Origin of the sequence: Bacillus sp. FSL M8-0025 (assembly GCF_037975475.1) — a bacterium.
GTDB lineage: Bacteria > Bacillota > Bacilli > Bacillales > Bacillaceae > Bacillus > Bacillus subtilis.
In genome coordinates, this window is record NZ_CP150258.1 from 2004118 (window position 1) to 2118313 (window position 114196).

126 protein-coding genes, 1 other RNA gene and 7 pseudogenes (2 of these 134 running past the window's edge) are annotated in these 114196 nt (G+C 41.5%); 42 read left to right on the forward strand and 92 right to left on the reverse strand.

The genetic code is table 11. From position 1 onward, the window contains the following. Positions 1–37, reverse strand: partial view of an N-acetyltransferase gene (locus tag MKX38_RS09975; RefSeq protein ID WP_003231406.1) — the 5' end (the start) only. 719 nt of this gene lie to the left of the window's left edge; only the first 37 of its 756 coding nucleotides appear in the window; its start codon is at positions 35–37; its stop codon lies off the left edge, out of view. 307 nt (positions 38–344) lie between these two features. Between MKX38_RS09975 and MKX38_RS09980 the strand changes: the two genes are divergently transcribed. Next, complete coding sequence (locus tag MKX38_RS09980) at positions 345–701, forward strand: hypothetical protein (RefSeq protein WP_080265378.1); 357 nt, start codon at positions 345–347, stop codon at positions 699–701. Here MKX38_RS09980 and MKX38_RS09985 read toward each other — a convergent pair. The 3 genes from MKX38_RS09985 to MKX38_RS09995 form a co-directional block, all read right to left on the reverse strand. Further along, the gene (locus tag MKX38_RS09985) at positions 660–899 is read right to left on the reverse strand and encodes a hypothetical protein (protein WP_010886525.1); all 240 of its coding nucleotides are present in this window, start codon (positions 897–899) and stop codon (positions 660–662) included. The two genes, MKX38_RS09980 and MKX38_RS09985, sit on opposite strands and share 42 nt — an antisense overlap. 102 nt (positions 900–1001) lie before the next feature. After that, positions 1002–1499, reverse strand: a complete 498-nt coding sequence (locus MKX38_RS09990) for a hypothetical protein (protein ID WP_128992967.1) — start codon at positions 1497–1499, stop codon at positions 1002–1004. Positions 1500–1598: 99 nt separating this feature from the next. Then, positions 1599–2510, reverse strand: a complete 912-nt coding sequence (locus MKX38_RS09995; RefSeq protein ID WP_015714063.1) for a VanW family protein — start codon at positions 2508–2510, stop codon at positions 1599–1601. Between the two features lie 345 nt (positions 2511–2855). On the opposite strand from MKX38_RS09995, the gene MKX38_RS10000 reads away from it, so the two are divergent. The 3 genes and pseudogenes from MKX38_RS10000 to MKX38_RS10010 all read left to right on the forward strand — a co-directional run bounded on the left by MKX38_RS10000 (position 2856) and on the right by MKX38_RS10010 (position 4501). Then, positions 2856–3338, forward strand: coding sequence for a DUF2975 domain-containing protein (locus tag MKX38_RS10000; protein ID WP_004399412.1), 483 nt, complete (start codon positions 2856–2858; stop codon positions 3336–3338). Between the two features lie 9 nt (positions 3339–3347). Beyond that, a pseudogene (locus tag MKX38_RS10005) lies at positions 3348–3601 on the forward strand (helix-turn-helix transcriptional regulator). Between the two features lie 105 nt (positions 3602–3706). Further along, entirely contained in the window at positions 3707–4501 is a 795-nt protein-coding gene (locus tag MKX38_RS10010; RefSeq protein ID WP_029318070.1) for a DUF817 domain-containing protein, read from the forward strand. A gap of 117 nt (positions 4502–4618) precedes the next feature. On the opposite strand, the gene MKX38_RS10015 is transcribed toward MKX38_RS10010, so the two are convergent. Continuing rightward, positions 4619–5491: a LysR family transcriptional regulator gene (locus tag MKX38_RS10015; RefSeq protein WP_004399248.1), complete on the reverse strand. Its 873-nt coding sequence runs from the start codon at positions 5489–5491 to the stop codon at positions 4619–4621. A gap of 100 nt (positions 5492–5591) precedes the next feature. On the opposite strand from MKX38_RS10015, the gene MKX38_RS10020 reads away from it, so the two are divergent. Further along, positions 5592–6470 (forward strand): DMT family transporter, encoded by an 879-nt coding sequence (locus MKX38_RS10020; protein ID WP_174222931.1) that lies wholly within the window; start codon positions 5592–5594, stop codon positions 6468–6470. 173 nt (positions 6471–6643) lie between these two features. Here the strand turns inward: MKX38_RS10020 and MKX38_RS10025 are convergent, their stop codons facing one another. Beyond that, positions 6644–7075, reverse strand: a complete 432-nt coding sequence (locus tag MKX38_RS10025) for a hypothetical protein (RefSeq protein WP_042975982.1) — start codon at positions 7073–7075, stop codon at positions 6644–6646. A gap of 263 nt (positions 7076–7338) precedes the next feature. Continuing rightward, positions 7339–7971, reverse strand: coding sequence for a type 1 glutamine amidotransferase family protein (locus tag MKX38_RS10030; protein ID WP_174222933.1), 633 nt, complete (start codon positions 7969–7971; stop codon positions 7339–7341). Positions 7972–8226: 255 nt separating this feature from the next. Between MKX38_RS10030 and bla the strand changes: the two genes are divergently transcribed. Further along, positions 8227–9147, forward strand: a complete 921-nt coding sequence (gene bla, locus MKX38_RS10035) for a class A beta-lactamase (protein ID WP_339189342.1) — start codon at positions 8227–8229, stop codon at positions 9145–9147. A gap of 451 nt (positions 9148–9598) precedes the next feature. Here the strand turns inward: bla and MKX38_RS10040 are convergent, their stop codons facing one another. After that, positions 9599–9949 (reverse strand): DUF3221 domain-containing protein, encoded by a 351-nt coding sequence (locus MKX38_RS10040; RefSeq protein WP_131227491.1) that lies wholly within the window; start codon positions 9947–9949, stop codon positions 9599–9601. A gap of 216 nt (positions 9950–10165) precedes the next feature. Between MKX38_RS10040 and MKX38_RS10045 the strand changes: the two genes are divergently transcribed. Next, complete coding sequence (locus MKX38_RS10045) at positions 10166–10345, forward strand: hypothetical protein (RefSeq protein WP_339189344.1); 180 nt, start codon at positions 10166–10168, stop codon at positions 10343–10345. A gap of 300 nt (positions 10346–10645) precedes the next feature. Next, positions 10646–10909 carry a hypothetical protein gene (locus MKX38_RS10050; RefSeq protein WP_024571439.1) on the forward strand — a complete coding sequence of 88 codons (264 nt, stop codon included), beginning with the start codon at positions 10646–10648 and terminating at the stop codon, positions 10907–10909. 375 nt (positions 10910–11284) lie between these two features. On the opposite strand, the gene ppsA is transcribed toward MKX38_RS10050, so the two are convergent. From ppsA to MKX38_RS10065, 3 genes are all read right to left on the reverse strand, one after another. Beyond that, positions 11285–13885, reverse strand: a complete 2601-nt coding sequence (gene ppsA, locus MKX38_RS10055) for a phosphoenolpyruvate synthase (RefSeq protein ID WP_339189347.1) — start codon at positions 13883–13885, stop codon at positions 11285–11287. A 456-nt stretch (positions 13886–14341) separates the two neighbouring features. Continuing rightward, positions 14342–14983, reverse strand: coding sequence for an endo-1,4-beta-xylanase XynA (gene xynA, locus MKX38_RS10060; protein ID WP_015714073.1), 642 nt, complete (start codon positions 14981–14983; stop codon positions 14342–14344). Between the two features lie 629 nt (positions 14984–15612). Continuing rightward, positions 15613–15852, reverse strand: coding sequence for a TM2 domain-containing protein (locus tag MKX38_RS10065; RefSeq protein WP_014477028.1), 240 nt, complete (start codon positions 15850–15852; stop codon positions 15613–15615). Between the two features lie 170 nt (positions 15853–16022). Between MKX38_RS10065 and MKX38_RS10070 the strand changes: the two genes are divergently transcribed. Then, the gene (locus MKX38_RS10070; protein WP_015251936.1) at positions 16023–16361 is read left to right on the forward strand and encodes a helix-turn-helix transcriptional regulator; all 339 of its coding nucleotides are present in this window, start codon (positions 16023–16025) and stop codon (positions 16359–16361) included. A gap of 84 nt (positions 16362–16445) precedes the next feature. On the opposite strand, the gene MKX38_RS10075 is transcribed toward MKX38_RS10070, so the two are convergent. The 6 genes and pseudogenes from MKX38_RS10075 to MKX38_RS10100 form a co-directional block, all read right to left on the reverse strand. Beyond that, complete coding sequence (locus tag MKX38_RS10075) at positions 16446–17024, reverse strand: hypothetical protein (RefSeq protein ID WP_339189350.1); 579 nt, start codon at positions 17022–17024, stop codon at positions 16446–16448. A 49-nt stretch (positions 17025–17073) separates the two neighbouring features. Continuing rightward, positions 17074–17237, reverse strand: a pseudogene (locus tag MKX38_RS10080) (hypothetical protein). A gap of 955 nt (positions 17238–18192) precedes the next feature. Then, positions 18193–18507, reverse strand: coding sequence for a stress response protein (locus MKX38_RS10085; RefSeq protein ID WP_014664233.1), 315 nt, complete (start codon positions 18505–18507; stop codon positions 18193–18195). Positions 18508–18598: 91 nt separating this feature from the next. Next, a pseudogene (locus MKX38_RS10090) lies at positions 18599–18956 on the reverse strand (hypothetical protein). A gap of 764 nt (positions 18957–19720) precedes the next feature. Further along, positions 19721–20044: pseudogene (locus MKX38_RS10095) on the reverse strand (T7SS effector LXG polymorphic toxin); the annotation flags it as partial. A 100-nt stretch (positions 20045–20144) separates the two neighbouring features. Next, a pseudogene (locus tag MKX38_RS10100) lies at positions 20145–20698 on the reverse strand (SMI1/KNR4 family protein). Positions 20699–20825: 127 nt separating this feature from the next. On the opposite strand from MKX38_RS10100, the gene MKX38_RS10105 reads away from it, so the two are divergent. Beyond that, positions 20826–22262, forward strand: coding sequence for a flavin monoamine oxidase family protein (locus tag MKX38_RS10105; protein ID WP_339189354.1), 1437 nt, complete (start codon positions 20826–20828; stop codon positions 22260–22262). Positions 22263–22676: 414 nt separating this feature from the next. Further along, entirely contained in the window at positions 22677–25097 is a 2421-nt protein-coding gene (locus MKX38_RS10110) for a peptidase G2 autoproteolytic cleavage domain-containing protein (RefSeq protein ID WP_032677248.1), read from the forward strand. Positions 25098–25682: 585 nt separating this feature from the next. Here MKX38_RS10110 and csaA read toward each other — a convergent pair. The 7 genes from csaA to MKX38_RS10145 all read right to left on the reverse strand — a co-directional run bounded on the left by csaA (position 25683) and on the right by MKX38_RS10145 (position 30475). Then, positions 25683–26015 (reverse strand): chaperone CsaA, encoded by a 333-nt coding sequence (gene csaA / locus MKX38_RS10115; RefSeq protein WP_017697558.1) that lies wholly within the window; start codon positions 26013–26015, stop codon positions 25683–25685. A gap of 64 nt (positions 26016–26079) precedes the next feature. Next, positions 26080–26805 (reverse strand): helix-turn-helix domain-containing protein, encoded by a 726-nt coding sequence (locus tag MKX38_RS10120; protein ID WP_080477820.1) that lies wholly within the window; start codon positions 26803–26805, stop codon positions 26080–26082. Positions 26806–26819: 14 nt separating this feature from the next. Next, the gene (locus MKX38_RS10125; protein ID WP_064911723.1) at positions 26820–27563 is read right to left on the reverse strand and encodes a GNAT family N-acetyltransferase; all 744 of its coding nucleotides are present in this window, start codon (positions 27561–27563) and stop codon (positions 26820–26822) included. A gap of 77 nt (positions 27564–27640) precedes the next feature. Continuing rightward, on the reverse strand, positions 27641–28216 hold the full coding sequence (locus MKX38_RS10130; RefSeq protein ID WP_339189359.1) for a WHG domain-containing protein: 576 nt from the start codon (positions 28214–28216) through the stop codon (positions 27641–27643). A 6-nt stretch (positions 28217–28222) separates the two neighbouring features. Beyond that, on the reverse strand, positions 28223–28924 hold the full coding sequence (locus MKX38_RS10135) for an MBL fold metallo-hydrolase (protein WP_086343935.1): 702 nt from the start codon (positions 28922–28924) through the stop codon (positions 28223–28225). Positions 28925–29000: 76 nt separating this feature from the next. After that, on the reverse strand, positions 29001–29483 hold the full coding sequence (locus MKX38_RS10140; protein WP_086343936.1) for a GyrI-like domain-containing protein: 483 nt from the start codon (positions 29481–29483) through the stop codon (positions 29001–29003). A gap of 53 nt (positions 29484–29536) precedes the next feature. After that, positions 29537–30475 (reverse strand): YafY family protein, encoded by a 939-nt coding sequence (locus tag MKX38_RS10145; RefSeq protein ID WP_339189362.1) that lies wholly within the window; start codon positions 30473–30475, stop codon positions 29537–29539. A 205-nt stretch (positions 30476–30680) separates the two neighbouring features. Here MKX38_RS10145 and csk22 point away from each other — a divergent pair, with 205 nt between their 5' ends. Beyond that, positions 30681–31226, forward strand: a complete 546-nt coding sequence (gene csk22, locus MKX38_RS10150; protein ID WP_080529424.1) for a mother cell-specific sporulation protein Csk22 — start codon at positions 30681–30683, stop codon at positions 31224–31226. Positions 31227–31252: 26 nt separating this feature from the next. Here csk22 and czrA read toward each other — a convergent pair whose 3' ends face one another. After that, positions 31253–31576, reverse strand: a complete 324-nt coding sequence (gene czrA / locus MKX38_RS10155; RefSeq protein ID WP_003231284.1) for a Zn(II)-responsive metalloregulatory transcriptional repressor CzrA — start codon at positions 31574–31576, stop codon at positions 31253–31255. Between the two features lie 193 nt (positions 31577–31769). On the opposite strand from czrA, the gene MKX38_RS10160 reads away from it, so the two are divergent. Continuing rightward, a complete protein-coding gene (locus MKX38_RS10160) occupies positions 31770–32447 on the forward strand; it encodes a lysozyme family protein (protein ID WP_003231283.1) in 678 nt (225 codons plus the stop codon). An 89-nt stretch (positions 32448–32536) separates the two neighbouring features. Here the strand turns inward: MKX38_RS10160 and MKX38_RS10165 are convergent, their stop codons facing one another. Together MKX38_RS10165 and MKX38_RS10170 are read right to left on the reverse strand one after the other, a co-directional pair. Further along, complete coding sequence (locus MKX38_RS10165; protein ID WP_003231280.1) at positions 32537–33073, reverse strand: DUF420 domain-containing protein; 537 nt, start codon at positions 33071–33073, stop codon at positions 32537–32539. A 136-nt stretch (positions 33074–33209) separates the two neighbouring features. Then, complete coding sequence (locus MKX38_RS10170; RefSeq protein WP_015251912.1) at positions 33210–33992, reverse strand: VLRF1 family aeRF1-type release factor; 783 nt, start codon at positions 33990–33992, stop codon at positions 33210–33212. A 170-nt stretch (positions 33993–34162) separates the two neighbouring features. Here MKX38_RS10170 and MKX38_RS10175 point away from each other — a divergent pair, with 170 nt between their 5' ends. From MKX38_RS10175 to desR, 5 genes and pseudogenes are all read left to right on the forward strand, one after another. Further along, positions 34163–34660 (forward strand): N-acetyltransferase, encoded by a 498-nt coding sequence (locus MKX38_RS10175; RefSeq protein ID WP_015251911.1) that lies wholly within the window; start codon positions 34163–34165, stop codon positions 34658–34660. A 63-nt stretch (positions 34661–34723) separates the two neighbouring features. Further along, positions 34724–35606: pseudogene (locus MKX38_RS10180) on the forward strand (LD-carboxypeptidase). Between the two features lie 161 nt (positions 35607–35767). After that, positions 35768–36826 carry a fatty acid desaturase DesE gene (desE, locus tag MKX38_RS10185; RefSeq protein WP_015251909.1) on the forward strand — a complete coding sequence of 353 codons (1059 nt, stop codon included), beginning with the start codon at positions 35768–35770 and terminating at the stop codon, positions 36824–36826. Between the two features lie 118 nt (positions 36827–36944). Further along, on the forward strand, positions 36945–38057 hold the full coding sequence (desK, locus tag MKX38_RS10190) for a two-component sensor histidine kinase DesK (RefSeq protein WP_015251908.1): 1113 nt from the start codon (positions 36945–36947) through the stop codon (positions 38055–38057). Between the two features lie 18 nt (positions 38058–38075). Further along, a complete protein-coding gene (desR, locus tag MKX38_RS10195) occupies positions 38076–38675 on the forward strand; it encodes a two-component system response regulator DesR (RefSeq protein ID WP_004399356.1) in 600 nt (199 codons plus the stop codon). A 534-nt stretch (positions 38676–39209) separates the two neighbouring features. On the opposite strand, the gene MKX38_RS10200 is transcribed toward desR, so the two are convergent. From MKX38_RS10200 to MKX38_RS10225, 6 genes are all read right to left on the reverse strand, one after another. Next, positions 39210–40073, reverse strand: coding sequence for a 3D domain-containing protein (locus tag MKX38_RS10200; RefSeq protein ID WP_003231267.1), 864 nt, complete (start codon positions 40071–40073; stop codon positions 39210–39212). 247 nt (positions 40074–40320) lie between these two features. Next, on the reverse strand, positions 40321–42096 hold the full coding sequence (gene recQ, locus MKX38_RS10205; protein WP_033884034.1) for a DNA helicase RecQ: 1776 nt from the start codon (positions 42094–42096) through the stop codon (positions 40321–40323). 141 nt (positions 42097–42237) lie between these two features. Next, positions 42238–42424: non-coding RNA, 6S RNA (ssrS, locus tag MKX38_RS10210), on the reverse strand. A gap of 235 nt (positions 42425–42659) precedes the next feature. Continuing rightward, on the reverse strand, positions 42660–43286 hold the full coding sequence (azoJ, locus tag MKX38_RS10215) for an FMN-dependent NADH-azoreductase AzoJ (protein WP_003231260.1): 627 nt from the start codon (positions 43284–43286) through the stop codon (positions 42660–42662). Positions 43287–43436: 150 nt separating this feature from the next. Further along, complete coding sequence (locus tag MKX38_RS10220; protein ID WP_003231259.1) at positions 43437–43928, reverse strand: TraR/DksA family transcriptional regulator; 492 nt, start codon at positions 43926–43928, stop codon at positions 43437–43439. A 74-nt stretch (positions 43929–44002) separates the two neighbouring features. Continuing rightward, positions 44003–44335: a hypothetical protein gene (locus MKX38_RS10225; protein ID WP_014480020.1), complete on the reverse strand. Its 333-nt coding sequence runs from the start codon at positions 44333–44335 to the stop codon at positions 44003–44005. Positions 44336–44412: 77 nt separating this feature from the next. Here MKX38_RS10225 and MKX38_RS10230 point away from each other — a divergent pair, with 77 nt between their 5' ends. Further along, positions 44413–44640 (forward strand): hypothetical protein, encoded by a 228-nt coding sequence (locus MKX38_RS10230; RefSeq protein ID WP_339187070.1) that lies wholly within the window; start codon positions 44413–44415, stop codon positions 44638–44640. On the opposite strand, the gene yocM is transcribed toward MKX38_RS10230, so the two are convergent. Continuing rightward, positions 44627–45103 carry a salt stress-responsive protein YocM gene (yocM, locus tag MKX38_RS10235; RefSeq protein ID WP_339187073.1) on the reverse strand — a complete coding sequence of 159 codons (477 nt, stop codon included), beginning with the start codon at positions 45101–45103 and terminating at the stop codon, positions 44627–44629. The two genes, MKX38_RS10230 and yocM, sit on opposite strands and share 14 nt — an antisense overlap. Before the next feature lie 66 nt (positions 45104–45169). Between yocM and MKX38_RS10240 the strand changes: the two genes are divergently transcribed. Together MKX38_RS10240 and MKX38_RS10245 are read left to right on the forward strand one after the other, a co-directional pair. Further along, a complete protein-coding gene (locus tag MKX38_RS10240) occupies positions 45170–45433 on the forward strand; it encodes a hypothetical protein (protein WP_004399338.1) in 264 nt (87 codons plus the stop codon). Between the two features lie 4 nt (positions 45434–45437). Next, positions 45438–45671: a hypothetical protein gene (locus MKX38_RS10245; RefSeq protein ID WP_003231251.1), complete on the forward strand. Its 234-nt coding sequence runs from the start codon at positions 45438–45440 to the stop codon at positions 45669–45671. 83 nt (positions 45672–45754) lie between these two features. On the opposite strand, the gene MKX38_RS10250 is transcribed toward MKX38_RS10245, so the two are convergent. Both MKX38_RS10250 and MKX38_RS10255 read right to left on the reverse strand, forming a co-directional pair. Beyond that, positions 45755–46099 carry a PH domain-containing protein gene (locus MKX38_RS10250; protein ID WP_003220141.1) on the reverse strand — a complete coding sequence of 115 codons (345 nt, stop codon included), beginning with the start codon at positions 46097–46099 and terminating at the stop codon, positions 45755–45757. Between the two features lie 353 nt (positions 46100–46452). Next, the gene (locus tag MKX38_RS10255) at positions 46453–46656 is read right to left on the reverse strand and encodes a DUF6501 family protein (RefSeq protein ID WP_003231245.1); all 204 of its coding nucleotides are present in this window, start codon (positions 46654–46656) and stop codon (positions 46453–46455) included. Between the two features lie 229 nt (positions 46657–46885). On the opposite strand from MKX38_RS10255, the gene dhaS reads away from it, so the two are divergent. The 3 genes from dhaS to MKX38_RS10270 all read left to right on the forward strand — a co-directional run bounded on the left by dhaS (position 46886) and on the right by MKX38_RS10270 (position 51207). After that, on the forward strand, positions 46886–48373 hold the full coding sequence (dhaS, locus tag MKX38_RS10260; RefSeq protein WP_015714095.1) for an aldehyde dehydrogenase DhaS: 1488 nt from the start codon (positions 46886–46888) through the stop codon (positions 48371–48373). Positions 48374–48473: 100 nt separating this feature from the next. Next, positions 48474–50372, forward strand: a complete 1899-nt coding sequence (gene sqhC / locus MKX38_RS10265; RefSeq protein ID WP_339187076.1) for a sporulenol synthase — start codon at positions 48474–48476, stop codon at positions 50370–50372. Further along, positions 50362–51207 carry a superoxide dismutase gene (locus MKX38_RS10270; protein ID WP_339187079.1) on the forward strand — a complete coding sequence of 282 codons (846 nt, stop codon included), beginning with the start codon at positions 50362–50364 and terminating at the stop codon, positions 51205–51207. The genes sqhC and MKX38_RS10270 overlap by 11 nt, the downstream gene beginning before the upstream one ends. 33 nt (positions 51208–51240) lie before the next feature. Here MKX38_RS10270 and MKX38_RS10275 read toward each other — a convergent pair whose 3' ends face one another. Continuing rightward, on the reverse strand, positions 51241–52578 hold the full coding sequence (locus tag MKX38_RS10275; protein WP_339187081.1) for a sodium-dependent transporter: 1338 nt from the start codon (positions 52576–52578) through the stop codon (positions 51241–51243). A gap of 218 nt (positions 52579–52796) precedes the next feature. Between MKX38_RS10275 and MKX38_RS10280 the strand changes: the two genes are divergently transcribed. After that, on the forward strand, positions 52797–53762 hold the full coding sequence (locus tag MKX38_RS10280) for a bile acid:sodium symporter family protein (RefSeq protein WP_004399225.1): 966 nt from the start codon (positions 52797–52799) through the stop codon (positions 53760–53762). Between the two features lie 49 nt (positions 53763–53811). Here the strand turns inward: MKX38_RS10280 and odhB are convergent, their stop codons facing one another. The 8 genes from odhB to cdaS form a co-directional block, all read right to left on the reverse strand. Further along, positions 53812–55065 (reverse strand): 2-oxoglutarate dehydrogenase complex dihydrolipoyllysine-residue succinyltransferase, encoded by a 1254-nt coding sequence (gene odhB / locus MKX38_RS10285; protein WP_033884553.1) that lies wholly within the window; start codon positions 55063–55065, stop codon positions 53812–53814. 15 nt (positions 55066–55080) lie between these two features. Beyond that, positions 55081–57915, reverse strand: coding sequence for a 2-oxoglutarate dehydrogenase E1 component (gene sucA, locus MKX38_RS10290; protein WP_015483337.1), 2835 nt, complete (start codon positions 57913–57915; stop codon positions 55081–55083). A 228-nt stretch (positions 57916–58143) separates the two neighbouring features. Further along, positions 58144–60060, reverse strand: a complete 1917-nt coding sequence (locus tag MKX38_RS10295) for a nitric oxide reductase activation protein NorD (protein WP_277736496.1) — start codon at positions 60058–60060, stop codon at positions 58144–58146. 10 nt (positions 60061–60070) lie between these two features. Further along, positions 60071–60985 (reverse strand): MoxR family ATPase, encoded by a 915-nt coding sequence (locus tag MKX38_RS10300; protein ID WP_010886530.1) that lies wholly within the window; start codon positions 60983–60985, stop codon positions 60071–60073. Positions 60986–61048: 63 nt separating this feature from the next. Then, positions 61049–61639 carry a superoxide dismutase family protein gene (locus MKX38_RS10305; RefSeq protein ID WP_021481471.1) on the reverse strand — a complete coding sequence of 197 codons (591 nt, stop codon included), beginning with the start codon at positions 61637–61639 and terminating at the stop codon, positions 61049–61051. Between the two features lie 92 nt (positions 61640–61731). Continuing rightward, positions 61732–62976 (reverse strand): D-gamma-glutamyl-meso-diaminopimelic acid endopeptidase CwlS, encoded by a 1245-nt coding sequence (cwlS, locus tag MKX38_RS10310; RefSeq protein ID WP_069322643.1) that lies wholly within the window; start codon positions 62974–62976, stop codon positions 61732–61734. Positions 62977–63346: 370 nt separating this feature from the next. Then, a complete protein-coding gene (locus MKX38_RS10315) occupies positions 63347–64564 on the reverse strand; it encodes a macrolide family glycosyltransferase (protein WP_167408231.1) in 1218 nt (405 codons plus the stop codon). 235 nt (positions 64565–64799) lie between these two features. Further along, positions 64800–65423, reverse strand: coding sequence for a cyclic di-AMP synthase CdaS (cdaS, locus tag MKX38_RS10320; RefSeq protein WP_010886531.1), 624 nt, complete (start codon positions 65421–65423; stop codon positions 64800–64802). 265 nt (positions 65424–65688) lie between these two features. Between cdaS and MKX38_RS10325 the strand changes: the two genes are divergently transcribed. Both MKX38_RS10325 and rsbRC read left to right on the forward strand, forming a co-directional pair. Continuing rightward, complete coding sequence (locus MKX38_RS10325; RefSeq protein ID WP_339187087.1) at positions 65689–67047, forward strand: MATE family efflux transporter; 1359 nt, start codon at positions 65689–65691, stop codon at positions 67045–67047. A 15-nt stretch (positions 67048–67062) separates the two neighbouring features. Beyond that, positions 67063–67911 carry an RsbT co-antagonist RsbRC gene (gene rsbRC / locus MKX38_RS10330; protein WP_014480032.1) on the forward strand — a complete coding sequence of 283 codons (849 nt, stop codon included), beginning with the start codon at positions 67063–67065 and terminating at the stop codon, positions 67909–67911. 25 nt (positions 67912–67936) lie between these two features. Here the strand turns inward: rsbRC and bshB2 are convergent, their stop codons facing one another. The 4 genes from bshB2 to rarD all read right to left on the reverse strand — a co-directional run bounded on the left by bshB2 (position 67937) and on the right by rarD (position 70218). Beyond that, positions 67937–68602 carry a bacillithiol biosynthesis deacetylase BshB2 gene (gene bshB2, locus MKX38_RS10335; protein WP_003231215.1) on the reverse strand — a complete coding sequence of 222 codons (666 nt, stop codon included), beginning with the start codon at positions 68600–68602 and terminating at the stop codon, positions 67937–67939. Between the two features lie 18 nt (positions 68603–68620). Then, complete coding sequence (locus tag MKX38_RS10340) at positions 68621–68971, reverse strand: YojF family protein (RefSeq protein WP_003231213.1); 351 nt, start codon at positions 68969–68971, stop codon at positions 68621–68623. Beyond that, positions 68968–69246 carry a hypothetical protein gene (locus tag MKX38_RS10345; protein WP_339187090.1) on the reverse strand — a complete coding sequence of 93 codons (279 nt, stop codon included), beginning with the start codon at positions 69244–69246 and terminating at the stop codon, positions 68968–68970. Before MKX38_RS10345 ends, MKX38_RS10340 begins: the two co-directional genes overlap by 4 nt. Positions 69247–69321: 75 nt before the next feature. Next, positions 69322–70218: an EamA family transporter RarD gene (rarD, locus tag MKX38_RS10350; RefSeq protein WP_069837573.1), complete on the reverse strand. Its 897-nt coding sequence runs from the start codon at positions 70216–70218 to the stop codon at positions 69322–69324. Between the two features lie 98 nt (positions 70219–70316). Between rarD and gerT the strand changes: the two genes are divergently transcribed. After that, the gene (gerT, locus tag MKX38_RS10355) at positions 70317–70790 is read left to right on the forward strand and encodes a spore germination protein GerT (protein WP_003231207.1); all 474 of its coding nucleotides are present in this window, start codon (positions 70317–70319) and stop codon (positions 70788–70790) included. Positions 70791–70824: 34 nt separating this feature from the next. On the opposite strand, the gene MKX38_RS10360 is transcribed toward gerT, so the two are convergent. Further along, on the reverse strand, positions 70825–71061 hold the full coding sequence (locus MKX38_RS10360) for a hypothetical protein (RefSeq protein WP_004399366.1): 237 nt from the start codon (positions 71059–71061) through the stop codon (positions 70825–70827). 84 nt (positions 71062–71145) lie between these two features. Further along, the gene (locus MKX38_RS10365; RefSeq protein WP_003231203.1) at positions 71146–72480 is read right to left on the reverse strand and encodes a gluconate:H+ symporter; all 1335 of its coding nucleotides are present in this window, start codon (positions 72478–72480) and stop codon (positions 71146–71148) included. A gap of 364 nt (positions 72481–72844) precedes the next feature. Between MKX38_RS10365 and MKX38_RS10370 the strand changes: the two genes are divergently transcribed. Next, the gene (locus MKX38_RS10370; RefSeq protein ID WP_003231200.1) at positions 72845–73234 is read left to right on the forward strand and encodes a tautomerase family protein; all 390 of its coding nucleotides are present in this window, start codon (positions 72845–72847) and stop codon (positions 73232–73234) included. Positions 73235–73641: 407 nt separating this feature from the next. On the opposite strand, the gene yodB is transcribed toward MKX38_RS10370, so the two are convergent. Further along, positions 73642–73980, reverse strand: a complete 339-nt coding sequence (gene yodB, locus MKX38_RS10375; protein WP_004399427.1) for a transcriptional regulator YodB — start codon at positions 73978–73980, stop codon at positions 73642–73644. Positions 73981–74109: 129 nt separating this feature from the next. Between yodB and MKX38_RS10380 the strand changes: the two genes are divergently transcribed. Further along, on the forward strand, positions 74110–74718 hold the full coding sequence (locus tag MKX38_RS10380; protein ID WP_003231196.1) for a nitroreductase family protein: 609 nt from the start codon (positions 74110–74112) through the stop codon (positions 74716–74718). A 42-nt stretch (positions 74719–74760) separates the two neighbouring features. On the opposite strand, the gene MKX38_RS10385 is transcribed toward MKX38_RS10380, so the two are convergent. Together MKX38_RS10385 and MKX38_RS10390 are read right to left on the reverse strand one after the other, a co-directional pair. Next, positions 74761–75363 carry an alpha/beta hydrolase gene (locus MKX38_RS10385; protein ID WP_003231194.1) on the reverse strand — a complete coding sequence of 201 codons (603 nt, stop codon included), beginning with the start codon at positions 75361–75363 and terminating at the stop codon, positions 74761–74763. A 15-nt stretch (positions 75364–75378) separates the two neighbouring features. Next, positions 75379–76290 (reverse strand): ring-cleaving dioxygenase, encoded by a 912-nt coding sequence (locus MKX38_RS10390; protein ID WP_003231191.1) that lies wholly within the window; start codon positions 76288–76290, stop codon positions 75379–75381. A 183-nt stretch (positions 76291–76473) separates the two neighbouring features. Between MKX38_RS10390 and MKX38_RS10395 the strand changes: the two genes are divergently transcribed. After that, positions 76474–76674 (forward strand): DUF3311 domain-containing protein, encoded by a 201-nt coding sequence (locus MKX38_RS10395; RefSeq protein ID WP_003231189.1) that lies wholly within the window; start codon positions 76474–76476, stop codon positions 76672–76674. After that, positions 76674–78164, forward strand: a complete 1491-nt coding sequence (locus MKX38_RS10400; protein WP_042976063.1) for a sodium:solute symporter — start codon at positions 76674–76676, stop codon at positions 78162–78164. The genes MKX38_RS10395 and MKX38_RS10400 overlap by 1 nt, the downstream gene beginning before the upstream one ends. A 34-nt stretch (positions 78165–78198) precedes the next feature. Here the strand turns inward: MKX38_RS10400 and ctpA are convergent, their stop codons facing one another. Continuing rightward, a complete protein-coding gene (gene ctpA, locus MKX38_RS10405; protein ID WP_003231186.1) occupies positions 78199–79599 on the reverse strand; it encodes a carboxy-terminal processing protease CtpA in 1401 nt (466 codons plus the stop codon). Positions 79600–79751: 152 nt separating this feature from the next. Between ctpA and MKX38_RS10410 the strand changes: the two genes are divergently transcribed. Together MKX38_RS10410 and MKX38_RS10415 are read left to right on the forward strand one after the other, a co-directional pair. Next, positions 79752–80453 carry a class I SAM-dependent methyltransferase gene (locus tag MKX38_RS10410; protein WP_015251882.1) on the forward strand — a complete coding sequence of 234 codons (702 nt, stop codon included), beginning with the start codon at positions 79752–79754 and terminating at the stop codon, positions 80451–80453. A gap of 87 nt (positions 80454–80540) precedes the next feature. Beyond that, positions 80541–80792, forward strand: coding sequence for a hypothetical protein (locus tag MKX38_RS10415; RefSeq protein ID WP_003231182.1), 252 nt, complete (start codon positions 80541–80543; stop codon positions 80790–80792). Positions 80793–80862: 70 nt separating this feature from the next. Here the strand turns inward: MKX38_RS10415 and ldcB are convergent, their stop codons facing one another. Continuing rightward, positions 80863–81684: an LD-carboxypeptidase LdcB gene (ldcB, locus tag MKX38_RS10420; RefSeq protein ID WP_014480046.1), complete on the reverse strand. Its 822-nt coding sequence runs from the start codon at positions 81682–81684 to the stop codon at positions 80863–80865. An 82-nt stretch (positions 81685–81766) separates the two neighbouring features. After that, the gene (gene deoD, locus MKX38_RS10425) at positions 81767–82468 is read right to left on the reverse strand and encodes a purine-nucleoside phosphorylase (RefSeq protein ID WP_003231176.1); all 702 of its coding nucleotides are present in this window, start codon (positions 82466–82468) and stop codon (positions 81767–81769) included. A 201-nt stretch (positions 82469–82669) separates the two neighbouring features. On the opposite strand from deoD, the gene MKX38_RS10430 reads away from it, so the two are divergent. Further along, positions 82670–82795 carry a hypothetical protein gene (locus MKX38_RS10430; RefSeq protein ID WP_003231174.1) on the forward strand — a complete coding sequence of 42 codons (126 nt, stop codon included), beginning with the start codon at positions 82670–82672 and terminating at the stop codon, positions 82793–82795. Between the two features lie 39 nt (positions 82796–82834). Here MKX38_RS10430 and yodL read toward each other — a convergent pair whose 3' ends face one another. From yodL to MKX38_RS10445, 3 genes are all read right to left on the reverse strand, one after another. Next, positions 82835–83149: a shape determination protein YodL gene (gene yodL / locus MKX38_RS10435; RefSeq protein WP_004399431.1), complete on the reverse strand. Its 315-nt coding sequence runs from the start codon at positions 83147–83149 to the stop codon at positions 82835–82837. Positions 83150–83209: 60 nt separating this feature from the next. Beyond that, positions 83210–83821: a phosphatidylglycerophosphatase PgpB gene (gene pgpB, locus MKX38_RS10440; RefSeq protein WP_004399336.1), complete on the reverse strand. Its 612-nt coding sequence runs from the start codon at positions 83819–83821 to the stop codon at positions 83210–83212. Between the two features lie 77 nt (positions 83822–83898). Further along, the gene (locus tag MKX38_RS10445) at positions 83899–84075 is read right to left on the reverse strand and encodes a YozD family protein (RefSeq protein WP_003231166.1); all 177 of its coding nucleotides are present in this window, start codon (positions 84073–84075) and stop codon (positions 83899–83901) included. A 118-nt stretch (positions 84076–84193) separates the two neighbouring features. On the opposite strand from MKX38_RS10445, the gene MKX38_RS10450 reads away from it, so the two are divergent. Continuing rightward, complete coding sequence (locus tag MKX38_RS10450) at positions 84194–84337, forward strand: hypothetical protein (RefSeq protein ID WP_003231164.1); 144 nt, start codon at positions 84194–84196, stop codon at positions 84335–84337. Here MKX38_RS10450 and MKX38_RS10455 read toward each other — a convergent pair. The 14 genes and pseudogenes from MKX38_RS10455 to cgeC all read right to left on the reverse strand — a co-directional run bounded on the left by MKX38_RS10455 (position 84334) and on the right by cgeC (position 94768). Next, the gene (locus tag MKX38_RS10455; protein WP_014477102.1) at positions 84334–85014 is read right to left on the reverse strand and encodes a hypothetical protein; all 681 of its coding nucleotides are present in this window, start codon (positions 85012–85014) and stop codon (positions 84334–84336) included. The two genes, MKX38_RS10450 and MKX38_RS10455, sit on opposite strands and share 4 nt — an antisense overlap. A gap of 150 nt (positions 85015–85164) precedes the next feature. Further along, positions 85165–85389, reverse strand: a complete 225-nt coding sequence (locus MKX38_RS10460; RefSeq protein WP_003231160.1) for a YozE family protein — start codon at positions 85387–85389, stop codon at positions 85165–85167. Positions 85390–85475: 86 nt separating this feature from the next. After that, positions 85476–85754, reverse strand: a complete 279-nt coding sequence (locus tag MKX38_RS10465) for a YokU family protein (RefSeq protein WP_032722011.1) — start codon at positions 85752–85754, stop codon at positions 85476–85478. Continuing rightward, a complete protein-coding gene (gene ablA / locus MKX38_RS10470) occupies positions 85751–87166 on the reverse strand; it encodes a lysine 2,3-aminomutase (protein WP_167408235.1) in 1416 nt (471 codons plus the stop codon). The genes MKX38_RS10465 and ablA overlap by 4 nt, the downstream gene beginning before the upstream one ends. A gap of 28 nt (positions 87167–87194) precedes the next feature. Next, entirely contained in the window at positions 87195–88022 is an 828-nt protein-coding gene (gene ablB / locus MKX38_RS10475; RefSeq protein ID WP_015251880.1) for a putative beta-lysine N-acetyltransferase, read from the reverse strand. Next, positions 88000–89310 carry a peptidase gene (locus MKX38_RS10480; protein WP_010886532.1) on the reverse strand — a complete coding sequence of 437 codons (1311 nt, stop codon included), beginning with the start codon at positions 89308–89310 and terminating at the stop codon, positions 88000–88002. The genes ablB and MKX38_RS10480 overlap by 23 nt, the downstream gene beginning before the upstream one ends. A gap of 8 nt (positions 89311–89318) precedes the next feature. Beyond that, complete coding sequence (locus MKX38_RS10485) at positions 89319–89972, reverse strand: 3-oxoacid CoA-transferase subunit B (RefSeq protein ID WP_004399417.1); 654 nt, start codon at positions 89970–89972, stop codon at positions 89319–89321. After that, on the reverse strand, positions 89957–90646 hold the full coding sequence (locus MKX38_RS10490) for a CoA transferase subunit A (protein ID WP_003230839.1): 690 nt from the start codon (positions 90644–90646) through the stop codon (positions 89957–89959). The genes MKX38_RS10485 and MKX38_RS10490 overlap by 16 nt, the downstream gene beginning before the upstream one ends. Positions 90647–90652: 6 nt before the next feature. Next, on the reverse strand, positions 90653–91987 hold the full coding sequence (locus MKX38_RS10495) for an aspartate aminotransferase family protein (RefSeq protein ID WP_339187099.1): 1335 nt from the start codon (positions 91985–91987) through the stop codon (positions 90653–90655). Then, positions 91968–92123, reverse strand: a pseudogene (locus MKX38_RS10500) (hypothetical protein). Before MKX38_RS10500 ends, MKX38_RS10495 begins: the two are co-directional and overlap by 20 nt. Then, positions 92117–92230 (reverse strand): YhzE/YjcZ family sporulation protein YoyG, encoded by a 114-nt coding sequence (gene yoyG, locus MKX38_RS10505; protein ID WP_003218179.1) that lies wholly within the window; start codon positions 92228–92230, stop codon positions 92117–92119. The pseudogene MKX38_RS10500 and the gene yoyG overlap by 7 nt, the downstream one beginning before the upstream one ends. A gap of 79 nt (positions 92231–92309) precedes the next feature. Beyond that, on the reverse strand, positions 92310–93089 hold the full coding sequence (cgeE, locus tag MKX38_RS10510) for a spore maturation N-acetyltransferase CgeE (protein ID WP_167559531.1): 780 nt from the start codon (positions 93087–93089) through the stop codon (positions 92310–92312). Positions 93090–93117: 28 nt separating this feature from the next. Further along, positions 93118–94398 carry a spore maturation glycosyltransferase CgeD gene (gene cgeD / locus MKX38_RS10515; protein WP_167559530.1) on the reverse strand — a complete coding sequence of 427 codons (1281 nt, stop codon included), beginning with the start codon at positions 94396–94398 and terminating at the stop codon, positions 93118–93120. Positions 94399–94462: 64 nt separating this feature from the next. Next, positions 94463–94768, reverse strand: a complete 306-nt coding sequence (gene cgeC, locus MKX38_RS10520) for a spore maturation protein CgeC (RefSeq protein WP_003230826.1) — start codon at positions 94766–94768, stop codon at positions 94463–94465. 204 nt (positions 94769–94972) lie between these two features. Between cgeC and cgeA the strand changes: the two genes are divergently transcribed. Both cgeA and cgeB read left to right on the forward strand, forming a co-directional pair. Then, a complete protein-coding gene (gene cgeA, locus MKX38_RS10525; protein ID WP_017697128.1) occupies positions 94973–95374 on the forward strand; it encodes a spore crust protein CgeA in 402 nt (133 codons plus the stop codon). Between the two features lie 6 nt (positions 95375–95380). Beyond that, entirely contained in the window at positions 95381–96334 is a 954-nt protein-coding gene (gene cgeB, locus MKX38_RS10530) for a spore maturation protein CgeB (RefSeq protein WP_167559529.1), read from the forward strand. Positions 96335–96404: 70 nt separating this feature from the next. Here the strand turns inward: cgeB and MKX38_RS10535 are convergent, their stop codons facing one another. After that, positions 96405–97553: a phytase gene (locus MKX38_RS10535; RefSeq protein WP_339187105.1), complete on the reverse strand. Its 1149-nt coding sequence runs from the start codon at positions 97551–97553 to the stop codon at positions 96405–96407. 370 nt (positions 97554–97923) lie between these two features. Here MKX38_RS10535 and MKX38_RS10540 point away from each other — a divergent pair, with 370 nt between their 5' ends. After that, positions 97924–98949, forward strand: a complete 1026-nt coding sequence (locus tag MKX38_RS10540; protein WP_003230816.1) for a nucleoside-diphosphate sugar epimerase/dehydratase — start codon at positions 97924–97926, stop codon at positions 98947–98949. A 43-nt stretch (positions 98950–98992) separates the two neighbouring features. On the opposite strand, the gene msrB is transcribed toward MKX38_RS10540, so the two are convergent. After that, positions 98993–99427: a peptide-methionine (R)-S-oxide reductase MsrB gene (gene msrB, locus MKX38_RS10545; RefSeq protein ID WP_014480061.1), complete on the reverse strand. Its 435-nt coding sequence runs from the start codon at positions 99425–99427 to the stop codon at positions 98993–98995. After that, the gene (gene msrA / locus MKX38_RS10550; RefSeq protein ID WP_014477117.1) at positions 99428–99961 is read right to left on the reverse strand and encodes a peptide-methionine (S)-S-oxide reductase MsrA; all 534 of its coding nucleotides are present in this window, start codon (positions 99959–99961) and stop codon (positions 99428–99430) included. A gap of 131 nt (positions 99962–100092) precedes the next feature. Between msrA and MKX38_RS10555 the strand changes: the two genes are divergently transcribed. After that, positions 100093–100518 (forward strand): MarR family transcriptional regulator, encoded by a 426-nt coding sequence (locus tag MKX38_RS10555; protein WP_004398634.1) that lies wholly within the window; start codon positions 100093–100095, stop codon positions 100516–100518. A 49-nt stretch (positions 100519–100567) separates the two neighbouring features. On the opposite strand, the gene MKX38_RS10560 is transcribed toward MKX38_RS10555, so the two are convergent. The 7 genes from MKX38_RS10560 to ilvA all read right to left on the reverse strand — a co-directional run bounded on the left by MKX38_RS10560 (position 100568) and on the right by ilvA (position 105936). Next, positions 100568–101905 carry an MATE family efflux transporter gene (locus tag MKX38_RS10560; RefSeq protein ID WP_339187108.1) on the reverse strand — a complete coding sequence of 446 codons (1338 nt, stop codon included), beginning with the start codon at positions 101903–101905 and terminating at the stop codon, positions 100568–100570. Between the two features lie 71 nt (positions 101906–101976). Next, the gene (ypmT, locus tag MKX38_RS10565) at positions 101977–102171 is read right to left on the reverse strand and encodes a protein YpmT (RefSeq protein ID WP_003230808.1); all 195 of its coding nucleotides are present in this window, start codon (positions 102169–102171) and stop codon (positions 101977–101979) included. A gap of 12 nt (positions 102172–102183) precedes the next feature. Continuing rightward, on the reverse strand, positions 102184–102747 hold the full coding sequence (locus MKX38_RS10570; RefSeq protein WP_003230807.1) for a YpmS family protein: 564 nt from the start codon (positions 102745–102747) through the stop codon (positions 102184–102186). Between the two features lie 9 nt (positions 102748–102756). Next, on the reverse strand, positions 102757–103524 hold the full coding sequence (locus MKX38_RS10575) for an SGNH/GDSL hydrolase family protein (protein ID WP_003245956.1): 768 nt from the start codon (positions 103522–103524) through the stop codon (positions 102757–102759). 77 nt (positions 103525–103601) lie between these two features. Then, entirely contained in the window at positions 103602–104183 is a 582-nt protein-coding gene (scuA, locus tag MKX38_RS10580) for a cytochrome c oxidase assembly accessory protein ScuA (RefSeq protein WP_038429192.1), read from the reverse strand. Positions 104184–104330: 147 nt separating this feature from the next. Beyond that, entirely contained in the window at positions 104331–104582 is a 252-nt protein-coding gene (locus tag MKX38_RS10585) for a DUF2535 family protein (RefSeq protein WP_004399020.1), read from the reverse strand. 85 nt (positions 104583–104667) lie between these two features. Further along, positions 104668–105936 (reverse strand): threonine ammonia-lyase IlvA, encoded by a 1269-nt coding sequence (gene ilvA / locus MKX38_RS10590; protein WP_014480067.1) that lies wholly within the window; start codon positions 105934–105936, stop codon positions 104668–104670. A gap of 248 nt (positions 105937–106184) precedes the next feature. Here ilvA and MKX38_RS10595 point away from each other — a divergent pair, with 248 nt between their 5' ends. Continuing rightward, the gene (locus MKX38_RS10595; protein ID WP_220396724.1) at positions 106185–107180 is read left to right on the forward strand and encodes a sigma-54-dependent transcriptional regulator; all 996 of its coding nucleotides are present in this window, start codon (positions 106185–106187) and stop codon (positions 107178–107180) included. Between the two features lie 20 nt (positions 107181–107200). Then, positions 107201–107842 (forward strand): hemolysin III family protein, encoded by a 642-nt coding sequence (locus MKX38_RS10600; RefSeq protein WP_004398522.1) that lies wholly within the window; start codon positions 107201–107203, stop codon positions 107840–107842. A gap of 38 nt (positions 107843–107880) precedes the next feature. Here MKX38_RS10600 and MKX38_RS10605 read toward each other — a convergent pair whose 3' ends face one another. The 8 genes from MKX38_RS10605 to ilvD all read right to left on the reverse strand — a co-directional run. Next, positions 107881–108501: a hypothetical protein gene (locus MKX38_RS10605; protein WP_004398497.1), complete on the reverse strand. Its 621-nt coding sequence runs from the start codon at positions 108499–108501 to the stop codon at positions 107881–107883. Next, positions 108502–109008: a dihydrofolate reductase DfrA gene (gene dfrA / locus MKX38_RS10610; protein ID WP_088326321.1), complete on the reverse strand. Its 507-nt coding sequence runs from the start codon at positions 109006–109008 to the stop codon at positions 108502–108504. Next, positions 109005–109799 (reverse strand): thymidylate synthase, encoded by a 795-nt coding sequence (locus tag MKX38_RS10615; protein ID WP_024572096.1) that lies wholly within the window; start codon positions 109797–109799, stop codon positions 109005–109007. Before MKX38_RS10615 ends, dfrA begins: the two co-directional genes overlap by 4 nt. An 83-nt stretch (positions 109800–109882) precedes the next feature. Next, positions 109883–110416 carry a phosphatidylglycerophosphatase A gene (locus MKX38_RS10620; protein WP_003230797.1) on the reverse strand — a complete coding sequence of 178 codons (534 nt, stop codon included), beginning with the start codon at positions 110414–110416 and terminating at the stop codon, positions 109883–109885. Positions 110417–110433: 17 nt separating this feature from the next. Next, positions 110434–111045 carry a YpjP family protein gene (locus MKX38_RS10625; protein ID WP_009967559.1) on the reverse strand — a complete coding sequence of 204 codons (612 nt, stop codon included), beginning with the start codon at positions 111043–111045 and terminating at the stop codon, positions 110434–110436. Positions 111046–111304: 259 nt separating this feature from the next. After that, positions 111305–112078: a class I SAM-dependent methyltransferase gene (locus MKX38_RS10630; RefSeq protein WP_003230795.1), complete on the reverse strand. Its 774-nt coding sequence runs from the start codon at positions 112076–112078 to the stop codon at positions 111305–111307. Positions 112079–112119: 41 nt separating this feature from the next. Next, positions 112120–112554: a bacilliredoxin BrxA gene (gene brxA, locus MKX38_RS10635; protein ID WP_003230794.1), complete on the reverse strand. Its 435-nt coding sequence runs from the start codon at positions 112552–112554 to the stop codon at positions 112120–112122. Between the two features lie 108 nt (positions 112555–112662). Next, positions 112663–114196 carry the 3' portion of a dihydroxy-acid dehydratase gene (gene ilvD / locus MKX38_RS10640; protein ID WP_009967560.1) on the reverse strand. The gene runs 143 nt beyond the window's last position, so only the last 1534 of its 1677 coding nucleotides appear in the window; its start codon lies off the right edge, out of view; the stop codon is at positions 112663–112665.

Consider the following 114196-nt stretch of genomic DNA (forward strand, 5'->3'; position numbering starts at 1 on the left):
CTTCAATATTGTCCTTTGTGATTTCAATGTAGCACATCTCCTCTTTCCCCCCTTTAACATAATTACATGGAATTCAACTTCACACTTTACATGCCTAATAGAATAAATACCCGTTCCAACTTAAATACTTTTTCTTTTCCATTTTGCCAATTAACTGTAAAACCCTTCTTTTATTCAGATATTATCTTGATTCCTATATCACCCATTTCAAATCCAAAGTGTGTTCATCTTTGAGGATTAGATGCACTGCTTATGCTATAAATACAGTACACGAAGTTTTTTATTTGAAGTAATATTTGTTACGGGACAGCAATAGTAAATAAGTGATAAAAGGGGAATTAAACTTGGTGGAAAAATGTTATTCTTGTTTAATTTGCGGATACAAAGGATTAATTCAAAATCCTTTGTATAAAGGCGAGTATCAAAAAACGTTTGACATTTGTCCATGTTGCGGTTTTGAATTTGGCTACAGTGAGGATCATGATGTGAGGTTAGGTTTTATTGTAACTCCTGATCATTTAATTGAGGCTGCATTTCAATTGTATCGCAAACAATGGATTGAGAGCGGGATGGTAATTGCTCATCCGGAAGATATTCCAGAAGAATTGAAAAATGGCAATTGCTTAAAATTTGAAGTTTTGTTGAAACAATTGAAAAAACTAAATCTTGACATAGAAAATTTTGAAATTAGCGGTTTTTAATGATGAAACAGGTTGCACTTGTTTAGGTTTCACTGTCATTATCAGTAAAATGTTAAGTTGAAATGCGCAGTCAGTCACAAAGTCTCTATTCGTATTCAATAAAGACTTTGTGATCATCGACAAACATTTCACTCCCATCGGATAAAGTATCCAAAAGGCCTCCTCTGGTTCTTCTCTATAGTCATTAATCACAGTCACTTTGACATTTGACTCAGCTATGATTGGTTTTCCAACAATTTTTCGTTTTTTCCTCAGGCAAAGTAAGAGATCGAATCATCAAAGCCATTCCATCTTTACTGTCTAATTAATGCCATCTTCAGTGAATTTAAAGGTCTGTTTTAAATTGCGTCCTTCTTGCCCCTTCTGTGTCCAAATTATAACAACCTCTAATTCAGAGGCCTTATCTGCCAGCATAAAATGATTGAACTTCAGCGGTGAGCCATCATTTAAACTTTCAGCTAACATTTTAGAATCTTCTTTTGGTTTGACACAATTTTCATCGGGACATCCAAAAAGCGAAAACCTTGTGATTGAATTAGGGTCATTTCTATACAATTGCACATCCACTGTAGCTGCTTTTTCCCCTATATTTTTGACTTCCAAGGAATATACTTGATATTCTCCTTTTTGAGGTCTCGTAAATTCCTTTACATTTTTTGCTTCACTTACTTTTACTGACCACTGTTCTGTTTTTTGTGTAATAGGCAACACCGTAAAAGTCAGGGCATGCGCTTTTGCTTGGCAAAACGTAAATCCAACTGCTGTAAAAACAATTACAGAAAATAATACCCTTTTCACTTCATTTATCCCTCCTTCCTTTCACTGGCCGCTCCTTAAAGAATTGATTTTAGCAATCCACAAGCTCTCTTAACAAAAACCTTACCTGAGATTTTGTCTTTACTGCTCTGCATTTATTTCTTTCGGTATCCGAGATGGAGCTTTGGGGATTTTTCTTAATTTGCTGTTAATCACATCAGAAGAGTATAGCGTAATAATCATACTTCCCCCATACCTTTTTGCCCGAATTAAGATTGGTTGGTTATATTGGTTTTGAAAGCGAAAGTCAGGACCTCCCCAGCTTACCGTCGCATCCCGTCCGGGCGGTACATATGGTACACTTCTAGTATGAGAATAGCGCTGAACGATCTGCAGTCCTGCACGATCGACTGCATTAAATAGAGTTGAGGACACCTGACAAATTCCTCCTCCTACACCTTCAGACAACTCCCCTTTTACAATAATGGGTGCACTTTTATATCCTTTGTTCCGAGTTCTCATTCCCACAACTTGGTTAAACGAAAACGTCTCATTAGGGAAAACAACGTGATTGTCGATTGCTTTTGCAGAAAGCGAAATATTGTGTGAACGGCTTTTATTGCTTGAGTTAAAATACGTCACGTACTGACCAAGCTGCTGCGTACTGATGTGAGCTAGCAGCTCGCTGTCAACTTTCGGATAAATGTTCATTTCCGGCACTTCTATCTTGGAGGGACCTTGCCCATAAAAATACGCATAAAACTTTTCCATAAACGCCTGTTGATACAGTTTGTAGCCAACCCTGCCCGGGACGATGCTTCCATGATCGTTAAGGACAGCATTTATCGGCTCACGGTACACTTTCTGATCAAGCTGTTTGATGAATTTACTGTATTTTTCATAGTCAACCATTGGAGTGCCGGGAAGAGGCATTGTAAAGTCTTCACGGTTAACAGTGGCAATCGTCCGTCCTTGCTGTGTGACCGTTAAACTGTCCTGCGGCTCACTCGGCTGAGCCAATAAAAAAAGACCAGTGATCAAAATTTGTATCATAAGTCGGTTTACCTCCCGATCATTAGTATGAACAGCCGCTTATCCTTTGATGTATTTCTTCCCATCGTTTGTTTGAATCTTTGACGTTGATAAAAACCTTCATAAAAGAGCTTAGCTTTATGTTCACACCGATCCCTGAGCTCACTGAGGGACACGGTTCATTCAGTCGGCAAGTTTGAAGTAGTTCAGCATCTCCCAGTGATGAGGGATGCTTTTTTGTCTTGTCAAAAATGAAAAGGGTCTCCTATAACAACAAAAAATCAATCCATTTCAATATTTTTTTATTGAGAAACGATAAATTTTTTGTTACATTCAATTAGACAACAAATAAATGAGGTGCTTGTTATGAATCGAATGTCGACAATTTTTTTAAAGATAGCTTTGGTTCTTATTGGAATTCCAATTCTTGCTTTATGCATTTTTTTAGTGCCTAAGGTAGCCAACTATTCAGCAGAATTATTTCCAAATATCGCTTATATAAAATATCTCGTTTTCATCTATTTGTATGTAACGGCGATACCTTTTTACTTTGCTCTTTATCAAGCGTTCAAACTTTTAAGCTATATTGACAAAAACAAAGCTTTCTCGGGTTTGTCTGTAAGAGCTTTGAAGAATATAAAATATTGCGCAGTCACTATCAGTATCTTTTACGCAGCAGGCATGCCTGTCTTTTATCTGATGGCCGAGATAGACGACGCCCCGGGTATCATTGTGATCGGATTGGTTATTATTTTTGCTTCAATGGTGATTGCGGTCTTTGCTGCTGTTCTTCAAAAACTGTTAAAAGAAGCGATTGATATAAAATCAGAAAATGACTTAACGGTCTGAGGTGATGACATGGCGATTATTATCAACATTGATGTGATGCTTGCTAAGAGGAAAATGAGCGTAACAGAGCTTTCAGAGAGAGTTGGCATCACCATGGCTAATCTTTCGATATTAAAAAACGGAAAAGCAAAGGCTATTCGATTATCAACTTTAGAAGCGATTTGCAAGGCTTTAGAATGTCAGCCCGGGGATATATTGGAATACCGAAGTGATGAAGACACAGATTCGTAAAGAAAAAATATGAAGGATCAACAGAAAAATAAAGTGATTGGCGGTGAGCTTATGGACATAAACTTATATCCATCTAGCTGCTATACTAAGCGTCCCTTTCATACACGAAGAACACAACTATGGAGGAGGCATACATCATGAGAGCCATAAAACAAATCGTCCATTTTGGCTGGGAACAAGCCCTTTCATGTTTGTTTCCTGCCGTTATTTTTGCCTCTTTGGCTATTACGCAAATCATCCCACTGCCCTTCTTGCCGCGGTATGACTGGCTGCTCATTATCTGCGTTCTCATGCAATTGTGGATGGTGCGTTCCGGTCTTGAGACACGGGATGAATTAAAAGTGATCACATTATTCCACCTTATTGGGCTTGCTCTGGAACTTTTTAAAGTCCATATGGGCTCCTGGTCTTATCCAGAAGAAGGATACTCCAAAATATTTGGAGTACCTTTGTATAGCGGCTTTATGTACGCAAGTGTTGCCAGTTATTTGTGCCAGGCATGGAGAAGGCTTAATGTTGAACTGGTTAAGTGGCCGCCTTTTTTTGCAGTTGTTCCGCTTGCCACAGCGATTTATTTGAATTTTTTCACCCACCATTTTTCTATAGACTTTCGATGGTGGTTATCTGGGCTTGTCATCATTGTCTTTTGGCAAACATGGGTTACATACGAGGTGAATGGAGCTCGTTACCGTATGCCGCTCGCACTTTCTTTTGTACTCATCGGATTTTTTATATGGATAGCGGAAAATATCGCTACGTTTTTTGGAGCTTGGAAATATCCAAACCAAATCGATACATGGAGTCTTGTACACCTTGGAAAGGTAAGTTCATGGCTCTTGCTAGTGATTGTTAGCTTTCTTATAGTAGCATCATTAAAACAAGTTAAGGAGCAGAGTCCCACAAAGGCAGAGATGGATGAATCTTTTTCTTAGCATACAAGGTCTCAAATAGAGTGAAAAGCAACGTTCAAATGGTTGCTTTTTTCTTTTATGTAACTCTGCCGGTGAGTATTCATCTTCTTCAAATTTCATCGCAACACGATAACTGATTCAGATTACAACTGCTTTCAACACTTTGACAAACTCATGCGCCGCCGGCGTTATCTCTTCAAATGAATGTGCGATGACGCCAATATCGCGTGTGACCCTAGGAAAGATGTCCTTTTTAATCAACTGATGCGGGACGGATGAAAGTGTAAAGTTTGAAATGATGCCGATACCCAAGTTATTTTTGACCATATTAATCAAGGTTTCGGCATTTTGCACAGTTAAGTTTTCCTTTAATTCGATGTTGTATTGCGAAAATGCGTTTGACATCGCGATTTCATGACCGCCTTTACAAAAAATGAGGTCATCTTGATAAGTTTCAAGGTCGACATGCTTTTCAAGTTTTAATTCGTCACGCTGCGGCGGGATGACGGCCACCATATAGTCGTTACACAATAGCTGATTTTCAAACGGTTCAAATGGAGATGCTGCGATCCCGATATCAACCGTACGATCTTCAACCCATCCTTTTATTTGGTCAGAGGTTCCTTCGATCAATTCTATGCGGATCAGCGGGTAGTTTGATCTGAATGCCGCAATCGCCTGTGGCATGATATTTGTTGAAACTGCAGGAAATGAACCAATTTTCACCTTCCCGTTTAACAGCTTGTTTTCCCGGTTGGCTACTTGATATATTTTGCTTTCAATTCCCTTCATTTGCCTCGCCAGCAGCAAAATTTCTTTTCCAATGTCCGTCAGCATTAAACCATGATGTTTATCCCTGATCAATAATTTGAGCTGCAGTGAGCTCTCCAGGTTTTTTATCGCTTTACTTACCGCCGGCTGAGAGATGAACAATTCTTTTGCAGCTTCTGTAATATTCAATTTCTCCCCGACTTTTACAAATATGTGAAGATGGTTCATGTTCATAACCATTTGGTTATACCCCCAATAATAAAAATGTATTTCAGTTATACATAAATGTAACATATGATAGAAACCAGCACGATATTTAAACAAGAAAGGAGGCTTCATTATGGTAAAAGTTATGCTGGGAATCATATCTGTCACACTTATTTGGGGTTATACTTGGGTTGCGATGAAAGTAGGAATTCATGACATCCCCCCGCTTTTATTTTCGGGTTTGCGCCTGTTCATCGGAGCGGTTCCTTTATTTCTCATTCTCTTCATCCAAAGAAAAAAGCTTACAATTCAAAAAGAACATCTCAAAAGCTATATCATCATGAGCCTCTTGATGGGGCTGGGCTATATGGGGATCTTGACGTATGGAATGCAGTTTGTCGATTCAGGGAAAACCTCTGTTTTGGTATATACAATGCCTATATTTGTTACGGTGATCAGCCATTTTACATTAAACGAGAAAATGAATGTGTATAAAACGATGGGACTGGTCTGCGGCCTCTTCGGACTGTTATTTATATTTGGAAAGGAAATGCTCAATATCGATCAAAGCGCTTTATTTGGGGAGCTGTGCATCCTTGCGGCAGCGCTTAGCTGGGGAATCGCGAATGTGTTCAGCAAGCTACAATTCAAGCATATCAATATTATTCACATGAATGCCTGGCACCTTATGATGGGAGCCGTCATGTTATTGGTGTTTTCCTTTATATTTGAGCCGGTCCCTTCAGCCGAGTGGACATATCAGGCGGTGTGGTCATTGCTGTTTAATGGCTTGCTTTCCACCGGCTTTACCTTTGTCGTATGGTTTTGGGTGCTCAATCAAATCGAAGCGTCAAAAGCATCCATGGCATTAATGTTTGTTCCCGTATTAGCCCTATTCTTTGGATGGCTGCAATTGCACGAACAGATCACCATCAACATTATCCTCGGCGCACTGCTGATATGCTGCGGGATTTTTATGAATACATTTACATTTTCACGACGGAAAGTGTGAATGATATACATTTCCCCTGTCATTTGGGCTTCATGTGACAGGAGACGACTATTATGAGAAAGTCTTCTAGAATCCTGACGACAGCCTATTAAACAATGAAAAAAGCTAGTGTCTGCATGTGAGACATTAGCTTGGCTGGCGTTCAGGCCGGTGAGAATCTAGATTCTTTTTTATTACCATTCTGGCTGATCAAACTGAAAACCGTATAGACCTTTTACTTTAACATCTCCGCAATCTGGATCTTTTGTCAAAATCAAATAATGAGTCTTATAAGGCATCGTCTCAACTCGATCAGTTGCACTCAAATCAAAATGATCCCCTGAGAAGTTTTTTTCACTAACGGTTATTTCATATCCTGACAAAGTCATTCGCATGATTCTTGTGTTAATTGTACATCCTTCAGTATCGAAAATGGTGAATCTGTACCCAAAGTGAGATGTCCAATGGTTTGAATTTAGGTCATCAGACTTCATAAACCATTTTTCATTTTCTGTCATTGTAAAACTCACTTTCTCCTCATCTTTCACGATAACAGCCGAAGCTTCCCCTACATGGATAGTGAAAGCCAAAAGAAATGTAAAAGCTAACATCAACATCTTTTTCAAAAGAGTTCCTCCCGATATCTTTTACTTCAATATATTGGAAGGGTCTGTTCTGATCAAGACAGTCTTCTCCAAATGAATCTTTAGCACCATGAAATGAGCCTTAATAAGAACAGTTTTAACCCAAATCAAACTCTATTCGAAATAAGGCTTACCAATCTATATTCTTTTTAAAAGTTTCTGCATTTCTTTATATAGCTCCTAGACACATATAAAAAATGCTCCCATAAGTTCAGGAGCACTACAAAAAACTGCTAAAGTGTTTTCTATCGATTTATTGTATTCATTAGCTCAAAGAAGTACTCAGGCTTATAAGTCTTATTCAGCTTATACCATGAACGCAATGTATCTGGTGCAAATACATCTAATTTTTTCAATACTTCTACTGCAAATTCCAGAGGAGCAATTCCTGATGCAGTAACCAAATTTTTATCAGATACTGCTGGTTCCTTTTCATATAGTGTTTCTCCTTTGTAATTAGGGCAGACCATTTTCATATACTCTAAGTCATTGCTTGTGTGCTTTCTCGAATTTAAGTATCCTTCATTCGCGAGGCCTAAGGTTGCCCCACAAATTGCAGCAATAGTCGTGCCGAGCTTTAAAGCGTCGCCAACTTTTTTCAAGATCGGCTGATGAATATCTTCTCCCCAAGTGTTTCCTCCGGGTAAAATGATAAGATCTTGACTCCCAAGAGTACATTCGTCAAGAGAAATATCTGGTTTTATGCTTAATCCTCCCAACGTAGTTATCATTTCTTTATTAGCCCCTACAGTAACTACTTTTAAAGATGCTGCATCTTGTTTAAAATATCTCCCTGAGTTTAGTTCCGCAATTAAATATCCATATTCCCAGTCTGACATTGTGTGAAATACGTAGAGATAAACTTTTCTCGTTTGCATCCAATAACACTCCAATCACAATTGATAAAGCTTTCTAATAGATGACTTTGCTGACAGCCATTGTCAGCATATGTAATCTGATTTACCTATTCTTATATAATACCATGTAGGTGGGCAATTGCCCTTGTTCTCCCAACTTATTAAAAATATAAGATCAATTGATTCTATGTTTACTAGCGCAAAGGGGTTTGTTACACTAACTGTCATGGGAAACATTTCAAAGGTAATACAAAATCATTTGAATGAGGAGGCTTGATGAAGTTGAAAAATAAAGCGTCAATAAAATTCGGAATATGTGTTGGGCTTTTATGTTTAAGCATTACTGGTTTCACACCTTTTTACAGCTCAACGCATGCCGAAGCAAAATCCATAGAAGACACAAACATGGCAAGCTGTATAACGAATAAAAAATTTGTTCAACTTGAGAAAAAATTTGATGCCAGGCTTGGCGTTTATGCAATTGATACAGGTTCAAACAAGACAATCGCCTATCGGCCGAATGAGCGATTTGCTTACGCATCAACCTATAAAGTTCTAGCCGCAGCTGCTGTCCTGAAGAAAAACTCAATTGAAAAACTTAATGAAGTCATCCACTACAGCAAGGACGATCTTGTTACATATTCTCCAGTCACAGAGAAACACCTAGATACAGGCATGAGCCTAAAAGAAATCTCGGAAGCGGCTATCCGTTACAGCGATAATACCGCTGGGAACATCTTGTTGCAACAGCTTGGCGGCCCTAAAGGTTTTGAAAAGTCACTGAAACAGGTTGGGGATCAAGTAACGAAAGCTAAACGATTCGAGACGGATCTAAACTCTGCGATTCCTGGTGATATTCGTGACACCAGCACCGCAAAAGCACTGGCAACCGATCTTAAAGCTTTCACTTTAGATAACACGCTCACGACTGACAAACGCACGATCTTAACCGATTGGATGCGAGGCAATGCTACTGGTGACGAACTGATTCGGGCAGGCGCTCCAATAGGATGGGAAGTCGGCGATAAATCCGGAGCCGGAAGTTATGGGACACGAAACGACATTGCTATCGTTTGGCCGCCAAACAGAGCTCCTATTGTTGTGGCAATTCTGTCAAACCGCTTTACGAAAGATGCTAATTATAATAATGCTCTTATCGCTGAGGCTGCAAAAGTCGTCCTTAACGATCTCAAATAAATGTTTAGCCTTTTGCCACTAAGGAAAAGACATTACTTTTTTAACTCCTACCGTTCATTTTTTGATGAACGGTTCTTTCATAAGACCTCTAGAATCATATATTTAAACACCACAAAACGTTATTATAATTAACGGCAAGTTTTCATTTTATGGAACAAGTAAAGTTTGACCTGACAAGAATTAAGATTAAGCACCCTAAAATCCGTTTTCTTCTCCTTCAAGTAAACATACAATGCAGACAATTCTCTTAAGTCTCTTATTCTGTGACCAATTTGTAATACTCATGAATATCCGGACTCACTTCCAATATTTCGTCTCGTTCGAAGGCACTAACATATCAAACCACTTGAATTAACATAACTGAACTTGATATTGGTCACTGGCAGTTTCAATGCAATAGAACAACATTTGTTGACTCAGAGGTTATCTATATGAGAATTCAACAATTTTTTTATAATAATTCATATTTTTGTATCGTTGCACTTGGTGGATTTGACTCTTTTAATGTATGGAACCACACTTTTATTTTTTCACCTCTTTTGAGATCATCTGTGTTATCAATCTCACTTAATCCTACAATTACTATGTTATTTTTAAACTTGTTCATAAGTTGTCCTTCAGAAAGATCGTAATCTTCTTTTACTGGAGCTTTTGTATCGGTAATGAGAATTGCCCTTTCATTGTCTTTAAGCACGACATAGCCTACTAGGCTCTGCATCTTTGTTTCTTCTCCGTGTTGTTCATTTTTGCAGCCTGCAAGGAAAATAATGAGCACTATCAAGCTTACTCCGATTTTAGGCAACTTTCTCCCTCCCGTCATGTTAAACAATCTCACTCCATAACTACATATCAATAAACTGTAGTGTAAATCTATCCAGAAACTTCTTCATTTTCTCATATTGAATCTTTTACAAGCTGTTAATACACAGACTAAATCGGGTAAAAATTCGTAGAGGTGATTTCTTTGAATGATGATCATTAAGTAACTCATTACTCTTCATTTATTTTTTCAACAATCATGGTATTGGCGGTCGCCATCTTTCCACAATACACTTCTTGGTTTGTAACAGTTTTCTTCTTGGGTTTTGCACTTATCTATACATTCGAAAAACATAAAACAAGTTCTTCAAAAGCAATATCTTATATTTCGTATTTTTTATTCATTGTTTCATTGACTTACACTTTAGTTAATATGTAATAGTAATCCTCCCTTTGTGGGAGGATTATTTGTTTAAGCTTATTTCTAAGCTGCTCTTGGGCCACACCGGCCATTTTAAACTCTTTTTGATCTTTAAAATAAACAACAGGGACATTCACCAAACGGATCTACTTCTTTTTGTTCTTTCTCAAATGTTTGTATGTGGTTGCCTTCGAACCATACCCTTACTCTTATTCCGCTAAAATCGAGATTTTTACTTTTTATGATCCATTATTCACTTCTAAAAAACTTCCAATTACAACATAATATATGTATAAATTGTAAATGGAGTTGATATAATTGAAGATTAGGAAAATCTTATTGAGTTCTGCTTTATCCTTTGGCATGCTAATATCCGCGGTTCCCGCATTGGCTGCTGGCACTTCGTCTGAGGTTGCAGTAAAAAATGAAGAATATGATTACGATACTATATACCGCATTAGTCCTCTGCCAATGGACCTCCAGCCAACAATAGAATACAACGGTTATACTTATACGCTTACACGTCATTATTTTGATTACTCAATCGGGTTTTACACGGCTATTTATACAAAAGTTGTTTAAACTTATAAAGGAGCTTTTTAGCTCCTTTTTCTCTTGTTTTAAGCAAGGTATTTCTTTCTATGTCGTCCCCTATCAAATACAATATCAACATTCTCCAGTTCTCTTTGACACGAACAAAATCTAAAGTTTGGTTTTAAATGCTGGTAATAAAAAATTCATTTTAAAGAAGTGCCGCCCGCAAAATGCGGCTTTTGCACACTACGCCAATTTTATATAGAAAAGCCAGACCTCCTCCAAGAGGTTCCAGCTTTTCTTAATGTGCTATCGATCTTCGTTAGTTCAACGGAACTTTATCATTCGGTACAATTGCAGCCTCCCGACTTCTAGTTAGGGCTGATGGGGGGATATCTGATGGCTCTCTACACACATCAGACATTATAAGATTTCAATGTAGCCTTCTGTCCCATGAACGCGAATTCGTTGCCCATCTTTTATCAGCTTGGCAGCATTTTCAACGCCAACAACTGCAGGTAAGCCATATTCACGGGCTATAACAGCTCCATGGGTCATCAGTCCCCCAACTTCGGTGACTAGGCCTTTTATGGATACAAACAATGGTGTCCAGCTTGGATCGGTAAAGGAGGTAACTAATATATCTCCATCTTCTAAATCAGCATCTTCCATGTTTAAAATGACACGTGCTCGCCCCTCTATCACTCCGGAGGAAACAGGTAGACCTACAATCGCTCCGGCTGGGAGATTTTCTCGTTTATACTCACCTGTAACGATTTCACCATCAGACGTGATAACACGTGGTGGAGATAGTTTTTCATATAATGTGTACTCGTCTTTTCGTGTACTGATGATTTGATAATCCAGTTTATGTGTGCGTACGACTTCGTGAAGTTCTTCAAAAGTGAGATAGTATATATCTTCTTTTTCATGAATAACGCCCGCTTCTATGAGTTGTTCGGCTTCTTTCAGTAAAGCCTGCTTATAAACGAAGTATCGATTAACCATGCCGTATTTTGGATATTCCCTAAACCCGCTGAAATTCCGGATGATATCTATCATTCGTTTTGTTTCTTTGGCTTTTTGTTCACCATCCGGTAATTGCTTCAATCGATCTAATAACTCTTGCTCTTTCTTCACAGCCTCCTGTCGCCCTTGCTCAAATTTCCGATGGCTGGCATTAGGCCCACTGTTATTGATGTTATTAAGAATCATTGGGATAAGTGTAGTTGGTTTTTCGCTCCATCGAGTTCTTGTAATATCAATTTCTCCGGTACATCGCATTCCGTATTTGCTGAGATAATCATAGATCGCGTCTCGGGTTTTGCTTCCGCCATCAAACTTAGCCAGTTCATCCAAAAAATTATCATCTTTTACATGTTGTAAGTAATCAATTACCTCTGGATAAGGACGAATCACATCTGCGACGTCTAATAGCGCAAGACCCATTTCTGAAGTAATATTATGGGGTACAGATTGAGAAAGCGTATCTGCTGCGTTTTTTTCACCTAACCACTCGTTCATTTTTTCGTTAATCCATAATGAAGCATTCATAGCAGTTCGAATCACAACAGAACTTTCGGGGTTAAATAAAATCTTCTTTAATTCCTGGATATCTTCTAGAATAAAACGAAATAAATCTGATCCTGATTTCGTTTGGATGTTTTGTTTTAACTCTTCTATCGATGTTTGACTGCTCTTAATCAAATCAGACACGATTGTCGGATCGTTTTCAACTTGAGCCGGCATATCTGCATTGCCTCTGCTGGGATTTGGTGCTGTTTTATCATTTGGTATCGACTTTATGAAATCTCGTCGCTTTATTATGGTCATAAGTGCGTCTTTTAAGAGCTGATCGTGCTGCCCCATGCCTTTTAAGAAAACTTCTCTGCTGTCAGGGGATGCCAGATGATGTGTGACATCAACAAATAGCCTTCCACCGGCTTTACGCATGGGTGCAGCAGTCGTCAACAGAAAAAAAGACAATCCCAGTGGTTTTATGGGATCCGTCATCATTTGTTGATGACCAACAGAAATATAGACGTGATTTTCTTGGTCACTCGCTTCAGGGATGGGGAATAAAGTAGTGATTGGACGACTCTGTACAATATAAAAAGTATCGCGGGCCAAACACCATTCGATATCTTGCGGCTGGCCGAAATGAGCTTCGATCTCTCTTCCAATGCGTGCCAGCTGTAAAATTTGTTCATCAGTCAGTGTTTGAGCCTTTTGCTGATCAGAATCGATCTGCTGTGTTTCTGTTCCGCCTTCTTTTCGTCCGTAGATAGCCAATTTTTTAGTTGCTATTCTCTTATCGATGATTTGCCCATCCTGTACTTTATAACAATCGGCAGACACCAATCCGGAAACCAGTGCTTCACCAAGTCCAAAACCGGCATCGATGGATAACACCTTTCGGCTTGAGGTAATCGGATCAGCGGTAAATAAAATTCCCGAAGCCTGAGGGAAAACCATCCTTTGAACGATAACGGATAAATAGACTTGGCTGTGGCCAAATCCATTTTGCATACGGTAAATAACCGCGCGATCCGTAAATAGGGACGCCCAGCATTTACTGATATGCTGCAAGATTGCATCGACGCCGATAATATTTAAATAGGTGTCTTGTTGACCGGCAAATGAAGCATGTGGTAAATCTTCAGCAGTTGCACTAGAACGCACGGCATAGGCATGTTCCTCGCCGAACTGGGAGAGATAGTGAGCCACTGCTTTCACAACATCGGAAGGAATGTCTACTTCCATAATGATTTGCCGAATCTTCCGGCTGATGTTACCAATCTGATCTCGGTCCTCAACTTTTAGCATCGCCAACTGATCCAACAACACTTGTAACGTTTCGTTTTGTTCGATGGCTTTTTGATATCCTACTGTTGTGACACAAAATCCTTCTGGTACTTGTATACCTTGAATTTTTGATAATTCCCCTAAATGTAACCCTTTTCCTCCAACGAGCGAAAGCTGTGTTTTTTCAATTTCATGTAAACCGAGAACCAAAGAACTCATTCTACATCTCCCCTTCAAAAAAATATTGACAAGAGCTTCCTAGCAGGATATAATAAAATTATAAGATGGATATCTATAACTTTTTAACTATAAAGCGCACGTAGTATGATTATATCACCGTGTCTGTTTTTGTGCAATATAAAAAGAACCTGGGCAATTTCACCAGGTTCTTTCTTAATTTACATAACTAGTCACATTAAAAAACTTGGTTCGATCTGATACAATCCTCTAAGGGTATCCTAAAGTTGGGTTCTTTTTGGAACTAACCTGCTCTGTTCTTAACAGTCCTACCTAGTATAAAGTGATGGAGAATACCCTACCTCCAGCACGCCAAGGCCGTTCACCTAGTAGAAAACGACCTTTAACCATTACTAACGATTTTAATAATCATTGATTATAAAACTTCTCAAGGAACGATCAGCAGCCCGTTAGCTACCCCTGATTAAAGATGATCTGTTACCACACTGTTACGTTAGAACTTCCACTACTTTGATATCCTTCTGTCGCCAAGACTTGGTAAGCCCAATTACTGCCCAGATTCATTCCATGGCTCTTCCATGCGTTCACATGATTGCTGAAAGTGATTGTAGCGTTGCTTCCAGTTGGTCTCTTCGTCTGGCGAACACTCCAGTACTGCGTAAAAGTAGTGCGATCGCCATCAATGGAAGGTGCGTTATAACGTGTAGTTGTATATATGTCATATGTACCCCCATCACTTTTTACAGTACCTTTATACGTTCCAGTAGGTCTATAAGTACCCCATGAATCCACTACATAATATTCTATGAGAGGTGATCTCGTCCAACCATATAAAGTTAAATATCCATTGCCATTCGGCGCCCAAACTCCGGCATTATAGTTTATCGTCCTAAATGGCGAACCTGTAGTCCAACCTTTACCAACAACAAAATTTCCGGTATTAGACCAATTAACACTGTAATTCCCGCCAGACCCATTGACAGCGTTTACTATACCGCCCCCATCAGTCCAATTTTGCCAGTAGTCTGTGCTAGCTGCAGAGGCGGTTGCCGAAAACAAGCTAATACTCATTAAAGCTGCCGATAATCCAACTAAGAAATTCTTTTTAAACTTAAACATATGTTACCTCCTATAATATTTTTTCCGACTTTGAGGTAGCACTCGTATACATTTAAAACATTCTTAATTACTAACGCCAAAGCTTTTGATCGTCCCCTTCAGTATAATACCACGAATTCATGAGCAAATATTAAAAGTATTTGTAATTTAATTACAAATACCTAGAAACACATTATAAGTGGTCTTCTTCCACCATATCCTGATCCTTTTTTCGCAGGATCACAATTCTTGTTTCTAATTCAGATGGAGTAATATCTGCAATGAATTCCCATTGAACCATTTCAAATAAAGGAGATATACATTAGAGATTGTGAAATTATTGTAGCTGCCGCTTGTCTAATGAAGGGAAGCAAATTTATGAAGAATATGAAGAACTGAAGAAGAAAACAATTAAGGTTATACTAAGAAAGAACTGCTCAATTAGAATTATTGACCAAAAATTTGAGGATGGTAGCTTAGATCAGTTTTACAAAGAAGTTGCAAGATTTTTATTTGAAAGGGCTCTGAAAAAGAAAAAAAAGAATTGACAATCAGGGTAACTGTGGGATGTAACCGAGCCTCCAATTCAAAATAAATATCTTTAAAATTCTTATTTTATTTAAAGAGGGACTGTATATCCCTCTTTAAAATTAAGCTTTAGATTGCTGCTGGAAGTAATAAAAATTGTACTTTTGATCAAACGCTTCTTCGCTTCCACAAAGAAAAATAATGAATTCAATAAATGCGATAATAGACGGGATACCAGTCCAGCAAAACAAAATATATAGAATACCTTGTCCTACTCTTCCCAAATAAAACTTATGTATTCCCAGACCCCCGAAGAAAAATGCTAATAATGCCGCTACAATTTTGTTCTTCTTGCTTACCATGACTTCCTCCTAGTTCATTGCTACCATTTTTAAAGTAATGCTTTCACATTATAATGCATTTTCCACCAGAAATCGTGAAAATTTTGAAATTTTTTTGAGATTTTTTATTTTATTGAGAAATGAAAGCTCATATAATTGAACTAGATGGTTTTGGGAGGCGTTTATTCAAAATGTATGGCCAAAGATTACGTCAATTACGAAAGGCACACAAATTAACAATGGAACAGTTAGCTGAGAAAATTGGAATTGCAAAATCAAGTTACGGCGGGTATGAAGCTGAAAGCAAAAAACCACCATTGGACAAGTTGGTTATTTTAGCTAGACTATATGATGTTTCAGTTGATTACATACTTGGATTAACAGATGATCCTGATCCTAAAGTGGAAAGAAAAAATCTAAAAGAGTTTTTAGAAAAACCAGATATTCACTGGGATGGATATAAACTTACCCCTGAGATATTAGATCCTATACGGAAAATTTTGAAGTTGGTTACTGCAAACAACAATTAAAAAGAGCCCGCATAAGGGCTTTTGCATAAAACAATTATTTTATTTCTTTCTTGTAGTATTGCTCATATTTTGTAAACTTATCTTTTAAATCTTCAGACATATTAATACCTTCTTTAACCTTTTAACGATATCATTTGGGTTAACTGGGTTTGGAGGCATTTCAGTCTTCCATCCATCCCACTCCGGTTTAAGTTCATCAAGTCCAAAGCTATGCTTCTGTTTTAGTAAAGCGTTAAATTCCTCAAATAAATTTATTGCATTTAATCTGCTGATCTTTTTTGCAACATATGCAAGACTGCCATCATCAATCTCTAATTCATCTTTTATTTTTAAGATCTGTTGCTTATACTCATCTTTACGTTCGGGACTTAATCCTAACATTGTATTGCTATAAAAAAGAGTTTGTAAGGACACTTCTAATAATGGTTTAGCTACTTGCTTTAAGTTATTCAACGTTGCATAAGCCTCACTAACGACATTTTCAACTTTCCTAAGCTCTGCTTCAAAACCCGCACCTTTGAAAGAAGAAAACTTTTCAAGGTTAATGAAAGCACTTGCAACAGCACCTGTTACAGCTGCTATGCCCATTTCAGTTGGTTTTCCCATAAACCCAAAAATAAGTGTGGGAACCATAATTAAAATGAGTGAAAAACAAGTTTTCATAAAATGCTCTACCTCCTAACAGCCCATTTAAATAAAAGGATTCTTTTATTTAAAAAGCCTTAAATACTGAGTTAAAGAAAAACAACAAAATAATGATGGCTAGTACAATAACAATCTCAAAAGTGTGTGAACTACCATCTTGTTTTCTCGTTCCGTTCTCTCCCTTATTTGCTCCCTATATTTTCTTTGTATTTCATTCTTTTTCTTGTCCATCTTACTCGACCCCTTTCAAAGTAAAGCCAAGCAATTCTGAATTATTTTTATTCCTTTCTTTTGACTCTTAATTTAATCCATTCTTCATCATCAGAATGTGGTTTTTTGGTTGTTCTATACCATCCGTTAAAATGAGCAACTAACTGAATCATTATTTTCTCAGCTTGACCTTTAGAGTCCATACCTAACTGCGTAAAACCATTTTTACTACTTAGCGGATCTCCGTCCCCTGGCTTATCAAACTGTATAAGAGCTATGTAGTATCTCCTTAGTCTGTGCCAAAAGGTTATAGGAGCCACCAAAGTGATTCCGATAGTGATCAACATTAAGTTTTGGTTTATAGCCCTTTGACTTTAAATATTCGGCAATTTCTTCAGCGCCAAATTCTTGATTCTAAACCCCACTCATAATAAAATGATTATTTTATTACTATTATACTACAATTTTCCATGGTCACACTAAACAAAAAGCAGTCTATTCAGATCTGCTCCTTAGTGTTTTCTTCTTTTAACTTTTTGTTTAGGTTGAAGCCAATTAAAACATTGACAATAGCTGCTGGAAGATATAGAATCCCTGCACCTATTATTCCTAGCGCGGTACTAGAACCCACTATAAATGCCTGTATTTCTGTATTTCTTGACTTCAAGCTAAGTAATACGAGGAGACCAGCTAAAACCCCCATAAGCCGTGAAATACCTGGGATAAAGAAATCTGTTAGGACTCCAAATAATTGCCCTATAATCGATAGCACAACCCCGAAAAAGCTGGACAATAAAACTAAATTTTTAATGGCATTTCACCCCTTTTTAAAGCCGCTTCCATTCAACATACCCAAACCGCTTTTTAAAACAGTTTTATGTTCTTCGGGTATATACAGCTGACAGATTAACTATTCTATCGATTCAAAATAAAATTATCATTTTTAATATAAAAAGCCCCTATAAGGGACTCTTTGTTAGTTTGTTCCTTCAACCTTACTCGTTAAGTAAGCCACTTGTTTTTCTAAATCAGCAACTCTTTCTTCAAGAGTTTTTGGCTTAGGCGCATTTTTCTTCTCTTCAAGCTCAATTGCTGCTTTTTCAATTTCCTCTACTGTAGGAATAGGTTCACTTTTTCTCCAAGCAGTAAAGATATGTCTCCCGTTATCATTTACAAATTCCCAATGATAAGATTCGTCTGAATGAGGGAACATATACATTAAAACTTCAGGAAGAATCGATCCATGAATATTCCAAATTTCTGATACGTCTTGACCAACTTTAAACTCCACAAAAACATCTCCTCAATTATCAAATTCTTCTATATTCTATCATATTTTCATTATATAGGTAAAGAGTTTGCTATAATTAAACAATTTCACTCTACAACCACATATCCATTGTTTGCAATGTAAAGCCGTCAGACAGCTTCTTCATTTTCACATTAACATTGAACCTCTTGCCGACTGTTCTATGTACAATAGCTAACTCTTCTCCGTACAATGGCCTCATCAAATACAATTGGCTGATTGACCAAGTTTCCCTCTTTTAATGCTCTGATAAACAAATAAGAGTCATTTTTATACAGCTCGTAAAGGACATTTGCATAATGTTCGTTCTTGTCTCTAAGTAGTTCAAAATTAATCAACGGTATGTATATATCTTTTTCTGATAAATTTAATTTTCATCTTGCACTTCAGAAATAATGTTTGACATTTTTCTATTCTCCTTTTTATATAATGTTTTAAACAAACTAAATTGGGTAAAAATCTGTAGAGGTGATTTTTTGAATAATGATCATAAAGTTACTCATTTATTTTTTCAAAAATCATGGTTTTGCTGGTTGCCATCTTTCCAGAATACACTTCTTGATTTGTAACAGTTTTCTTCTTGGGTTTTGCACTTATCTATACATTCCAAAAACATAGAACAAGTTCGTCAAAAGCACTTTCTTATATTTCGTATTTTTTATTCATCGTTTCATTGACTTACACTTTAGTTAATATGTAATAATAATCCTCCCTTGTGGGAGGATTTTTTGTTTAAACTTATTTCTCAGCAGCTTTTGGGCCCTCTGTATCAGTAATGATAAAGCTATATGAACCAATTTTCTTCTTACGATCTTTGTCTTCATAAATTTGTAACATTGTGGCGTGTCATTAGTGTCGCACCGGCCATTTTAAACTCTTTACGATCTTTAATACAAACAACAGGATATTCGCCTAGAATAATCATATTTGCTAATCCGGCTAAATAGGAAGATCATCCACCTGAAGGAAGGTTTAATGCAAATCCTAGAGTCTGAACAACTGCAGCTAAAGAATATTTTTCAAACTTTGTGCTTCCATACTCAGTTCCTGCTGATTCCCATTCATCAGCAGTTGCTTCAATGTTTTGACTATTAAACCCTGAGGCTGTTTTAAATATATTAACTGGTTGATTAACACTTAATGTAGTTGTTTGGTTGTTTGGTTGTTTGGTTGTTTCCTGCTTCTTATTTAGCCTGTAGGCATTAGCCAGCTCATGTTCTAGAAAGGATTCTTCTATGTAAGCATCAGACATTTTCGCATCCTCAAGTTTAGCAGAAATGCTACTTAAGAAAGCAATCTTCATATCGATAAGATCAATCCATTGGTCTGTTACGCCGACATGATCATGATAAAATGCTTTAATGTTGTCTGCACCCTTACCTGAAAACTCGCTGTCGTCTAGGTCAGCTACAGCTTTAAACGCTTTTTTGAGCTTCACCATTTGCAACCTTAGTTCCTTATACTCTTTGGTTCTTTTATCGGCCTCAAAGAGTAATGAATCAGCCTCAAATACCTTCATATCATTCTCCTTCCTAGACTACTCTATGTAAATTTTACCACAGTAATCTAATTGAATAACAGAAAAAGACAGCCAAAATGACTGTCTTATACATCACACACTATCTTGTTCTATAATAATTTTCTGCGGTATAGTAGCGCCAATCCCAAAAAGGTTCTCCATTGGCCAATATATACCGGTCTAAAAATATTTCAAAGTTTACATTTAATGGATTATATTCTAAACCACTTTCAAATATTTAGAGTTGGGATCACCTTGGTTCACTTTATCTTTATCAATCATTAAATGGCATTCTTCCAATAAGTAGCCAATTGGAATACCATTGATATCTTCAAACAAATCCTCATATTTTAACTCCTCTTCAATCTCTTCAAGGCTAAATAAATAAAGTCCTCCACCTATATTCTCCCCATCAGAAAGAATTTCAAAAATTTTCGCACCGTTATGTAGTGTCATGAACTTCTGATAATCCTCTGGAAGGGTAATCTGATGTTTAGCTTCAAAACTTTGAATGTCGTTAAGGGTTGCTTTGTCCTGTGAAAATGTAACAAGGAACTCCATGATATCTCCTTCAGAACAAAACAATTGAATGGCTCCTTTTTCATCTAAAAGACTTTTCAAGCCATTTACCGTCTTATGAACAAAGTTAGTCACATACATCACCCCTTTATTTCCTTTTAACAATAACCTTTCAAATTCCAAAAGATGTGAACAGATCGTGATAGGTGCTCTTTTCAGTGAATATAATGCAATAAATTCTAAAAAGAGGTGCCTCCAAAAATTGAATTCTCTAATGAATGATGACATGGTAAAGATCATTAGAAATGGCCTTAGCGCATCGCAGCATCCAAAGCACATTCTTGTTATAGGAGCTGGATTGTCCGGGCTTGTATCAGCATCTTTGTTGAAAAATGCCGGTCACAGAGTAACGATTCTCGAAGCGAGCGGCAGAGCGGGCGGCCGTGTCTGCACTTTGAGATCTCCCTTTAGTGATGATTTGTATTTCAACGCTGGCCCGATGCGCATACCGAATAACCATTCGTTAACCTTAGAATATATCAAAAAATTCAAATTGCCAACAAATGTATTTATCAACAGAACCCCGATGGACATCATTTATGCAAATGGAATCAAAACACGTCTCCAAGTTTTTGAACGAGCTCCTGGAATATTGAGATATCCAGTTGCACCAAATGAACAAGGGAAAACGTCTGAAGAGCTGATGCTTTCTTTACTGCAGCCTATTCTAAATTTTATCAATCAAAATCCAGCAAGAAATTGGCGGATTGTCGAAGAACAATACAAAAATCATTCGTTAAGCTCTTTTTTAAACACGTATTTTTCATATGGCGCGATCGATATGATCGGTGTACTTTTGGATATGGAAGCATATATGGGGATGTCCCTTGTTGAAGTATTGCGGGAATCTATCTTTTTTTCATCGCCCGCTCACTTCTATGAGATAACTGGCGGTATGGATCTGCTGCCTCACGCGTTTCTTCCTCAATTAAAAACAAACATTCTATACCATCAAAAAATGATGAAAATGTCTCAGGGTGAAAATCGTGTTACGATCCATTGTCAGCATCAACAAACGGCAGAATTTGCATCGTTCACAGCAGATCTCGCTATTGTAACCATTCCTTTTTCAACATTGCGATTTGTAAAAGTCGAACCATACCATTCATTCTCTTACTATAAACGGAGGGCCATCCGTGAGCTAAACTATATCAGTGCAACAAAAATCGGCATAGAGTTTAAAAGCCGATTTTGGGAAAAAGCCGGTCAGCGCGGCGGCAAATCTATTACTGATCTTCCGATTCGTTTTTCATATTATCCAAGCAGAAATATTGGAGCAAATGGACATGCTGTCATTCTGGCCAGCTATACATGGGCCGATGAGGCACTGATATGGGACAGTCTTTCAGAAGGAGAGCGAATCCAGTATACTTTACTGAATTTATCTGAAATCTATGGTGATATTGTATGGTCTGAATTTGTGTCTGGCACTTCTTTTAGCTGGAGCCAGTACCCGTACTCTGCGGGAGGTTTTACAGCTTTCGAACCAGGACAAGAATTAGAGCTGTATCCCTATATTCCTGTCCCTGAGGGCAGAATTCATTTCGCCGGAGAACACGCCTCACTCACTCATGCGTGGATGCAAGGCGCGATTGAATCTGGAATACGTGTTGCTTATGAGGTCAATCGCTTACCTTAGATCATGCTCACATCTTGTTAAAACTGGTTGATATAAAAAGAAGTGAAGAATTTATACTCCTTTGTTTAAAAGATTAATTCAAATACGGGATGTCTCAACATTCGGTTCTTTATTATCTTTAATGCGGACCTCCCTTTTCTTCCATAATCATTAATAAATACCCAACCATAGAAAACGTTTTAATTAACCATCGGGCGAACTTTCTTTCACTGTATAACGATTCTTAATGTTGCTTTTTATCCTTTACTTGTCCTCTCTTTTTTTCATTGACTTACATTTCTTGAAAACCAGTATAAATCCTAAAGGAATTTTGTAACAAATACAGAATTGGAAAGATAAGCGCCAAAAGAAATGCTAACTCCTTATCTCAAAGACAAAACTGCGCTTATATTAAAAGAAAGAGGTGTCTTTAGAATGGTTCATTTTAAAAACTGCCCTGATCCTTCTCTAAACGCCAATTCTCAGTCTCACCCCGAATTTTCATCCGAATTAGAACATATTAAGACAAGAATGCAAAACTTTATTAAGCACTCGGTTACAGCCCAAAATATCGAAGTTACTGACGCAAGGGTGACGGCCGAAGGAGAGGTCACCTCTCTTTTAAAAGAACGTCTCGACAAGGAATATTATAGGCTTTTATCTAAAATCACCCGGGAAGTAAATGTGGCTGACTTCGGCGCTGTTCCAGATGGAAGAGACAATACTGAAGCTTTTCGAAAAGCAATCGGGAATGGCCGAGTCAAAGTACATGTTCCAGCGGGAGAATACCTCGTTCAAGGGATTAAACTTCCATCTTGGACAACAATTGTTGGACAAGGTAAAGGGATCACAGTGATTAAATTGCATGAAGACACTCCAGCGCATGAATGGGTGATTACAAATGATGATTATCAAAATGGAAATCGCAATATTTTTGTCCAAGGAATGTCATTAGACTGGAATCCAAGTAGACAATGCGGTGTGAGAAATCCAGGGGGACAGTTCTCCAGTTGTTTAACTTTTGCTAAGGTTGAATATGGGTGGATCAAAGATGTGGAAGCGATTAACGCAGGTCTTCATGGTATTGATATTACATCGCCAACGTATGACCATTTGCCTGATACCGATTGGACAAAAGACGGATCAAGATATATTTGGATCGATAACTGTGTGACATATGGTTCAGGAGACGACGGCATTACCACCCATTATAGCGAATACATCTTTATTTCAAACTGCCATTCAGGAAATCCGCGGGGAACAGAATTTGCTGAAGGTGTTTCAAACTCCAACGGAATAGAAATTGACGACGGCTCTAGGCATGTGTGGCTTTTGAATAACTTTACAAGCGGCAACATCCGCGGAGTTGAAGTAAAAGCCCATGAACTGTGGCCAGCCTCTCAAAACGTCCATATCATAGGCCATATTTCTTATCGCGATGTTCGTGCATTTGATCTTCGTCATATTGGTCACCATCAAATTACAGATCCTGAAAGCACAACAGCATACGATGTCACACTCATTGATTGTTCAGCAGTTGAACCAGTTTTCAACTCGCTTTACGATGCTGTGACCCCAAGAGCGCTGGTTATTTCGGCATATAAAAACGTTAATGTAAGCGGATTCACAGCGATTGGTGATCCAGACTATGATTATAAAGAAAACCCTGTCGTAGCCTTGCAATATCGCAGCCAAAATATAACCATTAATGGTATTAAAATTCGCGGTTTTAAAAAAGCCGGTGTTGATATTAATTTATCAGGCGGATCAAATAAAACTGATTATATTAAAATTTCAAATTTTGATATTTATAAATCTGCTCCAAAAGGAATTTCAATCGGTGGAGGCCTCTACAATGTCAATATTCTAAATGGAACGATGATTACTGACAATGGGACAGTTGCAATTCAGTCCCCCAATAATCAGGCCACAATTCTCGGTGTACAATCAGAAGGTTATAGTGTGGCAGCCTCAATCAAAGGCCAAACATACCAACAAGTTCCAATCAATTTGAAAGGAGGCATACAGCTTGCAACGACCTCTGGCTTTGCCGTTAACCAAACAAGCGCAGTTATAGCAGGTACCGGCGACATTACGGCCCGCGGAGAAAGAAATGCGGTCATTAGCTCTTCTGGAGGCTCCAGTACTGAAGGCTCTCGCGCATTAATCGCTTCTTCAAATAACGCACATATTAGAGGAAACCAAGCGTCAAGAACAATACTGTCTTCTGAAAATATTATACTTGAGGAACCATACACCGTGGCAGGAGGTCATCAATCAATAAAGTGGCTTCTTGACTCTGTTCGGGGAAACGGGACGTTTGCCGGTGCAATCAGTTCTTCTTTAGGTGGATATGGAGAGTATTTTGAGAGTTCAACTGGACAGTTAATCCATACTGGTACAATCGTGACTTTAAGAGGTGAAAAAATTGTGCCCGCGAATGTTGGAGATTATATGCTTGGCGTTATTTCAGAAACTTCAGCTTTCATTTCAGGAGCCTCCAGTTTCGTCTGGCAGGGCCGTTATTTGACAAATGAGTTCGGCGGATTTATTTATGAAACGGTGACTGATGAGGAAAGCGGTGAACTCATACGTGTTCCCAAACAAAATCCAGACTACGATACAGCGCTGGAGGCAAATTATCATTCACGGGCAGCAAGAGACGAATGGCACGTTGTAGGGTTGGTTGGCCAACATTATGTGCGTATTGACGAAACTGTCAATCAAGGAGATTATCTTACGGCACATAATGGAATAGGAACAAAAGCCACTGAAGGAAGCTGGAAAGTAATGAAAATAACCTCTGCTTACACATCAGAAAAAGGGTATGGTATCGCTCTAACCGTCATCAAATAGTGGATACGCCGACCAGTTCAATATATGTTTATCCAAATAATTAGATCTCTTTTCTAGGTTCTTTATTCCTTGTATGTTATTATCAATTTTCAATATCTACCAAAACACCCCTAATATACTATCGTAATTAACTTATATTATAATCAAAAAAATTTTGACAGCTGTTCCTTCTCGTTATTCATGAAAGTTGCTATTGAAATGAGTAAATGGATATCATATTAGACTTCTATAGCAAATACACCATATATATCCTTTAAGTATTTACAAATTGAAAATGTTTCATGAGGCTTATTAAAAGTATTGTTCTTTTATCATCTGTAAGTCGATACAAATTGCATTAAGATCACACCTAAATCACACTGAGTTTTTTCTTACAAAAAAATGAAAACCCTTTCCATTCTAAATTCATTTCACCGTTACTAAAAGTAATCCTTGCATTCCTTCGCCCTTCATGCTATATTCATATAGCGATGAGCTGAATTGTGTAAGTCGATGTACATGCCTTTACGGCACACACGAATGTGGCGTGTGGTGCATCGCCTCAATACGCAAAGACGTTTGCCTTAGGCAAACGTCTTTTTTGTGTTATCCGATTTTTGTGCCGTTTGAAACAGGCTGATCCGGCTGCAAAAGGACGACATCGCCCTGGCCGGGTATGCCGCCGAGGACCAAGACTTCCGATTTAAATCCGGCGATCCGGCGGGGCGGAAAGTTCACGACTGCTATGACTTGCTTGTTGACGAGACCTTCCGGCTGGTAACGCTTCGTGATCTGCGCGCTCGATTGTTTTATGCCGATTTCTGTCCCAAAATCTATTACAAGCTTGATTGCCGGTACTCTTGCTTCAGGAAATTCTTCCGCTTTTACAATTGTTCCCGTTCTGATATCCAATTTCTCAAAGTCTTCAATAACTGCCATATCAATAACTCCTTTTTCTCCTATTGTAAAGGAGATATACAATATTCTTTTAACTAAAGAGCCATCATTTTTTATCCGAATATAAGGTGTTTCGATACAGGCGGGGCGGCATTCCTGTGCTTTTCGTGAACCATCTTGTAAAAGAAGAAAGGTTTTGAAAGCCCAGCGCCTCGCTCACGACGGTAAGGGTTTCATTTCTCTCCATCAGCATTCGTTTTGCTTCCTCAAGGCGAAGGTCGGCAATATAGTTCTGCGGGGACTTCCCTGTCTGTTTTTTGAACCAGCTTGAATAGTAAGCTGGGTGATAATGCTCGATTTCTGCCAGCTTCTTAATCGTCAGCCGCTCAAATAAATGGCTGTGAATGTATGCAATTGAGGCATAGCTATGGGATTGAAGCTTTTCTTTTATGTATTGTACTAGCATATGAAGCGAGTTGGCTGTTCCGGCCTTTGCTTCCTCTGTCAGCAAGTACCTGATCGAAGACCAGAAAGGATCGAGTGCAGCTTCAATTCCCGATCCTGCACGATACTCATCAATTTTCATTGCATGAAGCGGAACATCCAGTACAAGACATTCATTTCTTCCGATAGAACGGAAACGATGCTCACACTGCGGAGGAATATATAAAAAATGATCTGGCTTTAATTTCACCTGGCGCTCTTCAGTCTCAAGATCAATACTCCCTTCAAGCGGAAAAAGAAATTGGCTGTATGCGTGCTTATGTGAATGATAAAGGCGTGTGTACGTCCGTTTTTCGCAAATCATCTCTTGAAGCGAGTCCATCAGCAAACCCCTTCCTTTGGTCATCTTTTAATCCGGTAATGGTGTTCCGATATAGGCGAAAACCCGATTTTTTCATATAAAGAAACTGCCGCCAGATTTTCTTTCATCACTTGTAAAAACATGCGTTCCGCTCCGTTGTTTTTTGCCCATTCAGTCAACACCCTGATCACTTGGGTTCCTGCCCCTTTTCCTCTGTGCTCCTCAGCTACAACGATATTACTAAGTCCGCCATAACCATCAATGACAGAAACCGTGCCAAGCGCTGTCAGGCTTTCTTTGTCATACATCTTGAAAAAAGTTTTACACGGCGGCATGCGTTCGAATATGTGTTTGTAACCTTTGTGACGCTCGGGTGAAAACCCTTCTAATTGAATAAATTCATCTATCCAAACAGATGATGGCTCTTGTTCCCACTTGTATGTAAATCGGCTGTTGTCATTTGTTCGGCTCATAATTGACCGGCACAACGCTGTCATCTGGAAGCACTCGTCTACCTTTTCATAACGGCTGTCTGCCAATGCGTCATCAAGCCCTTTCGGTGATGCGTTGCTAATATGAAAACAAACAGGTAAGCCTAAACTTTGATAAAAAAGTTCGGCCTCTAGCTGAAAATCCCCTTCAGGCATATCCGCAGAAGTCCATACGCTATTTGCCCTTTTGGTTACGCCAAAATTCGCTCTGAGAAGCCATTTCCCTATGCTTTTTTGAAAATAAGCCGGCCATGAAGCTGCCGCTAATCGTTCAATCTTGTGAATGTCATCCATTGCATAATGCCTCTCCCCTATGTATACTCCCTTGATATTATACAATATTCAGAAATATAAGACATCTATTTATTTGTTTACATAATATTTTTATTGTTTACTAATAATCCTGACAAAAATGTCCGAATTGAAAATGACAGGCTTTCTAAAATGTCCTCCTCACGTTCAAATGCTTCTTTTGCGATTAAAGCAGTAAAGCCATGCAGCAGGCTTCTTAGCCCCCTTGTCGCATGAATGGCAGTCTTTTCACTTGCATAGCCGTTTTCAATGAGCAGCTTCGTCACAAGACGGACAATTTGGTCTGAAGCGATTTCCGCCCTTTTGTCCTGAACCTTAAGCAGAGCCGCTTCATAATATCCGGGATTTTCAATTGCAAAATCAACATATGCATGAGCTAAAGAAAGCATAGCAGAATCTCCCTTTCGTTCGGTTACGGAGTCTGCCATTTGATCAAAAAGCTTTTTCAGTCCTCTGACAGCAAGTTCTGTTCTGATTGCTTGCAGCCCGTTGATATGGTTATACAATGACGGAGGGCGCACATTCATTTTTTTAGAAAGTGCCGCAAGTGAGACACCATTTACCCCTTCCTGATCGGCAATCTCCGCTGCAGTGTCTACAATCATTTTTTTGGTCAAACCTATTCTCGGTGACATTGCTCATCATCCTTTCTTTGCTTTTTGGATCGCCTGTCTCATCCGCTCTGAAGGTGATCGCAGGAATTTTCCATGTCCGACAGCGAGACAGGAAGGCGCCTTATCGGCGAGCAATTGTGCACTTTTGATGGCCTCCTCCTTATTCCATGTAGCGAAAGCGGGAAAAGGAAACGTCCATTTTATCTGGCCTGAAACAGCGATTCCTCCGCGCAACTGAAACGCATCTCCTGCTATTAAAGTGCCGTTTCTTGTATCAAGAAATGACATGCTGCCCGGTGTATGGCCCGGTGTTGGAATGGCAAGCAGGGAACCAATTGTTTCACCGCCCGTCAGCAGTTGGTGAGGCTTTGTTTGTATGTGTTTCGGAATACCTCCTTTTATAGGCGTCTGCGGCTCATCTTGCCGCAAGGATGTGTCACCTTGGAGCAAGAATGAATCTCGTTCCGAGATCATAACCTTTGCATGCGGAAATGTTTGTGCCAATGTATCCAGTGATCCGACATGGTCCCCATGTGCATGAGTCAGTAAAATATGCTGAAGCGGTTTTCCAAGCTGATTCACAGCTTGAATAATCCCTTTATAGCTGCCTGGCAGTGCGGCATCAATAAGGGTGACTTCGTTTTCTTCCTCTACTAAATAGCAATTAACCGGAAACAATGCTGGAAAAAAAGTCAGCTGCCAAACCGTTTGGTACTGAGTAATTCTCATCTTTTTATTCCTCCTAACAAAAACTAATGGTGTTAGTTTTATTATTAACTAACACCATTAGTTTTTCAAGAGTTTATTATTTTTTTATCGCTACATAAATGTTAACTTGTGCTCGCTGTGGCACTGCGGCACTTTGATCATACATCTCAAAGTCACCTGTAAACGTGCGCAGATGCCGCTTATCCCAAGTCCAAATTTCCTTCCACGTTTCAAGCACAATCTCTTCAATAGGGCCGATTCTGGAAGTGAAAACGGCGTAAGCGGAAGCCGGCAAATTAATGTTTTCATATGGTTCCGGAAGAGTACTGCTGTGTTCCTGAAACGTTCCGACTGAAAACGTATAAAACCCATTCGTCTCTTGTTCATAATTCGAATATAAGGCAATAATGCTCTTGTCTTTTTCAGCCTGTGATAAAAGAGCGCTCATATCCTGCTTCCAGAATTGATCCCACAGTGCCGGAATCCTCCTTTCTTCCGTCATTTCCAGTGCGTTGCTTGTCCGTTGTGACAGTCCGGCAAATCGTTTCCGGTCTAAGTGTGTTATATGTGAAAAGCCCATACGATCTCCTCCTTTTTTTAAGATTATAGACAAAGAAACCTGACAGCAGTGTGTCAGGTTTCATATATTTTTTGCATGTGATGAATGGTTTCTTTTACTTTATCCCGTATATGAAGAGGCTGCAGAACCTCAATATCCTTTCCGAACTGGAGCAAAAAACCGATCAGCCATTGATCTTCTGGAAGTGAAATCACTGCCCGGCAGATTTCATCTTCCTCACAGTGAAGAACATCATATCCGAACCATTCACCTATACGCTGACGTGCTGACGGCTGAACAAGAATAACCAATTCAGTTAAACGGCCCTGCTGGTACCAATTCTTATCCCATGGCAAAGTATCCAGCTGAATGTCTTTTCTGATAAAGGTCTGATGTAAGATGGCCAGATCTTTCATCCGGTTTAGTTTAAAAAAACGAAAATCATTTCTTACCAGGCAGTAGGCATATAAATACCAGTGCCCCGCCTTGCAAACCAATGTATAAGGTTCAGTTTCACGAAGAAGAGTTTCCCCGCTTGCGCTTGTATATGTAAAAGATATCGTTGACAACCGATCGATGGCAGCGCTTATTTTCTCACGAAGCGCCTTTTGATCCTCAGTATGGCCCCATGCCGTCATGTCAATAAACCATTTTTCTGTTTGGTGCTTAAATGCTTGAGCAGATTGCTCAGGTATAAGGTGTTTGATTTTTTGATAGGCTGTGCTGTGAGAAACGGGTTCATACATAGATGAAACGCTTTGCAAAGCGGAAGCAATTGCAAACAATTCCTCCTCCTTCAGCCACTCTCTTTCAAGCCGATACGTTTCCATGATGCCAATTCCGCCCCCGGAACCCTGTGAGGTCACAATCGGAATACCAGCCCTATTGATCGTCTCAATATCACGGTAAATTGTTCTGACAGATACTTCAAACAGCTCAGCAAGCTCTGCAGCCTGCACTTGTTTTTTGCTGATCAATAACACAACCATCGCTAACAAACGTTCCAGTTTCATTCTGCGCACCTTTTCTTCTTGTATTTTCCAACAAAACAATCATAACATTTTGATAAAGCTTGGGCATATCTATTATGCGGCGGAATACACCTCGCATATGCTATGAAAACAGGGGTTTCCCCTTCTTTTTTGTGTTCAGTATTTATTTCAGCTACTATTTCCGACCGGATAAGCATACACTTCTCAACGGAGGGGATTTCACATCATGCATCTTACACTTCAGAGCGTTTATCCTGCCATGATCATCATCTTTTTTCTGTATAAAAAAATTAAAAGGTCCATCGGATACCAGCCGCTGAAGCCCCGCTGGCTGTTCACCCGTATCATTCTTTTCTCGCTGTTTGCTTTTGGCCTTTCAATCTTCAGCGCCATTCACCCTTTTTTATATGGATATCTCATTTTGGGCATTCTTGGCGGATGGCTCCTTGTCTTTTTCGCTAAGAAAAACATCTCTTTTGAAAAACGCAGAGGAAAGATCTATTTTCGGACTCATATTTGGGTAGAGGTGATTCTCTTAACTTTATTTCTATCAAGATTTCTGTATCGAGTGACGGAGCTTTATCTTACCTCACCTGATCTAAACCGCCTTGGATCATACAGTCAGTCAATCGGAACGGACCCTCTGACAATTGGCGTCTGTTTTCTGATAGCCGTTTATTATATCGGTTTTTCTTCTTTTGTCATCAAGCTCAGCAGAAACGAACTTGAACAGCACGAATACAATAAAGAAAAAGACATCCTTGCCCGCTAACAGCGAGTTAAGCAAGGATGTCTTTTTCAATCATGCTGCGTATGATGGATCATTTGCTGAAGAACATCTAAAACATGTTCATCCTCCGGAGAGTAATAAATCGATGTTCCTTCCCTGCGCGATTTGACAAGCCGGAGATTTTTTAAAAATCTAAGCTGGTGGGACACAGTGGATTGCAGTAAATTCAGCTTTTCTGCAATTCCGTTTACTGCATGCTCACCCTGGGACAATAAATGGAGAATTCTGATTCGGGTAGGATCAGAAAGCGCTTTGAATGTTTGCGCGACTAGAAACAGCGTCTCCTCGTCCAGATCAGCAGCCGATTGTTCCGTTTCTCTAAATTCAGTCATATGTATCACCTTTCTTTATTCATAGTTTTATCTTATAACAAATGCGCTTGAGTGCAAACCAGCCTGCTTGTATTCCATTTCAATCTCATAGTTTAAATTTATGTTTCAAATCAGGTTTTTACTTGGTCTGATATACCGTCTTATGTCATAATAAAAAAGGTCATACTGCTCCAAACATTGAGGGTGAAACACAGTGAAGAAAAAGAGAAAAGGCTGTTTCGCTGCTGCGGGTTTTATGATGATTTTTGTTTTTGTCATCGCCTCTTTTTTATTGGTCCTGCTTTTTTTCAACCGGGATTTAATCAAAAAACTTCCGATCGATACGAAAACGATTGTTTTGGAACGTTTAACCGATTACAAACCCTTGGTGGAAGAAGAGCTTGAAAGCCAAGGACTCTCTAATTATACATCACTCATATTAGGCATGATGTATCAGGAGTCAAAAGGAAAAGGCAATGATCCCATGCAGTCCTCTGAATCTCTGGGGTTAAAACGCAATGAGATAACAGACCCTCAACTCAGTGTTAAACAAGGCATCAAGCAATTTACCCTCATGTACAAGACCGGTAAGGAAAAAGGCGTGGATTTGGATACCATTATTCAAAGCTACAACATGGGGGCAGGTTACATTGATTTTGTAGCTGAACATGGAGGAACGCATACTGAGGAATTGGCAAAACAATACTCCGAGCAGCAAGTCAAAAAAAATCCTGATCTGTATACTTGCGGGGGAAATGCGAAAAATTTCCGCTATCCGTATTGCTACGGTGATTATACGTATGCAGAAAAAGTAAAAGAAAAAACAAAAACTGTTGAAGAATCTTTGCAGGTTGCAACACTTGAAACCATGGAATCCAAGGCTCATGAATAAGAGTCTATCAATTTACTGACAAAAGCCCAAAAATGAATTTGGGCTTTTGCCATGTTTACACGTAAAAAAAGCCATACTGAGTATGGCTTTTAATAATACGGTGAAATCATCAAATATACAATAACGCCTGTAAGGCTTACATACAGCCATAGAGGCATTGTCCATCTCGCAATTTTTTTATGGCGCTCCACCTGCATGCTGAAGCCTCTGATCAGCGTAAACAGCGCAAGCGGCACAATGATTGCAGAAAGGCAGATATGTGTAATTAAAATAAAGAAATAAATCGGGCGCATAATACCTTCTCCGCCATAGAGCGTGTTTTCCGCAATCGAGTGGTACGTCACATAGCAAATCAAAAATAGTAATGTTGTTGTGAATGCGGCCAAAATAAAGCGTTTGTGAGCTTTGATATTTTTCTGTTTAATCATAATCAGCGCGGCCAATAAGAAGATAAACGTAAAGCTGTTGAATATCGCATTCAGCATTGGCAAAATGTGAATATTCGCATGGCTGAACTGATCTAATTTAGGCATAAAAAACAGCACTGCGATTAAACCGTTAATCAGAACTGTCAGCGTAAGGACAATCCCCGTGTAATTTTTCGGTTTATTTTCTGTTTGGTTCATTTGGTGACCTCTCCTAATTTGTACTGGCTATCCAAATCGTATGCAAATTCAAAGAAGATGTCAACGGTTTCGATTGCTTCGTCAGAAATTAGACACACTTCAAAGGCCGGAGGCTATTAGCCCCGGCCTGTTAGGTTTACGCCTCTTTTATCAAATGTTCAATGACCTTATGTTCATTTTCATTCAGCAGGTTCTTTTGAATTTTCGAATGAATGGGTTTATTCATATGCTGATCCAAGATATCGGCCGTTTCTTTATCCCCGGCAATAACCATTCGTTCCCATCTTTTCGCGGCAGCTTTTTGATCAAGGCTGGCAGCCAGCCGCTTATACAGTCTCGATTGGTTCTCTGTTACATGTTCCCTCATCCGGTTCTCTTCAAATGGTGGCGCTTTGTCTACAGCGGAATGGCTATTCTTCCAAGACTCATTGATCATATCATACTCATAACGCTCCACCGCCTCAATTTTTCCTAAAACAGTTTCAATAATTTTCACTTCATGCTGCTGAGTTAAAATAAACGCCGTACTTGGGTATGCCTGGCGCAAACCCTTTAGCTGATCCAGGACAGCTGTTTCTTCCCAGTAAAATCTTGTATCTACAGGGACTTGAAGCTTAATAGGTTCCCATATGCCGCTGTCGGAAACAAAAAACACGAGACTGCGGGGCATGTCTTTTCCCATTGCATTCAAGTATTGATTCATTTTAGCCCTGATTCCATCCAGACACTTTTCCTCCTCTGGATCACTAGCTGCCAAATACTCTTTTAATCGGCTGAATCCTGACTTTAGGGCAATCTTCCATTCTCCCCCCTGCTGCTCTGGATCTCTCATGTCTGTATTGAGATACAGAGAGAGAATTTTATCCGGCGGTTCCAATTGGACATACTGTAATTTGTTAATCAATGAATCAATCGCCATTCCGATTCCTCCTTTTTCACAGGTTAGTTTTCTTTTTCCTCTCTTAAAAACGATCAAACCTGACTTTCCGCTAATTTCTAGTAATAATGGAATTGTTGTTTACAATACGCCTCTCTTCTAATACAATTGGTAACTGTGTTTCTAAGCTGATTTTTGAAAGGAGTTTGATCTTGTTTACTATTAAAGAAAAAAATCGTCAAGAGCTTGAAGAAGAATTAAATGATTTAGAATTTCAAATTTATCGCATGCAGGAGAATATGAAGGATTTATCTAAAGATGCCAAAGTGCTTGGTATTGATCAATCGAAACATGATGAGTGGATGATTGTTTCCTCGATTGATGATGGCCAAACATGCAAAATTATGCTAACTGATTGTAAAACGGCTTACCGAGGAAAAGGCTGTTTTTCACTTGTAGCGTCTTACAAGGACGATGCCATTCATATAGGCGATATAAAAGGCCCTCCGAATCACGGGTTTGGTTCCATTTGCATGAAATATTTAAAAGATATAGCAAGAGACCACAATATACCGAAAGTCACCGGAGACATCGCCAAACGGGATTGGAATCATGTAGACCGGCTGATTCACTTTTATGAAAAACATCAATTCAAAGTATGTATCGATAATGATACCCAATCCGGCAGCATTAAGTGGGTTGATTTGTAAAAAAGTCTGGAAGAAAGAGCCAATATATGCTGTAATGGTAAAAAACCATTGATGGAGGGTTCTATGTACGCCTCAAAACTGAAAAAGGGAGACGAAATCCGGATCGTGTCTCCCGCGACCAGCATGTCTATATTATCAAATGAAGCAAAAATCCAAGCAAAAACGGCGTTAGAACGCTTAGGTTATCGGGTAACCATCGCTGAACACGCAAATGAATGTAATGAATTTGATTCATCCTCTATCGAGTCAAGAGTCCATGATCTGCACGCTGCCTTTTTTGATCCAGGCGTCAAAGCGATTTTAACGACACTCGGAGGGTTTAATTCAAATCAGCTGCTGCGTTATCTTGATTACGAGAAAATCAAACGACATCCAAAAATTCTGTGCGGCTATTCCGATATAACCGCTCTTTGCAACGCAATTTATCGAAAAACGGGTCTTGTTACGTATTCAGGCCCCCACTTCTCAACATTTGCAATGAAAAAAGGGCTTGATTATACACAAGAGTATTTTCTTTCTTGCTGCGCTTCGGACGACCCGTTTGAAATTCTTCCTTCAAGTGAGTGGAGCGATGACCGCTGGTTTTTGGATCAAGAAAACAGGCGTTTTTATCCTAATAACGGCCCTGTTGTAATCCAAGAAGGTTATGCGGGATGATTATATGTCAGACATCCATATGTTTGATCGCGATCTGCAATCACTCATCCACCTCCCCGCTTTTTCACATGTAAAGGCGATTTTGATCGGCAGATTTCAGAAAGCATCAAACGTATCAATGGATCTTGTAAAAGCCATGATCGAAACAAAAAAAGAATTATCCAGCATCCCGATCATCGCAAATATAAATGCCGGACATACCTCGCCAATTGCCACGTTCCCTATAGGAGGAACATGCAGGATTGAAGCTATTTCGGGTACATCACGAATATGGATTGATAAACATTAATCAGCTTGTAAATTTTTTTACAAGCTTTTTTAGCGCAATCGGTTATGCATGCCGCACGAGACATGACAAATGTCATATAGGAGGCATGATGTGTGCTACTACAAAAGACTTCTCTCATTAGCGTATACTGAACCGAGACACACAATGAGAGGATACTTACTATGACTGAACAAACCATTGCACATAAGCAAAAACAGCTGACAAAGCAAGTCGCTGCATTTGCTCAGCCTGAAACAAAAAACAGCCTGATTCAGCTTTTAAACACGTTTATTCCATTCTTCGGCCTGTGGTTTCTTGCTTATCTCAGCCTCGATGTCTCCTATCTTCTTACGTTAGCATTAACGGTGATTGCCGCAGGTTTTCTGACAAGAATTTTTATCATCTTCCATGACTGCTGCCATCAATCTTTTTTCAAACAAAAACGCTATAACCACATTCTCGGTTTTCTGACAGGTGTCCTGACTTTATTCCCGTATCTTCAATGGCAGCACAGCCATTCGATTCATCATGCAACTAGCAGCAATCTGGATAAACGCGGAACAGGAGACATCTGGATGTTAACAGTAAACGAATATAAAGCTGCATCCAGACGAACAAAGCTTGCATACAGACTTTATAGAAACCCGTTTATCATGTTTATTCTCGGACCGATTTATGTTTTTCTGATCACGAACCGTTTTAACAAAAAAGGAGCAAGACGCAAGGAACGTGTAAACACATACCTTACGAATCTGGCAATTGTCGCGTTGGCTGCTGCTTGCTGTCTGATCTTTGGCTGGCAATCGTTTTTACTGGTGCAAGGCCCGATATTTCTGATTTCAGGTTCAATCGGTGTTTGGCTGTTTTATGTGCAGCATACCTTTGAAGATTCTTATTTTGAAGCGGATGAAAACTGGAGCTACGTTCAGGCTGCTGTTGAAGGCAGTTCATTTTATAAACTCCCGAAACTGCTTCAATGGCTAACAGGCAATATTGGTTACCACCACGTTCATCATTTGAGTCCAAAGGTGCCTAACTATAAGCTTGAAGTTGCTCATGAACATCACGAACCATTAAAAAACGTACCGACAATCACCTTAAAAACAAGCCTGCAATCACTTGCGTTCCGTCTATGGGATGAAGATAACAAACAGTTTGTGTCATTTCGGGCTATAAAACATATAGCTGTAAGCCTTCCGCCTGATTCACCAGAAAAACAGAAGCTGCGGAAGAATGCCTGATGATAAAGGAGGTCTTCTAATATACTAGAAGGCTTCCTTTTATTGTTTGAGGGTGCATTCTGGCTTTCACAATGATAAAGTTACAAGTAAGATGAAAAGCTGAAAATGAGGTAAGATCATGATTAAAAATCATTTTACATTTCAAAAACTAAACGGAATTACGCCCTATATATGGACGATATTTTTCATCCTCCCCTTCTACTTTATATGGAAATCATCATCTACATTTGTTATTATTGTCGGCATCATTTTGACGCTTTTATTTTTTTCGGTATATCGATTTGCTTTTGTCTCAAAAGGCTGGACCATTTATTTGTGGGGATTTTTATTAATTGGCATTTCAACCGCCTCCATTACTCTGTTCAGTTATATTTATTTTGCTTTTTTTATCGCGTATTTTATAGGAAACATTAAGGAACGCGTCCCTTTTCATATTTTATATTATGTCCATTTAATAAGCGCAGCCGTCGCAGCCAATTTCAGTCTCGTATTAAAGAAGGAATTCTTTCTGACACAAATTCCTTTTGTCGTCATAACCCTCATCAGCGCAATTTTATTGCCCTTTAGTATAAGAAGCCGCAAGGAGCGCGAACGGCTTGAAGAAAAGCTCGAGGATGCAAATGAACGGATTGCAGAACTGGTAAAATTAGAAGAACGTCAGCGAATTGCCCGCGATCTCCATGATACGCTTGGGCAAAAGCTTTCTCTTATCGGTTTAAAAAGCGACTTAGCAAGAAAATTGATATACAAAGATCCCGAACAAGCAGCTCGTGAACTGAAAAGTGTTCAGCAAACAGCGCGAACTTCTTTAAATGAAGTAAGAAAAATCGTTTCCTCTATGAAGGGCATACGGCTCAAGGATGAATTGATCAACATCAAACAAATTCTCGAAGCAGCTGACATTATGTTTATCTATGAAGAAGAGAAATGGCCTGAAAATATCTCATTGCTGAATGAAAACATTTTGAGCATGTGCTTAAAGGAAGCTGTCACAAATGTCGTCAAACACAGCCAGGCTAAAACTTGCCGAGTTGACATTCAGCAGCTCTGGAAGGAAGTTGTGATAACAGTGTCTGACGATGGAACATTCAAAGGAGAAGAAAATTCCTTTTCAAAAGGACATGGCTTACTCGGGATGAGAGAACGGCTTGAGTTTGCAAACGGAAGCCTTCACATCGATACCGAAAACGGGACCAAGCTTACCATGGCAATTCCTAATAATTCAAAATAAACATAAAGGATGGCTTATATGATTAGTATATTTATTGCAGAAGATCAGCAAATGCTGCTGGGCGCTTTAGGATCACTTCTAAACCTCGAAGACGATATGGAAGTCGTAGGCAAAGGTACAACCGGCCAAGATGCTGTTGATTTTGTCAAAAAACGCCAGCCTGATGTATGTATTATGGACATTGAAATGCCCGGAAAAACAGGGCTTGAAGCTGCTGAGGAGCTAAAAGATACAGGCTGCAAAATTATCATCTTAACCACCTTCGCCAGACCCGGTTACTTTCAGAGAGCTATTAAAGCTGGCGTTAAAGGCTATTTGTTAAAAGACAGTCCGAGTGAAGAGCTGGCCAACGCCATCCGTAGCGTCATGAACGGAAAACGCATCTATGCACCTGAGCTGATGGAGGACTTATACAGCGAAGCTAACCCTCTTACAGATAGAGAAAAAGAAGTGCTCGAACTTGTGGCTGACGGTAAAAACACAAAAGAAATCGCTCAGGAACTCAGCATCAAAAGCGGGACGGTGCGGAATTATATCTCAATGATTCTAGAAAAGCTTGAAGTGAAAAATCGAATTGAAGCCATTACCCGGTCAAAAGAAAAAGGCTGGTTTAAATAAAAAAGGATCTTGGCATCTGCCAGGATCCTTTTTGTTAACCTGAAATTCCCGTTTGAGAACCTCGTCGCAACCAGAATTAAATTGATCCATATCCTCGCTCCTACGCCCGCTGAACGATTGCTTGGTTAACAGCCCAATAAAAGACTGGATTGAATGATATCCCTGTTAAAATGGTCGGCCATTGCACATCAGCAGAATTTCTGATATTGATTATTTTGTATTTTCAGTATGACAAAGTTGTGCCACTTCGCTCCCGAAGCTGCCATGCCCAACTGCAAGAGCCTAATATCACAATAAAAAACCGTCTGAAATCAATCCGATTCCGTAAATGATAGTAACAACCAGCTATAAATGTCATGATGCCGAATGTCTCTGTAATGTGGAACCAATCTTTTAACCCGAGAGCCCCTGAATCGCACATAAAGAGAAAAACGGGACCACTTTCTTTTATCAGCATATGATATAAACAGCTCTAAGCAGAACAAAAAAAAGACACAAGCCAAAAGCTCATGTCTTTTATCACAATCTATATTATTAGTTTAAGACTTTAACACTTACAGTTTTGACGCCCCAATTAGAAGCATCACTTTTACTTGGTACAAATACGTCGATTTTATTTCCTTTAATAGCGCCGCCAGTGTCTGCTGCTGTTGCTTCCCCGTAGCCTTCAACATAGACTTTAGAACCTAGCGGAATTACATTAGGATCAACCGCAATAACTTTCGCATTCGGGTTCTTATTTAAGTCAATGCCTGTAGCTGTAACGCCGGAAATGCCGCCGTCGTTAGCAGTGTAAGCAGTAGCAGTAACTGTTAGTTCTTTTGAAGCTTCTTGATTATTTGTATTTGATTGAACAGCCTTCTCCTCTGTGTTAACAGAAGTTTCTGCCTCAGCCTTTGTTTCTTGTTTAGGTTGCTGTTGTACAGCTTCTTGTTTAGGTTGCTCTTTTTGCACAGCCTCTTGTTTTGGCGCAGCTTGAGGTGCGTTTGTTTGCGCATTCTCAGTAGCTGTGTTTGCTGCTGTTGCCTGACCTTTTACTGAAAGAGTTGATCCAGCATAGATCATGTCAGAGCTTAAGTTATTCCAAACTTTCAGGTTGTTGACTGTCGTGCCGAATTTTTGAGCAATCTTAGAAAGCGTATCTCCCGCTTTAATTGTATATTGCCCAGTCGTGGTTGTTTCTTCTGAAGAAATGGTCAGTTTTTCTCCTGCAATGATTTTATCAGAAGTTAACTTGTTCCATTCTTTTAAGTCCTTTAGGTTCACTCCATTTTTCTGAGAGATTCCCCAGAGCGTATCACCCTTTTGCACCGTAATTTCTTTTGCAGAAGCGTGAGCTCCGAATGCAGTTGTTGAAAGTGCAGCAACTGCCACAAAGGACATAATCGTCTTCTTCATAAGTAAATCCTCCCTTGTTAGCTTTTTATTGGCGGCTAACAGGTGATATCGTAACACACGTAAATGTCAAATCAATAACAAAAAGATATGATTTAGATTACAGTTCCTTTACATGAAGGATTTCTCTCTGATGGAAAGACTTGCTGAACCCTTGATATAATAGGCTTCGCAGGTCTTTTTATTTTGAGGCGAAACAGAGAAAATAAAATGTGTTTTTTATAGAAAAAAAGATTGTTTTTCTGTTTTTTTAGTCTGTCATCCTTGCATAAGCTTGTATTTCTTGTAAAAAAAGCCGGCCGTATTTTGCTCTTTTTTGTTCTCCGACTCCTTTTATAGACAAAAGTTCATCATCATTTACGGGCTGTTTTCCTGACATTTCTTTTAACGTTTGGTCAGAGAAAACAACAAATGGCGGAACACCCTGCTCAGCCGCAATTTCTTTCCGAACCATGCGCAATCGTTCAAATAGCTCGTCATTTTCAGTAATCGCTGCCGCTTTTAACGCTTCTTTTCTCGCTACTGATAATTCTCCTTTCAGCACATTCCTTCCTTTACTGCTGACAAAAAGAGTCGGAAACGTTCCGTCGGACATCCTGATGAAGTCGTCAGAAATAAGAAATTCGATAAAATCACTGATTTCGCCAACGGATTGGTGTTTTAATATCCCGTATGTTGAAAGGTCGGAAAAGCCGTTTTCAAGAACTTTTTTATTTTTGGAGCCGGCAAGCACCTGTGCAACCATCGTCTTGCCAAACCGTTCTTTCATGCGAATGATACAAGATAAGACCATTTGCGCCTCCCGCGTCACGTCATGGGCCGCTCTTGTATCGGTACAGTTTCCGCACTGTCCGCACGCATCAGGCTCCTTTTCTCCGAAATACATAAGGATAAAACGCTGCAGACAATCTTCCGTATGGCAGTAGTCGACCATTTGTCTCAGCTTTTTTAAATCCTGCTTTTGTTTCTCTTCATGTTCTGATTGCTCAATTAAGAAGCGCTGTACCATAATATCCTGCGGTGAAAACAGGAGAACACATTCACTGGCAAGACCGTCCCGTCCAGCTCGTCCTGCCTCTTGATAATAGCTTTCCATATCTTTCGGAATTTGTGCATGCAGAACAAATCTGATATTTGATTTATCAATACCCATTCCAAAAGCAGAGGTTGCCACCATCACTTGAAGCTCATCATTAAGAAACCTTTCCTGCTGCTCTTTTCTCACATAATCAGCCAAACCTCCGTGATACCGACCTGCCCTGACTTGATTTCGTTTCAATCTCTCATATATCCGATCAGCTTCTTTTCTGGTCGCGGTATAGACAATTCCTGCTTCATGCCTGTTGTTTTGCACATATTCGTCTATAAACCGATCTTTATTTTCTCCTTTTACTACTTTAAAGGTTAAATTCTCTCGGGAAAATCCGGTATATACCGTGTTTTCTTTTTGAATATGCAGCTGTTTGCAAATATCATCATGAACCTCGGGTGTGGCTGTTGCTGTTAACGCCATGATGACAGGCTTGCCGTGTAATTCACGGAACAAGATTTCAATATTCCTGTAGCTTGGCCTGAAATCATGGCCCCATTGAGAAATACAGTGCGCCTCGTCTATTGCGACCAAAGGAACATCTATGCCCTGCAAAATCCGGATAAACTCTGTGGACGTTAGTCGCTCTGGTGTAATGTAAAAAAGCTTATAAGCCCCTTCTTTGAGTCCGTTCAGCCTCTCATATATTTCCTGATTGGATTGTGTGCTGTTAATGTAGGCGGCGTTAATCCCCGCTTCTTCTAACGCATCAACTTGATCCTTCATCAAGGAAATCAACGGTGATATGACGATCGTCGTCCCTTCAAACATTAATGCCGGAATTTGATAGCAAATCGATTTGCCGCCTCCCGTCGGCATAATGCAGGCCGTATTTTGCCTCGCTTCCGTCACCAAGCGGATCGCTTCATCTTGGCCGCTCCGAAACTTCTCATAACCAAAATAATGAGCCAGAAGGGATTGGGCTCTATGTAACATAACGTGTAAACCTCGCTTTTCCTTGAATTTCTCCCATCATATCATAAAAAAGCGGCCTTCATTTCTTTCACACAAAAATGGAATATTCACTATACCAAACCTTTTTAGATAAAATAAAAAGCCATTTCCGAAAAGGAAATGGCTTTCGCTACGTCTTGCCGTATGCAAGTAAGAAAGTTTTAAACCACCACTCCTCAAAGTGGGTGTTTGCAGAAACGTTCCTGTCGTCCTCTGCAATGGAGGCATGACATTCCGGCTTCGATATAAAACTCCCTATTACAGCTTAAAGGTTAAAACTTAATTAACAATACGCACAAAGTAGCTTCTTTAATATAGTACACCATCAGGCGCTTTTAATCAAGAGGTCAGAACAATTGTTTAGAAAAACTTTTTCCAGTGAATAAAACTGTTTTTTCTCCAAAATACCTGACAATTCGACAAACAAAAAATATATTACAATAAAAAAATAGCCTTTATTGCTAAAAGCGAATGATTATTTTCTTCTATATTAATGTGTATATACAAAAAGACTCCTATTTGTAACGATAGGAGTCTTGGCTTTATTAGAATTTTGCAGCAAGATCTTTTGCTTCTTGTAAACCTTTTTCAACGATTTCTTGCGCTTGATCAGGTGCTGCGTTATGTCCTTCGATGACAACTGTGTGCAAGTCTTGAACACCCCAGAAACCAAGAACTGTTTTCATGAAGTTTAATGACATTTCAAGTGCAGCCATTGGTCCTTCTGAGTAGACACCGCCGCGAGCGTTAAGAAGCGCAACTTTTTTGCCGCCCATTAAACCGACTGGTCCTTCTTGTGTGTATTTGAATGTAACGCCTGCGCGAGACAGATAATCAACATAAGTATGAAGCACTGCTGGCACTGTGAAGTTCCAAAGCGGGAATGCGAAAACAACTTTGTCAGCTTTTACAAACTGGTTCAGATATTTGTCAGCAATTGCTGCTTGTTTTTTCTCATCTTCTGTCATTTCCATTCCTTGACCTGCTTTAAATGTTCCGTTAATCATATCTCTGCCAAGGTAAGGAAGGTTTTCCTTATGAAGATCTAATTCAACCACTTCATCATTAGGGTTGTTTTCTTTATAAGCAGCTAAGAAAGCTTCGTAAAGTTTAGTTGAAACGCCTTCTTCAGCTGTACGGTCGCTTGATTTTACAAATAAAACTGTAGACATTTGTATTCCTCCCGGTAAACTTTTTATATTTACTTACAAATAGTATGTTACTTTCTTTTTTATGCAAAGTCAATCACTTTATTTTGAATATGAGATTTTTTTTCAAAAAAAAGCAAGTACATCTAATATCGGTGTACTTGCTTGGCATTTTCACTTCGAATCTTGTTCACGATCCAAGATTTCATACGTCTGCGAGCTTTTTTGATCAATTGTTTCTTTGTTGGATAAGTCTTTTACCTGTTCATGAAACTCTCTTTCATAAGAAGGAGCATCTGTCTCCAGATCATCCTCCACATCAGCTTGGGCCTCAACTGTCATTCTTGCATAAGGAACAGCTTCAAGTCTTTCGTAAGGAATCTCTTGGCCGGTTTTTTCACACACGCCGTAAGTTCCATCTTTCATCTTTTGTAATGCACGGTTGACCTCCTCTAACAGCTCCCGGTCAATCTCTTTCACTGTTTGGTCTGTCATCCGGTCTGTGACGAGCGTCCCGTGGTCTGCCATATGGTTGTCAACCCCATTGGAAAGCTCCCCCACTTCTTCCGTCATTGATTCTGTTTCCTTTTTCTCGCCAGACAATTCTTTTTGCATATCGAGCAATTTATGATAGAGATGCTGTGTTTGTTCTTTTGTCAGTGCCATGTATATCCTCTCCTTTCTATCCTGTTTCCCGTTTTGCCTTCTGTCAAACATGGGAACATCGATAGAAAGATGAGCTACTGCCTTTTTGAACGGATCGTGACCGCTGGCGTCGATGGTGCTTCGGGTTTTCGTTGGCACTTTTTGTCCTTCTCTTCTGGCGGTATATAATAGGTTGCGCCTATATTTAATCTGCCGCTCAGTTCATCAATGGTCAGCTCGCCGAATTCAAGATGATAGTCAATTTTTTCGACATTCAGCGTTTCAATATGTATATAGGTTTCTTCAGACTCCTGTTTGCTGCTTTGTTTTTGTTTCTCAATCACTGAGAGTCTTTCTTCACATTCACGCAGTTTGTCAAGTTCTGGTTTCAAGCAATGCCTGATCAGCGACCGGAACATTTTTTTCATGACATCACGACCCTTTGCATACTCCTCTTTCGTCTACATATATAATGAGGTATATCCCATAGGAAGGAGAGGTTTTCATGCTACCGACTAACATCAATATTTCTCATCTCAAGACTAACTCGATAGGCACCGGCTCATCCCTTACCTTTGGTTCTGCGGAGTTAAGGAACAGGTGCTCTGCTATCAAAAGAAATAACGGTTTTGGGGAACAAAATGCAGATGCTATTGTCATGGTCATTCCGATTGAATCAATTGATGACCGTGATGGGCCAGATGCACTCAGTATGAAAATCAATCATCAATAACAATGGTTTCCGCTTGACCTTCGTCTTTTTGAATGGTGATGTATAGGATTCCGTCTTTAAAAATGGCATTCATCTTTCCATGAAGATGATCGGAAAGCGGAATTTTCTTTTCAAAACTTCCGTATTTCCCTTCTTTTTGGCGAAAGTCCTGTTCATTAAAATAGGAAAAGCGCTGCCCCTTCACCACTAAATAATCTCCGTACGATAATATGTGAACGTCTTGTTTACGGTAGCCTGGAAGATAAATTAAAAACTGCACTTCCGCAACGGTATCTACAATATCCATGCTCGGAAATGAAGCATCTCCTTTCCCTCGCTGATCTTGCTGCGCAAACGGAAACGGAGATTGGCCATTTGTCATAAAAGGGGTTTTTTGGTCTTCATCAAATACCTGTTTCCAAAAGTCACCGCCGTACATCTGCTGTGCGAATTCCATCCACTGCTTCATCTTTTCGAAATCCATTTGAAGCCCCCTGTCTTAACATACTTTATAACCGCCAGCATACAACTATAGAAAGGAGGTTTGCCTGTGGTTCAACCAACTCCGTATATCAATATTAATATTTTCATGCTGAAAATTAATTCCTTTGAAAATGCTTCAGCGGTTAACGTAGGACAAAATTTATTGGCAGAATGGCAAAATTCAGATAAAAAAAATCAAGGCTACGGACAGAATTTTGGAGATGCGAGCGGATTTATGGGCACGAGAAGCCATGTGGATGACAGAGACCAAATTGATTCTCCGGCCTCTTTTGAAAGTGAAGCGGTTAACTCCTCAATCAAAAGGAAGTGATGAGATGTTCTTTTCTCCCTCCGTCGTGAATGTCGGCGGATTTAAAATCAATACGATGGACCGTGGTTCCTCTTTAACACTCGGTCCGTATCAGCAGGTCGATTACTTTTTATCAGCTAAAATTAATCAAGGGTTTGGAGAAGAAAATGGCGACTTTACTCCTCTTGTCGTACCGATTTCAAATGTATTAGATGCAGATCTTGTTGATTCGAACTCAGCGAAAAACAGTGTGGTGTAATAAGAACAGGGCGCACATGCCCTGTTCTTGTTTTTATATAAAAAAAGCCTAACCATTTTTTGAACGGCTGGCTCATCAAATATTCAGCTGCACAAATGCTTTGTCAGCACCGCCTGAACCTCGCTTAAATCGGTGTCTTTCGCAAATTCTAATTCGAACGTTTTGCTTCTTGTCATCAATAAAAGCCCAGTGTCCGGATCAAACATTCCCGCTTCTTGGATGGCAAAGCTTTCAATTGTTTTATATGGAAGAAATACACGAACCTTCTTTTTAGAAAACATTTTATTGTCAAAGAAAATGATCCGCTTATTTGTAAAGCAAATTTGGTCCACTCGGAGCTTATAAATCGATTCTATTCTTTCCCCTTCAACGAGCAAAGCCTCAAGCTTCTTTGCGTCCGTTGATCTGCTAACAGAAAAAATACCCAATGAAGAACCCCTCTTTCTGCATTTATCTATTTGTTTTATCATTCACTACATAAAAATAAGTCCTTTATCCCTATATAAGAATACGACATAGAAGACATTTAAACCATTACGAACAGATTACATTTTTCAAATTTTTGATTTGTTTTTTGGCTTTTAAGCTGTTGTCATCAAGTAATACGCACATATAGAGAAAAAAGTTTCAATATTCAGCAATGTTTTTATAAAAAAGTGGTTTTTAATGATTTTTTTAATTTTGTTTTATATTTCCTGTTTTAACCACAAAAAAACCGCAGCTGAGCTGCGGATTATGTATCGATGTTTTAACAAAATCTGTCTGATGCTTCAAGGAAACATTACATCTCTTCGAAGTATTCTTTATAATAGCCGCCGACTTTATTCGTATTGTCGACCACAAAGAGAAACTCCTCTGTTTCATTTTTTACTTCATATTCTTTTCCCGGCGTTAAAACGCGGTTTACGATATATTTTTTTGCGTTTGTCTGCACACACTTTACTTTTTTAATTGTTTCTTTTTCAAGCCAATTTTTATGAATCATGATGAAATCTCCTTTTCTTATCTATAAGCTTATTGTAGCTTTTTTCTTTTGTAAATTGCAATATCGGTTATTCATTGATTTTGCCTTGATTTCTATTATAGAATGTTTGTATACGCTTACGTTTGAAGCAACTATCACAGCTTATTTCTGCTATTCAACCCAAGAATCAATGTGCTATCACCAAGAATCTCAGAACAGACCATAAAAAATGACTGGAGGTTTGTTACGGATGAGTTCTTTAACGATGCAAGTGACGAAAAGGCTGGAGACATTTTTGCAGGGAACAAAGAAGCTTTATATTGACGGAAAGTTTGTTCCGAGTGCCTCAGGGGCAACCTTTGACACTCCAAACCCGGCGACCGGCGAAACCTTGATGACGCTGTATGAAGCCCAGGCTGCGGATGTGGACAAAGCGGTTAAAGCTGCCCGGAAAGCCTTTGACCAAGGTGAATGGAGAACAATGTCTCCAGCTTCGAGAAGCAGACTGATGTATAAGCTGGCGGACTTAATGGAAGAGCATAAAACTGAGCTTGCTCAGCTTGAAACACTTGATAATGGGAAACCGATCAATGAAACGACTAATGGAGATATTCCGCTGGCTATTGAGCATATGCGCTATTACGCCGGCTGGTGTACAAAAATAACAGGACAGACGATTCCGGTTTCCGGCGCTTACTTTAATTATACGCGTCATGAGCCTGTCGGTGTCGTCGGCCAGATCATTCCATGGAATTTCCCGCTCCTGATGGCGATGTGGAAAATGGGCGCGGCACTTGCAACAGGCTGTACAATCGTCCTCAAACCGGCTGAACAAACACCGCTTTCAGCTCTTTATTTGGCAGAATTAATTGACCAAGCCGGTTTCCCTGCCGGTGTAATCAACATCATCCCAGGATTCGGTGAAGATGCGGGAGAAGCGCTGACGAACCACGAAGCGGTTGATAAAATTGCCTTTACCGGTTCCACTGAAATCGGAAAGAAAATCATGTCCACCGCAGCGAAAAGCATTAAGCGTGTTACATTGGAGCTGGGCGGAAAATCGCCTAATATTCTTCTGCCGGATGCTAATTTGAAAAAAGCCATCCCTGGCGCTTTAAACGGTGTGATGTTTAACCAGGGCCAAGTCTGCTGTGCGGGCTCGCGTGTCTTCATTCATAAAGACCAATATGATGAAGTTGTTGATGAAATGGCGTCCTATGCTGAGTCACTCCGCCAAGGAGCGGGACTTCATAAAGATACTCAAATCGGGCCTCTCGTAAGCAAGGAACAGCATGAGCGCGTTCTTTCCTATATTCAAAAAGGAAAAGATGAAGGAGCAAAAGCAGTGACCGGCGGAAGCTGTCCTTTTGAAGCAGGATATTTTGTCGCACCGACTGTGTTTGCGAATGTTGAAGACGAAATGACCATCGCAAAAGAAGAAATTTTCGGACCCGTGCTGACTGCAATTCCGTACGAAACAGTCGATGAAGTTATTGAACGGGCAAACCATTCAGAATATGGGCTTGCAGCCGGATTATGGACAGAGAACGTCAAGCAGGCTCACTATATCGCGGACCGACTTCAAGCCGGAACCGTTTGGGTCAACTGCTATAATGTGTTTGACGCGGCGTCTCCATTTGGCGGTTATAAACAGTCAGGACTCGGACGAGAAATGGGATCATATGCCTTGGATAATTACACAGAAGTCAAAAGTGTATGGATAAACCTTGAAGACTAACATGAATGTTTAAAAAACTGCTGCCTGCCAGCAGTTTTTTTCTTTCTGTAATGGCAGTAAAAGACGCTGAATATATATGCTTTTGAAGGAGTTGAGCGTGATGGGCACACTTCAGGAGAAAGTGAGGCGTTTTCAAAAGAAAACCATTACCGAGTTAAGAGACAGGCAAAATGCTGATGGTTCATGGACATTTTGCTTTGAAGGACCAATCATGACAAATTCCTTTTTTATTTTGCTCCTTACCTCACTAGATGAAGGCGAAAATGAAAAAGAACTGATATCATCCCTTGCAGCCGGCATTCATGCAAAACAGCAGCCAGACGGCACATTTATCAACTATCCCGATGAAACGCGCGGAAATCTAACGGCTACGGTCCAAGGATATGTCGGGATGCTGGCTTCAGGATGTTTTCACAGAACTGAGCCGCACATGAAGAAAGCTGAACAATTTATCATCTCACATGGCGGTTTGAGACATGTTCATTTTATGACAAAATGGATGCTTGCCGCGAACGGGCTTTATCCTTGGCCTGCTTTGTATTTACCATTATCACTCATGGCGCTCCCCCCAACATTGCCGATTCATTTCTATCAGTTCAGCTCATATGCCCGTATTCATTTTGCTCCTATGGCTGTAACACTCAATCAGCGATTTGTCCTTATTAACCGCAATATTTCATCTCTTCACCATCTCGATCCGCACATGACAAAAAATCCTTTCACTTGGCTTCGGTCTGATGCTTTCGAAGAAAGAGATCTCACGTCTATTTTGTCACATTGGAAACGCGTTTTTCATGCACCATTTGCTTTTCAGCAGCTGGGCCTACAGACAGCTAAAACGTATATGCTGGACCGGATTGAAAAAGATGGAACATTATACAGCTATGCGAGCGCAACCATATATATGGTTTACAGCCTTCTGTCACTTGGTGTGTCACGCTATTCTCCTATTATCAGGAGGGCGATTACCGGCATTAAATCACTGGTGACTAAATGCAACGGGATTCCTTATCTGGAAAACTCTACTTCAACTGTTTGGGATACAGCTTTAATAAGCTATGCCCTTCAAAAAAATGGTGTGACCGAAACGGATGGCTCTGTTACAAAAGCAGCCGACTTTTTGCTAGAACGCCAGCATACCAAAACAGCAGATTGGTCTGTCAAAAATCCAAATTCAGTTCCTGGCGGCTGGGGGTTTTCAAACATTAATACAAATAACCCTGACTGTGACGACACTGCAGCCGTTTTAAAGGCGATTCCCCGCAATCATTCTCCTGCAGCATGGGAGCGGGGGGTATCTTGGCTTTTATCGATGCAAAACAATGACGGCGGATTTTCTGCTTTCGAAAAAAACGTGAACCACCCACTGATCCGCCTTCTGCCGCTTGAATCCGCCGAGGACGCTGCAGTTGACCCTTCAACCGCCGACCTCACCGGACGTGTACTGCACTTTTTAGGCGAGAAAGTTGGCTTCACAAAAAAACATCAACATATTCAACGCGCTGTGAAGTGGCTTTTCGAACATCAGGAGCAAAATGGGTCATGGTACGGCAGATGGGGTGTTTGCTACATTTACGGCACTTGGGCTGCTCTTACTGGTATGCATGCATGCGGGGTTGACCGAAAGCATCCCGGTATACAAAAGGCTCTGCGTTGGCTCAAATCCATACAAAATGATGACGGAAGCTGGGGAGAATCCTGCAAAAGCGCCGAAATCAAAACATATGTACCGCTTCATAGAGGAACCATTGTACAAACGGCCTGGGCTTTAGACGCTTTGCTCACATATGAAAATTCCGAACACCCGTCTGTTGTGAAAGGCATGCAATACCTTACCGACAGCAATTCGCATAGCGCCGATAGCCTCGCGTATCCAGCAGGGATCGGATTGCCAAAACAATTTTATATTCGCTATCACAGTTATCCATTTGTATTCTCTTTGCTGGCTGTCGGAAAGTATTTAGATTCTATTGAAAAGGAGACAGCAAATGAAACGTGAATCTTATCAAACGGAGATGTTCAATTGGTGCGAAGCCCTGAAAGATCAGATTCAAAAGCGAGGACAGCTTGACCAGTTTGAAGATCAAATCGACAAGATGATTGAGGCTCTGGAAGATGATCAAACAACAGAAGAAGATTGGTATAAACAGGCCGCTGCCCTTTATCGGGATATTACAGAATCAGATGATACAAGTGAAAGACGCGCTTATGTCCCTATAGGGAAACACGTGCTGCCAAAGCTTCCTTACAAATACTCCGCCTTAGAACCTTATATTTCACGCGATATTATGGTCCTTCATCATACAAAACATCATCAAAGCTATGTCGATGGCCTGAACAAAGCAGAATCAGAGCTTAAAAAAGCGATAGCGACAAAGAATTATGACTTAATCACTCATTGGGAAAGAGAGCTTGCGTTCCATGGAGCAGGCCATTATTTGCATAGTATTTTTTGGTTTTCTATGCATCCAAACGGAAAACGGCGTCCTACAGGGGCATTGTTCCAAATGATAGACCTTTCATTTGGAAGCTATTCCGCTTTTAAAGAACATTTTACCCAGGCCGCTAAAAAAGTGGAAGGCGTCGGCTGGGCCATTCTGGTCTGGGCACCTCGATCAGGACGGCTGGAGATTTTAACGGCAGAAAAACACCAGCTCTTTAGCCAATGGGATGTGATCCCCCTTTTACCGCTTGACGTATGGGAGCATGCCTACTATTTGCAATACAAAAATGACCGGGCCAGCTATGTCGATCACTGGTGGAATGTCGTGGATTGGCGCGAGGCTGAAAAACGTTTTGAGCAGGCAAAAGAAGTCGTTTGGAAGCTCTATTAAAAAAAGCCCCCCTTTCTCCGGGGGCTTCGTGTTTTAAAAAATCCCTACCACATGCAAAAACACGATGATAATGGCAACAGGAGATAAATATCGAATGAGCAGCAGCCAAACAGCAAACCACTTTCGTTTGAGATTAGAACCGCTTTTCAGCTCGTCAAACAAATCCTGTTTCGGTATTTTTAGCGGGACAAAAATCGAAATCAGTAACGCACCTAACGGCATTAAAATATTGCTCACAAGATAGTCGGCGGCATCAAAAATAGACAGATGAAATATAGAGACGTCACTTAAGACACCGTATGATAATGCAGACGGCACACCGACAATAAAAATAGCAATTCCGCCTAACCAAGCGAATCGTTTTCTCTTATTGACATCGCCTTTCGAAAGTACTGCGACCAAAATTTCCAGCATTGAAAAAGCAGATGTCAATGCAGCAAATAAAAATAGAAGTAAAAATGCTAATAAAAAGATAATTCCGAACGGCATTTGATTAAACACAGTCGGCAGCACGTTAAATAACAGAACCGGGCCTTGGTCTGGTTTGAGGCCGAATGAAAAGACAGCTGGAAAAATCGCAATTCCAGCCATTACAGCAACAAGCATGTTCATAACAGTTACAGATACAGCGGACTGTACCAGATTTTCCTGTTTCTCTAAATAAGCGCTATACGTTACCATGACAGATACACCGACACTTAATAAGAAAAAGGATTGTCCCATTGCATATAAAATGGTATTGGCATCAATTGCAGTTAAATCAGGCATCAGGAAAAATTTGATTCCTTCCATCGCACTATCAAGTGTAACCGAACGCACCATTAAAATGATGAATAATAGAAAAAGCGCCGGCATTAATACTTGGCTTGCTTTTTCAATTCCGCTGCTTACCCCTTTTGCAACAACTAAAATTGTTACCACCATAAAGAGCAGCTGGCCTCCTACAGCCAAATAAGGATTTGAAATGGTACTCGCAAATATCGTATCAAAACCAGATGTTTGCGATAAACCGCCAGTGAAGCCTTTTATAATATAAATTAAAATCCATCCGCCTACGACACTGTAGAAAGATAGAAGAATAAAGCACGTCACCATGCCTAAATAACCGATCCAATGCCACTTCGTTCCTGGAGCAAGTGTTTTATAGGACTGAACGGCATCTTTCTGTGTTCTTCTGCCTATGATAAATTCACCTAACAATAAAGGCAGTCCGATTAAAACCGTAAATAAAATAAAAATAAGTAAAAATGCGCCTCCTCCGCTGGTTCCGGCAACATATGGGAATTTCCATATCGCACCAAGCCCGATAGCTGATCCTGCCGCGGCTAAAATAAAGCCGAGCTTCGAAGACCATTGATTTGCTTCCTTCACCGTATCACTCCTATTTGATCTAACCATTATAAAGGTTCATTGTAAGAATATCTTCCTATATAGTCAAGAACATTTTAATTAGTTTACATCATATATCTATAGACATCTGCCAAAAACTAATATTGAATTATTCAGAAAATTATTTATAATAAGAGAATGTTATGAAATTTGTAAGAATTTCTGCTGAAGTTCTTGATAAGTGTGTTAGGAGTGTTTTTATGGACATCATTAGAAAAATAAGTCATTTTGCAGGACAAACCTTTGGCATATGGGTCATTGTTTTTGCAGTGCTGGGATTTTCTTTCCCATCTTTATTTACGTGGATCAGTTCTTATATTACGATTTTTCTTGGCATTATCATGTTTGGGATGGGTCTTACACTGCAAGCCGATGATTTCAAAGAGCTGGTCAGAAAGCCTTGGCAAGTTATTATTGGAGTAATAGCTCAGTATACGATCATGCCGCTCGTTGCTTTCGGCCTCGCATTTGGGCTTCATCTTCCAGCTGAAATCGCAGTTGGTGTTATTCTTGTCGGCTGCTGTCCCGGGGGAACTGCATCTAATGTTATGACATTCTTAGCAAAAGGAAATACTGCCCTTTCTGTTGCGGTTACGACAATTTCTACCTTATTGGCACCTGTTGTAACACCGTTGTTGATTATGCTGTTTGCCAAAGAATGGCTTCCTGTCTCGCCGGGGTCTTTGTTTATTTCAATCTTACAGGCGGTTTTATTTCCGATCATTGCAGGTCTGATTGTCAAAATGTTTTTCAGAAAACAAGTGGCAAAAGCAGTACATGCCCTTCCGCTTGTTTCTGTCATTGGCATCGTTGCGATTGTCTCAGCTGTCGTCAGCGGCAATCGGGAAAATCTTCTTCAATCGGGGTTGCTCATTTTTTCAGTTGTTATCCTGCATAACGGTATCGGTTATTTACTTGGGTTTCTTTGTGCAAAGCTTTTAAAAATGGATTACCCGTCTCAAAAAGCGATTGCAATCGAAGTCGGCATGCAAAACTCCGGACTTGGGGCTGCACTTGCCACGGCTCATTTCTCACCGCTATCTGCCGTACCAAGCGCAATATTCAGTGTGTGGCATAACCTTTCAGGTTCTATGCTTGCAACATATTGGTCAAAAAAAGTGAAAAAGAAACAAGCTGGATCCAAAAGCAGCAATCTATCACTTTAAATATGCATCAAAAAAGGTACATCACGATAAAGTGATGTACCCTTTTTTATTATCCTTCTAATAAAAGCTGTTCAGGATCTTCCAGTAAATTTTTGATTGTCACGAGGAAACCAACCGCTTCTTTACCGTCTACAATCCGGTGATCATAAGATAAAGCGAGATACATCATCGGACGGTTTTCGAAACGCTCTTCATCAATTGCTACTGGGCGCAGCTGAATCTTATGCATGCCCAGTATACCGACTTGCGGGCTGTTTAAAATTGGAGTTGACATCAATGAACCGAAAGTCCCTCCGTTTGTAATCGTGAAGGAGCCTCCCTGAAGCTCGCTAAGGGTTAATTTATTGTTTCTTGCTTTTTTCGCAAGCTCGCCGATCTCTTTTTCGATTCCTGCAAATGTCAGGCGATCCGCATCCCGCACAACCGGAACGACAAGACCTTCATCAGCAGCAACAGCGATTCCGATATCATAGAATTTCTTAACGATCAACTCATCGCCCTGAATTTCCGCATTCAACAGCGGATATTTTTTCAATGCAGCCACGACCGCTTTCGTGAAGAAAGACATAAAGCCGAGCTTCACTTCGTTTTGCTCAAAGAATTGATCTTTGCGGCGTTTTCTGAGATTCATAACAGCCGTCATGTCCACTTCATTAAATGTAGTCAGCATCGCCGATGTTTGCTGCACCTCTACAAGGCGTTTTGCAATCGTTTGTCTGCGGCGTGACATTTTTTGCACTTCGACAGGTTTATCAAAGCTTTGCTGTGCTTTTGGAGCCTGAGGCTGCTGCTTTTGCTGAGGAGCCGGTTTTGATGCCGGTTTTTCGTACGCTTCGACATCCTGCTTGCGCACTCTTCCAAGCGGATCTCCAGTTGGAACTTGAGACAGGTCAATTCCTTTTTCTCTCGCCAGCTTACGGGCCGACGGAGAAGCGATCGTTCTTGATTTTGCTTCAGATTGTGCTTCCTCGCTCACCTCTTGTGCAGCTGGTTCAGCCTGTTTCTCTTCTTTTACGCTTTCCTTGCTTTCTGCTTTCTCTGTAGGAGCAGGGGCAGAACTTTCACCCGCGCCTTCTGAAATCGTACCGATAATTTCTCCGACCTGGACGGTATCACCCGAATCTTTCAATACCTCTTGAAGTACACCCGATTCTTCTGCTGTCAATTCAACATTCACTTTATCCGTTTCTAGTTCAAGCAGATATTCACCCTGTTCTACATAGTCACCAGGCTGCTTTAACCATTGGGCTATTGTTCCTTCTGAGATTGATTCTGCTAATTCAGGTACCTTAATTTCCGCCATTTTTTCATTTCCCCCTTAGTTTTTGCGAGTCAAGCTATCAGATACAATACGTTCCTGTTCTTTTTTATGAACTGTCGGATCTCCCTCTGCAGGGCTGGATCGTCTTCTGCGTCCAATATATTGAACGCTTACTCCCTCTGGTGCAATCTCTGTCAAATACGGGCTGATATAACCCCAAGCCCCCATGTTCTGCGGCTCTTCCTGCACCCAAACGATTTCTTTCAGGTTCGGAAGTTTTGCAAATAACTCTTTGACTCCTTTTGCCGGGAATGGATACAGCTGTTCAATTCTCGCAATGTGAAGCCACTCTTTACCGTCTTCTAACTTATTAAAATGATCACTGATGTCTATAGACACTTTACCGCTGGATAATACAAGTCTGGTTACTTTTTCATAGTCATGAGAAAGTCCCGACTGTTCATAAACAGGCTGGAAGCGGCTTTCGCTGAGCTCCTGCACTTCCGACACCGTATTTGGGTTGCGAAGAAGGCTCTTCGGCGTCATAATGACGAGCGGTCTGATTTCTTCACGAAGCAGCATTTTAGCCTGTCTTCTTAAAATATGGAAATACTGTGCCGCGCTTGTCAGGTTGGCAACCGTCCAGTTGTTTTCCGCTGCAAGCTGCAGGAATCGCTCGATTCTTCCGCTTGAGTGCTCAGGCCCCTGTCCCTCGTAACCGTGCGGGAGCAGCATGACTAATCCGGATTTTTGGCCCCATTTCGCGCGTCCGGCAGAAATAAATTGGTCAAAATACACTTGAGCAGCGTTGGCAAAATCTCCGTACTGTGCTTCCCACAAAACAAGCGTTTCCGGTGAATGCACGTTATAGCCGTATTCAAAACCGAGAACCGATCCTTCAGACAGCGGGCTGTTATGAACAGCAAATGATGTGCTGCAGTCAGATAAGTGATGAAGCGGCACAAATTCTTTGCCCGTCTCACTGTCATGAAGCACAAGGTTTCTTTGGGCGAACGTTCCGCGCTCGGAATCCTGTCCGGTTAAACGAATCGGTGTTCCGTCTTTCAAAATTGAAGCAAACGCGAGTGATTCTGCCAAAGACCATTCCACTTTTCTGTCATCATCGAACGCCTTGGCGCGTCTTTCTAAAATGCGCTTTAGCTTGCCGAAAACATTAAATGACTCCGGCCAGTTGATCAATTCGCCATTCAACTTGCGGAGCACATCAAAATCAATCGAAGTGTCCACATCTGGGAAACCGTTTGATACAGGCTCTGGAAGTTCAATTTCACAAGCAGTGTGTTCCTTTTTAGACGGAACTTTCTGATATGCATCCTCAATGCGCTTCGTTACCGATTTTTCGATGTTTTGAACGACTTCCTCGGTAAGCACGCCTTCTTTTACCAGCTTTTCAGCGAAAATTTGTTTGACGGTCGGATGCTTTCTGACAGCATCATACAGCATTGGCTGAGTGGTTGACGGTTCATCCATTTCGTTGTGTCCATAGCGTCTATACCCGATCAAATCAATCAGAAAATCCTTATTGAATGTTTTTCGGTATTCGACCGCAAACTTAACAGCTGAGAGACAAGCTTCAGGATCGTCCGCATTCACGTGAACAATCGGAATTTCATAACCCTTGGCCAGGTCACTGGCATATTTTGTCGATCTGGATTCAGCGCTTTCTGTTGTGAATCCGATCATGTTATTGGCGATAATATGAATCGCACCGCCTACTTGATACCCTTTTAAAGAGCTTAAATTCAATGTTTCAGCTACAATTCCTTCCCCAGGGAATGCAGCGTCTCCATGGATTAAAATGGCCAGCGATTTTGTTTCATCTTGTACCGGGTATCCGCTTTGTGTTCGCGTTTCCTGTGCTGCTCTTGTGCTGCCTTCAACAATCGGATTGATAAATTCCAAGTGGCTCGGGTTGTTCGCTAACGTAATGCGCGCTGATTTTGTTTCAGCGTCTTGAAGCTCCCGATTCGCCCCCAAATGGTATTTGACATCCCCTGTCCATCCGTAGCTGATTCCAATTGATCCCTCAGACGGGACAAGATCTTTATTCGGCGCATGCTGGAATTCAGAGAAGATGATTTCATACGGTTTGCCGAGCACATGTGCCAAGACATTCAGGCGTCCCCTGTGCGCCATCCCGATGTTGACGCTTGTCGTACCTGATTTGACAGATTGTGCAATAATGTCATCAAGCACTGGAACAAGAGCGTCCAGACCCTCAATGGAAAAGCGCTTCTGCCCGACGAATGTGCGGTGTAAAAACTGCTCAAAGCCCTCTACTTCTGTCAATCTTTCCAGCACAGCTGACAGCTTTTCAGCTGAGTTCTTCTGGAACAGCTCGCCAGATTCAATCTTTCTTGTCAGCCACTCGCGCTCTTTGAAGTCATGCACATGGTCAAATTCAAAAGAGATGGTTCTTTTATACGTATTTCGTAAATACTGAATGGCTTCTAAACCGTTCGTAATGTTTTTAGGAGCGTCTTTGCAGATGACAGACGCAGGTATTGCTTTTATTTCCTCTTCTGTTAGCCCGTAATCGGATAATGGAAAAAGTTCGCTCTTTTTCTCATCCTTTCTGAGCGGATTGACGGAAGCGTTCAAATGGCCATAGGTTCGAATATCTTCTGCAAGTCTGACTGCGGATGCGATCTTTTGAATCAGATCGGCTGTAACACGTCCCTTTTCTTTTGTTCCCGAGGCCTCTTTTATATCGCTTGGCGGAGCACCGAGCTCGTCGAACATTTCCTTCAAATCCGGGTCAATGCTGTTCGGATCCTGGGTATACTGATCGTAAAGCTCCAGCGCATAGCCGAGGTTCGGACCGTAAAAATCTTCCCAATTCATTCGTTGTTTCATACTATTTTGAAACATTTGAATATTACCCCCAACTTAAATAATCAAGTGATTGATTCACTATCTTGAAATAACTTTCGAACGCTGTGTCCAAAATTATGTAATAAAAACGCTTCCAACGATATTTTACCACTGTTTGCAATTTGATTCTACCTTGATTGTTCACAAAATAGTAAAAAACCTTTATAAAAAACAAAAAATTTAATCATTCGAAAAAACAAACGCCAAAAAGCATAGGATTAAGGGCTATCCTATGCTTTTATGAAGCAGTTTTTTCAGCAGCGGATACAAAACATCCGGTAGCTGATCAACATCCGGGACAAATATACTGAATTTTCCGTACATATCCTGGATCGTCTTCATTTGCGATTCTTCTATTTCTGAGTTGGAGAGAAAAACATTTATCACTTCTATTCCTCTTTTTCGGGCTTCGATAACCGCCTCACTTGTATCGACGATCCCATTTTGTTCATAGCCAAATGCGGCCGGCTCTCCATCTGAGAAAACAATTAAGAACTTTTGCGCCTCGCTGCGATGCAGCATTTTTTTCGTCATCTGCCTAATTGCGTACCCGTCACGGTTATCTTCTTCTGGCTCAAGCTGCATAATGGCCGGTCCAGACTCTTGTCTTAATGATGATTGGAAGGGAATAACCGTATTGAAATAGTTTGGCTGGCTTGTTTCGGTTGCATCATTTGTGTCCTCCCAGAACCCGACAATCTGATGCGGAACCGCTACCGATTTCAACGCTTCGTGAAACAGCACGATTCCTCGTTTTGTTTCGTCCATTTTGTCGAACATGCTGGCTGAACAATCGACCAGCAATGTAAAAACTGCGTCTATTTCTGAAGATGGTTCTTGCTTTTTGTAGAATAGGCGCGGATTTCGCTCAGTGAAGTAGCGAAGAAGCTTATTATTCAGTCTCCCGGCATGAAGATCTGTTCTCGGCAATGTTTTTTTATGCTCCAGCGTTTTTTGAATCATTTGTTTCAAACGCTTTTGATACGATTCAATCGTTTTTGCCTGCTGTTTATAAGAAAGCTCCTCTTCACTAGTTGCCGGCTGCGGTTCTTTATAAATTGGAAATGCATATTTATTTTCTTTGCCGTCAGCCATACCCGCTCCGTTCGGCTGGTCTTTTTGAGACTCCAGCGCTTCCAGCTTGGAATAGTCTTTCCGTTTCGTTTGTCTGGCTGATCCTTGAACAGAGCCAAGGGCCTGATCTCCATCGTCGCCTTCCCTTGAAGCATCTTTTCCTAAATCTGATTTTGCGCCGTGTTCAATATCAAATTGAAGGAAGCTTTTAGACGGTGCTTCTGTTTCCCGGTGCCATGTCGGCATTTCTTCTTCATGGATATCCTCATCACCGTCTGATTGTTTTGGAAGCGTGATGTCATCACTCAGCTTCGGCGCTTTTTTCTCTTCTTCAAATAACGGCTGTTCTGCAGCTTTTGCGTAGTCAAGCTCAGGCAAAAAGAAGTAGGTGTTCAACATGTCTTTATCGAGCACCTCTTCAAGTCCGTCCATGAGGTCCTCAACAATTTTCAGAACCTGCCGTGTCGAATCTACTTCATACACACGCAAGAGCTGCTGCTCAATAAACGGGCGCATCAGATCGATATCTTCACGCATGGATGGAAGGGTCTCGAGCGGCGATTCCGCTGTGAGCTTGACATAGATCGCGCAAAAGAGCGCATCGGTAAAAATGCTTCGTTCCAAATTTAAGGTCAGCTGGGTTGAGAAATGTTTTCTGTACATGTCTTTTCGCTTCGCAAATACATGTTTCGTACCCGGACGCTCACGTTTGATGCATTCTTCGATCCTAATGTCTTCAAGCAGCATAAAGAGCTGCTTGGCAAAACTTTTAAAGGTAAGATGACGATGGATATCATTCAAAAAGTTCGCAAACTCATGCAGCGAGCTATATCTTGTTCCGACTGAACGCAGGTAGACGTCGCTTTTCAGACCCGCTTCCATGTCCTGAGCTGCCCTGTCTTTCCAAAAGTGGCTCATATAGATTTTCTTTTCAAATGGATTGTAATAGGACTGAACGCCATACTCCACTTCTACCGCTTCACTCTTGGTGAGTGTTTTGGCCAAATCAGTCAGCATCATAAATAAAAATGAATCAATCGTGCTGTCGTTAAATTTGATAAATTTCATCGCAGCCCCCTCATTCAAACAGAGTTTCTGCAATATTTCGGACAGCCGCTTTTTCCCGATCATCATCAAGCTTTTCTACAATTCCCCGCTCAATGGCACGACGCGGCGGAATATAAGCAGCTAAATCACATGTATCGATTAAAGCTCTGATGGATGCCGCTTCTTCAGACACCTGTCCGTTATTGGCCTGAACGATCAAGTCAGAGGAAAGCGTGATAAATCTGTCAATCAATTTCTCGTCTTTCAAGGCTGACTGAGACATGAGCACTTGTTTCAGCAGCTCGCCTTTAATATAAGGCACATCAATGATGACAAAACGGTTTTTCAACGCTTCATTCAGAGGAACAGTTCCGACATAGCCTTCATTGATGGCTGCAATGACTCCGAAACCGCTTTTAGCCCGTATGACCTCGCCTGTAAACGGATTTGTCATCATTTTTCTGTAATCTAATACACCGTTTAAAATAGGCAGTGTTTCTGGCTTCGCCATATTGATTTCATCTATATAAAGAAAATGGCCTTCCTTCATTGCCTTTGTAACAGGTCCTGAAACAAACTCGATTGTCGCCTGGCCAGATTGATTTTCAATCGTTTTATAACCGACCAATGCCTCAGCGTCCAAGTCGACTGAACAGTTGACGCTGTGCATCGGTTTATGAAAATAGCTGGACAATGTTTCTGCCAACTTTGTTTTTCCTGAACCTGTAGGCCCTTTCAGCAGGACATTTTTCCCCATGGCTAATGCAATAATGGCGTCAAATAAAATGGCTTCATCCTCCGCCTCATAGCCTGATGTTCCTATAAGCGATTGAAACTCCGGGGAAATAGGCTGCTCTTTATATGATAAAAGCTTTTGTTGTATATCTTCCGGCAATGTTAAGTGCTGTAGTTGAGTTGTCATAGACAGATTCCCTTTCCTATTCATATTCCATTAACGAGTATACTAAAAAAGCCCCTGTATGCTCAATACAAAAGGGCTTGGATGATATTACTGCTTCTCGTTATTTCCCAATAGGGCTCCGCAGACAATACGCGCACCGGAATTGCCGCTTGGGTTTGTCAGATAATCGTCCGCTTGTTCATGAATAATAAATGCACTTCCGTCCTCGTCGAGAATATTTAGTTTACTTCCTTTTTTCAGTGAAGTGTCAGGCGCATTCATAATGACATCTACCTTTCCATCAGCACCGACTTCAAGGTTCGGCAGATCTCCGGCATGATGCCCCATCGGATTATTGAAGCCGTGTTCTTTGTTCAGCGGATTAAAGGGACCGCCCGCTGATTCAAAATCCGGCCTGATACAAGAACCTTTCTCATAAATATGAAAACCGAGAGAAGCACCTGGACGCAGGCTGTTTGCGGAAATATGAATATCGAGGCCTTCATCATCTGATTCTTTGATCTCTATAAAACCGACTGCTTTCCCTTCACGATTGACCAGTTGGACATGATGACCAAACGCTGACGTTTCAACCACTTTTTTTTCCGGCACCCGGTTAGGAGGGTCTGGAGGTTTTTTTTGTCCGCATCCGGCAACTCCCAGTGCCGTCAGCATCATCAACAGCAAGAGACGGTGCATACTGTCTCCCCCTTGTTTTTTCTAACAGTGTGGTCAATCATTGTCTGGTATAAACAAAAAAGCCTATAAAAGGCTTTTTGTCATACTCATTTTTAAAAATAACTTCTTGCGCCCAAGTACCGCTGTTTCCAATACGAATTGCTGAGATTGGAAATGTCGACGCCCGATGAGCTTGCATGAATAAAGTCACCGCCGCCTAGATAAATCCCCATGTGAGATGGGCCGGATTTATAAGTGGTAAAGAAGACAAAGTCTCCGACTGACGGCTGGCTGACCTTCTGCATGACATTCCAATATCCTGCCGTACTCAATCTTGATATAGATGATACATTATTAATAAGGTAATAAATGAAGCCGCTGCAATCAAAACCGGCAGGCGTGTTTCCGCCCCATCGGTACGGCACTCCGACATATTTTTTCGCTTCCGTGATCATTCTGTCAATCTTCGAGCCTATTTGAATGTTTGACCCTGAGTTATCTTTTGGCTTTGTTGGCTTTGTCGGATTTGAAGGATTAGATTTTGATGCTCCCGAAATAGTCAGAACCTGCCCGATTTGCAGCACATCCGATGATAAATTGTTTTTATCACGGATGCTTTGGACAGTGACTCCGAGCCGATTTGCAATTTTCCACAGCGAATCGCCTGCTTTTACCTTGTACGTCGTTGTTTTTGAGGGATTGGAGTTTGACGGCTTTTTGGAACCGCTGTTTCCGTTCTTAGGTGAACTGCTTCCTTTTATTTTGAGCACCTGTTTAGGGTAAAGTGTATCTGATGTTAAGCCATTTAAGGTTTTTAATTCGGCTACAGTCATATTTAAGCTGTTTGCGATTTTCCACAGTGAGTCACCAAGCTTAACCGTATATGTACTTTTTGAAGAACCTGAAGAATTGGAACCGCTGTTTTTCTTTGATCCATTTGATCCGCTTGAACTGCTTGTCCCTTTGATCTTAAGCTTTTGCCCCGGACGAATCAGGTCACTGCTCAGGCTGTTTAAGCTTTTAAGCTCAGAAACACTCATTTTATGATTTTTAGCAATCATCCATAGGGAATCACCATATGCAACTGTGTATGTTGATATTTTGCTTGAATTAGATGGGGATGTCGTGCTTTTTTTGCTGCTTTCAGGAACCTTAAGACTTTGTCCGACATAAAGCACCGTTGATTTCAATTTGTTTTCGGATTTCAGAGCTGATATTGTCGTATCATACTGGCGGGAAAGCTTCCAAAGAGAGTCACCGCTTTTTACTTTTATCGTTTTTGCTTCCGCGGGTGCTGCGGCCATCGATGACCCAACAACTGCAGAAACAGCCAAGCCGGCTACAATCTTCTTTTTCATTCATTCAACCTCCTAAACTGTTTTTTTGCAAAAACAGCTAGTATTTTGTTTCCAAAAATGGCACACAACTGTTTTATCGTCAATTTTTCAGCAAGTTAAACCCTTTTCAAACATTTGGCGCAGCATTTTCAGCATCGTTCGACCTTTAAACCTTCAAATAAACATCTAACATTTTACATAAGCACGATATGTTTTTCGAAAGTCTAAGGAACTATTTAAGCGAGGGTAAAAATGATGGTTTTCTATTGATGAACGAAGCAGTTTCTCCTCCTTTCTTGTCTATTTTTCTAATCAATTCTCTATCGGCGTGTCAAATCCCTCTTATGAAATGGCAAAAAGCCTGTTCTTTCGATAAGAACAGGCTTTTACACTATGCATTTGCTGATTGAGTTTTTTGTTTTACAGCTTCAAGAATGCTGTCGGCTGCTTTTTTAGAGCCGCCTGCCGCTTTCAGTGATTGTCCAATTTCTTTTGCCTTTTCAGCATACGAACGATTATTCATTACTTCTTGTATCGTCTCTTTCAGTAGGCTTTCAGACAATTCTTCCTTTTTAATTACTTTTCCTGCGCCGACTTTTTCTACCTGATCTGCGACAACAAATTGGTCGCCTCCCATCGGAATGACAACGAGCGGGGTTTCAAAATACAAACCTTCACTTGTGCTGTTCATTCCGCCGTGGGTCACAAATAAGCTGGCTCTTTTCAAGATCTCAAGCTGAGGGACATACGGGCGTACAATGAAATTCTCCGGAATGTCGTTTAACTCACTTGTTTTAATATGCTTGCCGATGGAAAGCACAACTTTACCGTCAAAGTCCTTACACACTTCAAGGCATTGATTAAAAAACTGCTTTTGATTATTAAAAATGGTTCCCATTGAAATAAACAGCACGTTTTCATTGTCAATCTGATCAAATGGGAAATCATTGTTTCCGGCTCTTTCTGTAATGGAAGGACCGACAAATACATATCGCTCGCCAAATTGCTCAGCCAGTGGCTGAAATCCCCTTGATGTAAAGACGATTGTCAAGTCACCATCAGCTAAAAAAACATCAAATGGCTTCTTGATCTCTGCTTGAAAATCAGCATTTAACGTTTCTGCAAGCTGCTGGTATGATTCATAATGAGGCGAATCTTCAAGTGATCCTTTCATGTACGCTCCCATCATTTCCTTCGCAAATTCCTCATTCATCGCAAAGGTTGTACACAATGAAAATCTTGGCAGCTTCAGCATGTTGGCAATGACTTTACCCGCGAGAAGATGGTGATCATATATGACATAATCATACGATTCATGTTTGACTTCCTCATAAATATGAGTCGCGATATCCTTACAGGCTTTCAAAAAAGCGCAGAGCATTTCTGTGAAATCTCTTTCTTCATCGCCGGTTGCGTTTTTCCCGAAGTAATCTCCCCTGAAATCATGATACTCACGAAACTCTATATTAAGAGCTGTGATTTTTTCTTTATATTCCTTCACTGCGTAGTACGTAATGTTTTCTCCCCGGGATTTCAGCTCCTTCATCACACCGATAGAGGGATTAATATGCCCTTCACCGGGGAAACCGATCATTAATACATTTGCCATGCGGCAGCACCCTTCCTTTGAAAATTTATATAATATTTTATACGGTACTATAAATACATAAACAGGTAAAGTATTTCACTTTATTAATATTCATTACATATAACTTTTCTACCAGCTTATATTCCCTGTCTTCAAGACAAAAAGCATTCAGCTTGAAGCGAATGCTTTAATAAAGATACGAATTCAGTCATTTTGTCTCATGATAGGATTCTTAATCAGGCCCTTTTTATTATTTTTACGTTCTTGGTGAAATTAACGGATATAATACACCGTCTTTGGCAAACGACATCTTCCCTGTTTCCTCTGAAACCACGAGCACCAGTGCATCCGTATAGCCCGACATACCGAGAGCCGCCCGGTGCCGGGTTCCCAAATGGATATCCACTTCCTTCGTCGTCAGCGGGAGCACATTGGCTGCTGACACGAGTTTGTTTTCCCTCACTAATAAAGCGCCGTCATGAAGAGGGTTTCCGGGAAAAAAGATGCTTTCAATTAATGAAGAGCTGATCTCGGCGTGTAGGGAGGTACCTTTTTGAATAAAACGTTCAACCGGGTCTGCTCTTTCAATCACAATTAAAGCTCCATGCTTATGTTCCGATAAGGCTTTAATCGCCTTGGCCAGCTCAATAAATGCCGGCGTAAATTCCTCAATGTATGATTGCAAATAAAAGGAGGATGCAATCCCCTGCATGTCCTGAAAAACGTGCCCCAAATCATCTAATTCACAAAGGAGACACTGGTCTTTTTCGTGAAGCGTTTTCAAGATTAGAGATGCATCACCTAATATTTGCTCTAAGTACACCTGTATTTTCCCCTTGAACGCATTTTCTGATATCTGCTCATAGCGCATAGCCTTCATCTCCTGTTCAAATTTCCAACTTTTCACGAATGCTTATCTTATTGATGCACATTCTATTGGTAAAGGAGGGATGTAAAGAATGGAAATCGAAAGAATCATTCAGTATATTTGCACCTTTTTAGGCGTGATTTCGCTTTCTTTTATTTATGCCCAAATGTTTAGAAAAACGAAACCGACAAAAAAAGAATAGGCCCGGCGTTCATTGCTTTTTATACATAGAATGTTATAATTTCTCTCGTTATGAAAAAGAAACGGAGATCAATGTATGAAAGAAACTCAAAACGCCCGGGAAAAAATCAAACAGCTCTTGCACATTTTAATACCGATATTCATTACCCAAGCGGGGCTTTCTCTGATCACTTTTCTAGATACTGTGATGTCAGGGAAAGTCAGCCCCGCTGATTTAGCTGGTGTCGCCATTGGCTCAAGCCTTTGGACCCCTGTTTACACAGGACTTGCAGGTATATTAATGGCGGTCACCCCGATTGTCGCTCAGTTATTAGGTGCAGAGAAAAAACAGAAGATTCCCTTTACTGTTTTACAAGCTGTATACGTAGCCGCGCTTCTTAGCATCGCCGTTTTAGTGATTGGATATGCTGCAGTTGACCTTATTCTTGGCCGATTGAACCTTGATATTCACGTGCATCAGATTGCTAAACACTTTTTAGGCTTTTTATCACTGGGAATTTTCCCTTTATTTGTTTACACCGTGTTGAGATCATTCATCGACTCATTAGGAAAAACGAGAGTCACCATGATGATTACACTCAGTTCTCTTCCAATCAATTTTGTATTGAATTATGTATTTATCTTCGGGAAGTTCGGAATGCCGGCACTTGGAGGTGTAGGCGCGGGACTGGCATCCGCGTTAACTTACTGGTGTATCTGCATCATCAGTTTTTTCATTATTCATAAAAACGCACCGTTTTCTGAATACGGGATTTTTCTTACCATGTATAAGTTCTCTTGGAAAGCATGCAAAAATTTGCTCAAAATCGGGCTGCCTATTGGGTTCGCCGTGTTTTTTGAAACGAGCATTTTCGCAGCTGTCACGCTTCTCATGAGCCATTTTCATACAGTGACCATCGCGTCCCACCAGGCAGCCATGAATTTTGCGTCTCTTTTATATATGCTGCCGCTCAGCGTGTCCATGGCTCTAACAATTGTTGTCGGGTTTGAAGTGGGTGCAGCCCGTTTTAAGGATGCGCGCTCATATAGCTTAATCGGCATCATGATGGCGATCGGCTTTTCTTTGTTCACTGCCGCCTGTATCCTTTTATTCAGAGAGCAAATTGCGGGCATGTACACTTCTGACCCCGATGTGCTCCGGCTGACACAGCACTTTTTAATTTATGCGCTATTTTTTCAGCTTTCCGATGCTGTTGCCGCACCGATCCAGGGAGCACTCAGAGGGTACAAAGATGTGAACTATACGCTTGCGGCCGCTTTTGTCTCTTACTGGGTCATTGGCCTTCCGGTCGGTTATATGGTCGGTACGTTTACAAGCCTCGGTGCATTCGGCTATTGGATTGGATTAATAGCAGGACTCGCCGCCGGAGCAGTTGGGCTGTTTTTCAGGCTGGCAAAACTGCAAAAACGTTATTCGCAAAAACAACACATTTAAAAGAGGTGATCAATCATGGCAAAAAACAAAAAATTATTCGAGTATCTTTCCCAGCATGCGGAAACCATCAGTTCAACGTGGTATGAAACAATCGAGGAGACTGATCCCAATTCCATTTATGCCTCAACAGATCCTGTTGTCATTCACAATTTAAAGAGCCAGAATCTTGCCTTTAACTATAAAATAAACCGTATTTTTATAGATGATGAGGACGTATACTTGCCTATACTGAAAGAATGGGCCTTTGAAGTCACACAGGATCAAGAGCATTTAAAAACTCCTATCCACTATATTATTCGGGAGTTTGTCAGAGTGAGAGATTTATATGTTTCTTATGTGAAAGAATTTGTCCATCTCAATCAGGATACTGTGAAAAGCGAAGAAGCCGAAGACCTGTATCACGCCCTTATAAAAGCGTTTGATCTTGTGATTCATATTTTTATAGAAGAAATGTACAAAAACACAAGCCTTCAGCTTCAGGCCCAAAAAGATATGATTACTGAATTGAGCGCTCCGGTCATCGTGCTGTTTCACAGCGTCGGACTGCTGCCTTTAATCGGAGATATTGATACAGTCCGCGCCAAGCTGATTATGGAAAACACACTGCATCAATGTGCGAAAAAAAAGGTGACACAACTGTATATTGATTTGTCAGGAGTAGCTGTGATTGATACGATGGTTGCCCATCAGCTTTTCAGTCTGATTGAGGCACTTCGTTTAATCGGTGTTTCTTCAACTTTGTCTGGAATCCGTCCGGAAATCGCGCAAACAGCGGTTCAGCTAGGTTTGTCTTTCGAAGGTATTTCCTTGAGATCCACTCTCGCTTCAGCAATTGCATCGGACTTAAAATTAAAAAAGGTATAAGGCTTAAGGCCTTATACCTTTTTGATTAATCATTCCATTGATACGTCCAATATATTTCTTCTTCAAACCATGTTGCCATAACAGGTTCATTATTTTTCAATTTCTCTTCAAGCTCTCTGAGCATGCCTTCTGTTTGTGTGCGGTGAGCTCTTAACGCATTCATTTTAATATCAGCTACTTCTTTGATATCAAGTACGACATCAGCTTCGCCGAGAACCTCTTCTCTGTTGCGGGTAATGGCCATGCAGATTGTGCGCGGACGGTCTTCTTTCTTTTTGCGGTATAATGCACGGATAACCGCTTCCCCGCATGCATCATGGTCAGGGTGCACACCGTGTCCGGGATAAAATGTGACAATTAAACTTGGTTTTACATCATCTATGATCTCTTCCATGATATCAGCTAAATACTCATCGTCTTCAAATTCGAGCGTTTTGTCACGGAGTCCAAGCATACGAAGGTCATTGATATCCATTTCTTTGCAAGCATTGATGAGCTCTTGTTTTCTTAGCAGCGGCAACGTTTCACGATTCGCGAAAAATGGATCGCCCATATTTCTGCCCATTTCACCTAAAGTGGCGCAGGCATACGTAACGGGAATGTCTTTTTTTCTGTTTAAGGCAATTAGACCTGCCACTCCATATGATTCATCATCAGGGTGAGGCAGGATTACTAGTACATGTTCTTTCATTATTATTCACCCTTTTCTTTAAACTGTGAACGGTTTTTCGCTGATTTGCAGAGAAATAGCCAGTTTACCGCCCGGCAGGTGTCCCGCCATTAATAAACGGTTTTCTTCATCTACCGTGTATTCAGTCAAGCCTTCAGCATAAATCCAGCCTTCTTCTGTTTTCAAGCCAACGCGGTAAGGCCCGTTGCCTTTGATTTTTGCCTGATGATAAGTGACTTTTGCATTGCGGATATACGCAACAACCGTCATGTTCTTTTCATTTAAGTGCGCTGAATAAGAACCTGTGGTGGTTTCTAAATGGATATATACAGGGCGGTCCGCATATCGTTCTAAAGATGCTTGCACATCTTCTTTTATGATCGCTTTCATGATTGCTCCCCTCTTTCTTCTTTTAAATACTCTGCACGTTCTGTATGTAATTTGACCAGCTGATATTTCACAGCCGGTTCGAGCTGTGAATTCACAATGCGCTGAATCGCGGCAAAATATTTTTCCAGCATCGGTTTTCGGAGTCTTGGATGTGTTCGTTTACCCAAGAGCTCAAGATCAATCGCCTCTGCTACCGCTTCTGCGTCATCATGTGCGAGAGATCGGTTATTCCAAAGTGAAGCATAGGCTTTCACTATCTCTTTATCATTGTCCATCGTCTTGCTCCTTTATGTCTTACATACATGAAATGATTATACATAATATATGCATCAGCTGAAAAGCCAAAGGCCTCAATGGCTTTTTGACGCCCGTTTCCACTTCACTTGTGAAAACGTAAACAAGAGCAGCGCAGCCCATATACAGCTGAATGTAAAAGCCTTCGAGCTTGAAAATGGCTCATGGTAAACAAACAGCCCGATCAGAAGAGTAATGGTCGGCGCAATATATTGTAAGATACCGACTTGATACAGTGGCAGCCGTTTCGCTCCTTCCGCAAACAATAAGAGCGGCAAAGCCGTAAACACACCGGCCAAAAAGAGAAGCAGCCACGTCCCTCCGCTTTCTGCATCCGCTGGCTGAACATGTCCGCTGAACAGCAAATACCCTAATGCAATCGGCATAATCATGAATGTTTCCAGCGTTAAGCCGATGGCACTCGGCAGGCTTGTTCTTTTTTTGCTTAACCCGTACAGCCCAAAGCTGAATGCGAGCAGAAGCGCAACATAAGGAATGGAGCCGTATTGGAACGCCGAGATGATGACACCGGCTGCCGCAATCGAAACGGCCACTAATTGCAGGCGATTCAGTTTTTCCTTTAAAAATAAAATCCCAAGGAGCACTGATACAAGCGGATTAATGTAATAGCCAAGACTAGCCTCAAGCAAAAAGCCATGGTTGACAGCCCATATGTATACAAACCAGTTGATCGAAATCAGGATAGAAGCAAGAAATAAAGAGAGGATCCCTCCGTTCTTTTTCAGAGAGCGCAACTCCTGCCATCCTATTTTCCATTGCCGCAAGAAAAAAAGTACGATACACATAAAAACAAAAGACCATATAATACGATGAGCCAAAATATCAAGAGCCGGCAGCTGTTCGAGAAGCTTCCAATAGAGCGGAAACAGGCCCCACATGATAAATGAAACGGCTGTGTAAATAACGCCTTTTTTTGTTTCTGAATATTGCATTTATATCCCTGCCTTTCTTTAGAGCATCTTATATTATATCACGTGAAAGATCTGGCGGGCATATACTATTTTGTCCGTGAAGAAAGGATGTGAAGACAATGTTTGAGTGGAACAAGTACTTTCCTTTCCACAATCAATTTTCTAAAGAAGCATTAAAAAAAGCTGATCCGAAAGAAGTTGAAACGTATGTCAATCGTGTGATGGAAAGTGTGTTCGGCAGTGATTATGCGGCTCAATTTCCTTTCCGCGATCCTCTCCCCCAAAAAGAACATCCCGCCAAACCTGATGCAAAACCTGATGTCAAACCTGATATTGATATATTCGAAACAGCAGACCATGTGTTTGTAAAGGTGCCAATCAGCGAAGAATGGCTGGAACAAGTGAGAATCAAACACACATCTCACGAATTATGGTTGGAAAACCTCCCAAGAGCAGATCATCCGAAAAAAGTAAACCTTCCTTGTTTAGTCAAACGCAAAGGAACAAAAGCCGTCTATAAGGATGGCCTTCTGGAAGTCATGTTTCAAAAGCAGCAAGACTACAATATGTCCGAGGTAGAAATCATCCGATAAAAAACGGCCTGCAATCGATGCAGGCCGTTTTTTATTAATAGAAGCCGGGATATCCCCCGTATGGCACGCCGGCACCAAAACCGTACGGTCCGCCTCCATATCCATAAGGGCCAGGAGGATAGGCATAGGGACGAGAATAGTTAAACAGCGCACTCCCGAGAAAACCGCCTAATAAACCGCCGACTAGAGGAGCGCCAAACAAAAAAGGACTACGCGCCGGATATCCGGCTGGACCTGGGATTCCGCGTAAATACGAATGATGAGGGTACATGATTTTTTCCTCCTTTATGTCTGCCTATACGTAAAGTATTCAGCAAGGAAGAAAAACGATTGGGCTACGGACTGTCTATGATTGTTACATCACAAGCCCTGCCAATAACACACAGCCGAGCCCTGTAACCGAAAGAACTGTTGTAAGCAGCGTCCAGGTTTGAAATGTTTCTTTCATGCTCAAGCCGAAAAATTCCTTTACCATCCAAAATCCTGCATCATTTACATGACACGCAATGACACTGCCGGCTCCTGTTGCAAGCACCATTAACGCAGGGTTTACACTGCCAGCCTCCATAAGCGGAGCTGCCATTCCCGCTGTGGTAAGCGCAGCCACGGTAGCAGAGCCTAGACACAGACGCAGAACCGCGGCGATGGTCCATGCAACGAATAGCGGCGACATGTTTGTTTGACGGAAAAAATCAGCGACATAATCGCCGACTCCGCCGTCAATCAGCACCTGTTTAAACGCTCCTCCCCCTCCTATGATGAGCAGCATCATCGCAATTTGCGAAATTGATTCTGAAATAGATCTGCCGATTTCCTGCATAGATATTTTACGGGCATATCCCATCGTATAGAGTGCAAGCAACAGCGAAATGAGCATTGCCGTTCCCGGAGTGCCGATAAATTCTATAATGTCTTTTCCTTTTGAATGTTCACTCAATAATAAAGAAAAAATTGTTGCCATTGCCATAAAGATAACCGGGAATAAAGACGTGACAGCACTGATCGCAAAGCCCGGTGTTTCATCCAGCTGAAATTCTTTCCTTGGTCCTAACCCCGATAGGTTTCCATGCTTTTGATACGCACCAGGAAACCGTTTCATCGCAAATTTATTAAATAAAGGCCCGGCAATCACAGTTGTCGGAACAGCGATGATGATTCCAAAAAGCAGCACCTGGCCAATATGGGCACCATATGCAACTGAGATAGCAGTTGGAGCAGGATGCGGGGGCAAAAATCCGTGAGTAACATTTAAGGCGGCGGCCATCGGGATTCCCAGATACAGAAAAGGCATTTTTAATTCTTTAGCAATCGCGTAAACAATCGGTATCAACAGAACAAGACCGACTTCAAAAAATAGGGCAATCCCGATGATAAAAGAGGCAACCACAACCGCCGCCTGTATTCGTTTCCTCCCGAATTTGTCAATCAGCGTAATGGCGATCCGGTAGCCGCCCCCAGCATCTGAGACAAGCCTCCCAAGCATCGCGCCAAGTCCAAACACTAAAGCTAAATGCCCCAGCTGCCCGCCAATTCCAGTCTCAATTGAAAGAACAATTTTATTGATATCCATTCCAAGTCCGATGGCTACTAAAAATGAAACGACAATCAGTGAGACAAAGGTATTTAATTTTACTTTAATAATGAGAAATAACAGAATCAGCACTCCGACAGCTACAATTAAAATCGGCATGGTACCCCTCCAAAAGTGTTTTATATGATTCTCGCGACAATGTTTTGGCGCTTTTCATGCCTAGATGAACAGAAAGCGCTTTCATTAATAACTAAAAACGTCTTGGTTATATGATTGTTATCTTTTGATCAACTAATATGTTCATACTAATCTCCTAATCAATGACTGTCAATCGTTTTTATGAGCTTGTCTCGATTACCTACCGCCTAACCCAATGATTTATTAGTTATATGTTGATTAACTTTTGGTTATATGTTATGTTTTTTAAAGTTGACTGCCAATCATTATATCTCTCCATTGTCTGGAAGCAAATGAGACAATATGAGAACAGACGGATAACAACTTCATAAGAGGAGGAGTACACATGCCATTATTGCGTTTTGATGTAATTGAGGGCCGTGATGAAAAATCGCTGCAATTGTTATTAGATACTGCTCACCAAGCGATGGTTGAAGCATTTGGTGTTCCGGAAAGAGACCGTTATCAAATTGTCCATCAGCATCCCGCAAACGAGCTTATAATCCAGGATGCGGGATTAGGGTTTCAGAGAACCAAGGATATGGTCATCATTAGCATGACAAGCAAAGCAAGAACCGAAAGCCAAAAGGAAAAATTGTATGCTCTGCTTGCTGAAAGGCTAGAAAAAAAATGCGAAATTTCCCCTGACGACCTCATGGTATCTATTACTGAGAATGGTGACGCAGACTGGAGTTTCGGTCTCGGTGAGGCGCAATTTTTGAATGGAAAACTATAAGATTTCGTCTCCCCACAAAAAAAAAGAAGAGAGAGCTCCAAAGAAGCTCTCTCTTTTTTCATAAATGCGGAAGTCATCAGTATAGAAGCATCCAGCAATACGAAAAACCTGGATCTCCTTTTATATCCGGTTTAAATGCCAATTGGAAGCTGACTGGGTTTTGGCTGAAAATATAAAATTTTGCTGATTTGCATAATAAGATACATCATAATCCCCATTTACAATAGGTTGGATGTTATAGCTTATTGATCATTTCCTATTTTATATATCCCCTTCATATGCACATGACATTTTTGCCAATCCGGAAATATCAGTCTGACAAATATAAAAAGTCATGTAAACGGGTGTGAACCGTACTTACATGACTCACCATGGAAACAAAGGCTCTTTTTCAGGTGCCGCTTTCCTTATTTCTCTTCTTCACACACTGTGTCACCAGGCTCGCAAAATTGATCGGCCCATGCCTGCATTTCTTGAAATACAGCTTGAAGCGCTGTTCCTTTTTCAGTCAGCGTGTAGATGACTTTGACCGGCGTTTCAGGGAGAACCTGCCGTTCGACAATCTCGTTTTGTTCAAGCTCCTTCAAGCGCTCTGCCAACATTTTTTGGCTGATCATCGGTATTGTTTCCGTTATCTCTTTAAACCGTTTCGGCCCATCCATTAGCACATGGATGATCAGACCGTTCCATCGTTTTCCCAGCAATGAGAATGCGGATTCCATTTTAGGGCACATCGTATTTCCCACAAGTCTTCATCCCTTCATCTATTGATTGACATGTATTCAATGATCCATTACAATAATCTTTCAAGTTACATTTAGTAAGCTTCTAACTTTTCTATTATCATACCACGTTTATCCGAAGGAGGAAACACTATGACGAATACTCTGGATGTTTTAAAAGCACGTGCATCTGTAAAGGAATATGATACAAATGCCCCGATCTCTAAGGAGGAGCTGACTGAGCTATTAGACCTTGCCACTAAAGCGCCTTCTGCTTGGAACCTTCAGCATTGGCATTTTACAGTATTCCACAGCGATGAATCAAAAGCGGAGCTTCTTCCTGTAGCGTATAATCAAAAACAAATCGTTGAGTCTTCTGCTGTTGTTGCCATTTTAGGCGATTTAAAGGCAAATGAAAACGGTGAAGAAGTTTATGCTGAATTAGCAAGCCAAGGCTATATTACGGATGAAATCAAACAAACATTGCTCGGCCAAATCAACGGTGCTTACCAAAGCGAGCAATTCGCACGTGATTCCGCTTTCTTAAATGCTTCTTTAGCTGCTATGCAGCTTATGATTGCCGCAAAAGCAAAAGGTTATGACACTTGCGCAATCGGCGGATTTAACAAAGAGCAGTTCCAAAAGCAATTTGATATCAGTGAGCGCTATGTTCCGGTTATGCTTATTTCAATCGGCAAAGCAGTGAAGCCTGCGCATCAAAGCAACCGTCTGCCGCTTTCAAAAGTATCAACTTGGCTGTAAGGATATGAAAAACCTTAGTCCGAAATCCGGACTAAGGTTTTTTTATACAATCGCCTCTTTGTACCATTCACGAGCCTGTTCAGCTTCATGCTGAGTCAGCTGATGGCCCCCGTCCTGCCAGTAAACGGAGGCTGATGCCCCGCTGTCACGCAAATAGCGGTAAAGCTCTTCTGATTCTTCCTTCGTGCAAAGAGGATCGTATTTCCCGGCACCGATAAAAACAGGGAGCCCCGCCATATCAGGCAGCTCGATACCCCGAATCGGAACCATTGGATGATGCAGAATAGCCCCTTTTAACACATCTTTATAATGAAAAAGCAGGCTTGCCGCAATGTTTGCGCCGTTTGAATAACCGACTGCAATCACTCGGCCGCGATTAAACTGATGCGTTTCTGCAGCCTCGTCGATAAAATCTTTCAATTCTCTTGTCCGCACCACAAGATCCTTTTCATCAAAAACTCCTTCACTCAGACGTTTGAAAAATCGCGGCATTCCATTTTCAAGCACCGATCCTCTGACACCAAGCAAATGGGCATCAGGGTCTATAAACCGCCCCAATGAAAGCAGATCGTGTTCATTACCACCCGTGCCATGCAACAGCAAAAGTACGTTGTCAGATGTTCCTTTCTCATAAATATGCTTCATTATAAATTCCCCCTTTTAAAGTTCAGGTAAAATGTCTGTAATTTGTTGTCTATGTTTCTCCAGCCATTCAGGCAGTTTTAAGGAAGTCCCTAGCTCAGCAAACGTTTCATCTGTCATAAAGCCCGGTTCATCTGTGGCAATTTCAAATAAGATACCGCCTTTCTCCCTAAAATAAACTGATGTAAAGTATTCCCTGTCGAGAATTTCTGACGAAGGCAGATGGTTTTCAGCAATAATCGGCAGCCATTTCGCCTGTTCCTTTTTCTTAGTCCGAAACGCTACATGGTGTACCGTACCATATCCTCCGACTCCTCTTTTTTCAGGATGTAAATGGACATCAATGACACCGCCGACCGCCGCTGAAGATGCCAGTCTGACAATCTGGTCTTCTTCGGCCACTTTGGTGTATCCAAAGCTTTCCGTTAACAATTGTATGGTCGCCTGCGGGTCGTAGGAATATAGCAGCACACCTTTCATTCCCGTAATTGCTTCATTTGTTGTGATCCCGTCAGGCGTCCACTCGCTTTTGCCGCTTTTCGCATCCTCCATGATCGCCAGCGGAAGGTCTTCTGTATCATCAAAAATAAGACCTTTTTCACCAAACAACGTTTTTTCCTCTAGGCTCAGCCCGCTTTTCTCAAGACGTTCCTTCCAAAAAGACAGGGAGCCTGAGGGAACTGAAAAGTACACCCGGCCCGCTTGGCCTTTTCCTACCGTTCCCTGTCCGCTTCCTTGGAACGGAAAAAAGGTCATTATTGTACCGGGATCTCCGTTTTGATTCCCAAAGTAAAAATGATACGTTCCGGGATCATCAAAGTTTACTGTTTTTTTAACGAGCCTGAGCCCAAGCACTTCTGTATAAAATCGCAAGTTTTCTTGCGGATCTCTGGCGAATGCTGTGACATGGTGCAATCCTTCTGTTTTCATTTTCTCACTCCTATTTATCTCGATTTCAAGATATTTATTATTTTAAACCTTTATTGAAAAGGATGCAAACCATGTGTTTTGATTAAATAATTGAAAAAATCATTTTTTTCTAATAATTATCTTGTGATCTTTTCTTACAACTGCTATTATAGTGAGCATTATCATGTTTCAGGAGGAAAGTAAATGGTTAAAAAAGCACTTATTGTGATTCTCATTCTTTTGCCATTCGTTCAGCTCGCGCTTTTGCCGCTTGTGAATCGAATAGAACCGATTATGTTCGGCCTGCCGTTTTTCCACTTTTGGCTGCTGCTGTGGATTATTGTTACGCCGTTATGCTCGTTTGGCATTTATCAGATGCAAAAAAAAGATGGAGGACTTGAATAATGCAAGGGAATCTGACTGCACTTCTCATTACTGCTATTATTGTTTTAACCGTTGTCTGTATCGGCTTTCTCGCCGGAAGAGACAAATCCTCACGCACTTCTGTGGAAGAATGGTCTGTCGGCGGCAGACGCTTCGGCGGTCTTCTCGTCTGGTTTTTAGTAGGCGCTGACCTTTATACGGCCTATACTTTCTTAGGGTTGACCAGTACTGCTTTTACAGGCGGAAGTGTTGCATTTTTCGCCATTCCTTATTCTGTGTTGGCCTACTTTATCGCCTACTTCTTCTTGCCAAAACTTTGGAAAGTTGCGAAAATTCATAAATTAACAACACTCGCGGATTATGCCCGGGAACGTTTTAACAGTAAGCTTTTGGCAAGCCTCGTTGCCATCGTTGGGGTACTCATGCTTATTCCGTACATATGCCTTCAGCTGAGCGGCATTCAAGACACGCTTCAGGTTGCCGGCACTGGCTATATTAACGTAAAATTCGTTGTGATCATTTCATTTATTCTTGTTGCTCTTTACACATTCTTCAGCGGGATTAAAGGGCCCACATATACAGCCATCATTAAGGACATTTTAGTATGGGTCATTATGCTGTTTATGGTGGTGTCCCTCCCTCTCATTCATTTTAACGGCTGGACGCCAATGATTGACACGTTAGTGAAGGAAGCGCCGCAAATGCTGACGATACCGGCAGAAGGGCCAAAAGGCATCCCTTGGTTTATCACAGCATCTATTGTTTCCGCTCTGGCACTTTTTATGTGGGCGCATGCCGCTACAGGTGTTTTCACGGCGAAAAGCGCTGATGCAGTAAGAAAAAACAGCATGTTTTTGCCGCTTTACAATATTGTGTTAATATTGGTTATTTTTCTTGGCTTTATCGCCTTTCTTGTCCTGCCGGAAGATACAAATCCAAGGCTGGCGCTGCTGCATTTGATTCAAACATCTTACGGCGGCGTGGCACAAGGCTTTGCATATGCCACTATCGCTCTTGCTTCATTAATACCTTGTTCCATTATGGCAATCGGCGCATCGAATTTATTCGCCAACAACCTATACCGGGATTTGATTCATCCGAATGTGTCGCAAAACAAGCTGACCCTTGTCACACGTTCAATGGTCTTTGTTGTCATCGGTCTTGCGCTGCTGTTTGGAATGCTGTTCCCGACTGCCTTAGTGACACTTCAGCTATTAGGTGTATCCGGTATGGTGCAAATCTTCCCTGCGATTGCTGTCAGCCTGTTCTGGAAAAACCAAACGAAAGAAGCAACGGTTATCGGATTATTAGCCGGCCTAGCGGTAACGTTTATTGTGTATATCACTCAATCCGCACATGGCATTTATGAAGGATTCTGGGGATTGGCCGCCAACATGATCGCTGTGGTCATCCTGAATCCGCTGTTCGTTAAAAACGCGGGATCCAATCCTGTCATTGAAGGTTTATTTGGCAAAAAACAAGACGCTAATCCAAATCAAAAGGGCGCATAAAAAAACCATACGCGGCAGCCGCGTATGGTTTTTTTTACATTTCTTTTTTCAGTGTTTCAATTGCCTTTTCCATTTGCGTATCATTATCAGACAGCTTCTTTTGAAGTTCTATCATTAATTTCGTTGTTGTATCGCCAGTCAGTATGCCTGTTTCATTCAGCTTCTCTTTTTTCTGGAACTGTTTGACGACAGATACAAAATCCTGGTCATACATACTGTTAACCTTTACCTTGTAACCAAGTGCTTTGAGCATTTTCTGAGCCACTTTGACGTTTGTGCCTGTATCACCTGATTTGTACGTTTTATCTGCGTCCAAATACGGCAGCTTCGCGTAATCAGGCAGCTCTGCTTTCACTTGAGGCTTGATGCCTTTTTTGTGAATCCATTCGCCATCAGCAGTCAGCCATTTGGCAACTGTCAGTTTGACGGTAGAGCCATCATCATATTCTTTTGCCGTTTGTACTGTACCTTTGCCGAATGTCGTCTCGCCGATTAACGGTACGTTTGACGATTCATGAAGGGCAGCGGCCATAATTTCGGCTGCGCTTGCTGTACCGTCATTTACTAAAACGACGGTCGGCTTGGTCACTTTCCGTTCTTTTTCGGCCTTCATGACTTCTTTTGAACCGTTTTTGTATTCAACCTGCATGATGTTTTTCCCTTTATCAATGAACAGGTTGCTCATCGTAATCGCCTGTTCCATTAAGCCGCCCGGGTTGCCTCTCAAGTCTAAAATATAGCCTTTGGCGCCTTTTTTCTCTAAACTGTCAATCGCATCTGTCAGCTCTTTAGCTGTTGTTTCAGAGAAAGAAGTGATTTGAATTTCTCCGATGTTGTTGTCTTTCATCTCTGAATAGACAGTCTCTACAGGAATGGTATCGCGCTTAATGGAAAGATCGATATTCCCCACTCCCGCTCTGTTCAGTTCAAGCTTCACCTTTGTGCCCTTTTTGCCTCGGATTAAAGCGACGGCTTCATTTACATTCATGCCTTTTACGCTTTTTCCATTTACCTTAATGATTTGGTCCCTCGGTTTGATACCGGCTTTTTCAGCAGGTGAACCTTTAATTGGGGATACAATAAGGATTTCTCCGTCTTTCTCCTCTACTTGGGCTCCGATTCCTTCAAAAGATGCTGAAATCGTCTCGTCGAATGATTTCGCTTGCTCTTGATCCATATATGTAGAATACGGATCATCCAGTGATTGAATCATTCCTTTAATTGCTCCGTCTACTAATTTGTCATCATCTGTTTTTTGGTAATAATCACTTTTGATTTGCTCATACGCTTTATTTAATTTGTCGAACTTGCTGTCTCCTGTGCTTGCTGATTTTTGGCCCAGGATACTGGAATTGCCCGTAATAAATAAAGTAAGCGCCGAAGCGACAACTGCAGTGATCAGCACAATAAAAAACAGTTTTAATTGCCGTTTCAATTAAACACCACCTTTTTCTTCTTACATTATTATCATGGACGAATTCTTATTCGTCAACTCGGAGCAGAAATGAAAGAGAAACGCCCTTCTTTTGCTTTTCATAAACCTATGTCTTTATACGACATATGATAAGGAAAAAGGAGGATTCGATATTGAGCCGATATTTAGAAATGCTGTCCTTATTCGGTGTCGCAGGGGCGCACCCAGGCGGGCTGGCTTTTTCAAAAGCGGTCTTGCAAAAGGCTGCGCCCTCCCCGGATCAGCCGATTCTTGATGCCGGATGCGGAACAGGGCAAACGGCGGCTTATTTAGGACATTTGCTGTATCCTGTAACAGTCGTTGATAAAGATCCTATTATGCTTGAGAAAGCGAAAAAAAGATTTGCGAATGAAGGGCTTGCCATCCCTGCATATCAGGCGGAGCTGGAACATCTCCCGTTTTCTGCTGAGTCCTTTTCCTGCGTCCTGTCAGAATCGGTCCTCAGTTTTTCACGCCTGACATCCTCTCTTCAAGAAATTTCAAGAGTTTTAAAACCCGGCGGGATGCTAATTGGTATAGAAGCTGCTTTAAAAAAACCGATGCCCCCTGCAGAAAAGAAGCAAATGATGGATTTTTACGGATTTACTTGCTTACATGAAGAAAGCGAATGGCATAAACTCCTAAGATCCTATGGCTTTCAAAAAACAGAAGCGATGACACTTCTTCCGGAAGACATGGAATTTGAACCAACCACAGAAATGGATTTATCGCAAACGATTGATCCCATCTATTACGATACGCTTCAAACACATTATCAGCTCATGCAGTTATATAGTGAGTACATGGGTCATTGTATTTTTATCGCGTACAAGTAAAACGGCGTATCGCCCCCTGTTTTCGTCCAACCTTTTTTTCCTATCTATCATATGCTGATAGAAAGTCAGGATAGGAGGGGAACAATATTGGAGAGATATTATCATCTTTGCAAAAACCATCAAGGTAAAGTCGTCAGAATTACAGAGAGAGGCGGGAGAGTTCACGTCGGCAGAATTACCCGTGTAACAAGAGACAGAGTTTTTATAGCTCCGGTCGGCGGAGGGCCAAGAGGTTTCGGTTACGGATATTGGGGCGGTTATTGGGGATATGGAGCGGCTTACGGGATTTCCCTCGGTTTAATTGCAGGAGTGGCTCTTGCTGGTTTATTCTTCTGGTAAGCATAGAACAAATGCTAGATTCACCAGACACAATGAAGCCCGCTTATCTAGTGTAAGCGGGCTTTTCATTTTAAATTTTCTTCACTTTTTCAAAGTACTCTTCAAGCGTTAAATCATTATCTTGGATGACCTTTGCGGCTTTTTTGCCTACATAGCGCAGATGCCATGGCTCATATTCATATTTCGTGATATCTTCTTTATTTTTCGGATAGCGAATAATAAAGCCATATTTATAAGCATTGTCCTGCACCCATTTCCCGTCTGCCGTGCTTCCGAACGCTTCATTTAGCTCAAAGCCATTGCTCCGGCTCGAAATGTCCATCGCAAGGCCTGTTTGATGCTCGCTTTCACCCGGGTAAGCGACCGCTTCCTTTGCCTTCTTTTCCCCTTTTAGGCTTACTTCATTGTCAAAAATAACTTTCTGTCTGTCATACGAACGGTACCCTGAGACAGCTGCCAGTTCATAGCCTTCCTTTTTGGCAGCATCGAACATTGTTTTTAATGCGTCGGCCGCTTCTTTTCTGATGTAACGTTTTTGAATCTTTTCTTCAAAAGAAAACTCTACATCAGGTATGACAAGATCGCTAGGTTCATAGTTTCCGGGCAGTGCATATTGTTTATTGACAAGCGCGAGTATATTTTCTGGATTTTGAATGGTTTCCAGACCATCGACTTTTTTAATATCATTGAAATACTGGCTTTCCAATGAAAACTCACTGTTTTGAGTGTTTGATTTTTTGCTGTCAGCTGTTTTTTGTTCTGTTTGCTTTGTTTCTGCTGTGGTTTTCGTATCCTTTTGAGCATCTCCGTTCGACATGCTGCAGCCGGCTCCGACTATTGCCGTTACACTCAGAGCGGCAGCCAGTGAGAACCATTTACCGGACTTTTTCATATTACATTACCTTCCTTTTATCAATCGTTTCCGCATTCATAAAGAAGAGGCTGCCGGCACCCAGCACGCCTCTTGATATATTTTATTGTGATACGGAATGTAAAGCCACTTCTATCATATCATGAAATGTCGTTTGACGCTCTTCCGCTGTCGTTTCTTCTCCTGTTAATACGTGATCACTCACGGTGAGAATTGACAGGGCTTTTCTTCCGTGCTTCGCTGCTAATGTATACAATGCAGTTGTTTCCATTTCAACGCCAAGCACACCGTATTTTGCAAGTTTTTCAATTTGCGAATCGTCATTGTAGAACTGGTCAGCTGTAAATACGCTTCCTACAGTCACCGGCACACCTTTATCCTTTGCGGCATCATAGGCATTTTTTAAAAGCTCGAAATCTGCGCAAGGCGCAAAATCAACGCTTCCGAAAGCAACTCTATTCATTTGTGAATCAGTTGAGGAGGTCATCGCCAAAATGACGTCTCGCACTTTGACATCTTTACGAATAGCGCCGCAGGAACCGACTCTTATTAGATTTTGCACATCGTAGCTTTGAATTAATTCATTCACATAAATTGAAATAGACGGAACGCCCATTCCCGTGCCTTGTACTGAGATTTTTTTACCTTTATATGTACCCGTAAATCCATACATGCCTCTGACTTCATTGTAGCATTCTACATTTTCAAGATACGTTTCTGCAATAAATTTTGCTCTGAGAGGATCTCCCGGCAAAAGCACAGTATCCGCAATTTGTCCTTTTTCAGCACCTATATGTACACTCATCTCATATCCTCCTGTAAATCTAAATTATCATCCAGCCCGTCCATTTTACAACGAATGTCATGATGAAACAAACTTCAGCATTGATTATAAAGGAATATGTCGAAAAAAGAAATGTTCGAGGATCTGTTAGGCACTTCCTCAGAAAAACGGATAATCGGGGTGTTAATTTGAAAACCTAACCGCAGGAAGGAGGGGTGGGACATGGGTAAAAAACATCGCAACCGGATCACCGGTCAAAAAAAGAACAATCATATACCTGAAAAAGATATCATTGCAGCTGAAGAAGCACACGGGAAAGAATATTCTGCTGCCAAACGCAAGCCTTAAAACTGCAGAAAACTGCGGGTTTCCGCAGTTTTCTTTTCATTATGTCGTTTGTACAATCAGACGATTGATTTTCCTCCAGCCGGCGGGAAGCAGTTGATAATATGTTTTCCCTTTTCTGCCTTCATCAATCAGGATCACGTCCCCTGTGGCCATGAATCTTGCATCATAATCACTCGGAACAGTGTCGAATACATTAAACAAAGAGAATGCTCTTTTCAGCACGTCTTGATGATCGCTCCCGTTCAGTTCAGTTCGATAGACGGCTCTGTAGCCCTTTTTTTCGCCAAACCGGGGTGTCTGAAATATTGTCACGTCATAGGAACAAGACTTCTTTTTAAACACGGATAACATCATCAAGATCCCCTCCCTTTTATTTCTTTAACATATTGGCGTTTTTGCTGTGTTTTCCTCTCTCTATTTTTGTCGAAACCGCTTAATCTTTTCGTCAAAACCTTTTACTAGGAAAAACAGAAGCAAGCCGAGGCTAAAGCCTCCTAACACGTCTGTCACAAAATGAACCCCCAGATACACTCTGCTTATGCCGACTAAAACAGCAATTACACCGGCTATGATATATACCATTTTTTTATGCTTAGACAAAAACGGGAGATGTTTCACTAAAAAGTAAGCAATAACAGGATAGACACAAGCAGCATTCATGGAATGGCCGCTCGGAAAACTGAAGGATGATTCATGAACCAGCGGTGCAAAATCAGGCCTCACTCTTTCGATCCATTCTTTTAAGACTTTGTTTAACAGCCGATCTGTGCCGAATACTAAGAGCATCAACAGGCCGTCCCATGTTTTTCTGTAGAAAAACATGCCTGCTCCAATGATGACAATTAGAGGGAGCAGAAAAGAAGAAGCACCAAGATGCGTGATCCCCGTCATGACTTCATTAAGCCATGGCTGACGGATCAAAACAGCTGCCTTGCTTATTGCTTCATCTGCAGATTGAACAGCATTTGTATGAATGGCCGCAGCTAGAATTAAAAAGAAAAGAAACAAACTAACGGGCTTGTACAATTTTAACCACCTCAATTTTCACAGAAGTCATAGAACATGAATAATAAAACCGGAGCTGACCGCTCCGGTTTTAAGCCTCACTCATCTTCATCCAGCTCTTCATCTATCATACATTTTTCTATCAAATAATCAAAGGTAATATCAGCGATTTCAAACAGCTCATCCTCACTCGGTATGTAGCCCCGTCTTGCAAGCTCTCTGTAAAAAAATTCAGCGATTTCTTCCGTATCAATCACAAGATCTATTTCTTTCATCTCCGTACCGCCTCCTTTTTTATGTTTTATGAAAAAACAGGCTGAATTATACCCGGTGTTCTAAACAATTCTTTCAGTCATATATTGAATAAAAAACGAGCCATGGGAGGCTGACGCTATGATTGCTAAAATGATGGAAGCACTGGACGGAGAAAGATTTGATATCATAATGGAAAAAACGCTCAAAGGAATGACGCGTGTGATGATTTGGGGCTGTCTGCCATATTTTTTATATGTCTTGATCCGTATGTTCACAAATTAACTGAAATGCTCTTTTAAACTTTCCAAAACAAACATCATCATGTCTTTATATTCTTCATCCTGAAACATTTCGTACAGAATTTTGTAGTCATTATAAATATCCAGAAGCTCATCAACAATTGACACAGCAAGGATGTGAAGGGTATCTTGATCTTCATCATCGCCTTCAAACTGAAGAAGAGCAGACGATGCGATATCTTCGCCGATCTCATGGCCAGTTTCTCCGACATAATGGACAAACAACAGCTGATGCACAAACTGGTCCATTTCATATTTTCTAAGCACCAGCGTGAGATCCTCTTCCTCCGTTTCAAGCCACTCTCCATCCTTTAAACGGGTCAGCTCATAAATGATATCTTCCCAGCCATCTTCTAAATATCTCCAAATTTCTGTTCTATGGCCGATAATGCGAAAGAGTTCTTTTCCATAATCTTTAACATAAACAACGTCCCCAATAAGGAATTCATACTCAATATCAAGCTTCTCCATGTCGACAATGACACCCTCATAATCTTTATAAAGCTGAATAGATGATTCAAAGTATAAAACTTCGTTATGATTGACTTCATAAAGATAGTGTTTATCAATTTGGTGTACTTTTGTGATGGTGCCGACTGTTCCATACATAATGACGACTACGATATCCCCTACTTGGAATTTCGGTTTATTTTGCTTCATGGTGTCTCCCCCTCGCCGCAACATTTCTCATACGCTATCGTATGCCGGGTGAAGCCAATTCGCATGGGCATGAAAACCAAAGGAAATATCCAATTATGGTATGGGTATGGACATAAAAAAATCCGCAGTGATCTGCGGATGAAACAGCTATTATCTGCCGTGCACTTCAGACTCGTATTGATCCCAAGCTTCATCAAACGTCGCCATCGTGTGAAGGTAATCAGCATTCAGCTCCAAATATGAACTGATTTCATGATAATCGGTTGATGTTTTTGGAAAGCTGTGATCCTCATACGCCTGATTGGCAAATTCACTGATGCTGTCCTTCGGCTTAGGGTGTCTGTATTTCAATAAATAGTGATAAAAGGATTTCATGGGTTTCCCCTCCTGGTGTCTGTCTTTTGTTGTTCTATTATACAGTTCAAGTGTAAAATTACAACAAAAGAATACTGAAACATGACTCAGGAGAAGTCAAAATAGTTGCGTTTCAAAATTCTTTCTGTCTCCATGAGCTGCTGATATGTCAGGCTTTCAGGCAGTTTTTTTGTTTGAATTAAAAGCAGCTGATCCTCAATCTCCTTAACCGTGTTTTCCTCTTGATAGGTCATACCGCAGGAAGAACATACCATGGCAGGGGTGTCTGTCAGTTCTATAGCCCTCGATCCATCAGGGAGCTCCCAGTACACCGTGTTCCTGCCGGGCACCGCTTCAAGCTCGCCGCACCATTCGCATGTTTTCATGAAGAATCCCCTCCGCATTCAGTCTTTTTCTGTTTTTTCTGCTGCGCCAAAAATTTCTTTTCTTTGAGCTGATCTCTTTTCTCACGCCGATTTTTTAATGTTTCATGCTCCGGATTTGCGATGTATGCCTCTCTCCTTTTGATTCTGTCTACATTTTCAGGTGTAAACGAAACCTCTTTGTCAGCAAAAATGGCACTCAGCCCGATCGGCTCCTTTTTGTCAGCGGTTTCAGGGAAAACGGACTCAAAATAGGCGTCTGCCTGATTGGGGATATAATTCTCTGGTTCCGGATATGACGTAATCACACCTTCAAAATTTCTTAAGATCACTTTGTCAGGACTTTGTGACAGTACATAGTTTGGCTGCAGGGCGATTTTACCGCCGCCGCCTGGTGCGTCAACGACAAAGGTAGGAACCGCATAGCCTGAGGTATGACCTCTCAGCCCTTCAATGATCTCCAAACCTTTGGAAACAGGAGCTCTGAAATGCCCAATTCCTTCTGACAGATCACATTGGTAAATATAATAAGGACGGACTCTGATTTTTACCAAGTCATGCATGAGCTTTTTCATAATTGGAACCGAATCATTAATACCTGCTAATACGACAGCCTGATTTCCGACCGGCACTCCCGCGTTCACCAGCTTTTCACATGCCTCAACGGATTCTTCTGTCATTTCGATGCTTGTGTTAAAATGGGTATTCAGCCAGACCGGATGATATTTTTTCAATATCTCGCACAGATGATCGGTAATGCGCTGCGGAAAGACAACGGGCGCTCTTGTTCCGATTCTGATGACTTCCAGATGCGGAATGCTGCGCAGCTCTTTTAAAATATATTCTAAAATTTGGTCGTTGATGAGCAGCCCATCACCGCCTGAAATTAAACAATCGCGGATTTCGGGTGTTTCCCGGATATAAGCAATTGCAGCATCAAGCTGTTTTTTGGGGACGCCCATTCCGATTTGTCCGGAAAAGCGCCTTCTTGTGCAGTAGCGGCAGTACATGGAACATTGATTCGTGACAAGAAACAGCACACGGTCGGGATAGCGGTGTGTCAGACCGGGTACCGGTGAATCTTCATCCTCATGAAGCGGGTCTTCCAGATCGTATTTTGTTTTGTGCATTTCTTCAGAAAGCGGCACAGACTGCATGCGTACCGGGCATCTCGGATTGTCGGGGTCCATTAAAGAAGCATAGTAAGGTGTAATATTTAAGGGGATCGTTTTGGTAGAAATTCTGACGCCTTCCTCTTCATCCTCGGTCAGATTAATGACTTTCTTTAAATCATCTAACGTTCTTACAGTGTGTGTCAGCTGCCAAAGCCAATCGTTCCATTTCTCTTCCGGAACGTCCTTCCATAACTCGATCTCCTTCCAATGCCGTTTCGGTTTATACCATTTGTTTTTCAAACGAACTCCTCCTCGCGCATATTTTGACTTACAGTTGCTTGCACCAAATATTCATGTTTTCAAGGCCTTCGGCTATAAAGCAATTATTGATCAGCCTTCCGCCATACTGATAACCTGAATGGTACAACACAGCATTCATCCCAAAAGACGAAGCACGGGCGAGAGAAAATACATGAAAGATATCCTTTCCAGCCATTTCTTTTTCTAACGCCTCGATTAAAAAGCTTGTTAACGAATGGCCGCGATATTCCGGTAGCACAGCGCAATCGGTTATTTCTGCATGCCCAAGCTCTGGATTGATTTCTGCGCTTGCTGCGCTGATCAGGCGGTCATGATCAAGCATGATATAATACACCGTATTTGCATTCATCGTCTTTTCAATATAAGCGGGGTCAAATACCGGGGTTGGGTACGTGCGGAATACTTTTTTATACAGCATCGATAGCTGGTACATGTCGTTTGTTTCTGCTTTTCTCATCGTAAAAACGGGTGTACTGTCGTTGCGAAGACGGGGCGCTGTGCGATATATGGCTTCGATGATCTCCTGTTCCTCTGTATAAGAATCTGTTTGTCTCCGGCTTTCTGAAAGGTAACGTACCATGACACAAGCCGAATGGCCGAGATAATAGCCCTTTAGATAGCCCTCCGGCGCAAATAATTGTTTGGCAAGCATTGGCTCATCATGCTGCTTCGCATAGACGATGATTTTTTCTGCATTCTCTTCTTTTGCCGCTGCCACGATATCCGGCAGGGCCTTCTCAATGGCTCCGTCATAACGGACCACTCTGATTCGTTTATTAAAACCGTCATGGTCCAAAACTGCTGTGACACCGCTACTCTTTATTGACTTGAGCATCCGCATCCTCCCCATCTGTATGAAGCCCGCACCAATCCATGACAAAAAGTGCAATAATTTTAGCAGATTCTATCATGGCTTCAACCTCAATGTATTCATTGGCCTGATGAGCCGTTTTTGTTTCCCCCGGCCCGAAAACGATTACTGGTGTATCTCCTGCATGGTACAAAAGCCCTCCATCCGTTCCCCACGGGGAAGCCTCAATAATCGGCTCTGTCTGTTTCATTTTTTGATAGGCTGATTGCAGCACAGAAATTAAAGGGTGATCATCAGGTAAATCATTCGGCAGCCATTGAGCGCCAAACCATTCGACTTGTACGGGATGGCGTTTAAACCATTCGTCATGGTATTCTAAATCCTTCAGCCAGTTTTCCAATTCAAGTTTTACAGCTTCTGGTTTCTCATGGGGAGCAATTCCGCATCTCCCTTCTATGACGACACGGTCTGCAACTGAAGATGGCCAGGCACCGCCTGAGATGGTGCCGATATTCACCGGTACCGGTATTGGGATATTGTCATACAGCGGATCTGAAATTCTCGCATTGCGGACTTTCTCCAGCTCTTGTATCGCTGTGATAACGTGCATGCTTTTTTCAATCGCGCTTACCCCTTCATAGCGTGTGCCCCCATGTGCGGATAATCCCTTCACAGTGATCCGAAACCACATCGAACCCTGCTGCTTAATAAATAGTTTCATATTCGTCGGTTCAGGAATCAGCGCCCCGTCAGCACGATAGCCTCTCATGATGGCGGAAAGTGTACCGGCGCCGCCGCACTCTTCATCTACAACACTCTGAAACAATACATCTCCCTTCAGTTTGACATCGCAGGCGTGCAGGGCTTCTAAAGCAAAAAGAAGGGCTGTATTGCCTCCCTTCATATCCGTTGAGCCGCGGCCGTATATTTTACCGTTTTCTTCGACAGCTTGATACGGTTCATACTTCCAATCCTTTACGCTTCCTTCAGGCACAACATCGATATGGCCGTTCAAAATCAGGGACCTGCCTCCGCCGGCTCCCGTTTTTTTAGCCACGATATTCGGGCTCTCATGAAAATCGGATCGGTTAGATTTAAAGTAGGGATGCTGTTTTAATTGCTTTATGCTTGGCTCCCATACATCAATGTCCATATGAAATTGCCGCAGCTTTTCAAGCACAACAGCTTGGGCGTTAAACTCTGACCCCAATGTGCTTTTTTCCCCAATCAGCCTTTTGAGAAGACGAATGGCTTTGGCCGAATGCTGATCAAGCCACTCGATTACTTTTCTTTCAATGTCTTGCATCCTCATTCCCCCTCTTAAGAAAAAGGCATATCTATTTTGATTTCAGCTTCTGTCAGCCTCGTCACCTCATCGATTGTCGAGCCATTCATCAGCTCTTTTAAAATGAAGTGATGGCTATCGACCTCAAGAACCGCTTTTTCGGTAATAATCAAATCTACACAGCCTGCAGCAGTTAATGGCAGCGTACATCTTTCTGTTAATTTAGGCCTTCCCTTTTGATCTGTATGACTCATGACGACAACCACTTTTTTCGCTTTTTGGGCAAGCTCCATCGCCCCGCCCATACCAGGCACCTTTTTTCCCGGAACAAGCCAATTTGCCAAATCTCCTGATTGGCTCACCTGCAGGGCGCCTAAAATCGTAATGTCAATTTTGCCTTTTCTGATCATCGCAAAAGACATGGTTGTATCAAAATAAGAAGCCCCTTTTACAGCGCGGACAGGATATCCCGCGGCGTTGCATAAATGCGCATCCTCTTCTCCCTTTTCGGGACTTTCTCCAATGCCAAGGACACCGTTTTCCGCTTGAAACATGACCTGCATGTCAGGCTTCAAAAAGTTCGGTACCAAGGAAGGGATACCGATACCGAGATTCACAATCATGCCCTGCTTAATTTCAGTAGCAGCGCGTTTTGCAATCTGTTCTCTTTCTGCTACTCCCAAGCCCATTTCCACTTCACTCCCTCGCTTCGTACAACCCCCTCAACAAAAACCCCCGGTGTGACAATCATTTCTTCAGAAATCTCCCCCATCGGAACGATACGCTCAGCTTCGGCAAAGGTTCTCCTGGCGGCCATTGCCATAAGCGGGTTCATATTGCGCGCGGTTTTGTCATACGTTAGATTGCCGAATTCATCTGCAATGTAAGCATTGATGAAAGCAAAATCAGCCGTCAGCGCCTCTTCAATCAAGTATCGTTTTCCCGCCACTGTTACGATGTCCTTTTTTTCGCAAACCATTTGATTATCAATGCCCACGTCGGTTAAAATACCGCCAAGCCCCGCTCCGCCGGCGCGAATCCGTTCCGCAAGCGTTCCCTGAGGTGAAAATTGAACCTCTAACGTCCCCTCTGTCATCTGTTTTCCGGCTACAGGATTGGAACCGATATGCGAGGCGATCAGGGTTTTGACCCGTTGATTAACAATAAGCGGGCCGATCCCGATATCCGGGAAACCGGCGTCATTGCAAATCACAGTTAAATCCGTTACACCGCTGTCCAATATCGCTTCAATCAATGAAGGAGGCGACCCGACTCCCCCAAAACCGCCAAACATCAGAACCGATCCATCCCGAACATCTGCAATTGCTGTGTCAATGCTGATTGCTTTTTGAAATGGCGCCATTTAATGTCAATCCTTTTTTAAGTTTTTTTCGACCGCTACAACTGTTTCTGAAAAAATAGAGATAAGCTCTTCCATTTCACCGTCTGAAATAGTAAAAGGAGGAGCAATAATGACAGCATCTCCTTCTCCACTGTCTATTCCAGCTTTGGAAGGATAAACAATCAGCCCGCGTTTTTTCGCCTCGCTGACAATAAGCTGGGTTATCGCCTGCTCTGGCAGAAACACTTTCTTCGTTTTTTGGTCTGCCACAAATTCAATGCCTAATAGCAGTCCTTTTCCGCGCACCTCACCTATAATGCCGCTTTGAGATGCCGCCTCATCAAGCTTCTTCTTCAGCACAGCGCCCTTTTTTTCTGATTGTTTGATCAAGCCGTGCTTTAACACATATCGCAAAACTTCAAGAGCAGCTTTGGCTGAATAGGGATGTGCACTATATGTGTGACCGCTCATAATCACACCTGACCCTTGTTTTATGGTTTCAATAATAGAATCAGATACGACGGCAGCAGCAATAGGTGCATACCCCGCACCGAGTCCCTTCCCCAGTACAGCAATATCAGGTACGGTATCCCAATGCTCTGTCGCGAGCATCCTTCCTGTTCTCCCAAGCCCCGTCATCACTTCATCTGCAATAAAAAGCACATCGTGTGTGCGGCATACCTCACTTAATCTCTCATAATATCCCGGAGGCGGAGTAATCGCTGCTCCTGCAGCACCAATAATAGGCTCAGCCACAAAGCCGGCGATGAATTGGCTTCCGATTCTTTTAATCATGGTGTCCAGTTCATCAGCTGCAGTCTGAACAAAGTCTTCTTCCGTCTCGTGATTCAGCCGATAAATATGTGGAGCTGAGATAGCTGGATACCGCTCAATGAGATGGGTGAACCGGTATCTCCTTTCATAAAAACCAGACAATGAAAGCGCTCCCAAAGTTATTCCGTGGTAACTGCTCCATCGAGACAAAAAGATGGATTTTTGTGTTTGCTTTTTTTCCTGCCAATACTGAATGGCGATTTTCATAGCTGTTTCTATCGCTTCTGATCCGCTGTTGACAAAAAAAGACCAATTCACATCTCCGGGCAGCTCCTGTGCCAAGAGAGCGGCTAATTGCTCGGCGGGCTCACTCGTAAACTGTGAGCGGTAAGCAAAAGACACCTGATCAAGCTGTTCTTTCAGCTTCTCAGTCACATCACGAACTCCGTGGCCGATATTACATGTCACCGCACCTGACGAGCCGTCGAGATATTTTTTTCCGGTCTGATCATAAACATATGAACCCTTCGCATAACTGACAACCGGATAGGCCGAGCTAAGCTCTGGCTTAATCAAATAACTGCTCATGCTCCCACCTCAAAACCCCTTTTACCATATTGTATGAGTGTCCAAATGGCGGCATGACGTTCCCCGCAAAAACTTTTTCACATCAAAAGAGCCTTCCTAATAGGGAAGGCTCTTTTGAAATTTCAGCATCTAGCAAATAAAAGCGGCTCCAACAATAATTAATAAAATGAACAAGACAACAATTAACACAAATGTATTTGTCCCGCAGCCAAATCCGTAACCGTACCCAGAGTATCCATACATGCTGTTTTCATCCTTTCTTATCACGATATACGGCATTTTATGCGGGCCAAGTCCCAAATGGTTTGTGCAAACGCCTATTTCATGTAAGGAAATAATGAAATACAGTATGCACCCGCTCATATTTTTTAAACGTCAGCTTTTCGTAAAACTGAGTTGCACCGTCAGTGCTTGCAGCAACTAAGTAGGCTGCTTCCATTCCTAGTGATTTGGCGATGGACAGCATTTCTTTCACTAAGATACTGCCGTAGCCCTTCCTTTGAAACTGATCTAAAATTGCCACTTCTTCGATTTTAGCCGTTTTCTCTTGATGATCGATAAACAGCTCGCCGCACCCAATGGGAACTTTCTGTGCCTGGTCGCTGTAACAAACAACAAGAATGATTATACCTGCTTCATAGAAAGGATATTTTCTTTTTAATTTTTGTTCAGCGATTGCTTCTCCAATATAAATGGAATCGTAAATTTTCATAATAGAAGATCCGTCGCAAAGACTTTTTGCCGTCCCCCATGCGGTTAAAGGATGGCCCATCTGCCCCTTCCAGTCACTAAGCTTCATGTCATATAGTAGCTCATCCTCGACGACAAAACCGCTTTTTACAAGCGACTGCTTCAAGCCGAGCGGAAAAACATGCTGCGGCGACGCTTTTAAATGGAGATAATTCGCATCAAGCAGCTTTGGTACGGAGGGTAAAAAGTTAAGTAACCGCTCCAATGGAAACGTATCATGAAGCTGAACAAAGTTATGAGAAAAAATTTGTGAAAGCTGCGGATCTCTGTATACGCTGTAATGATCAAACGATGCCGATTCAGACGTTAACAATATATATTGATGTTCCGTTTTTGAATAATGTCCTGTCATGAACGTCTCCTTTTTATGACCTATACCTTTACTCTGTTGCAATATTCAATTTCTTTATAATCTCATCGTACACCGGATAAAACGGCTTTCCAATTGGAAATTGCTGAATATTTCGGAAAGAAGCGGAGATTGGCTTCTGATGTAAAAAAAACTTCCTTGCTACTTGTTCACTAATCGGGTGAAAGACGCCGTTTAGAAACAAAAACGGCTCGCGTTCGATGAAAAACACCCGTCGGCCAGGCGGATTTTTGATCAATTCAGATCGTTTCCACGTAATCGGCGGCCCTTCCGGAAGCGTCTCCATCTCTTCTTTTCCAATTGTCACTATGTCTTTTCTTTGAAATTGATAAAATTGAAACGCATACTGGTTCACAATTCGCCTTTTTTTTCCGGCTTCGATATAAAATATTGCAGGATGATTAGCTTCCTTTACTAAAATATAATTCGGAATGTTTAAAATTTTGCCAATCCTATATTGGAATAAATATGGGTCTGGAACAGCGACAGTCCGATTTAGATACAAAAAACCCCACTTTTCTCCAACAGGATGCCTTACACCCTGATCAAAAAAATACACATTTTGATCTGAACCTTTTACAAAAGAGCCGTCAATCAAATCGGCGGGCAGAAACCGATATGCATTTTGAAATGAATCTGGGGTTTTATAGGTTGTGTCTAATACTTCATTTATCGGCAGAAATGGGGTAAAGTTGTTGAGTCTCGCCCAAAAAATTGCGTCTCCATGATTCCAATGCTTCATATCATCATCCCAGTAGCCTCCAAATTTATGGTGGATGAGATTAAGTAACGAACGGCGATGCATAACGGAGCAATGATCAACTTGAAAAGCGGCCTGATCAAGCACTGCATTGGCATTTCTGTAGAAATGTGAGATTTCCTCTCCCCTTTCGTTTACATGTACAACTTTTTGTTTTGAATAGACCGCCTGCGCTTCAGGCTTATGTGAAAACTCTTGCACCATACGGCTCAGCCGCTCAGGATGATAAACAGTGTCGTCAGTAAGATAGGAAATGTAATCGCCGTCTGCAAATGGGAGCGCACTGTTAATTAATGTGGCATAACGGGCTGTTTTTAATCGATCTGCAGGATGCACGAAACTGTTATGATATTGAATGCGCCGGTCATGGAGATACTTGTGAATCACCGCAGTTGTTTCTGCATTCGAATGATCATCCATGATAAAAAGCTCCCAAAGATCATGCGTTTGCTGTATCACGCTTTCGATCGCTTTTTGCAAATAATCGGGTTTGTTGTAACTTGTTAAAATAATAGACACTTTCTCTCCCATCTATACCGCCTCCCGCCGTCAAACATAAAAACGGCTCCGCAGCAAGCAGAGCCTCTGTCATCATTTAAAAAGCACCCCAGCTTACAACACTTGAGAGTGAAACATGAGATCTCGTGTTATTTAACGGGTTTTGGAAAATAACCAAATCAGTCAGAACTTCTTTTACGATGACATTTTGAAGTGTATCTCCGTTGATCAAATTGACTTTTGAAACCGGTACGCCCAGCTCTTTTGCAAAAACAAGCTGGCGTCTGAGGTCAGATGGATTTCCTTCAGAAGACGATTGACGTATCAGCAGAATCAGCAAAAGCAAAATAAAATGCAGATCATCTTGGTTTTCTTCTCGATCCACTTGTTTCTCTAAATCCAAATCATCCCTCTCCCTTATCCTTATCTCTGTTTCACAATATGTGCGACTTCGATTTATGGTATAGGCTATGTCCACTCCATTAAAAAATCAGCATTTTCCTTAAATAGATGAAAAATAGATCAGGTACGGCGTTCGACTCATACCAAATAACATCCGGAAGAATATGATTAACGTGAGTTCACTATCTAATAGGAGGTGTGTGTAATGAGCTCTGAAAATGCACAGTTAAAAAAGGATTTAATTAAAGCCGTTTTAAGCCCTTTATTTCCAACTGCAACAGAAGGAGGAGAAAACATGGATAGTAATCTTAAAGACTTGCTTGAAGCTGCCATCGATCAAAGAGTAGATGAAAGTGAGACGGTTACGGCAGAATCTCTTTTAGACCCTTCCCTTCCGGCAAGATGGATTTTTGCCAGAGTTACGCCAGGCACGACAATCAGCATTGTAACCGATTCGGGAGACATGATCGGGCCGGTTGTCTTCGTTGCTTTCGATCAGGTTCACGGGATCGTATTTGTAACACAGGAAAGTTCCGTCACTCCAGCAGGCCAAGCTACAACATTAATTGATGTAGACAAAGTAGAAAGCGTTACGTTCTTTTCATAACATCCGATGAAAGTGTTGTATATCCAGTCGGGATACGGAGGAATATATTGTTATTTTGATCGCTGGGCTGAAGAATGTTTTCGGAACACTCATACAGAGTATATGTCTGCAGATACACTTGAAACAGAATCTTTGGTGAAGATCGAAACGTTTCAGCCGGACTTCGCACTCTTGATGGTTGGAGACCGCGTTCCTCACGACTGGCTGACCTGGTTAAAGGGTAAGGGTATCCCCGTATATGTTTGGCTGACCGAAGACCCATTTTATATGGATATCAGCCTACAGGTAATCAAGCTCGCTGACGCCATATTAACGATTGAACAAAATGCCGTTCTCTATTATCAAGGGCTCGGCTACCAGAACGTCTATTATGTTCCGATACCAGTTAACCATCGGCTGTTTAAAAAAATGGGCACCGAACATTCCTATCATTCAAATCTGTTAATCATCGGCTATCCTTACCCTAATCGGGTTCAGCTTATGAAAGAAGCGGTCCATCTGCCATTCACGGTTCGGGTAATCGGCAAGGAATGGGGAAAATATCTGCCTAAAAAAGTGCTCAAACAGCCGCATATTGATGTCGTCAGCACATGGGTTCCACCCGAACAGGCCGTTCATTATTATAATGGGGCAGACATCGTAATTAATGCGCATCGTCCCTATCATTTTGCTTTCAACCAAAATACTATGCGCATCAAAAATGCCAGTTTTAATAACCGAACGTTTGATATCGCTGCATGCGAAGCATTTCAATTAACAGATTTACCCGCGGCGCATCCTTTTTCATCCTTTATTTCTTATCACGGCATGAACGACTTTAAGGAAAAAGCCGCTTTCTATATCAACCACCCTGAAGAACGGCAAAAAGCTGCAGCAGCCAATTATAAAGAGACCGTACCCGCATTTACGTTTGATGAGCTTCCTGCAAAACTAAAAGCGATTCATCTGGCGCTTTCTTGAAAAATCGTTCATTGCTATGAACGATTTTTTTATTCATAGAAAAAAGCAGCTGCACAAGCTGCTTTCTATTCTAGCCGTCAGAACGGTCTTTCAGCTTCCTCGGATTTACCTGTTTATGAAGATCAGGCATTTCGCCGAGATGTTGTGCAATTTGTTCCCACGATACAATTTTGAAATTTTGATTGACGGCTTGTCCGTTATCGATATTTTCGCCGTCCTGCGCCACAAAAATCCCGTATGGATATTTTGGGCCAAGTCCGAAACCGAGAACATCAATACCATCCGTGTCACTAGTACCGTCTATTTTCTCGCCATCTGTAATCTCAAAGTTGGCTACATAGCGATTTTCCCCCTGCCGTTCATACATTGCATAGCTGTTATTTCCTTGACTTGAAGCCATGAGATATCCTTTGCCATTTGGTGCATAATAGATTGTCAGTCCTTCAATATCAGCTGTCAAATGATCTCCTGTCGCACGGTCAACAACCTGCCCCTTTGATCCTCCGCCGGGTTCAGCGTTAAATTTCCAGATGGCCTCATCTTCCTCTGCTATGTATAGGTTTCCGTACTCATCATCCGCAACAAGGCCTTCGGTCTGAGAATTCAACTTAAATTCACGCACCTTTTTCCCTGTTACATAACCCTTTCCACCATCAACAATTTCATACTGCTCAAATTCCCCTTGTTTGCCTGTCACTAATGCGTAAAATGCTCCTGTTTTCTGGCTGTGATACAAGCTGAATCCATAAACCTCAGAAATATTGGTGGAAATAGGATGGTTCGGATCTGTAATGCTTTTCAATTTTCCTTTATCCCCGTCAATTGCATATACTTCAATTGTATTTTTTCCTTCGGACCGGTTGGATGCGGCAGCAATATCAATTTTTTCGCCGTTCAATGGAAAATCATAGCGCAGATCGACATTATTGAGCTTGCCAAACTCATAAGAATAAAGCTGTTTTCCGTCTAAATCATACACAACGAGCCCTGACTTCTTATTTGTTGTAATCAACTTGCTTTTTTCCGGGTGTTTTTTATGAACCCAAATGGCCGGGTCATCTGCTGCGTCATCGCCAGATGCGACCGGATCTGTCTCCGTGTGTGCAGTCACTTTGAAAAGATGTTCCTCATTCACATAATGAGCCGACACAGAGGTTGCTGTCAGGCTAAGCAATAAACCCGCGGCAGTGCTTAGCAGCATTGTTTTTGAAACCTTCATTTGGTACCCTCCTCTTTTATCACTATCACTACTATTGTAAAATATATACAGGTGATTACCGTGAGGAAAATGAACCTTTTTTTATAGGGTTTCTGACTCATAAACAACTTATTCCCCAAAGAGGTACGTGAGATGACTTTGCCAGATTTGCTTTTGCGGATCGAAATAAAAATATGTTGAAAATTTAGTACATTGTTTATTTAGTTTTGTTGTTCCCTAGTTACGTCCGTTTTTCCATTTTCTATTAAAAAAGAACACTTTGTGACATGATCATTCCCCTAAATTTTGTTTTATTGGTTGCTTTCATTAATTCGATTACAAAGTTGAACATATGATGCATGGTAGAGAAACGAGAGTTGGAGGATAAGCCATGCCTAAACAGCAAACAGCAGAACTAAAACCATTTTTCCATAACAAAACAGTTTTAGTCACTGGCGGAACGGGTTCAATCGGGAGTCAAATTGTCAAACGCCTTTTGATGCTTACACCTAAACAGGTGATTGTATTCAGCAAAGACGACAGTAAACAGTATGTCATGAGCCAAAAGTATGCGGAGGATAAGCGGCTATTATTTGTACTTGGAGATGTACGCGATCACAGAAGGGTGAATCAGGTGATGAAAGGCGTCGATATCGTCTTTCACGCGGCTGCGCTGAAACAGGTTCCGACATGTGAGGACCATCCATTTGAAGCGATCCAGACCAATCTCATCGGCGGACAAAATGTGGTGGAAGCTGCCCTTTCACACCGAGTGCAGCATGTCATTAATATCAGTACAGATAAAGCAGTATCTCCTGTGAACACAATGGGTGCCACCAAGCTGTTATCTGAAAAGCTGTTTCATCAAGCAAACCGCCACGTCCAAAACAAAGGAACCTTGTTTTGTTCGGTCCGCTTTGGAAATGTTCTCGGTTCCAGAGGTTCGGTCATCCCCATATTATTTGAACAGATGATGGAGGGTGAACCCCTGACCATCACAGACAAAAACATGACCAGATTTTTCATGTCAATAGACGATGCAGCTACATTGACATTACAATCGGCTGCTATTACAAAAGGCGGAGAAACCTTTATTTTCAAAATGGAATCACTGAAACTTGAAGAACTGATTCATGGGTTTGAAGAATATGCATCGCAGCACGGGCTCCCGCGGCCGGCTGCAGTAGAAGTGGGCAAGCGTCCAGGTGAAAAGCTTCACGAAGAATTAACATCTCCACATGAAATTGAATCACTGTATGAATGGGGCAACCTTTATGCGATCCTTCCAGAGCCGGAAAAACATCCTGACTTTCGCAAAGTCAATCTGCCTGGGTATCAATCAGATCAAGCCCCGCTCATTACGAAAGAAAGAATTGCTCAGATTATTGAAGAATTGCATCAAGAGAAAAAGGCATAAAAACAAGCCTGTCTATCCATTAGGCAGGCCTGTTTTTAACACTTTATTTATTAAAGAGATGCAGATAGCTTTCGTATCCTTCTTCTTTTAGCTTATGCTTCGGAACAAACCGCAGCGCTGCTGAATTTATGCAGTAACGAAGTCCGTTTGGACCAGGTCCGTCATTAAATACGTGGCCAAGATGAGAATCAGCAGTTCGGCTTCTTACTTCTGTGCGAATCATGCCGTGGCTCGTGTCCAGTTTTTCTTCCACTTCTTCTTCTTCAATCGGCTTTGTAAAGCTTGGCCAGCCGCAGTGGGAATCAAATTTATCCTTGGATGTAAACAATGGCTTGCCTGACACAATGTCTACATACAACCCTTCTTCCTTATGATCCCAATATTCATTTTGAAATGGCGGCTCCGTGCCGTTATTTTGCGTTACTTCATATTGCATGCGATTTAATGACTTTATTTTTTCTTCTTTATTGTACGCCATTTATTTAGCCCCCCAATGCTCGCTGATAAATCCCGCTCGTCCGGAACCTGTCCGGTAGCGCTGATAATGTGCTGGATTCTTTTTATAAAAATGCTGATGGTAGCCTTCCGCTTCATAGAAAGGTTCAGCTTTTAAAATGTCCGTTACAATCGGATCTTTAAAGATGCCGCTTTCCGCCAGACGTTGCTTGGAAGCTTCCGCAAGCTCCTTTTGTTTATCATTATGATAAAAAATGGCTGCGCGATAGGAACTGCCGCGATCAGCAAACTGCCCCCCGGCATCTGTCGGATCGATTTGCTGCCAAAATAATTCAAGCAGTTTTTCATAAGGGAATACATCAGGATTAAACGTGATTTGAACGGCTTCACGATGTCCCGTCGTTTCACTGCACACCTCTTCGTACGTAGGGTTTTCAGTATGGCCGCCTGTATACCCGGACACCACTTTTTCAATTCCCGGCTGTTCGTCAAAAGGTTTAACCATACACCAAAAACAGCCTCCTGCAAATGTGGCGATTTCTTTTTTTTCAGACATACTGGTGCCTCCTTTGTTAATACGTGGTATTATTATATTATAGCATGTAAAAATAGAATGAAAATGATTCTGCTTTTCAATAAAATCTATAGGTTTTAAGCAATATGCTTATGTAATGGAGGTTCACAAATTTGAAAGTAAGAACACAGATGATGTACGATATGGAAACTTTACTCCGTAAAGTCTTTAAACAAATACGCAATGAAATCAATGAAATTTTAGATAAAGAGCTGTCGCGGAATGAATTCACCATTCTTCGAATCCTTAGTGAACAAGGGCCTAAAAAAGTCACTGAATTTGCGCCTATTTTAGAGGTATCGGCAAGCCACATTACGGCTGTGACCGATGCGCTGGTAGAAAAGGAATGGATTACGAGAATCAGATCGAAGGAAGACAGACGCATCATCCGCATTCATATCACTGAAGCGGGCGAAAAAGTCCTTCAGCACTTTAACGAGAAAAAAACGGAATATTTCTTTAAACGCTTTGACTGCTACACTGATGCTGAACTTGCCACGTTAATCGAGCTCTTCAGCAAACTTGATAAAAAACGGTGAAAAAAAGCACATACCGATATATAGGTATGTGCTTTTCGCAGTGCTTCACTTATTTTTCAGTAAACAGCTTCATTGCTTTCCAGCGGCCATATCTATAATACAAAAATGCCGCGCAGCTGCTAAATAAAAAACTCATTCCGATTCCAAGCCCGATTCCTTTTTGTCCAAGCCAAGCTGAAAATAGAGCTGTGAAAGGATATCTCAACACCCAAAACGAGATTAAATTTAATACCAGAACCTGCAGCATCGCTCCCGCGGCCCTGACGATTCCGTTCAGCACAAAATTAATCCCAATAAAAGGGTAGAAAAACGCGATCCACTTCAAATATTGTTCACCAAATGCGACCGCATCAGGCTCACTGATAAATAACCTTATGAGATATTTACCAAATACCCAAATCATAACCGCAATCACCAGCATGCAGGAAATAACAGCTATCACACCTAGCCTTGCAATTGTTCCCACTCTTTTTTCGTTTCCGATTCCCATATTTTGCCCTGCCATACTATTGACGGCCGTACCGGCAGCCATTGCTGGAAGCGTGATGATGCTATCAAGCCGCTGCACCGCGCCAAAGCCTGATACCACGTGATCCCCGTATGAGTTAACAACACTCATAATCGCCATCATACCGCCTGTAATCACCATCATCTGCAGACCTGCCGGAATCCCGAGTTTCAAAATCAGCGCGGACTCTTCCCACTTGGGCATTCTCGGAATCGAGAATGGCACAAGCTTGTGTTTGATGACATAAAACAACCCATACAAAAACGCAATGCCCTGTGACAAAATCGTTGAATAAGCCGCTCCCGCTATTCCCATGCGGAACACAGAAATAAAGAGCGGCGCAAGCACTGTATTCAGTACAACAGCAAACGCAATAAACCGGAGAGGTGTCTTGCTGTCGCCCAGCGCACGAAGCACAGTACTGATAAAGTTATAACCAAACAAAAATAAAATGCCGATAAATTGAATCTGTAAATACGTCTCAGCAAGCGGTATCATTGACTCCGGCGTTTTTAGAAGACGCAGTAAAAGCTCTGAGAGAAAAAAACCGGCCGCGCCGAATCCGATGCTTAGGCCTGTTAATAAAACAACAAAAGCGTTAATATACGACGCCATTCCTTTTACATCATCTTTTCCTTTTTGCTGAGATAAAATGGTTAACGTCGCATTGTTAAGGCCCAAAATAAAAGACAGCACGGTCAAAACAATCGTGCTTGATACCGCGGCTGCCCCAAGGGCCTTTGCCCCCAATAAATTGCCGATCCACAAGCTGTCTATAAATTGAAAGGAAACCTGCAATGCGTTTCCGAGCATAATAGGCATTGAAAACAGTACAAGCTGTTTCAGCACGTTCCCCTGTGTAAAATCGTATGCTTTCATCTTTTCTCCTTGTGTTCTCGAATTTTCTTTGGACCGCACGAAAAAAGAGACGTTGTTTCATGTCTCTTTTTTCATGACTTATCGGTTTTTTTTCGGTCTCGCATACCGAATGTAAACACCATCACACTTAGGAACAAGGCACAATAGGAAACATTCAAATACATTTGATCCATGTCTTCAGCAGCCAGATGATGATAAGCAAGCCAGCCGAAATACAGGGAAAATGTAAAGGATAATAAACTGAAATACTGGTAAATCCGTTTCATTTTCAGTCACCTCTATTGTTTAGGATGGTAATAGGAAAACTCAATTTCATCTTTTTCTAAATTTATCTTATCCGCTTTGACATACATTCCATTCGTTAAAGGCATTTCTGACAAACGCACTTCAATGCTTTTATCCCCGGGGTGAACATGGACAAATGACGGCAATTCATAAAAGCTGTCCATATAATTTAACACAAAGCTAATTGGTATACTCAATTTCCCTAACGAAAATTTCGTGACATTCAGCTCTACATCACCGTTTTTTTTCACGGTCGGCTCAAAAGCGATAAACGCATCAATAGACGTGGAAAATGCCTTGATTTTCCCTGCGACATGAACATCATCATCAATCTCTACTTTATAATCAAGCTTGTTTGATGCTTTGTCGTTTAAATATGAGTTAACAAACGCAGCTAATGATTCTTTTGTGCTTGTCACTTGAAATCCATACTCGCTCTCAGATGCATCTTTCACCTGAGCCTGTTCCCCCGGGAGCAAAACAAGTGCCACAAACCCGGCGGCGAGGATAAAATTAATTGCAAGCAATATAAAAAACAGTCGCTTCCACTTATTCATGCTGTCACCCTACTCTTTCGGTAATCCTTCTTTTTTAATGGCTTGATAGACGCGCTTTGCGATAAGAGAATAACCCGTACCATTAGGATGAAAATCATCTTCCTCAGAAATTCGGCTGCTGTCACTTTTTTGATTGAACAAATCTTCGATATGAACGATTTTTGCATGTTTATCTTTTTTCAGCTCTTTTTCAGCAATATGGTTCCAATCCGTGACGACACCATTTATTTCATTTAGTTCTGATAATGTAAATGTAAACGGATTGTACATGCTGACATAAATCAGCTCAGCGTGATCATTCAGCTCGCGAATTTCAGAAATGATTTTTTCAAAGCGCTTTTCGTACGGTTTTTCCGCTTCCTGAAACGGTTCAACGGTTAATTGCAGAAAGTTTTGGCGAAGGATTTTCATCAAATCATTACCGCCAATTGTAAAAAAGACATAATCTGCGTCCTTTATGCCTTTTTGAACCTTTTTATCTTTTAGTTTTTCTAATAAATCATCCGAACGGTTCCCTTTTACGGCATAATTTTTCACGTCGACCGTTTTGACTTGTTTATCTGACCGGATAGAATCCGCCACCTTGCCGACATATCCCTTTCCGTCGGGATCTCCGACTCCTTCTGTAAGCGAATCTCCGACAGCCGCTATGACAATGTGTTCTTTTGTTTTCGTTTCATGGGCTTTTTGTTTTCCCTCAGATGATGTACGTATGCTCGTACACGCAGTAAGAAGCAAAATCAAACTGGCCATGATTGAAAAAATGCGCAGCTTCAATCTTGTTGCTCCTTCCCATTCTACTAGTGGAAAGTGTATCATGTTTTAGAAGATTTGCAAATGCCTAGTCTTCTAGCTTACTTGAGTGCGCCTGCTGATTTTACATCGGCGATAATTTCATCGTACGGTGTATTTTCCACTCCATTATAATCTTTCAGCACCTTGCCGTTCGGGCCTACTAACCAAAAAGAAGATTGATGAATGACTTGGTCCTGTCCCTCAGGTTTCTTCACAATCGCCTTAAAGCTCTTAAGTGCGAACTCTTCAATCTCACTCTGGCTGTATCCGGTGAGAAAATCCCAGTTATCAAAAGATAATGGATAATTTGCGGCAAATTTCTTCAGCTGTTTCGGCTTATCGTTTTCTGGGTCAACACTAAATGATATGATACGGACATCTATATTTTCGGCTTTCAGTTTTTTTTGCAGATCGGTCATATGAGCGGTCATTGGCGGACATATAGTTTCACAATTGGTAAAAATAAAATCCGCCAGCCATACTTCTCCTTTTAAACTCTCTAAAGAAACGTTCTTGCCGTCTTGGTTTTGAAATGTAAAAGGCTCCACCTCGTAATTGAGCGGATTTTTAATCTGCTGTCCTCCGCATGCACACAAAAACAGAAAAAACAGCCCAGCCGTTAACCCCTTGATAACCTTCATGACATCCATCCTTTCCAGCCAGCATAAAAACGCTTTCTAAAACCGTCCTTACTGTCCCATGTTTGTATTCGATACTGAGCAAAAAAAATCCTGCATGCCTCCCCATTAACGATTACAAAGGAGGGCATGCAGGTAAAAAACGGCATGTTACGCGTTGTGCTTTAACACCTCTTGATGAAATACAGCCTGATAATCTGCCCACTTCATCCGCCGCTTCATATAATGTCGGAAAGAATACACTTTTGCCCTGCTGTTTGATGAAAACACTTCTTTTAAGTAGAATTGCAAATGGTGATGTAACATAAAGAAATAGTGCTCATCTTCCTTTAATACAGGTATTTCTGTCACTTTCACCTGAATCCCGTCACCGCGTTTGAACTCTAGGCTTTTGAGTAACAAGCTATCAATCCTCTTTTTTGTTTTTCTTCTATTATATATGATGCCAGCCGGGCTGTCTGTCATTTTGCGCGGTTGTGTAAAAAAATTAGATTAGCAAATGGAACAAGTCCTCATCCTTGTTCACCTCTACATAATGAAACGGTTTTTTGTTCATCCGTTCAATCAGCGGCCCATAATCGGCTTTGTTCTGCAGCTCGATGCCGACAAGAGCAGGTCCATTGCTTTTATTATTTTTCTTCGTATATTCAAACCTTGTAATGTCATCATTCGGCCCGAGGACTTCGTCAAGAAATTCGCGGAGCGCCCCCGCTCTTTGCGGAAAGTTGACGATAAAATAATGCTGAAGACCTTCAAAAATCAAGGAACGCTCCTTCATTTCCTGCATTCTTCCGATATCGTTATTGCCCCCGCTTACCACACACACCACGTTTTTCCCTTTAATTTCATCCTTATACAAATCAAGCGCTGCGACAGAAAGAGCTCCAGCCGGTTCAGCAACAACCGCACATTCGTTATATAATTCAAGAATGGATGTACATACTTTTCCTTCAGGCACAAGGAGAATGTCATCAACGACAGTTTCCAGCGTCCGGAAGGTTTCCTCGCCAATTTTTTTAACAGCCGCACCATCTACAAACTTATCAATTTTATCAAGTGTGACGACATGCCCAGCTTTGTTTGATTCAAAGTAGGATGCCGCTCCCGCCGGCTCAACAGCAATTACCTTTGTATCAGGAGACACGTTTTTCAAATATGTACCTACCCCAGAAAGAAGGCCGCCGCCTCCGACACTTGCAAAAAGAAAATGCGGTTCTGTATCAATGTCGTTTAAAATCTCGACTGCGAGCGTTCCCTGTCCGGCCATCACATCCGGATCATCGAACGGATGGATAAACGTCCGAGATTCCGCCTCACAGCATTCAGCAGCGCTTTTATACGCGTCGTCAAACGTATCGCCTGTCAAAATAATATCGATAAATCCTTTTCCGAATAGTTCAACTTGAGATACTTTTTGTCTCGGTGTAGTAGACGGCATAAAAATTTTCCCGTGAATGCCAAGATGTTTACACGAAAATGCCACACCTTGAGCGTGGTTTCCGGCACTTGCACACACAACTCCGTTCTCTGTCTGCTCGCTGGAAAGCTGTTTCATTTTATGATAAGCCCCTCTGAGCTTAAAAGATCTGACAACTTGCAAGTCTTCGCGTTTTAAATAGATATTGCATTCATATCTCTCAGAAAGTCTGTCATTCCTCTGCAAAGGTGTGTGAATGACAACGTCCTTTACGTTTTGGTGAGCCTTCAAAATGTCTTTCACTTGGATGAGAGAGTTTTCTTTAAGCAACGGTTTCATGTACAGATTCCTTTCTTGTTTTAAATCCCTATTTAATATGCCATTATAACATGAATATTCAAAAAATAAGACAATTATTTTTATTTAATAATTAAAAAAATACAGACTATGTCCACCACATCTTGTGGTAACTTCTGTTCAACCATTATCCTGCAGAGCCAAGAAAAAAGATAATCGTAAAATAAAGGGTGTTTTCAACCAAAAGGCATGATATAATGAAACCAATTAGAACCAAAAGGAGCCAATTGATGAATAGTGCACCAAAACTCAATACATTTCAACATCTAATCGGAGAACATCAAACTTTCCTGGAAGCGAAGCGAATCGCCAAGCAGTTCTCGTTATCGGAGCTTCCTGTCTTAATAACAGGAAAAATCGGAACAGGCAAAAATCACTTCGCACATGCCATACACTTGGAATCTTCGAGAAGCAATGAACCGTTTATAAGCGTCAATTGCAGCACCCATTCGGAAGAAACCCTTATTCATGAGCTTTTTGGCCCTAACGGAAACACAGGTGTTTTTCAAAAAGCGGTACGAGGAACCCTTTTTCTTGATGATGTATGGCGCATGCCTGCTTCTGTACAAGCTCAGCTGTTAAAAGCGCTTGATTCAGACACGGAGAAACCGCGAATGATCTGTGCTTCTGCAGACCGATCCGTGGAACATACCTTCAGGCAAGACTTATTCTACAGACTGAACATTTTAACGCTCACACTGCCAGAATTATCGGAACGAAAAAGCGATATTCCCCTTTTGGCACAGCATTTTCTCTCAAATTCCGGTCAGCAATTGTTAATCGATCCCTCCGTTTTTCCGGTTCTTGAGAAGCATGCATTTGAAGGCAATGTCAGGGAATTAAAAAACGCTGCAGATTATATGGCGGCAGTATCAAGCGGAGGAACGATCCAGCCATATGACCTGCCGCCATATATTAGAGGCGCGATAGACGGAAAAACGTCGAAGAAAAAAGCGAAGCTGCTGACTTTAATGGAAAAAGCTGAGTTTTTGTTTATTTTGGAAACAATAAAAGTATTGAACGAAAAAGGAGAGCCTGCCAGCAGACGGATCATTTCTGAACACAGCAAAAATACCCAAACCTCGTTAACTCCTCAGCAGGTCAGAAGCCGTCTCGACTATTTGGAGAAAAAAGATTATGTCACCAAAAGCCGCGGACGCGCAGGCACAAAAATTACCTTTGAGGGCTTGAGCTTTATAGAGACGTTAAAAAATCAAATGATCTAGCGATCGAAAGGAGAATGTACTTGTTTACAATCAAAGAAGAGATCGCCAATGCGATTACACACGGCATCGGTGTCCTCTTATCCATCCCAGCATTAGTGTTTCTAATCATATTTGCGGCTAATTACGGGTCTGCATGGGACATTGTCAGCTTTACAATATTCGGTGTCTCTATGCTGCTGTTATATTTGAGCTCCACCCTGCTTCACAGCATCACACATAAAAAAACGAAGGACATTTTGGAGATTATTGATCATAGCGCAATTTACGTACTCATCGCCGGAACCTACACGCCTTTTTTGCTTGGGCCGCTGAAAGGCACACTCGGCTTTACCCTGTTGGTTATCGTATGGTCACTTGCCCTAGGCGGAATCGTTTTTAAAATTTTCTTTGTGAAACGGTTTATCCTATTGTCAACCTTCGTGTATTTAGTCATGGGGTGGCTGATGATTATTGCAGTTAAACCTTTATATGCTTCACTGAGCGGAGCGGGATTCAGCCTCCTTTTTCTCGGCGGCATTTTATACTCTGTCGGAACCATCTTTTACATTTGGAAAAAGATCCCCTTCCATCACGCCATTTGGCACAGCTTTGTATTGGGCGGGAGCGCTGCCATGTTTTTCTGCGTGCTCTTCTATTGTGTAAAGGTGCCTTTCCTTTCGTAACAGTAACAGAAAAGCGCAGTCTTCACGACTGCGCTTTTTTATGCACGTAATTGTTTTTCATTGGCAGGTATATAAGCTTTTGAAAAGGACAATTCAATGTCTGCCGGTTTTAAGCGTTTAAAAAACGAGCCATTTTGCATGTTATCTGTTCCTTTCGTTTCCACCATCACCAACGGAAGATGATAGCGGGCCGCAAGTTCTACAGGATCAATAGAACCATCTAGTGAAAGAATCAGGCTTTGTCCCTTTTCCAGCTGTTTTGTCACATCTTCATATACCTTTTCTGAATCCCCGTCTGAAATCACATCCATCCGATCCAGCCATTGCCCGATAAAAGGCAAGCGGAACACTTTTGGGTTAGCGATAAAGCCGGCCGGTTCCTCAATATATCCAGCAATTAAGGCCAGTTCAGCCAAACGCAAACGGGGATGCACATACAAAACTGGACCGTGTGGTATTGGCTCTGGCTGATGGATCGTCACAACTGAACCGGAGATGCCGATACAGCCTTCTAAAAACGCCTTTGGCTGTTCGTACACAAGAGCCATCTGTTTTTTGTATGACAGACGGGGATCGAGCATTGTTTGATTAAATAATTGTTTCATATTTTTTAACAGCATATACACAATATAAACCACTAGAAGGCTGTAGCGAACCAATTAAAATCCTCCCGCTTTAGAAGAATTCTTTTTTTCATACATTAGAAATTCGTAATCATACGGGTTTTTTTCGTCTTTGGTCCCCTGCTCAGAAGAAACCAGCTTCCAATTGGATTCATCAAATTCAGGAAAGTGACGGTCACCCTCAAACTCGTGATGAATTTTCGTCATATACAGTCTGTCCGCATAAGGGAACAGGTCCGTATAGAGCTGAGCACCTCCGATCACAAAGCATTCTTCAGGGCCTGAACAAATGTCCAGTACATCCTTTAATGAACTGACAACCGTGCATCCCGGAAATTCTGAATCCGGCGCTGAGGTAACGACAATATTTTTCCGATTTGGAAGCGGACGTCCGATCGATTCAAATGTTTTCCGGCCCATAATGATTGAATGGCCCGATGTTATTTTCTTAAAGTATGCAAGATCATTGGGCAAATGCCACGGCAAATCATTGTCTTTGCCGATAAGCCTGTTGGCATCCATCGCAAAAATGAATGAAATCATACGCTGACCGCCCCTTTTATATGAGGATGCGGATCATAATCCTCGATGATAAAGTCCTCAAATGCAAAGTTAAAAATAGAATCAACCTTTCTGGCGAAACGAAGCTGCGGAAGCGGTCTAACATCTCTTTCCAGCTGCAAATTGACTTGTTCAATATGATTTTGATAAATATGAACATCACCAAACGTATGGATGAACTCGCCCGGTTCAAGCCCAGTCACATGAGCAATCATCATGGTTAGGAGGGCATAAGATGCAATATTAAACGGCACACCTAAGAAAACATCGGCAGAGCGCTGATACAGCTGACAGGACAGCTTGCCGTCAGACACATAGAATTGGAACAGGCAATGGCACGGCGGCAACGCCATTTTATCAATTTCACCAACATTCCAGGCGCTGACGATTAAGCGTCTGGAGTTCGGATTTGTTTTAATATCTTCAATAAGACGGGAAATTTGATCAATGGTTTCTCCATCAGCTCCCCGCCAAGAACGCCATTGGGAGCCATATACAGGTCCAAGTTCACCGTTTTCATCAGCCCACTCATTCCAGATTCGCACTCCGTTTTCCTGCAGATAGCGTACATTCGTATCTCCTTTTAAGAACCACAGCAGTTCATGCGCAATTGATTTAAAGTGGAGTTTTTTAGTGGTGAGCATCGGAAAGCCTTCCCGTAAATTAAATCTCATTTGATATCCGAAAGTGCTGATTGTTCCGGTCCCAGTCCGGTCTCCCTTTTTCTCACCATGCTCTAAAACATGTCTGCATAAATCCTTATACTGTTTCATTTTTTTCATCCTTTAAAAGTAGTCTTCTAGTAGTGTAACACAATAAAAAATCATTTCTGAACCCAGAAATGATTTTTTTATAGTCAGCTGACGACAGGCTTTTCATCCTGTTCTTTTTCTTCATCTTGCAGATCCTGATGCGTATGTGCAATTCTGCTCGCCGCTGCTGCAGCAAGAGCTGCCACAATATCATCCAAAAAGGTGTGAATACCGTCTGGACTTTCATCAAGTTCCTTAATAATTCCAATCTTCTCTTTATCCAAATAACCGAAATTGGTCAAACCGATCGACCCGTACACATTAACGATTGAAAGCGGGATAATTTCATCTATGCCGTAAAGCGGTTCATCCGTTTCAACAAGGTGCTGCAGCGGTTCGGGGAGAAGTTTCTGTTCTGCAAGCTGATCGAGTGCAAGGCCTGTCAAAACAGCATGAATAATTTCACGTTTGTTCAGGACTTTTTCTACATTCTCCATGCAAACACTGAGCGGCAGATTTGGATTGTATTTTTCCTGAAGTTTTTGAACAATCCGTGCAATATCTTCTATCATAACGCCCCGTTTGTTCAGCATATCCTTTGTTATATCGACCATTTCATTCATTGTGTACTTTTTCATGTCTAATGGCATCTCCTTTAGGCACTCATCCAGTTGGGAGGCGTGTTGCGGTCCCAGTAAATGCTCCCAAGCTCATGATGTGATTGAAATCCATCTTCTGCTGTATGATAATGAAAATTAAACCAGTAGCCGTCATGAGGCGGGTGGTCTCTTCGCACATGGAATCTGAGAAGATCTTCTCCAGTTGTCCGATTGTAAACGTTGAAAATTTTTTCCGTTTTGCCCGCTGAAGGCATGCTTGAGATCACAACATCTTGGTACGCCTCATCATCTTGCAATGTCGCTAAATAATCACTAATCACATTTTCGATTTTTGGCAGGATCTCTTTCCGATAGTCATCCTCAATGACAGGAGCGATTCTGCTGCCGAATTTTAAAAAGGACTGATCCTCAGCGCTGTCAAGGAGCTGTTCCTTGTACGATTGAAAAAGCAGTTCAGGATCTCGCCTGTCATCCGACTCATCATCGTACAGGTCATGCTCATCATAAAAAGCGGTGTAATCATTCTGCTCAAGACTGCTCGGCTGTCCGGAAGGCTTGTCCGCCATAAGGGCAGCCGGAGGAGATACGAGCCCGAACGTTACAATGGTAAATAAAACCACAAGGGTCTTTCTCATCCACAATTTCATGACTGCTTATTCCTCTCTATTTTATTGTCATGTTTCTCTTATTTTAGCACATCCAAAACATGCAAGTCATGTACTATATGAAACTGATATGCAAATTAGGAGATTCGTTGCTATGCACTTTGTGTAAAAACGCTTACAATATTTCATGAAAGGAGGCTTTCCGCATGATTGACGCTCTGTTTGCCACAGTTTCACTCTTAACATTATTATACTTTGTCGTCATGGAGGTCACCGATTAACAGAAAGCCCGTGATATGAATCACGGGCTTGTTTGAATGACGCCATAATGGAACAGTGCTGTTTTTCTTTTCATGACGTTAAAACCAAACTGTTCAAACCGCGGGCTTTTCCAGTGGTCTTTTAGCACAACGCTTTTTCTGGCGACTCGTACCGCTTCATTGATACATCCTTCGTGCAAAACGGAATCCTCTGCCAAATCACGTAAAGGCGCGATGCCGTCAGAGGTTTCTACAGGTTCATGAAACATTGGATCGAAATAAACCACATCAACAGAGTTGTCAGGGAGCTGCTTGATGTGTTCAAAGCAATCACCATTCTTCACCTGGATTCTTCTCATCGCAGCTTGAAGCTCTTCTATACCCGTTTCCCATGAATGCAGCCCCGTCCTCACTAAAACAGACACAAGATGGTTTTTTTCAATCCCAACAACAGAACCCGTTTCGCCTACTGCCATACTTGCGATAATGGCATCTGACCCCAACCCGAGTGTGCAATCTAAAAACGTATCCCCTTCAGATAAGCCGGCAGCCCGAAGCATAGGTTCTTTCTCCCCCTGTAAGAAGCGTTTGGCTCTGAACATCGCTGTATTCGGATGAAAAAAGAATTTGGCACCTTGTTTCGTATACAGCTCAAACCGCTCTTTGCCGACCACAAGCAAATCACGTTCAGCTGATTTCAGCAGGTGCTCAACCGTTTGTTTATTCCGGCCGCAGTATGGCATATTTAGCTCTTTAGAAAGCTGCTTTGCAGTTTTTATGGTGTGTTCAGACGGTCTATAGCTTGTTGTTATCATCTTCTGTACTCCCAAAAAGAAAATGCCCGGAGAACGGGCATTTAGCAGTGCGCATCGAAGGCAGCAGTCAGATTTTTCATGATTTCTTCCATATCGTGTCCTTCAATTTCATGACGCGGAATAAAATGTACGACTTCTTTGCCTTTCAAAAGAGCCATTGATGGTGAAGAAGGCTCCTGGCCAGTAAAATACTCACGCATTTTCGCAGTAGCTTCTTTATCTTGGCCCGCAAATACAGTCACCGTATTGTCAGGTGTTTTGTCATTCTGGAGGACTGCCTGTGTAGCCGCAGGACGCGCAAGGCCTGCCGCGCAGCCGCATACAGAGTTAACGACTACAAGAGTTGTGCCCTCTGCCTTTTCCATAAAGTTTTCTACTTCTTCCGCTGTTGTTAACTCTTCAAAACCTGCTCCAGTCAGCTCGCGGCGCATCGGTACGACAAGCTGGCGCATGTATTCTTCATAAGCCATTGACATAAAAAAAGCCCCCTCTAGTATCCTTCATCTGAAGTAAAGGATACTATAGAGAGGGCCGGATTTCAAATGTTCACGCCTTAAAATATAGAAGTAAGTGTCCCCAGCTGTCTAGATTTTCATAATACCGCCGGTGTTGGCACTTGTCACAAGTTTAGAATAACGTGCCAGGTAGCCGGTTTTCACTTTCGGTTCAAAACCTTTCCAGTTCGCTTTTCGTTTTTCCCACTCTTCTTCTGGCACTTGTACATCCAAGATACGTTTTTCAATATCAACGATAATATGGTCTCCGTTTTCAACAAAGGCAAGTGGCCCGCCCTCAGCGGCCTCAGGTGATACGTGGCCGATTGAGAGGCCACGGGAGGCTCCGGAAAAACGTCCGTCCGTAATCAATGCCACTTTTGGTCCGAGTCCCATTCCAACGATTTGGGATGTTGGCGCCAGCATTTCCGGCATGCCAGGTCCGCCTTTTGGCCCTTCGTATCTGATGATGACAACATCGCCTTCTTTTACTTTTCGGTTGATAATGCCGTCAAGCGCCTCGTCCTGAGAATCGAATACGACAGCCGGCCCTTCGTGTCTTGTAATCCCATTCTGTACGCCGCCTGTTTTAATGATAGCGCCGTCCGGAGCTAGATTACCGAATAAAACAGCAAGGCCACCCTTTTCAGTGAATGGTTGATCCAGCGGATGAATGACGTCATAATCCTTTACTTCATGTCCGGCAATGGTTTCTCCAAGAGTTTTTCCTGTAACAGTCAGCGCATCTAAATGAAGCGCTCCTTCTTTCTTGGAAAGCTCATTCAGAGCCGCTGAAACGCCGCCCGCTTCGTGAAGATCTTCAATAAACACATCCGATGCAGGCGCCAGCTTGGCCAAGTGCGGCACGCGCTCAGCGACTTCGTTAATGCGTTCTAAAGAGTATTCAACGCCGGCTTCGTTTGCAAGGGCAAGGGTATGAAGAACGGTATTTGTAGAACCTCCGAGCGCCATATCGAGTGCAAACGCGTTATCAATCGCTTTTACTGTAACAATATCACGTGGTTTGATATCTTTGCGAATCGTTTCCATTAATTGCGCAGCCGATTTTCTCACAAACTCTTTGCGTTCCGGAGATGTCGCCAGAATGGTTCCATTACCCGGCAAAGCAAGACCAAGTGCTTCTGACAGACAGTTCATTGAGTTCGCCGTAAACATGCCTGAGCAAGACCCGCACGTTGGGCATCCGAACTGCTCTAGTTCTTGAAGCTCGTTTTCGTTGATTTTCCCTGCTTGGTAGGCGCCTACCCCTTCGAATACTGAGGAAAGGGAGATTTTTCGCCCGTCACTTGTTCTTCCTGCCGCCATCGGTCCGCCGCTGACAAAAATCGTCGGAATGTTGATGCGCATTGCCGCCATAAGCATTCCCGGTGTGATTTTGTCGCAGTTCGGAATACAGACCATTCCGTCAAACCAGTGTGCGGATACAACCGTTTCCACAGAGTCTGCGATAATTTCACGGCTTGGCAGCGAATATCTCATACCGATATGCCCCATTGCGATGCCATCATCTACCCCAATGGTATTAAATTCAAACGGAACGCCCCCTGCTTCTCTGATTGCTTCTTTTACGATTTTCCCAAACTCCTGCAAGTGAACATGACCG

Bases quoted from the DNA above. Each gene is read 5' to 3' on its own strand.
- MKX38_RS09995 (WP_015714063.1), bottom strand. From the start codon at position 2,510: ATGATACAAATTTTGATCACTGGTCTTTTTTTATTGGCTCAGCCGAGT.
- MKX38_RS10000 (WP_004399412.1), top strand. From the start codon at position 2,856: ATGAATCGAATGTCGACAATTTTTTTAAAGATAGCTTTGGTTCTTATT.
- MKX38_RS10010 (WP_029318070.1), top strand. From the start codon at position 3,707: ATGAGAGCCATAAAACAAATCGTCCATTTTGGCTGGGAACAAGCCCTT.
- MKX38_RS10015 (WP_004399248.1), bottom strand. From the start codon at position 5,491: ATGGTTATGAACATGAACCATCTTCACATATTTGTAAAAGTCGGGGAG.
- MKX38_RS10020 (WP_174222931.1), top strand. From the start codon at position 5,592: ATGGTAAAAGTTATGCTGGGAATCATATCTGTCACACTTATTTGGGGT.
- MKX38_RS10030 (WP_174222933.1), bottom strand. From the start codon at position 7,971: ATGCAAACGAGAAAAGTTTATCTCTACGTATTTCACACAATGTCAGAC.
- bla (WP_339189342.1), top strand. From the start codon at position 8,227: ATGAAGTTGAAAAATAAAGCGTCAATAAAATTCGGAATATGTGTTGGG.
- MKX38_RS10045 (WP_339189344.1), top strand. From the start codon at position 10,166: ATGGTATTGGCGGTCGCCATCTTTCCACAATACACTTCTTGGTTTGTA.
- ppsA (WP_339189347.1), bottom strand. From the start codon at position 13,885: ATGAGTTCTTTGGTTCTCGGTTTACATGAAATTGAAAAAACACAGCTT.
- xynA (WP_015714073.1), bottom strand. From the start codon at position 14,983: ATGTTTAAGTTTAAAAAGAATTTCTTAGTTGGATTATCGGCAGCTTTA.
- MKX38_RS10065 (WP_014477028.1), bottom strand. From the start codon at position 15,852: ATGGTAAGCAAGAAGAACAAAATTGTAGCGGCATTATTAGCATTTTTC.
- MKX38_RS10070 (WP_015251936.1), top strand. From the start codon at position 16,023: ATGTATGGCCAAAGATTACGTCAATTACGAAAGGCACACAAATTAACA.
- MKX38_RS10075 (WP_339189350.1), bottom strand. From the start codon at position 17,024: ATGAAAACTTGTTTTTCACTCATTTTAATTATGGTTCCCACACTTATT.
- MKX38_RS10110 (WP_032677248.1), top strand. From the start codon at position 22,677: ATGGTTCATTTTAAAAACTGCCCTGATCCTTCTCTAAACGCCAATTCT.
- csaA (WP_017697558.1), bottom strand. From the start codon at position 26,015: ATGGCAGTTATTGAAGACTTTGAGAAATTGGATATCAGAACGGGAACA.
- MKX38_RS10125 (WP_064911723.1), bottom strand. From the start codon at position 27,563: ATGGATGACATTCACAAGATTGAACGATTAGCGGCAGCTTCATGGCCG.
- MKX38_RS10130 (WP_339189359.1), bottom strand. From the start codon at position 28,216: ATGTCACCGAGAATAGGTTTGACCAAAAAAATGATTGTAGACACTGCA.
- MKX38_RS10135 (WP_086343935.1), bottom strand. From the start codon at position 28,924: ATGAGAATTACTCAGTACCAAACGGTTTGGCAGCTGACTTTTTTTCCA.
- MKX38_RS10140 (WP_086343936.1), bottom strand. From the start codon at position 29,483: ATGGGCTTTTCACATATAACACACTTAGACCGGAAACGATTTGCCGGA.
- MKX38_RS10145 (WP_339189362.1), bottom strand. From the start codon at position 30,475: ATGAAACTGGAACGTTTGTTAGCGATGGTTGTGTTATTGATCAGCAAA.
- csk22 (WP_080529424.1), top strand. From the start codon at position 30,681: ATGCATCTTACACTTCAGAGCGTTTATCCTGCCATGATCATCATCTTT.
- czrA (WP_003231284.1), bottom strand. From the start codon at position 31,576: ATGACTGAATTTAGAGAAACGGAACAATCGGCTGCTGATCTGGACGAG.
- MKX38_RS10165 (WP_003231280.1), bottom strand. From the start codon at position 33,073: ATGAACCAAACAGAAAATAAACCGAAAAATTACACGGGGATTGTCCTT.
- MKX38_RS10170 (WP_015251912.1), bottom strand. From the start codon at position 33,992: ATGGCGATTGATTCATTGATTAACAAATTACAGTATGTCCAATTGGAA.
- desE (WP_015251909.1), top strand. From the start codon at position 35,768: ATGACTGAACAAACCATTGCACATAAGCAAAAACAGCTGACAAAGCAA.
- desK (WP_015251908.1), top strand. From the start codon at position 36,945: ATGATTAAAAATCATTTTACATTTCAAAAACTAAACGGAATTACGCCC.
- desR (WP_004399356.1), top strand. From the start codon at position 38,076: ATGATTAGTATATTTATTGCAGAAGATCAGCAAATGCTGCTGGGCGCT.
- MKX38_RS10200 (WP_003231267.1), bottom strand. From the start codon at position 40,073: ATGAAGAAGACGATTATGTCCTTTGTGGCAGTTGCTGCACTTTCAACA.
- recQ (WP_033884034.1), bottom strand. From the start codon at position 42,096: ATGTTACATAGAGCCCAATCCCTTCTGGCTCATTATTTTGGTTATGAG.
- azoJ (WP_003231260.1), bottom strand. From the start codon at position 43,286: ATGTCTACAGTTTTATTTGTAAAATCAAGCGACCGTACAGCTGAAGAA.
- MKX38_RS10220 (WP_003231259.1), bottom strand. From the start codon at position 43,928: ATGGCACTGACAAAAGAACAAACACAGCATCTCTATCATAAATTGCTC.
- MKX38_RS10225 (WP_014480020.1), bottom strand. From the start codon at position 44,335: ATGAAAAAAATGTTCCGGTCGCTGATCAGGCATTGCTTGAAACCAGAA.
- MKX38_RS10230 (WP_339187070.1), top strand. From the start codon at position 44,413: ATGCTACCGACTAACATCAATATTTCTCATCTCAAGACTAACTCGATA.
- yocM (WP_339187073.1), bottom strand. From the start codon at position 45,103: ATGGATTTCGAAAAGATGAAGCAGTGGATGGAATTCGCACAGCAGATG.
- MKX38_RS10245 (WP_003231251.1), top strand. From the start codon at position 45,438: ATGTTCTTTTCTCCCTCCGTCGTGAATGTCGGCGGATTTAAAATCAAT.
- MKX38_RS10255 (WP_003231245.1), bottom strand. From the start codon at position 46,656: ATGATTCATAAAAATTGGCTTGAAAAAGAAACAATTAAAAAAGTAAAG.
- dhaS (WP_015714095.1), top strand. From the start codon at position 46,886: ATGAGTTCTTTAACGATGCAAGTGACGAAAAGGCTGGAGACATTTTTG.
- sqhC (WP_339187076.1), top strand. From the start codon at position 48,474: ATGGGCACACTTCAGGAGAAAGTGAGGCGTTTTCAAAAGAAAACCATT.
- MKX38_RS10270 (WP_339187079.1), top strand. From the start codon at position 50,362: ATGAAACGTGAATCTTATCAAACGGAGATGTTCAATTGGTGCGAAGCC.
- MKX38_RS10280 (WP_004399225.1), top strand. From the start codon at position 52,797: ATGGACATCATTAGAAAAATAAGTCATTTTGCAGGACAAACCTTTGGC.
- odhB (WP_033884553.1), bottom strand. From the start codon at position 55,065: ATGGCGGAAATTAAGGTACCTGAATTAGCAGAATCAATCTCAGAAGGA.
- sucA (WP_015483337.1), bottom strand. From the start codon at position 57,915: ATGTTTCAAAATAGTATGAAACAACGAATGAATTGGGAAGATTTTTAC.
- MKX38_RS10295 (WP_277736496.1), bottom strand. From the start codon at position 60,060: ATGAAATTTATCAAATTTAACGACAGCACGATTGATTCATTTTTATTT.
- MKX38_RS10300 (WP_010886530.1), bottom strand. From the start codon at position 60,985: ATGAATAGGAAAGGGAATCTGTCTATGACAACTCAACTACAGCACTTA.
- MKX38_RS10305 (WP_021481471.1), bottom strand. From the start codon at position 61,639: ATGCACCGTCTCTTGCTGTTGATGATGCTGACGGCACTGGGAGTTGCC.
- cwlS (WP_069322643.1), bottom strand. From the start codon at position 62,976: ATGAAAAAGAAGATTGTAGCCGGCTTGGCTGTTTCTGCAGTTGTTGGG.
- MKX38_RS10315 (WP_167408231.1), bottom strand. From the start codon at position 64,564: ATGGCAAATGTATTAATGATCGGTTTCCCCGGTGAAGGGCATATTAAT.
- cdaS (WP_010886531.1), bottom strand. From the start codon at position 65,423: ATGAAGGCTATGCGCTATGAGCAGATATCAGAAAATGCGTTCAAGGGG.
- MKX38_RS10325 (WP_339187087.1), top strand. From the start codon at position 65,689: ATGAAAGAAACTCAAAACGCCCGGGAAAAAATCAAACAGCTCTTGCAC.
- rsbRC (WP_014480032.1), top strand. From the start codon at position 67,063: ATGGCAAAAAACAAAAAATTATTCGAGTATCTTTCCCAGCATGCGGAA.
- bshB2 (WP_003231215.1), bottom strand. From the start codon at position 68,602: ATGAAAGAACATGTACTAGTAATCCTGCCTCACCCTGATGATGAATCA.
- MKX38_RS10340 (WP_003231213.1), bottom strand. From the start codon at position 68,971: ATGAAAGCGATCATAAAAGAAGATGTGCAAGCATCTTTAGAACGATAT.
- MKX38_RS10345 (WP_339187090.1), bottom strand. From the start codon at position 69,246: ATGGACAATGATAAAGAGATAGTGAAAGCCTATGCTTCACTTTGGAAT.
- rarD (WP_069837573.1), bottom strand. From the start codon at position 70,218: ATGCAATATTCAGAAACAAAAAAAGGCGTTATTTACACAGCCGTTTCA.
- gerT (WP_003231207.1), top strand. From the start codon at position 70,317: ATGTTTGAGTGGAACAAGTACTTTCCTTTCCACAATCAATTTTCTAAA.
- MKX38_RS10360 (WP_004399366.1), bottom strand. From the start codon at position 71,061: ATGTACCCTCATCATTCGTATTTACGCGGAATCCCAGGTCCAGCCGGA.
- MKX38_RS10365 (WP_003231203.1), bottom strand. From the start codon at position 72,480: ATGCCGATTTTAATTGTAGCTGTCGGAGTGCTGATTCTGTTATTTCTC.
- MKX38_RS10370 (WP_003231200.1), top strand. From the start codon at position 72,845: ATGCCATTATTGCGTTTTGATGTAATTGAGGGCCGTGATGAAAAATCG.
- MKX38_RS10380 (WP_003231196.1), top strand. From the start codon at position 74,110: ATGACGAATACTCTGGATGTTTTAAAAGCACGTGCATCTGTAAAGGAA.
- MKX38_RS10385 (WP_003231194.1), bottom strand. From the start codon at position 75,363: ATGAAGCATATTTATGAGAAAGGAACATCTGACAACGTACTTTTGCTG.
- MKX38_RS10390 (WP_003231191.1), bottom strand. From the start codon at position 76,290: ATGAAAACAGAAGGATTGCACCATGTCACAGCATTCGCCAGAGATCCG.
- MKX38_RS10395 (WP_003231189.1), top strand. From the start codon at position 76,474: ATGGTTAAAAAAGCACTTATTGTGATTCTCATTCTTTTGCCATTCGTT.
- MKX38_RS10400 (WP_042976063.1), top strand. From the start codon at position 76,674: ATGCAAGGGAATCTGACTGCACTTCTCATTACTGCTATTATTGTTTTA.
- ldcB (WP_014480046.1), bottom strand. From the start codon at position 81,684: ATGAAAAAGTCCGGTAAATGGTTCTCACTGGCTGCCGCTCTGAGTGTA.
- deoD (WP_003231176.1), bottom strand. From the start codon at position 82,468: ATGAGTGTACATATAGGTGCTGAAAAAGGACAAATTGCGGATACTGTG.
- MKX38_RS10430 (WP_003231174.1), top strand. From the start codon at position 82,670: ATGGGTAAAAAACATCGCAACCGGATCACCGGTCAAAAAAAGAACAAT.
- yodL (WP_004399431.1), bottom strand. From the start codon at position 83,149: ATGATGTTATCCGTGTTTAAAAAGAAGTCTTGTTCCTATGACGTGACA.
- MKX38_RS10445 (WP_003231166.1), bottom strand. From the start codon at position 84,075: ATGAAAGAAATAGATCTTGTGATTGATACGGAAGAAATCGCTGAATTT.
- MKX38_RS10450 (WP_003231164.1), top strand. From the start codon at position 84,194: ATGATTGCTAAAATGATGGAAGCACTGGACGGAGAAAGATTTGATATC.
- MKX38_RS10455 (WP_014477102.1), bottom strand. From the start codon at position 85,014: ATGAAGCAAAATAAACCGAAATTCCAAGTAGGGGATATCGTAGTCGTC.
- MKX38_RS10460 (WP_003231160.1), bottom strand. From the start codon at position 85,389: ATGAAATCCTTTTATCACTATTTATTGAAATACAGACACCCTAAGCCG.
- MKX38_RS10465 (WP_032722011.1), bottom strand. From the start codon at position 85,754: ATGAAAACATGCGAATGGTGCGGCGAGCTTGAAGCGGTGCCCGGCAGG.
- ablB (WP_015251880.1), bottom strand. From the start codon at position 88,022: ATGCTCAAGTCAATAAAGAGTAGCGGTGTCACAGCAGTTTTGGACCAT.
- MKX38_RS10480 (WP_010886532.1), bottom strand. From the start codon at position 89,310: ATGAGGATGCAAGACATTGAAAGAAAAGTAATCGAGTGGCTTGATCAG.
- MKX38_RS10485 (WP_004399417.1), bottom strand. From the start codon at position 89,972: ATGGGCTTGGGAGTAGCAGAAAGAGAACAGATTGCAAAACGCGCTGCT.
- MKX38_RS10490 (WP_003230839.1), bottom strand. From the start codon at position 90,646: ATGGCGCCATTTCAAAAAGCAATCAGCATTGACACAGCAATTGCAGAT.
- MKX38_RS10495 (WP_339187099.1), bottom strand. From the start codon at position 91,987: ATGAGCAGTTATTTGATTAAGCCAGAGCTTAGCTCGGCCTATCCGGTT.
- yoyG (WP_003218179.1), bottom strand. From the start codon at position 92,230: ATGTATGGATACTCTGGGTACGGTTACGGATTTGGCTGCGGGACAAAT.
- cgeE (WP_167559531.1), bottom strand. From the start codon at position 93,089: ATGACAGGACATTATTCAAAAACGGAACATCAATATATATTGTTAACG.
- cgeD (WP_167559530.1), bottom strand. From the start codon at position 94,398: ATGGGAGAGAAAGTGTCTATTATTTTAACAAGTTACAACAAACCCGAT.
- cgeA (WP_017697128.1), top strand. From the start codon at position 94,973: ATGAGCTCTGAAAATGCACAGTTAAAAAAGGATTTAATTAAAGCCGTT.
- cgeB (WP_167559529.1), top strand. From the start codon at position 95,381: ATGAAAGTGTTGTATATCCAGTCGGGATACGGAGGAATATATTGTTAT.
- MKX38_RS10535 (WP_339187105.1), bottom strand. From the start codon at position 97,553: ATGAAGGTTTCAAAAACAATGCTGCTAAGCACTGCCGCGGGTTTATTG.
- MKX38_RS10540 (WP_003230816.1), top strand. From the start codon at position 97,924: ATGCCTAAACAGCAAACAGCAGAACTAAAACCATTTTTCCATAACAAA.
- msrB (WP_014480061.1), bottom strand. From the start codon at position 99,427: ATGGCGTACAATAAAGAAGAAAAAATAAAGTCATTAAATCGCATGCAA.
- msrA (WP_014477117.1), bottom strand. From the start codon at position 99,961: ATGTCTGAAAAAAAAGAAATCGCCACATTTGCAGGAGGCTGTTTTTGG.
- MKX38_RS10560 (WP_339187108.1), bottom strand. From the start codon at position 101,905: ATGAAAGCATACGATTTTACACAGGGGAACGTGCTGAAACAGCTTGTA.
- ypmT (WP_003230808.1), bottom strand. From the start codon at position 102,171: ATGAAACGGATTTACCAGTATTTCAGTTTATTATCCTTTACATTTTCC.
- MKX38_RS10570 (WP_003230807.1), bottom strand. From the start codon at position 102,747: ATGAATAAGTGGAAGCGACTGTTTTTTATATTGCTTGCAATTAATTTT.
- scuA (WP_038429192.1), bottom strand. From the start codon at position 104,183: ATGAAGGTTATCAAGGGGTTAACGGCTGGGCTGTTTTTTCTGTTTTTG.
- ilvA (WP_014480067.1), bottom strand. From the start codon at position 105,936: ATGAAACCGTTGCTTAAAGAAAACTCTCTCATCCAAGTGAAAGACATT.
- MKX38_RS10595 (WP_220396724.1), top strand. From the start codon at position 106,185: ATGAATAGTGCACCAAAACTCAATACATTTCAACATCTAATCGGAGAA.
- dfrA (WP_088326321.1), bottom strand. From the start codon at position 109,008: ATGATTTCATTCATTTTTGCGATGGATGCCAACAGGCTTATCGGCAAA.
- MKX38_RS10615 (WP_024572096.1), bottom strand. From the start codon at position 109,799: ATGAAACAGTATAAGGATTTATGCAGACATGTTTTAGAGCATGGTGAG.
- MKX38_RS10620 (WP_003230797.1), bottom strand. From the start codon at position 110,416: ATGAAAAAGTACACAATGAATGAAATGGTCGATATAACAAAGGATATG.
- MKX38_RS10625 (WP_009967559.1), bottom strand. From the start codon at position 111,045: ATGAAATTGTGGATGAGAAAGACCCTTGTGGTTTTATTTACCATTGTA.
- MKX38_RS10630 (WP_003230795.1), bottom strand. From the start codon at position 112,078: ATGATAACAACAAGCTATAGACCGTCTGAACACACCATAAAAACTGCA.
- brxA (WP_003230794.1), bottom strand. From the start codon at position 112,554: ATGTCAATGGCTTATGAAGAATACATGCGCCAGCTTGTCGTACCGATG.